The organism is Methanothermobacter sp., assembly GCF_030055435.1.
In the GTDB taxonomy this organism is placed as follows: domain Archaea; phylum Methanobacteriota; class Methanobacteria; order Methanobacteriales; family Methanothermobacteraceae; genus Methanothermobacter.
On record NZ_JASFYG010000001.1, the window covers coordinates 173,015 to 288,357 of the forward strand.

The 115,343-nt window shown below is 48.1% G+C and carries 110 protein-coding genes (2 of these 110 running past the window's edge); 33 read left to right on the top strand and 77 right to left on the bottom strand.

Going from position 1 to position 115,343, the window contains the following annotated elements:
* The 7 genes from QFX30_RS00755 to QFX30_RS00785 form a co-directional block, all read right to left on the bottom strand.
* On the bottom strand, positions 1–102 hold the start of the coding sequence (locus QFX30_RS00755) for a TIGR00289 family protein (protein WP_300486842.1). 579 nt of this gene lie to the left of the window's left edge; the window shows 102 of its 681 coding nt (coding positions 1–102); its start codon is at positions 100–102; its stop codon lies off the left edge, out of view.
* Positions 99–899, bottom strand: coding sequence for a hypothetical protein (locus QFX30_RS00760; protein WP_300486844.1), 801 nt, complete (start codon positions 897–899; stop codon positions 99–101). Before QFX30_RS00760 ends, QFX30_RS00755 begins: the two co-directional genes overlap by 4 nt.
* A 141-nt stretch (positions 900–1,040) precedes the next feature.
* The gene (locus QFX30_RS00765) at positions 1,041–1,442 is read right to left on the bottom strand and encodes a hypothetical protein (RefSeq protein ID WP_300486846.1); all 402 of its coding nucleotides are present in this window, start codon (positions 1,440–1,442) and stop codon (positions 1,041–1,043) included.
* A 27-nt stretch (positions 1,443–1,469) separates the two neighbouring features.
* Complete coding sequence (locus tag QFX30_RS00770) at positions 1,470–1,865, bottom strand: hypothetical protein (protein WP_300486848.1); 396 nt, start codon at positions 1,863–1,865, stop codon at positions 1,470–1,472.
* A gap of 9 nt (positions 1,866–1,874) precedes the next feature.
* Positions 1,875–2,924: a hypothetical protein gene (locus tag QFX30_RS00775; RefSeq protein WP_300486850.1), complete on the bottom strand. Its 1,050-nt coding sequence runs from the start codon at positions 2,922–2,924 to the stop codon at positions 1,875–1,877.
* Positions 2,925–2,926: 2 nt separating this feature from the next.
* Positions 2,927–4,999, bottom strand: coding sequence for a hypothetical protein (locus QFX30_RS00780; protein WP_300486852.1), 2,073 nt, complete (start codon positions 4,997–4,999; stop codon positions 2,927–2,929).
* A 24-nt stretch (positions 5,000–5,023) separates the two neighbouring features.
* Positions 5,024–5,908, bottom strand: a complete 885-nt coding sequence (locus tag QFX30_RS00785; RefSeq protein ID WP_300486855.1) for a hypothetical protein — start codon at positions 5,906–5,908, stop codon at positions 5,024–5,026.
* Between the two features lie 89 nt (positions 5,909–5,997).
* Between QFX30_RS00785 and QFX30_RS00790 the strand changes: the two genes are divergently transcribed.
* Positions 5,998–6,381 carry a hypothetical protein gene (locus tag QFX30_RS00790; protein WP_300486858.1) on the top strand — a complete coding sequence of 128 codons (384 nt, stop codon included), beginning with the start codon at positions 5,998–6,000 and terminating at the stop codon, positions 6,379–6,381.
* A 28-nt stretch (positions 6,382–6,409) separates the two neighbouring features.
* On the opposite strand, the gene QFX30_RS00795 is transcribed toward QFX30_RS00790, so the two are convergent.
* The 3 genes from QFX30_RS00795 to QFX30_RS00805 are packed head-to-tail and all read right to left on the bottom strand — an operon-like array spanning position 6,410 to position 8,959.
* The gene (locus QFX30_RS00795; RefSeq protein WP_300486861.1) at positions 6,410–7,306 is read right to left on the bottom strand and encodes a DUF2101 family protein; all 897 of its coding nucleotides are present in this window, start codon (positions 7,304–7,306) and stop codon (positions 6,410–6,412) included.
* A gap of 10 nt (positions 7,307–7,316) precedes the next feature.
* A complete protein-coding gene (locus QFX30_RS00800) occupies positions 7,317–7,751 on the bottom strand; it encodes a class III signal peptide-containing protein (protein WP_300486864.1) in 435 nt (144 codons plus the stop codon).
* A gap of 59 nt (positions 7,752–7,810) precedes the next feature.
* Entirely contained in the window at positions 7,811–8,959 is a 1,149-nt protein-coding gene (locus tag QFX30_RS00805) for an A24 family peptidase C-terminal domain-containing protein (RefSeq protein ID WP_300486866.1), read from the bottom strand.
* A 190-nt stretch (positions 8,960–9,149) separates the two neighbouring features.
* Between QFX30_RS00805 and QFX30_RS00810 the strand changes: the two genes are divergently transcribed.
* The gene (locus QFX30_RS00810; protein ID WP_300486869.1) at positions 9,150–11,228 is read left to right on the top strand and encodes an STT3 domain-containing protein; all 2,079 of its coding nucleotides are present in this window, start codon (positions 9,150–9,152) and stop codon (positions 11,226–11,228) included.
* A 5-nt stretch (positions 11,229–11,233) separates the two neighbouring features.
* Here QFX30_RS00810 and pyrG read toward each other — a convergent pair whose 3' ends face one another.
* The 7 genes from pyrG to QFX30_RS00845 all read right to left on the bottom strand — a co-directional run bounded on the left by pyrG (position 11,234) and on the right by QFX30_RS00845 (position 17,881).
* Positions 11,234–12,838: a glutamine hydrolyzing CTP synthase gene (gene pyrG, locus QFX30_RS00815; protein WP_300486871.1), complete on the bottom strand. Its 1,605-nt coding sequence runs from the start codon at positions 12,836–12,838 to the stop codon at positions 11,234–11,236.
* Positions 12,839–12,953: 115 nt separating this feature from the next.
* Positions 12,954–14,135, bottom strand: coding sequence for a cofactor-independent phosphoglycerate mutase (locus tag QFX30_RS00820; protein ID WP_300486873.1), 1,182 nt, complete (start codon positions 14,133–14,135; stop codon positions 12,954–12,956).
* Between the two features lie 60 nt (positions 14,136–14,195).
* Positions 14,196–15,221, bottom strand: a complete 1,026-nt coding sequence (locus tag QFX30_RS00825) for a homoserine dehydrogenase (RefSeq protein WP_300486875.1) — start codon at positions 15,219–15,221, stop codon at positions 14,196–14,198.
* A gap of 3 nt (positions 15,222–15,224) precedes the next feature.
* Complete coding sequence (locus QFX30_RS00830; protein WP_300486878.1) at positions 15,225–15,704, bottom strand: allosteric regulator of homoserine dehydrogenase; 480 nt, start codon at positions 15,702–15,704, stop codon at positions 15,225–15,227.
* 9 nt (positions 15,705–15,713) lie between these two features.
* Positions 15,714–15,929, bottom strand: a complete 216-nt coding sequence (gene gatC / locus QFX30_RS00835) for an Asp-tRNA(Asn) amidotransferase subunit GatC (RefSeq protein ID WP_300486881.1) — start codon at positions 15,927–15,929, stop codon at positions 15,714–15,716.
* A 124-nt stretch (positions 15,930–16,053) separates the two neighbouring features.
* The gene (locus QFX30_RS00840) at positions 16,054–17,469 is read right to left on the bottom strand and encodes an asparagine synthetase B (protein WP_300486884.1); all 1,416 of its coding nucleotides are present in this window, start codon (positions 17,467–17,469) and stop codon (positions 16,054–16,056) included.
* Positions 17,470–17,488: 19 nt separating this feature from the next.
* Positions 17,489–17,881 (bottom strand): pyridoxamine 5'-phosphate oxidase family protein, encoded by a 393-nt coding sequence (locus QFX30_RS00845; protein ID WP_013295627.1) that lies wholly within the window; start codon positions 17,879–17,881, stop codon positions 17,489–17,491.
* Positions 17,882–18,404: 523 nt separating this feature from the next.
* Between QFX30_RS00845 and QFX30_RS00850 the strand changes: the two genes are divergently transcribed.
* Positions 18,405–19,697 carry a pseudomurein-binding repeat-containing protein gene (locus QFX30_RS00850; protein ID WP_300486887.1) on the top strand — a complete coding sequence of 431 codons (1,293 nt, stop codon included), beginning with the start codon at positions 18,405–18,407 and terminating at the stop codon, positions 19,695–19,697.
* Between the two features lie 189 nt (positions 19,698–19,886).
* Here QFX30_RS00850 and QFX30_RS00855 read toward each other — a convergent pair whose 3' ends face one another.
* The 23 genes from QFX30_RS00855 to QFX30_RS00965 form a co-directional block, all read right to left on the bottom strand.
* Positions 19,887–21,704, bottom strand: coding sequence for a cation-translocating P-type ATPase (locus QFX30_RS00855; protein ID WP_300486890.1), 1,818 nt, complete (start codon positions 21,702–21,704; stop codon positions 19,887–19,889).
* Positions 21,705–21,843: 139 nt separating this feature from the next.
* A complete protein-coding gene (locus tag QFX30_RS00860; protein ID WP_300486892.1) occupies positions 21,844–22,479 on the bottom strand; it encodes an HPP family protein in 636 nt (211 codons plus the stop codon).
* On the bottom strand, positions 22,469–23,224 hold the full coding sequence (locus tag QFX30_RS00865; protein WP_300486895.1) for a 4Fe-4S binding protein: 756 nt from the start codon (positions 23,222–23,224) through the stop codon (positions 22,469–22,471). The genes QFX30_RS00860 and QFX30_RS00865 overlap by 11 nt, the downstream gene beginning before the upstream one ends.
* Before the next feature lie 79 nt (positions 23,225–23,303).
* On the bottom strand, positions 23,304–24,245 hold the full coding sequence (locus QFX30_RS00870) for a carbohydrate kinase family protein (protein ID WP_300486898.1): 942 nt from the start codon (positions 24,243–24,245) through the stop codon (positions 23,304–23,306).
* Positions 24,245–25,135, bottom strand: coding sequence for a formylmethanofuran--tetrahydromethanopterin N-formyltransferase (locus QFX30_RS00875; protein WP_300486901.1), 891 nt, complete (start codon positions 25,133–25,135; stop codon positions 24,245–24,247). The genes QFX30_RS00870 and QFX30_RS00875 overlap by 1 nt, the downstream gene beginning before the upstream one ends.
* 21 nt (positions 25,136–25,156) lie before the next feature.
* Positions 25,157–26,182, bottom strand: a complete 1,026-nt coding sequence (locus QFX30_RS00880) for an energy-converting hydrogenase A, subunit R (protein ID WP_300486903.1) — start codon at positions 26,180–26,182, stop codon at positions 25,157–25,159.
* Entirely contained in the window at positions 26,166–27,512 is a 1,347-nt protein-coding gene (locus QFX30_RS00885) for a 4Fe-4S dicluster domain-containing protein (protein WP_300487365.1), read from the bottom strand. The genes QFX30_RS00880 and QFX30_RS00885 overlap by 17 nt, the downstream gene beginning before the upstream one ends.
* A gap of 70 nt (positions 27,513–27,582) precedes the next feature.
* On the bottom strand, positions 27,583–28,605 hold the full coding sequence (locus tag QFX30_RS00890) for a 4Fe-4S binding protein (RefSeq protein WP_300486905.1): 1,023 nt from the start codon (positions 28,603–28,605) through the stop codon (positions 27,583–27,585).
* A gap of 23 nt (positions 28,606–28,628) precedes the next feature.
* Entirely contained in the window at positions 28,629–29,741 is a 1,113-nt protein-coding gene (locus QFX30_RS00895) for a nickel-dependent hydrogenase large subunit (RefSeq protein ID WP_300486908.1), read from the bottom strand.
* Positions 29,738–30,184: an NADH-quinone oxidoreductase subunit B family protein gene (locus QFX30_RS00900; protein WP_237779551.1), complete on the bottom strand. Its 447-nt coding sequence runs from the start codon at positions 30,182–30,184 to the stop codon at positions 29,738–29,740. Before QFX30_RS00900 ends, QFX30_RS00895 begins: the two co-directional genes overlap by 4 nt.
* 346 nt (positions 30,185–30,530) lie before the next feature.
* Positions 30,531–30,917, bottom strand: coding sequence for a DUF1959 domain-containing protein (locus QFX30_RS00905; protein ID WP_300486910.1), 387 nt, complete (start codon positions 30,915–30,917; stop codon positions 30,531–30,533).
* Positions 30,918–30,919: 2 nt separating this feature from the next.
* Positions 30,920–31,228 (bottom strand): DUF2104 domain-containing protein, encoded by a 309-nt coding sequence (locus QFX30_RS00910; RefSeq protein ID WP_300487368.1) that lies wholly within the window; start codon positions 31,226–31,228, stop codon positions 30,920–30,922.
* A gap of 30 nt (positions 31,229–31,258) precedes the next feature.
* Complete coding sequence (locus QFX30_RS00915; protein ID WP_300486913.1) at positions 31,259–31,510, bottom strand: energy-converting hydrogenase A, subunit K; 252 nt, start codon at positions 31,508–31,510, stop codon at positions 31,259–31,261.
* Between the two features lie 23 nt (positions 31,511–31,533).
* Positions 31,534–32,397 (bottom strand): respiratory chain complex I subunit 1 family protein, encoded by an 864-nt coding sequence (locus QFX30_RS00920; RefSeq protein ID WP_300486916.1) that lies wholly within the window; start codon positions 32,395–32,397, stop codon positions 31,534–31,536.
* 31 nt (positions 32,398–32,428) lie between these two features.
* Complete coding sequence (locus QFX30_RS00925; protein WP_300486919.1) at positions 32,429–32,644, bottom strand: DUF788 domain-containing protein; 216 nt, start codon at positions 32,642–32,644, stop codon at positions 32,429–32,431.
* A 10-nt stretch (positions 32,645–32,654) separates the two neighbouring features.
* On the bottom strand, positions 32,655–33,326 hold the full coding sequence (locus QFX30_RS00930; RefSeq protein ID WP_300486922.1) for a proton-conducting transporter membrane subunit: 672 nt from the start codon (positions 33,324–33,326) through the stop codon (positions 32,655–32,657).
* Positions 33,326–33,988, bottom strand: a complete 663-nt coding sequence (locus QFX30_RS00935; protein ID WP_300486924.1) for an EhaG family protein — start codon at positions 33,986–33,988, stop codon at positions 33,326–33,328. Before QFX30_RS00935 ends, QFX30_RS00930 begins: the two co-directional genes overlap by 1 nt.
* Positions 33,985–34,464, bottom strand: coding sequence for a DUF2106 family protein (locus QFX30_RS00940; protein WP_300486927.1), 480 nt, complete (start codon positions 34,462–34,464; stop codon positions 33,985–33,987). Before QFX30_RS00940 ends, QFX30_RS00935 begins: the two co-directional genes overlap by 4 nt.
* Positions 34,461–34,721, bottom strand: a complete 261-nt coding sequence (locus tag QFX30_RS00945) for an EhaE family protein (protein WP_300486930.1) — start codon at positions 34,719–34,721, stop codon at positions 34,461–34,463. The genes QFX30_RS00940 and QFX30_RS00945 overlap by 4 nt, the downstream gene beginning before the upstream one ends.
* Positions 34,722–34,857: 136 nt before the next feature.
* Positions 34,858–35,130, bottom strand: coding sequence for a DUF2108 domain-containing protein (locus QFX30_RS00950; protein ID WP_300486931.1), 273 nt, complete (start codon positions 35,128–35,130; stop codon positions 34,858–34,860).
* 79 nt (positions 35,131–35,209) lie between these two features.
* Positions 35,210–35,461, bottom strand: coding sequence for a DUF2109 family protein (locus QFX30_RS00955; RefSeq protein WP_300486933.1), 252 nt, complete (start codon positions 35,459–35,461; stop codon positions 35,210–35,212).
* Positions 35,462–35,473: 12 nt separating this feature from the next.
* On the bottom strand, positions 35,474–35,977 hold the full coding sequence (locus tag QFX30_RS00960; RefSeq protein WP_300486935.1) for a hypothetical protein: 504 nt from the start codon (positions 35,975–35,977) through the stop codon (positions 35,474–35,476).
* On the bottom strand, positions 35,977–36,273 hold the full coding sequence (locus QFX30_RS00965) for an energy-converting hydrogenase A subunit A EhaA (RefSeq protein WP_300486937.1): 297 nt from the start codon (positions 36,271–36,273) through the stop codon (positions 35,977–35,979). Before QFX30_RS00965 ends, QFX30_RS00960 begins: the two co-directional genes overlap by 1 nt.
* A 230-nt stretch (positions 36,274–36,503) precedes the next feature.
* Between QFX30_RS00965 and QFX30_RS00970 the strand changes: the two genes are divergently transcribed.
* The 5 genes from QFX30_RS00970 to QFX30_RS00990 all read left to right on the top strand — a co-directional run bounded on the left by QFX30_RS00970 (position 36,504) and on the right by QFX30_RS00990 (position 42,069).
* Positions 36,504–37,025 (top strand): hypothetical protein, encoded by a 522-nt coding sequence (locus tag QFX30_RS00970; protein WP_300486940.1) that lies wholly within the window; start codon positions 36,504–36,506, stop codon positions 37,023–37,025.
* 213 nt (positions 37,026–37,238) lie between these two features.
* Positions 37,239–37,748 (top strand): hypothetical protein, encoded by a 510-nt coding sequence (locus QFX30_RS00975; RefSeq protein WP_300486943.1) that lies wholly within the window; start codon positions 37,239–37,241, stop codon positions 37,746–37,748.
* A gap of 134 nt (positions 37,749–37,882) precedes the next feature.
* Complete coding sequence (locus tag QFX30_RS00980) at positions 37,883–39,691, top strand: DUF1616 domain-containing protein (protein WP_300486946.1); 1,809 nt, start codon at positions 37,883–37,885, stop codon at positions 39,689–39,691.
* Positions 39,692–39,700: 9 nt separating this feature from the next.
* Positions 39,701–40,636 carry an SDR family oxidoreductase gene (locus tag QFX30_RS00985; protein ID WP_300486949.1) on the top strand — a complete coding sequence of 312 codons (936 nt, stop codon included), beginning with the start codon at positions 39,701–39,703 and terminating at the stop codon, positions 40,634–40,636.
* 20 nt (positions 40,637–40,656) lie between these two features.
* Positions 40,657–42,069, top strand: a complete 1,413-nt coding sequence (locus QFX30_RS00990) for a flippase (RefSeq protein ID WP_300486952.1) — start codon at positions 40,657–40,659, stop codon at positions 42,067–42,069.
* A gap of 30 nt (positions 42,070–42,099) precedes the next feature.
* On the opposite strand, the gene QFX30_RS00995 is transcribed toward QFX30_RS00990, so the two are convergent.
* The 8 genes from QFX30_RS00995 to QFX30_RS01030 form a co-directional block, all read right to left on the bottom strand.
* Positions 42,100–43,095, bottom strand: a complete 996-nt coding sequence (locus QFX30_RS00995) for a UPF0104 family protein (protein WP_300486955.1) — start codon at positions 43,093–43,095, stop codon at positions 42,100–42,102.
* 37 nt (positions 43,096–43,132) lie between these two features.
* On the bottom strand, positions 43,133–43,813 hold the full coding sequence (locus QFX30_RS01000) for a glycosyltransferase family 2 protein (protein ID WP_300486958.1): 681 nt from the start codon (positions 43,811–43,813) through the stop codon (positions 43,133–43,135).
* Entirely contained in the window at positions 43,814–45,001 is a 1,188-nt protein-coding gene (locus QFX30_RS01005; protein WP_300486961.1) for a glycosyltransferase, read from the bottom strand.
* Positions 45,002–45,030: 29 nt separating this feature from the next.
* The gene (locus tag QFX30_RS01010; protein WP_300486963.1) at positions 45,031–46,023 is read right to left on the bottom strand and encodes an NAD-dependent epimerase/dehydratase family protein; all 993 of its coding nucleotides are present in this window, start codon (positions 46,021–46,023) and stop codon (positions 45,031–45,033) included.
* A gap of 23 nt (positions 46,024–46,046) precedes the next feature.
* Positions 46,047–46,919: a glycosyltransferase family 2 protein gene (locus tag QFX30_RS01015; RefSeq protein ID WP_300486965.1), complete on the bottom strand. Its 873-nt coding sequence runs from the start codon at positions 46,917–46,919 to the stop codon at positions 46,047–46,049.
* 2 nt (positions 46,920–46,921) lie between these two features.
* On the bottom strand, positions 46,922–47,863 hold the full coding sequence (locus QFX30_RS01020; RefSeq protein ID WP_300486967.1) for an NAD(P)-dependent oxidoreductase: 942 nt from the start codon (positions 47,861–47,863) through the stop codon (positions 46,922–46,924).
* A gap of 226 nt (positions 47,864–48,089) precedes the next feature.
* Positions 48,090–49,688, bottom strand: coding sequence for a glycosyltransferase family 39 protein (locus QFX30_RS01025; RefSeq protein ID WP_300486969.1), 1,599 nt, complete (start codon positions 49,686–49,688; stop codon positions 48,090–48,092).
* A gap of 28 nt (positions 49,689–49,716) precedes the next feature.
* On the bottom strand, positions 49,717–50,886 hold the full coding sequence (locus QFX30_RS01030; RefSeq protein WP_300486971.1) for a glycosyltransferase: 1,170 nt from the start codon (positions 50,884–50,886) through the stop codon (positions 49,717–49,719).
* A 115-nt stretch (positions 50,887–51,001) separates the two neighbouring features.
* Here QFX30_RS01030 and QFX30_RS01035 point away from each other — a divergent pair, with 115 nt between their 5' ends.
* From QFX30_RS01035 to QFX30_RS01045, 3 genes are read left to right on the top strand one after another with little or no spacing between them, the layout of a single operon-like run.
* Positions 51,002–51,697 (top strand): NTP transferase domain-containing protein, encoded by a 696-nt coding sequence (locus QFX30_RS01035; RefSeq protein ID WP_300486973.1) that lies wholly within the window; start codon positions 51,002–51,004, stop codon positions 51,695–51,697.
* Positions 51,694–52,665 (top strand): NAD(P)H-dependent glycerol-3-phosphate dehydrogenase, encoded by a 972-nt coding sequence (locus QFX30_RS01040; protein WP_300486974.1) that lies wholly within the window; start codon positions 51,694–51,696, stop codon positions 52,663–52,665. The genes QFX30_RS01035 and QFX30_RS01040 overlap by 4 nt, the downstream gene beginning before the upstream one ends.
* A gap of 46 nt (positions 52,666–52,711) precedes the next feature.
* Positions 52,712–53,965, top strand: coding sequence for an oligosaccharide flippase family protein (locus tag QFX30_RS01045; protein WP_300486975.1), 1,254 nt, complete (start codon positions 52,712–52,714; stop codon positions 53,963–53,965).
* Positions 53,966–54,006: 41 nt separating this feature from the next.
* On the opposite strand, the gene QFX30_RS01050 is transcribed toward QFX30_RS01045, so the two are convergent.
* Positions 54,007–55,167 carry a CDP-glycerol glycerophosphotransferase family protein gene (locus tag QFX30_RS01050; RefSeq protein WP_367186116.1) on the bottom strand — a complete coding sequence of 387 codons (1,161 nt, stop codon included), beginning with the start codon at positions 55,165–55,167 and terminating at the stop codon, positions 54,007–54,009.
* A 97-nt stretch (positions 55,168–55,264) separates the two neighbouring features.
* Here QFX30_RS01050 and QFX30_RS01055 point away from each other — a divergent pair, with 97 nt between their 5' ends.
* Positions 55,265–56,272, top strand: a complete 1,008-nt coding sequence (locus QFX30_RS01055; RefSeq protein WP_300486979.1) for a glycosyltransferase — start codon at positions 55,265–55,267, stop codon at positions 56,270–56,272.
* Here the strand turns inward: QFX30_RS01055 and QFX30_RS01060 are convergent.
* On the bottom strand, positions 56,247–57,467 hold the full coding sequence (locus tag QFX30_RS01060) for a glycosyltransferase (protein ID WP_300486981.1): 1,221 nt from the start codon (positions 57,465–57,467) through the stop codon (positions 56,247–56,249). The two genes, QFX30_RS01055 and QFX30_RS01060, sit on opposite strands and share 26 nt — an antisense overlap.
* The gene (locus QFX30_RS01065) at positions 57,468–58,583 is read right to left on the bottom strand and encodes a CDP-glycerol glycerophosphotransferase family protein (RefSeq protein ID WP_300486983.1); all 1,116 of its coding nucleotides are present in this window, start codon (positions 58,581–58,583) and stop codon (positions 57,468–57,470) included.
* 100 nt (positions 58,584–58,683) lie between these two features.
* Here QFX30_RS01065 and QFX30_RS01070 point away from each other — a divergent pair, with 100 nt between their 5' ends.
* The 4 genes from QFX30_RS01070 (at position 58,684) to QFX30_RS01085 (ending at position 66,923) form a co-directional block, all read left to right on the top strand.
* Positions 58,684–60,822, top strand: coding sequence for a histidine kinase dimerization/phosphoacceptor domain -containing protein (locus tag QFX30_RS01070; protein WP_300486985.1), 2,139 nt, complete (start codon positions 58,684–58,686; stop codon positions 60,820–60,822).
* A 212-nt stretch (positions 60,823–61,034) separates the two neighbouring features.
* Positions 61,035–62,624 (top strand): pseudomurein-binding repeat-containing protein, encoded by a 1,590-nt coding sequence (locus QFX30_RS01075; protein ID WP_300486987.1) that lies wholly within the window; start codon positions 61,035–61,037, stop codon positions 62,622–62,624.
* Positions 62,625–62,786: 162 nt separating this feature from the next.
* A complete protein-coding gene (locus tag QFX30_RS01080; protein ID WP_300486989.1) occupies positions 62,787–64,424 on the top strand; it encodes a cation:proton antiporter in 1,638 nt (545 codons plus the stop codon).
* Between the two features lie 387 nt (positions 64,425–64,811).
* Entirely contained in the window at positions 64,812–66,923 is a 2,112-nt protein-coding gene (locus QFX30_RS01085) for a pseudomurein-binding repeat-containing protein (protein ID WP_300486990.1), read from the top strand.
* A 54-nt stretch (positions 66,924–66,977) separates the two neighbouring features.
* Here QFX30_RS01085 and QFX30_RS01090 read toward each other — a convergent pair whose 3' ends face one another.
* The 4 genes from QFX30_RS01090 to QFX30_RS01105 form a co-directional block, all read right to left on the bottom strand.
* Entirely contained in the window at positions 66,978–69,014 is a 2,037-nt protein-coding gene (locus QFX30_RS01090; protein WP_300486992.1) for an SBBP repeat-containing protein, read from the bottom strand.
* Complete coding sequence (locus QFX30_RS01095; RefSeq protein WP_300486994.1) at positions 68,951–69,634, bottom strand: Ig-like domain-containing protein; 684 nt, start codon at positions 69,632–69,634, stop codon at positions 68,951–68,953. The genes QFX30_RS01090 and QFX30_RS01095 overlap by 64 nt, the downstream gene beginning before the upstream one ends.
* Positions 69,635–69,915: 281 nt before the next feature.
* Positions 69,916–70,650: a sensor histidine kinase gene (locus QFX30_RS01100; protein WP_300486996.1), complete on the bottom strand. Its 735-nt coding sequence runs from the start codon at positions 70,648–70,650 to the stop codon at positions 69,916–69,918.
* Positions 70,605–71,507: a hypothetical protein gene (locus QFX30_RS01105; RefSeq protein ID WP_300486998.1), complete on the bottom strand. Its 903-nt coding sequence runs from the start codon at positions 71,505–71,507 to the stop codon at positions 70,605–70,607. The genes QFX30_RS01100 and QFX30_RS01105 overlap by 46 nt, the downstream gene beginning before the upstream one ends.
* A 166-nt stretch (positions 71,508–71,673) precedes the next feature.
* Between QFX30_RS01105 and QFX30_RS01110 the strand changes: the two genes are divergently transcribed.
* From QFX30_RS01110 to QFX30_RS01125, 4 genes are all read left to right on the top strand, one after another.
* Positions 71,674–71,811 (top strand): hypothetical protein, encoded by a 138-nt coding sequence (locus QFX30_RS01110; protein WP_300487000.1) that lies wholly within the window; start codon positions 71,674–71,676, stop codon positions 71,809–71,811.
* Between the two features lie 150 nt (positions 71,812–71,961).
* Positions 71,962–72,840: an alpha/beta fold hydrolase gene (locus tag QFX30_RS01115; RefSeq protein ID WP_300487003.1), complete on the top strand. Its 879-nt coding sequence runs from the start codon at positions 71,962–71,964 to the stop codon at positions 72,838–72,840.
* A 12-nt stretch (positions 72,841–72,852) separates the two neighbouring features.
* Positions 72,853–73,470, top strand: a complete 618-nt coding sequence (locus QFX30_RS01120; RefSeq protein WP_300487006.1) for a hypothetical protein — start codon at positions 72,853–72,855, stop codon at positions 73,468–73,470.
* Positions 73,471–73,481: 11 nt separating this feature from the next.
* Positions 73,482–73,859 carry a cupin domain-containing protein gene (locus tag QFX30_RS01125; RefSeq protein WP_300487008.1) on the top strand — a complete coding sequence of 126 codons (378 nt, stop codon included), beginning with the start codon at positions 73,482–73,484 and terminating at the stop codon, positions 73,857–73,859.
* A gap of 65 nt (positions 73,860–73,924) precedes the next feature.
* On the opposite strand, the gene QFX30_RS01130 is transcribed toward QFX30_RS01125, so the two are convergent.
* The 4 genes from QFX30_RS01130 to QFX30_RS01145 all read right to left on the bottom strand — a co-directional run bounded on the left by QFX30_RS01130 (position 73,925) and on the right by QFX30_RS01145 (position 85,475).
* On the bottom strand, positions 73,925–79,096 hold the full coding sequence (locus QFX30_RS01130; RefSeq protein ID WP_300487370.1) for a right-handed parallel beta-helix repeat-containing protein: 5,172 nt from the start codon (positions 79,094–79,096) through the stop codon (positions 73,925–73,927).
* A gap of 415 nt (positions 79,097–79,511) precedes the next feature.
* Entirely contained in the window at positions 79,512–84,185 is a 4,674-nt protein-coding gene (locus tag QFX30_RS01135) for a cobaltochelatase subunit CobN (protein WP_300487010.1), read from the bottom strand.
* A 102-nt stretch (positions 84,186–84,287) separates the two neighbouring features.
* On the bottom strand, positions 84,288–84,872 hold the full coding sequence (locus QFX30_RS01140; RefSeq protein ID WP_300487013.1) for a metal-dependent hydrolase: 585 nt from the start codon (positions 84,870–84,872) through the stop codon (positions 84,288–84,290).
* Between the two features lie 6 nt (positions 84,873–84,878).
* Positions 84,879–85,475: a hypothetical protein gene (locus tag QFX30_RS01145; protein ID WP_300487016.1), complete on the bottom strand. Its 597-nt coding sequence runs from the start codon at positions 85,473–85,475 to the stop codon at positions 84,879–84,881.
* A gap of 140 nt (positions 85,476–85,615) precedes the next feature.
* Here QFX30_RS01145 and QFX30_RS01150 point away from each other — a divergent pair, with 140 nt between their 5' ends.
* Both QFX30_RS01150 and QFX30_RS01155 read left to right on the top strand, forming a co-directional pair.
* Positions 85,616–87,046 carry a flippase gene (locus tag QFX30_RS01150; protein WP_300487019.1) on the top strand — a complete coding sequence of 477 codons (1,431 nt, stop codon included), beginning with the start codon at positions 85,616–85,618 and terminating at the stop codon, positions 87,044–87,046.
* Positions 87,046–88,272 carry a Coenzyme F420 hydrogenase/dehydrogenase, beta subunit C-terminal domain gene (locus QFX30_RS01155; RefSeq protein WP_300487022.1) on the top strand — a complete coding sequence of 409 codons (1,227 nt, stop codon included), beginning with the start codon at positions 87,046–87,048 and terminating at the stop codon, positions 88,270–88,272. Before QFX30_RS01150 ends, QFX30_RS01155 begins: the two co-directional genes overlap by 1 nt.
* On the opposite strand, the gene QFX30_RS01160 is transcribed toward QFX30_RS01155, so the two are convergent.
* The 7 genes from QFX30_RS01160 to QFX30_RS01190 all read right to left on the bottom strand — a co-directional run bounded on the left by QFX30_RS01160 (position 88,252) and on the right by QFX30_RS01190 (position 97,140).
* Positions 88,252–89,529, bottom strand: a complete 1,278-nt coding sequence (locus tag QFX30_RS01160) for a polysaccharide pyruvyl transferase family protein (RefSeq protein ID WP_300487025.1) — start codon at positions 89,527–89,529, stop codon at positions 88,252–88,254. The genes QFX30_RS01155 and QFX30_RS01160 overlap by 21 nt on opposite strands.
* Positions 89,526–91,559 carry a DUF1616 domain-containing protein gene (locus tag QFX30_RS01165; RefSeq protein ID WP_300487028.1) on the bottom strand — a complete coding sequence of 678 codons (2,034 nt, stop codon included), beginning with the start codon at positions 91,557–91,559 and terminating at the stop codon, positions 89,526–89,528. The genes QFX30_RS01160 and QFX30_RS01165 overlap by 4 nt, the downstream gene beginning before the upstream one ends.
* Before the next feature lie 91 nt (positions 91,560–91,650).
* Positions 91,651–92,859 (bottom strand): glycosyltransferase family 4 protein, encoded by a 1,209-nt coding sequence (locus QFX30_RS01170; protein WP_300487031.1) that lies wholly within the window; start codon positions 92,857–92,859, stop codon positions 91,651–91,653.
* Between the two features lie 12 nt (positions 92,860–92,871).
* Positions 92,872–94,029, bottom strand: coding sequence for a glycosyltransferase family 4 protein (locus QFX30_RS01175; protein WP_300487034.1), 1,158 nt, complete (start codon positions 94,027–94,029; stop codon positions 92,872–92,874).
* Entirely contained in the window at positions 94,029–95,474 is a 1,446-nt protein-coding gene (locus tag QFX30_RS01180) for a radical SAM protein (protein WP_300487036.1), read from the bottom strand. The genes QFX30_RS01175 and QFX30_RS01180 overlap by 1 nt, the downstream gene beginning before the upstream one ends.
* Positions 95,471–96,436, bottom strand: coding sequence for a glycosyltransferase (locus tag QFX30_RS01185; protein ID WP_300487038.1), 966 nt, complete (start codon positions 96,434–96,436; stop codon positions 95,471–95,473). Before QFX30_RS01185 ends, QFX30_RS01180 begins: the two co-directional genes overlap by 4 nt.
* A gap of 8 nt (positions 96,437–96,444) precedes the next feature.
* Positions 96,445–97,140, bottom strand: coding sequence for a glycosyltransferase family 2 protein (locus QFX30_RS01190; protein WP_300487040.1), 696 nt, complete (start codon positions 97,138–97,140; stop codon positions 96,445–96,447).
* 125 nt (positions 97,141–97,265) lie between these two features.
* Between QFX30_RS01190 and QFX30_RS01195 the strand changes: the two genes are divergently transcribed.
* Complete coding sequence (locus tag QFX30_RS01195) at positions 97,266–98,429, top strand: D-glucuronyl C5-epimerase family protein (protein ID WP_300487042.1); 1,164 nt, start codon at positions 97,266–97,268, stop codon at positions 98,427–98,429.
* Positions 98,430–98,453: 24 nt separating this feature from the next.
* Here the strand turns inward: QFX30_RS01195 and QFX30_RS01200 are convergent, their stop codons facing one another.
* Together QFX30_RS01200 and arsB are read right to left on the bottom strand one after the other, a co-directional pair.
* On the bottom strand, positions 98,454–99,149 hold the full coding sequence (locus tag QFX30_RS01200; protein WP_300487044.1) for a glycosyltransferase: 696 nt from the start codon (positions 99,147–99,149) through the stop codon (positions 98,454–98,456).
* A gap of 38 nt (positions 99,150–99,187) precedes the next feature.
* A complete protein-coding gene (arsB, locus tag QFX30_RS01205; protein WP_300487046.1) occupies positions 99,188–100,222 on the bottom strand; it encodes an ACR3 family arsenite efflux transporter in 1,035 nt (344 codons plus the stop codon).
* A 163-nt stretch (positions 100,223–100,385) separates the two neighbouring features.
* Between arsB and QFX30_RS01210 the strand changes: the two genes are divergently transcribed.
* Both QFX30_RS01210 and QFX30_RS01215 read left to right on the top strand, forming a co-directional pair.
* A complete protein-coding gene (locus tag QFX30_RS01210) occupies positions 100,386–100,910 on the top strand; it encodes a hypothetical protein (protein WP_300487049.1) in 525 nt (174 codons plus the stop codon).
* 289 nt (positions 100,911–101,199) lie between these two features.
* Entirely contained in the window at positions 101,200–102,135 is a 936-nt protein-coding gene (locus QFX30_RS01215; RefSeq protein ID WP_300487052.1) for an FkbM family methyltransferase, read from the top strand.
* Positions 102,136–102,271: 136 nt separating this feature from the next.
* Here QFX30_RS01215 and QFX30_RS01220 read toward each other — a convergent pair whose 3' ends face one another.
* Together QFX30_RS01220 and QFX30_RS01225 are read right to left on the bottom strand one after the other, a co-directional pair.
* On the bottom strand, positions 102,272–103,624 hold the full coding sequence (locus QFX30_RS01220; RefSeq protein WP_300487055.1) for an MATE family efflux transporter: 1,353 nt from the start codon (positions 103,622–103,624) through the stop codon (positions 102,272–102,274).
* On the bottom strand, positions 103,608–104,063 hold the full coding sequence (locus QFX30_RS01225) for a MarR family transcriptional regulator (protein WP_300487059.1): 456 nt from the start codon (positions 104,061–104,063) through the stop codon (positions 103,608–103,610). The genes QFX30_RS01220 and QFX30_RS01225 overlap by 17 nt, the downstream gene beginning before the upstream one ends.
* A 158-nt stretch (positions 104,064–104,221) precedes the next feature.
* On the opposite strand from QFX30_RS01225, the gene QFX30_RS01230 reads away from it, so the two are divergent.
* Positions 104,222–104,503: a type II toxin-antitoxin system HicB family antitoxin gene (locus tag QFX30_RS01230; protein WP_300478114.1), complete on the top strand. Its 282-nt coding sequence runs from the start codon at positions 104,222–104,224 to the stop codon at positions 104,501–104,503.
* A complete protein-coding gene (locus tag QFX30_RS09045; RefSeq protein ID WP_048175218.1) occupies positions 104,460–104,711 on the top strand; it encodes a type II toxin-antitoxin system HicA family toxin in 252 nt (83 codons plus the stop codon). The genes QFX30_RS01230 and QFX30_RS09045 overlap by 44 nt, the downstream gene beginning before the upstream one ends.
* Here the strand turns inward: QFX30_RS09045 and QFX30_RS01235 are convergent.
* Both QFX30_RS01235 and QFX30_RS01240 read right to left on the bottom strand, forming a co-directional pair.
* Positions 104,640–106,847 (bottom strand): DEAD/DEAH box helicase, encoded by a 2,208-nt coding sequence (locus QFX30_RS01235; protein ID WP_300487062.1) that lies wholly within the window; start codon positions 106,845–106,847, stop codon positions 104,640–104,642. The two genes, QFX30_RS09045 and QFX30_RS01235, sit on opposite strands and share 72 nt — an antisense overlap.
* 15 nt (positions 106,848–106,862) lie before the next feature.
* Entirely contained in the window at positions 106,863–107,261 is a 399-nt protein-coding gene (locus QFX30_RS01240; protein ID WP_300487065.1) for a BREX system ATP-binding domain-containing protein, read from the bottom strand.
* Between the two features lie 138 nt (positions 107,262–107,399).
* Between QFX30_RS01240 and QFX30_RS01245 the strand changes: the two genes are divergently transcribed.
* From QFX30_RS01245 to QFX30_RS09050, 4 genes are read left to right on the top strand one after another with little or no spacing between them, the layout of a single operon-like run.
* Complete coding sequence (locus QFX30_RS01245) at positions 107,400–107,648, top strand: hypothetical protein (RefSeq protein WP_300487068.1); 249 nt, start codon at positions 107,400–107,402, stop codon at positions 107,646–107,648.
* Positions 107,649–107,655: 7 nt separating this feature from the next.
* A complete protein-coding gene (locus tag QFX30_RS01250) occupies positions 107,656–107,949 on the top strand; it encodes a phosphoribosyltransferase (protein ID WP_300487071.1) in 294 nt (97 codons plus the stop codon).
* Positions 107,946–108,374: a DNA-processing protein DprA gene (locus QFX30_RS01255; protein WP_300487074.1), complete on the top strand. Its 429-nt coding sequence runs from the start codon at positions 107,946–107,948 to the stop codon at positions 108,372–108,374. The genes QFX30_RS01250 and QFX30_RS01255 overlap by 4 nt, the downstream gene beginning before the upstream one ends.
* 46 nt (positions 108,375–108,420) lie before the next feature.
* The gene (locus QFX30_RS09050) at positions 108,421–108,600 is read left to right on the top strand and encodes a DNA-processing protein DprA (RefSeq protein WP_367186117.1); all 180 of its coding nucleotides are present in this window, start codon (positions 108,421–108,423) and stop codon (positions 108,598–108,600) included.
* Positions 108,601–108,604: 4 nt separating this feature from the next.
* On the opposite strand, the gene QFX30_RS01260 is transcribed toward QFX30_RS09050, so the two are convergent.
* The 5 genes from QFX30_RS01260 to QFX30_RS01280 all read right to left on the bottom strand — a co-directional run bounded on the left by QFX30_RS01260 (position 108,605) and on the right by QFX30_RS01280 (position 114,164).
* Positions 108,605–111,229 (bottom strand): Ig-like domain repeat protein, encoded by a 2,625-nt coding sequence (locus tag QFX30_RS01260; protein ID WP_300487077.1) that lies wholly within the window; start codon positions 111,227–111,229, stop codon positions 108,605–108,607.
* A 149-nt stretch (positions 111,230–111,378) separates the two neighbouring features.
* Positions 111,379–113,217: a right-handed parallel beta-helix repeat-containing protein gene (locus tag QFX30_RS01265; protein ID WP_300487079.1), complete on the bottom strand. Its 1,839-nt coding sequence runs from the start codon at positions 113,215–113,217 to the stop codon at positions 111,379–111,381.
* 184 nt (positions 113,218–113,401) lie between these two features.
* Positions 113,402–113,584 carry a HepT-like ribonuclease domain-containing protein gene (locus QFX30_RS01270; RefSeq protein WP_300487372.1) on the bottom strand — a complete coding sequence of 61 codons (183 nt, stop codon included), beginning with the start codon at positions 113,582–113,584 and terminating at the stop codon, positions 113,402–113,404.
* A gap of 83 nt (positions 113,585–113,667) precedes the next feature.
* The gene (locus QFX30_RS01275) at positions 113,668–113,799 is read right to left on the bottom strand and encodes a hypothetical protein (protein ID WP_300487081.1); all 132 of its coding nucleotides are present in this window, start codon (positions 113,797–113,799) and stop codon (positions 113,668–113,670) included.
* Positions 113,796–114,164 carry a nucleotidyltransferase gene (locus QFX30_RS01280; protein WP_300487084.1) on the bottom strand — a complete coding sequence of 123 codons (369 nt, stop codon included), beginning with the start codon at positions 114,162–114,164 and terminating at the stop codon, positions 113,796–113,798. The genes QFX30_RS01275 and QFX30_RS01280 overlap by 4 nt, the downstream gene beginning before the upstream one ends.
* 276 nt (positions 114,165–114,440) lie before the next feature.
* Here QFX30_RS01280 and QFX30_RS01285 point away from each other — a divergent pair, with 276 nt between their 5' ends.
* Positions 114,441–114,926: a hypothetical protein gene (locus QFX30_RS01285; RefSeq protein ID WP_300487086.1), complete on the top strand. Its 486-nt coding sequence runs from the start codon at positions 114,441–114,443 to the stop codon at positions 114,924–114,926.
* Positions 114,927–114,939: 13 nt separating this feature from the next.
* Positions 114,940–115,343, top strand: the 5' portion of a protein-coding gene (locus QFX30_RS01290) for a hypothetical protein (protein WP_300487089.1). The gene runs 121 nt beyond the window's last position; 404 of the gene's 525 nt are visible here — the first part of the coding sequence; the start codon lies at positions 114,940–114,942; the stop codon falls past the right edge of the window.

Below are 115,343 nucleotides of genomic sequence, written 5' to 3' on the forward strand. Positions count from 1 at the left end.
TGATACCATGGAAACCAGAAATCGGACCTCAGACTCCCTTAGTGCATGGTAGAGGGCCATTGTACTGTCCTTACCCCCTGAATATAGTACCACAGACCTCATGCTTCACCCCTGTACTTCCTGTAGATTCTCTTGAAAAAACCCGCGATGGAGTCTATGAAAACACCTGCAAGACCCGTCAGCACTCCAAGAACCCCACAGAAAAGCACTATATTGGATTTAGGAGGTAGAGACTTCCTGAGTTCAGCCACTTTCTCCTCTTCAGGGCCCCTGACACCTGTTACCACTACATCCCTCGCCTCAAGGTAGGAGACGACTGCATCGACATTTGCTGCTTTCACCTCCACCACCATTTTGACAGTGCTGTACCTTGTGTTTATACCTCCAGTGTACATGAGCCACTCTGCAAGGTTCTCAAGGGCATTCACAGGGTTATATCCCCTTTTAACCTGAAGGATTATGGTACCATTCGTGTAAACCTTCCATGAAGTTATATTGGAATCTATAACTGCTATTTTATCCTCTATTATTTTTTTACGTTCCTCTGTGAACTTATCTGTCTTTATCACTATTCCTTCAGAACGGACATCCACAACACCTTCCTGGGAGGCGAGATCCGCTTTGAGCCTCTCTATATCGGCACCTGTTGAGACATCCGCGGTTATGGTTTCTGTGGCTCCAGATGTGGAGAGATATATGCTCCTTGCAATTTCAGGGATCTCATCGTAAACCGGTGAAATAAGGAATGTCCCCCCAACGGCCCCCACGATGAAGCCTATGAATACCACAAAAAGGAGGTTTTTCCTTCCTATTACAGGTGTCATGAGACCAGCAGAGAATATGAATGCAAGTAGAAGAAAAAAGAGGGCCAGCATTACGATTACACTCAGAACATCCATCTTATTCACCGCAAATCCTTTTGAGGGGCGCTTTAATCACTTACCAATAATATCTCAGATTGCCTTAAATATTTTATGATTATCCCGCAGGTGAATTCCCTTGTAAAAGAGATAGAATAAGAATCATATGGAACTGCTTAATCAGGCAAATTCCCTGCTCCCTACGATCTGTCCATTCCCCATGCTGACATAGACCTCTTTAACTGTCCTCCCACCCCTCTGGAGGGGTACAACCCATACCTCCACATTCGTACCGTTCAGGTTTATTGTGCCCCTTGTGGGCTGGCCTGCGGTGTAGCCTGATTCTACTGCTATCTGTCTGGCCTCCTCGGCCGTAATATTCTCAGTTGTGTTTGTTCTGTTATCTGTCATGTTCGGTACGCTCACTGGTACCGGCTGCGGCTGGGGTTTAGGTTGTATGGAATCAGAGAGCCTCACCCTCTCCCCCTGATTGAATGAGTTGTATGAGTACACTGTCACAAGGATGGCTATGATGGCAATGATTGCAAGGGCCTTATACTCCCACCTAAGGTCACTAAACAAGAGAAATCCTCCGGACTTTTTGATTGTTCAGGTGACTTTACTTATGGTGATGGTACCGTTCTGGTTCCTCACAGTGTATTTGAATCCAGGCGTCATGTTGGTGGTGGTCACGTTGACCTTTGGGATGAGACGAAGCACGATTGTGCTAGACTTATAGAACACAGTGACTCTCCCATTCCTAACCTCAATGATGTATGGAAAACCAGAAGCTAATGTGAGGTTAACAGCATAGCCAGGGCCATTGGTGTAGGCTGCATTCACTGCACCCACAACACGCTCACCCATCATCCTGGCCTTCCCAAGTTCACCAACCTGTGTCCTTGAGAGTTCACTGTCCACTATGCTTACCATTCCCGCGATTATGATGAGAGCTATCAGTGTTGCGAAAAGGAAGTCGATGCTTAAAACACCGGCATCATCCATTAAATCACCTTAACTGTAATTGTTTGCAGCAAGGCCCAGAAGGTTCTTATATGTAGCTGAGAGGCAGAAAGGACATCCAAGGGGGTCGTACATAACATTGTTCCTCACCTTAATGGTGGTCCCGGCGATTCCAAGGAAGTACTCCCTGTCAACCTTTGAGATGTACTGATTACCGTTATGGTCCTCAAGGAGGGGGTCGCCTATTATAAATGTGCTCATCCTGGTGTATTCAGGATCTGCAGAGGATGACCTGTTCTCCAGGCGGTCAAAGAATGATAGCCCATATGGGTCCACGAAGTAGTAGGGTCTTGGTGTTATGTTGCTGGGGTTGTCGGTCCCGTTGAGGCAGTACCAGAGGTTCTGGAGTCTTCCGTTACTGTCGACACTCTCATTGAGCCTGTAGTCTGCATATGTACCGTTACTTGCATAGTAGGGGTATTTGTAGATCACGTTACTTGCACGGAACTTGGTGTTTATCCATATGTAGGGGTCCTCTATACCCTCAAGGCTCACATAGGATGATACCTGTGGTAGCCGGAACTCATAGACCTGGTCCTTCTGGACAACCTTCACAGGTATGCCACCGCGTATCTCCACTGAGAACCCGAAGGGGTCACTCTGTGTTATTGTAACATCCGATGTGGTGAATGTGGCGTTGGTGTAATTGGTTATGGGTATATTGTTGATGTAGATCTGACGGCCCGTCTGCCTTTCAAGCTCCTGTGATGTGTTTATGACGTTGGTGTTTATGGCATCAACGATGCTCCTTGTTATGTTGGCCTTGCTGGTTCCTGGTGGGAAGAATTCAGCGTTATCTATAACGTTCCTTGATGCATTGTATGCCGCGTTACGCCCTGCATCCGCCGCGGCCTTCTCAACGGTAGAGTATATTGAGCCAACCACGGTTACAGTGACATCTCCACCCATTGTAAGGGCTGCCAGCATGTTGGCCTCATTGACTATGCTTCCATAGGATATGGCGATTACAATAACCGGTATGAAGAGGAGTACTGCAAGTGGTGTGAATGCGTATCCATCCTCGTCACGGATTATACTCATATCTAACTCCTCCACAGTGTTAGTCTAACAGGTAATGAATTGGGTATGTCCCCTGTGTAGAGGGCCTCGGTCCTTATAAGTGATGGGTCTATATTGTAGCCTGATGCCTGGAGCATCTCTATGAGTTCCTGCCTTGCAAGGGCCTGGGCCGTGTATGCGTCGTTGGCATATTCTGTGGCCCACATGTTTGCAAGGAATTTGGGGTATATGACAGCGACACGTGTACCCGAGTATATCTCAGCGTTGGAGTCCCCTGACTCCCAGCCCTGCCCTGAATTTACTGTGACACGTATATCATAGGTTCCAGGTCTTGTACTGTAGTTTCCAGGGGTTCCACCTGTTGTGAATATCCTGCTTCCTGCAACATCAATGGCCCCTATATCCAGTGAGAAGGGCACGGGACCATTGTAGAGCTGTGTCCAGGCGCTCGTTGAGTTTTTAACCTCAACCTTGATGGTTTTGGTGTCAAATCCTGCCCCCACGAATAAGAGGACCTTCTTGGCATCTGACCCAATGGTGAACTGCCTCACAGGGGCCGATACATTGGTTGAGTTCTGGTAGCTTGCAAAGGGGTAGTTGTTCCACTGGATGGGTAGTGATGTGTAGGAGACCGTGGAGTAGCAGTCAACAAGGCCCACAAGGTCGTAGTCCTGGCCAGGTACGTTGTCCCATATTGTAACCCTGACCTTATTGGTGTGCCCAGCCCTCAGGTAATCCCTGATGTATATGATACCCGGCACGTTACCGTAACCGTCACTCACAGCACTGTAGGTTACTCCACCATAGTTAAATGAACAGAATGCCACGTTCCATGCTGTACCATTCCATACCTCCACAAGGGCATTGTCAACACCACCGTATGGGTTGACAACGGTGTAGGCATCGAGTATCCTTGAGCCTGGCGGTATTGGAATGTCCTGCGTGACGCTTACCGCACATCCATCTGCGCTACCCCCATTAACGTTATCAATTACGAATGGCAGACCATCAGAGTATGAATGGTTCTGTCTCACCATACTGCCCCATGCTATCACCCGCCTCGTGTTGAGGTTGGTAACCGTACCCGTGTTGAGGTCATATATACGGCCGTAACCCATGGTCCCATTGTTGTCAAGCCTCGTTAAGCTGGGCACTGCAAGGCCTGCAGCGTCATTGAAGGGGTATGTGCGGGTAATGATACCCCTCGGCACCTTTATTGTGTTTGTATAGTTGGCTATCATTGAAAACCATGGCATGTCGTAATCCGTGGTTCCCGTTGTGGTCATGTTTGTGAACTGGACATAGAAGTTGTTCGAGCCGCCCACTAGTGACGTTATGTTTCCCTGATAATTGTACATGAGTTCCCTTGTTGTTCCGGGTCTAAGGTTGAGGAAGGTGAAGCTATCGTTCCTGACAACATGGGGAACATTGTTTATCACCACGTTGGCCCCGTATGATGACCTGTTCTGCCGGTTACATGAACCAATAAGGAACCTACCCCAGTGGATGTTACTTGATGGGACTGAGAAGGTGATGTTCCGGGGTGCGGTCTGGTATCCCCAGTAGGGTCTTGAATAAAGACTGTTCCAGAAATTGGTAAGCCAGTTGTGGAAGTTCCATACGGTTGTGGTGGAATTTATCTCCTGGTCCTCCAGTGTGACCTCCTCCATCTTGTACCATGCACGTCCAAGCCAGCCCTCCTCAGGACCTGAAATAACTATGGCCCTTGATGCGGTGTCCCTTGATACGAGTATTCCGCTGTCATTCCTGAGAGTCGGATATGGTCCCATCTTGAACTCATACCCAACCCCTGGTGGTAGTAGTGATCTCAGCTCAGACCTTATCAGGTTCTCGGCACCTGCCGTGTTGTTCCTGGAGTACATGGCGGCTGCAGAGTATAGTGTCCCGTCCTGCCTCATGACATCCAGGGCGTCTGCTGCCAGGGCCTCAAGGTGCTGGTGGTCAGTCCCCATATAATTTGGAAGCGCAAAGTAGGTCACAATTGATGCTGTGAATATGAATACAACAACCAGGGCCAGGACGGCGTCGGTTGTGAATATGAATCCTCCTTCATCATCACCGAAATCACGGATCATAACTGATCACCTGAATCATAATTATCATTTTAGCCAGAGGTACAGAACGAATCTGGCAGGCCTTAACCTCACGTTATCAAGTGTGATCTGATCTGGGGGGGTACCCTTGGGTGCTGCAAGGATGTAGACATCCATTGATGCCCCGGGGTTACTCTGGGTTCTCACACTCAGTATATTATCCCTGAATGTTGTGTTATTGTAGAGGTAGGTCTCATTTATCTGTTTCTTGATCTCTGTTATGTGCTGATTTATCTCATTGGGAGGTATAACACGGTTGTTGTTAACATCCACAAATGCTGAATTGTATCCCCTGTTAATTACAAGGACCCAGTAATCGTAAATTCGGAGATATGCATCATTGGTTGGGAAGTTGGTTGTGTAGGTCCTTGGCTGCCCAGCATCCCTTATGAGTCCCTCTATTGAACCCACACGCTCAACCTTGGTGGTGAGGACGTAACGCTCAACCCTTGCAATGTCAGGGGCGCTTGTGTTGAGGGTTCCAAGGGTTCTGACAGTGAGGCCCTCGGTGGTGCTTATGTTGATGTAGTAGCCATACTCCGGGCCCACAAGTTCCCCCATGTTGGTTGTGTTCATCCCAGCGATCTTTGCAGGGGAGAGGTAGTTCTTCTGGGGCGTGTTTCTCACAGGGTCATACTTTGCAAGTCCTATACTCTGGGGGTTTCCGAGCTGCTCCCAGTTTGGAGGTACACCTGAGGTTTCAACCAGGGCGTCTGCTATATCCGATGCCTGGCGGTCAAGGGCGCTCTGATAGATTGTGCTCTGTGTTAAATACATTATGTTGTCCATATCAGCGGCAAGTATGCCCAGCATGATGGTTAATGGTATGAGAGCCAGAAGTATGTCAAGTGAAAATGCAAAACCCCTCTTATCAGCCAGTATACCCCTCAATTTTATCCCCTTCTCTTTATATGTGGTTATTTATGCCGGGAATGTTATATATAGTTGCTCATTCATATATCAGTAGGAGGATGATATATATGGATTTCAGGGGTCAGGTCTCAGCAGAATTTCTCTTGATCGTCTCATTCATACTGATAATCGTGCTTGTTTTCTCATCAATTGCAGGTCCCCAGTCCCAGGAGAACAGTATAGCCGCTGCTGCAAGGGAGGGTGCCTCATCTGCGGTTGCTGAGATTGCATACACTAACATATCCATGAAGCCAGTAAAGGTCACAAAGACAACCATAACAGGTGGAAATAACAGGACCATAACTGTGTACTTTGACACGCCCATTCCCTCAAATTACAGGGCATTTGTGATAAACAGGACCGTTGAGTCCCTATTAAGTCTCAATGGGGTAAAGCCTGTGAATAGCACCACCGTCAGGCTGGGGGATAAGACATACACGGTACAGGTCTAGAATAAAATAGAGGTCATAATTTTTCCAGTTACACCCCTTCCACACCGGTTATCCTAACAGGCCTGTTACCCCTCATGCTCATGACGGACCCCTCAACTGCAAGCTTCACTGTATCCCCAACCTTCACATCAAAACCCCCATTCTCGACGATGTAGACGTCTGGTTTAACGTTGCTCCTTATATCATAGTCAACCCTGACATAGGATGTGTTTTCACCTGTCTCTATAACCTCGCCGAAGGTGTAGTCCCGCACATATCTTATTCTGAATATGAGGAAGACCACAGCCACAGCCAGCACAGCAAAGAGGAGTGTTGTGAGTGCCGGGAAAAATACAAATGGGAAGGCCATTGTGATGGCAGAGTTACCTGATACAAAAATTATAACGAGTCCAACACCCACGTACATGAAGAAGAAGTCCCGGTAGGCCTCAAAGTCCCCTGGGTACATGACCCTTATCTGGCGGTAGAGTATGTAGAGGAGAAGTCCCAGAAGTATAAGTGCAGCTGGCATGAATACAAGGAGAGATATGAAATTGAAGACGTATATTATTGAGAGAACGATGAACCCAGAGGCTGTTAACTGAAGTTTAAGGACTGCATTTTCCTTCTCTGCTGGATCAAAGCGCCTCGCCTTGATGATTATTGGGGCGTCGTCCTGAGATATTTTGATGTCATGGTTCCTTGCCTCCTCGAGGATTTCCTGGACCTCCTCATCATGCTGGGCTGGTATACGCTCCCCTATTGACTCAGCCCTGTCCCTGATCCTTCTTTTCACTTCATCAACATCAACATCTGAGATTCCCTTCCGAAGATTGGATGTCATGCTCCTTATCTTAGCTGGAAGTCTTATGATTCCAAAGATTGCCGTTCCGATGAGTGTGAATAGAGTTATCACTGCGCTGCCGAGTCTTGAGAAAAAACTCATGAAACACCTCCTAGATCCTGGTTATGTTGGCAACCCTCACGTTAGTTGAATTGATGGGCCAATAGACCACAGCTCTGTACCATCCCTTATTTATTTGCCTTGTGGGCTCTGGTGTGAAATTGCAGAGTGTCTGTGCAGTTATATTTGATTTTGTACCGTTGCTGTAGGTCACAGTGAATATTACCCTGTTATTTTCAAATAGAAGAACACCATCAACTGGTAAATAGAAGCTCACAGTCCTCTTTGCCCCTGGACCATTGGAGTACACAATGTTTGCTGCATCAGCCAGAGTCTGAACAGCCACTTTCGCATCCGATGCCCGGGATACATCTGTACTCGCCTCTATTGAGCTCCCTATGAGGGGGATGGTGACACCACCCAGCACAAGGATGACCACGAGTATGAGTAGGAGGTACTCCAGGGAAACCTGTCCCCTGCTATCCATGCAGATCACCTTCTAAATCTATTATTATTGTTTATGTGGAGGGCCTCTTAAATACTTGGCTAAAATACCAGGTCAAATGCCCGGAAGAGTATGACTGCAAGGTCACCCACAAGGAGTGATATCACAAGTCCTATGAATATTGCAGGGGCGAAGGGCAGACCCCTCCTTATACGGAACTCATCACGGATCTTTCCCTCATCTACAAGGTCCCTTAGTGTCTGGATCTCATCCTCCCTCAGGCCGGCGGCCATTGCAGAAATTACAGGTTCGCCCCTGTAGGTCAGCGTGGATACATCACCCGTCCTTGCGGCGGTCCTGAATCTATCGATGAATGATGTGTCATCAAAGTAGTACTCATCACCCTTCCTGTAGAGTGTGTGGGCGAGTATCATGCCCTCCCTGAGTTCATCCACGTGCATGGTATCCTGCAGTGCCTCCCTTGTGATGGATGTCAGGAGCTTTCTTATAAGCTGTATGGCGGTTATTGAGACCCAGAGTACAACAACGCCACTCACGGTTAACTCGAAGTTCCTGTAGAGGGAGTAGACAATTATCACAGATACTATCACAGCCTTCACCCTGTTGGGTAGGCGTGATATGACCATGGTGAGGAGGTAGATGAGTATGAGTGAGAGCACTATTATCTGGAATGGGAGGAAATCCGTTACAATGAACGTAAGAGTCACCGCCGATGTGATCACAAGGGCAAGGACCATGTTCGTCTTGTACTGTTTCAGGGGCTCCATGAACTCATCCATGAGGTCCCTCCTCGATGTGTAGATTATGAAGAAGACGTATACAAGGAGAAATGGCAATAGGGACAGTATGCTGTTTATTATAAGTGTTAAAGGGAATGGATAAGCTGCTGTTACAGGAAAAGCCACCCCTCCAAGGGTGTAACCCACAATGGATGGCTGGAATGGTAGAAGAGCCGTGATGGCTGTGAATAACTTGACATCACCACCGGCCCAGGCACCCATCCTCCAGAGGATGTAGCCAAGGGCAAATATACCCGCCGTGAAGATGACGGTGTATATGAATATCCAGGGGTCCGCCTCGGTGTAGGCCCTCATGGCGTTAAAGGCAAGACCAAGGCCAATAACAGGAAACGTGAGGCGGTTGGGTATTAAACCCCTCTTTATATCACTGTATGAGGCATAGAAACATACTATAAGTGCTATGAAAACAGGGATCAGTTCCATGACCATAAAATCACTCCTCTAATGTGAACATTAAGAGAATCTCATATTTCAGGACTCGTTTTTAATTAATTCTCAGAGTGAGGATATTTAAGTTTTTGTGAACAGATCTCAGAATGTATATCCAGCTTATAAACTAAAGAGTGGATGCACATTGAGGTGGGATAAAAAATCAATCTGTGGACTGATAAGAGCTGATATGAGAACACTCATTCTCATGCTTGTAATATTCTCTGCTGGATTTGCCCTGAGGGCCGGTGCGGTTGCCACAGTCCCAGGTATATACAGTGAAAGCTACAGCCAGCCATACATGTATGATATGGACTCCTACTACAACCTCAGGCTCGCATCCAACCTCCTTGAACATGGCACCCTCTCAGAGGATGGCTGGGACAGGTACTCATATTACCCCCCAGGTGTACCCCTCGATTACCCGCCACTTCTCGCCTACCTCACGCTCCTTGTTTACATGATCCTTTCACCATTAACAGGTTTAACTGACCTGGCATTCTGGCTTCCAACATTCATAGCCCCCCTTGCAGGTGTACTGGTATTCGCCCTTGCAAGGTCACTTGACTGTGATGACCTATCATCGGCGGCCGCGGGTCTTCTGGCGGTTTCTGTACCCTTCTACTTCATGAGGACTGTACCTGGATTCTATGACACAGACATGTTCAACCTCGTCCTTCCACTGGCCGTGGTACTCTCACTCCAGGTCTCTCTTAAGGAGAGTAGCTGGAGGTATGCAGTCCTCGGAGGGGTTCTCATGGCCCTATATTCAACTGCATGGAATGGCTGGCAGATACTTTATATTCTCCTTGCAGCCAGCATGATCTTCTCGTTTAAGTTAAGGCGCAGGGAGCCCATCATACTACTCCTGGTAAGCACGGCTCTCATTGAGGTCCTTGCACCTGGAAGTATCCTATCAATCCTTTTTGGGGCTTTCAGGATACCTGGAGGTGTGAGTTCCGCATACCCCTTCCCGAATCCATACGCCAACATAACGGAGTTACAGAGGCCTGACCTGGCAGATGCAGTGGTCGCCCTTGGACCAGGACTCCTCCTGGCGGGCATTGCCGGTTTCAGGGGCCTCATAAGGTATCAGAGGAAAAGTGTGCTGCTGCCTCTACTATCCCTATGGACAGTGACAGGGGCCATTTTAATGTTCTGGGGTATAAGGTTTTCTGAAATAACCGCACTTCCCATCCTTGTTACATCTGCACTTTTTCTCACTGACATCCGGCGGAATGAAATCAGAGTGGGATTCATGGATTCCCCTGATCCTACATTCAGAAAATCCCTCCATGTGGCTGTGGCTACCATGGTGATCCTTCCATCCTTCCTCATATGCATTGAGAGTTACAGTGCACTGCACCCGAGGGTTAATGATGACCTCATGGCCGCTGCAGATTACATAAGGGAGAATACACCAACTGGTACGGTGGTGATCTGTAACTGGGTCCACGGACACTTCTTTGCCTTCATGGCTGAGAGGCCTGTGAATTTTGATGGTAGACTTGCCTACATTGAAACCCTCCCCCGGAGGGGTGCTGATTATCCCCTTGATCCCAGGGTTCCAGGGGTTTACAGGGAGTACTGGCAGAACAGGGCGCTTGCAACATCAGACCCTGTGCTTTCAGCTGATATCCTCTCAATGCTTGCATCCTCTGGAGATGATGCCTACCTTGAGGTCCTGAAAAATGAAAATGACCCTGCAGCTTCAGCCATCATCCTGGGGGACATTCTGGGTGTTAAAAGGGGTGAACGTGCTGATTACCTCATTGAGAGGTATGGCTTCCATGATGGCACCGCAAAAAAGGTTGAATCCATACTCAACCGGAAATCAGATTATGTCCTCGTAACCTATGATCGCCTCATAGACAAGGGCTACTGGATACTCTACTATGGAAGCTGGAACTTCACCGGAAAAACAGAGGAACCACTCTACTCCACGGGTACCATCACCTCACTTGAACCACTGAGAAGTAGCGACGGTCTTGTATATGATAGTGGAAGTATGAAATTCAATGGGGTGAATGTTTCGAGGCTTTACCTTGTTAATGGGAACTCAAGGATTATTGAGGGTGACCCAGATTCAGATATCGTTGCATTCGCACTCCTTGAGAGAAACCGGACCGTGGTACTCCAGAGGAAGTATGAGGGGTCAATGTTTGTGAGGCTAGTGCTTCTGGGTGATGGTGGGGGTGTCTTCAGGGCTGTTATGAGGAGTGGGGACGTCACGGTATGGGAGCCCATTGATGAGGGAAAAATAAAGTAAAGGAATCAGGACCCCTTATTTTCAAATGCCGCCTTCAGGAATGATACAAAGAGTGGATGTGCCCTGTTTGGCCTTGATTTAAACTCAGGGTGGAACTGGCATCCCAGGAACCATGGGTGGTCCCTGATTTCAACCATCTCAACCAGAAATTCATCAGGTGATGTTCCTGAAATTACAAGGCCTTTCTCCTCAAGTTCATCCCGGAATTCATTGTTCACCTCAAACCGGTGCCTGTGCCTCTCGGTTACAAGTTCCTCCCCGTAGGCCTCATGTGCAAGGGTGCCCTTCCTGACCCTGCAGTCATAGGAGCCGAGGCGCATGGTTCCACCCATCTTCCTTATCCTCTTCTGCTCCTCCATCATGTCGATCACAGGGTAGGGTGTGTCCGGATCGAACTCTGTACTGTTGGCGCCCTCCATTCCATTGAGCCTTGCAAATTCTATAACCATGCACTGCATCCCCAGGCATATACCGAAGATGGGGATCTTCTCCTGAAGGGCGAATCTAACAGCATCGAGTTTCCCTGATATACCCCTCTCACCGAAGCCGCCAGGGATAAGTATGGAGTCAAGGTGTCTGAGGTCATCCACACTGACGTCATCATCTGCACTTATCCATTCAATTTCAACGCGGATCCCCAGGTGGGCTGCGGCGTGCTTCAGGGCCTCCCTTATGCTTATGTAGGAGTCCTCGAGTTCCACATACTTGCCCACTATCCCAACTGTCACCACAGGCTCATCTATCATGAGGGATTCCACGATTCCCTTCCACTCTTTAAGATCCGCTTTGCCCTCAACATCCAGTTCTATCCTCCTCACTATGTATTCGCCGACATTTTCACTGTCAAGGACCAGTGGGACCTCGTATATGGATGATGCGTCTGGGGCGTTTACGACCGCCTCCTCCTCGACGTCACAGAAGTGGGCTATCTTCTTTTTGAGTGATGAGTCTATGGGCATCTCACTGCGGCATATTATCATATCAGGGTTGATACCTGTACTCCTGAGCTCCTTTGTGCTGTGCTGTGTTGGTTTTGTCTTGAATTCCCCTGCAGCCCGCAGATATGGGACATAGGTTACATGGACGAACATGACATTCTTGTGGCCCTCCTCATTTCTGAGCTGCCTGAGGGCCTCCAGGAACGGCTGTCCCTCTATGTCACCCACGGTTCCGCCAACCTCCACCAGGACGACGTCAGCCCCGCTTTTATCTGCAATCCTCCTTATCATTGCTTTGATCTCATCGGTGATGTGGGGTATTATCTGCACACATGAGCCCAGGTATTCACCGGCCCTCTCCTTGTTGATGACAGAGAGGTAAACCTTACCTGTGGTTATGTTGGCCTCGCCGGGGAGGTCCGCATCCAGGAAGCGCTCATAGTGGCCCAGGTCAAGGTCTGTCTCCATACCGTCATCTGTAACAAAGACCTCACCGTGCTGGTAGGGGTTGAGGGTCCCCGAGTCCCAGTTTAGGTAGGGGTCTATCTTGATGGCTGTCACGGAAAGCCCATATGATCTCAGTATCCTTCCAATTGATGCTGCTGTTATCCCCTTTCCTATAGAACTTACAACTCCTCCTGTTACAACAATGTACTTGGCCAGATGAACCAACTCCTGAGTGGTTGAATAAGATTAATGAATAGTCTATGTGTCTTCGAGTGAATAAGATTAATGGAATAGTGTATGTGCCTCATCGGTATTAAAAATTCGTACCCTGAAGCCGGAACTAGAGGGTTTTCATGAACTCTATGAGTCTATGACCATCCTTGAGACCCATTGAACCCTCCCTGGCAGAGAATTCATCGTATGATTTTACAGCATCAGGTTCAACACCATCACCTGCAAGTATGCAGGGTACAGGGTCAGGTACATGGGTTTTCACCTCGACGGGTGTCGGGTGATCCGGGAGCACGGATATCCTGCAATCGTATTCTGTCATGGCATCAAGTATCCTTCCCAGTACAAAGCTGTCTATATTCTCTATCGCCCTTATCTTCTCCTCAACGTCACCTGCGTGTCCGGCCTCGTCGGGTGCCTCCACATGGACATACAGGAAGTCGTATTCCTCGAGGGCCGCTGCCGCGTACCTCCCCTTGGCCCGGTAGTCGGTGTCAAGGTAGCCTGTTGCACCGGGGACATGGATGTTCTCAAGGCCCGCATATACACCGAGACCCTTTATGAGGTCCACGGCTGTTATCGTGGCGCCCTTCAGGCCATATTTTTCACTGAATGGTTCCATTGATGGCCTGGTACCCTGACCCCAGAGCCAGATCATGTTTGCCGGTCTCTTTCCCCTCGCCACCCTTTCATTGTTAACCCGGTGTGAATCAAGGACCCCCCTTGATCCGAGCATGAGCTCCCTTATATGGTCTGCCTCAGGTGACCCCCCGGGGAGGTGATGGTCCACGGGTTCACCTACGATGTCATGGGGGGGTTCGACTCGCACATCGGCATAACTGGGTCCTGTGATGACAAAGAGGTTCCTGTAGCTCACTCCAGCATAGAATCTTCCAGGGGTTTCAAGGTGGGTGTTGAGGGCATCTATGAGCTCTGCTACATCATCTGTTTCAATGTGGTCGGCGTTAAAGTCCACTATCCTCTCATCTGCGTTTATAAGGTTGCACCTGAATGCAACATCCTCAGGGGAGAGCTCCACACCTATACTTGCGGCTTCAAGGGGCCCCCTCCCTGTGTAGTACCTCCTGGGGTTGTAGCCCATTATGCTTAGGTTCGCCACATCTGAGCCCGCCTCCATGCCGTCTGGTATTGTCCTGAGGAGTCCACATGCGCCTCTAGCTGCAAGCTGGTCCATGTTGGGTGTATCCGCAGCCTGTAGTGGTGTTCTGCCATCAAGTTCATCAAGGGAATAATCTGCCATTCCATCTCCAACAAGAATAACATATTTCATGATAATCACTGTGGGATTGAAACATAATTCATTACTGATGGATTAAAAAAACATTAAAATTTATATGCTTTTTCTATGCCTTCGCCATATGGTGAGGGTGTCTGTTAGCATGGCCGATGCTGTCTCCAGGGACCCGGCACCCCTCCCAACGGCTGTGACCTCACCTGCAAGGTCCGTCCTGAGGGTTGCCATGTTGAGTGTCCCGTCAACAGCATAGGGGGACCCCATCCTCACGAGCCTCGGACCCACCTCCAGTGTATCATCTGATATCTCAGCGATGAGCTTTATGAGGTAACCCTCCTGGGCTGCCAGTTCAATGGCCCCCTGGGTTATGCCTGTGATACCCTCCACACTGACATCCCTGAGGGTACAAGCTCTCCCGAGAATTGCATTGGCGAGTATAACCGCCTTGCATGCGGCGTCTGTACCCTCAACATCCTGTGCAGGGTTGGTCTCTGCTATACCAAGCTCCTGTGCCTCAAGGAGGGCCTGCTCATAGGATGAACCCTCTGAGGTCATCCTTGATAGTATGAAGTTTGTGGTGCCGTTCAGTATCCCTATCACAGATTCTATACTGCAGGATGTGAGGGTCTCCCTTGCAAGGTTTATTATGGGCATGGCCCCGCCAACTGATGCCTCAAACATGAGCTCGGCGCCGGCCTCTGAGGATAGCTCCATTAGTTCAGAATAGAAGAGCGCCAGGTGCCCCTTATTGGATGTTACAACGTGTTTACCATCCCCAAGGGCCTCTATGAGAAGTGACTTACCTGGTTCACCATCCGTTATGCTGGTGGGGGTCGCCTCAACCAGGCAGTCGTATTCAACCTCCTCCAGGAGTTCAAGGCCGCTCATACCCTCAACTCCCATGGGGTGTCTGCCGACACCATCTGTCTTCTTGTGTCTGAGGATTTCAGCTATATCGAGACCGTTTTCATCATAAATTGCCCCTGATGAATCAGCAATCCCTGTGAATGTCAGCTCCAGACCATACCTTTTTTTCAGGTATTCGCCCTTGAACCGGGCCGCTCTGAGGAATCCCTGACCCACCGCTCCCAGACCAACCAGACATATCCTCACTCTCATCACTCCCTAGACCTCTGTTATGAGGAGGAGGTCATGCCTGCTGGCGGCCTCCTGGATCCTCTCAAGGACCATCTCCCTGGTCCCATGTTCGGCCTCAACGGTTATCCTGGCTGACTGTTTTTCCCCGGACATTCTGAGTGAAAGGTCAGATACAGAGGCGCCTCTGACGCTGTTTATTGCCTCCACAGTTTCATGGAGGTCTCCCTCTGAGATTTCACCGATGAGTATGCTTGTGAATTTCTCCCTGATGGGGGCGCCGTCCATCTCGATTATGTTAACACCCCTCTCCTGGAGTTTGTTGATGGCAGTGTCAAGTGTTTCCCTGTCACCCTCCACCGTGAGCTGTACAGGTACCATCGGCCCGTATTCACGGTCCCTTTCATGTATAACAGTTACTATATTGGCACCGGAGCTCCCCAGTGGTTCCAGTACAGATAAAAGCTGGCCGGGGGCATCCCGGAGTTCAATAACCAGGTTTAACCGCATCCTTAACACCTACTGGGTCCATTCACCCCTCTCAACAACTATGTTGCCGTCCTCATCAACAGGGGCGTTTCTGAGGATCTTCTCAGGGTCGGTCTTCTCAACATCATCCTCGCTTGTCCTGTTAAGGTTATCAACGATGTAATATGTTTCCTCAAGTTCGGGGACGTCTTCAAGTGCCCTTGAGAATTCCTTGAGGATTTTCTCAGCCTCTTTCTCTATCTTCATGCAGGATTCCTCCTAGTGATGGGTAATCGTGAATGTGAACATATGAGTCTAGTATTGATTTGCAGTGATATAAATGCTTAGATTAGAGAAACACAAAATCCGGAGAGGCGAACCCCTCATGGATTCATCTCTGAAAGACTCCACCATCATTCATGAGTCTCCTCAGGAAGGACTCATGGTCGAATCCAGGGAGCACCCTCCTTCTAAGTATCCGATCAATCCCTGAACCGTACTGGGCTGCCTTCTTGGGCCTCCTTGCAATGTAATCAGGTACCCCCATCTCAGCCGCCACCTCCCTGAGGATGTGCTTTCTCATCTCATCATCGGGGCCCCTTATCTTGAAGCAGGTGGGGGTTGTGAGGGCCAACTCTATAACCCTCAGGTCAAGGAAGGGGACCCTGAGTTCCACCGAGTTTGCCATTGTAACAGCGTCATCACGTTCAAGGTTTACCTGGTATATGTTCTCCAAATCATGCATCAGCGCATCTTCAAGGTTTCCATCCTCAAGTAGCCTTCTGTAGCGGTGGTAACCTGCGAAGAGCTCATCGGCTCCCTGCCCCGAAAACATGACCCTGAAGCCTGCAGCCGACGCCTCCCTGGATGCAAGGTATAGGGGCATGGCAATGGCGATCTGCATGGGATTGTAAACCTCAATCGCACCGAGGACATGGGGGAGGGCACCCCTCACAGCCTCCTCTGTAACCTCAATTACCTTGAGGTCCATGCCAAGGTCCTCTGCTGCCCTTGATGCGAATTCAACATCCGGCGATCCAGGTGTACCCACCGTGTAGAGGGTGATGTCCAGGTATTCCCTGAGGAGCACAGCAAGGAGGGTGCTGTCCACACCACCTGAGAATACAAGTGCGGCCTTCCTGAGTCCACGGGTCCTCTTTTTTACCGATTCCCTGATGGCAGATTTCAGGAGACCTTTAAGTTCATGGGGGCTTTCGGTGCATGTTCTGGGCTGAGGGAGTCCCCGCAGCTTCACCAACCTCCCATTTATAATGGCGTGACCCGGTGGAAGGCTCTCAATGTTCCGCAGACCTATACTCCACAGGGCCTTTCTCTCCGATGCAAAGGCCTCCCCGGAATGGTAGAGTGGCTTGACACCCACAGGGTCCCTCACCGCTGCAAGGTTCACTCCATCGGTGTAGATGAAGGCGTAGTCCCCGTCAAGTTCACTGACTGCAAAGCGGATTGCATCCTCAAGGTCGTCGCCGTGGGCCTCTATGAGGTCCAGTATGAGGTGGGCATCACCACCAGCTGGGATGTCATGACTGTAGATTTCGCCGTTGAAAACCAGGACCCCATCACCTGAAACCGGCTGGGGTCCCCCCACTATTGAGAGGAGGTTGTGGCCCAGTGCAATATCCTCTGAGGGAGGGGCCTCAAGCACATCCTCCCCCTCACTGGTTTTTATGGTGATCCTGCCGTCATGGTATAGGCCCCTTGCATCCGGGCCCCTGTGTCCGATGGTGTTGAGCATCGCGGCGACCTTGTCCCTGGCGCCTGCTCCCCTGAACCCTGCTATACCACACATCCATGTCACTCTGGGGGCTTCAGGCCACCTTTTCACCGGCCTCCGGGCCTGGTTTTACTGAGTATATTTCCTCAACAGTCATGAGTATGGCGGATTTTGGTTCAAGTTCTGTCATGACGTTCTGGGCCCATTCAACGACCATGTCAAAGTATTTGCCTGATTTGAAGATTTCAACTGTTCCCTTGAACTGGTATGGGCATTCCCTGGCGTTCTGTGGTATCAGTGCCATCTTTGGGTTTTCATGGAGGTTTCTTATGGTCTTCTTCATGTAGTTGTCTGCAATGAGGATGGTCCTCTCATCAAGTGGCCTTGCGAATCCTATGGGGACCACGTTTGGTGTGCCCTCCTCATCGGCGGTTGCAACAAAAACGAGTTCCTTCTCGATGGCATCCATCATCTCACGACTCATCATATAATATCACCGTTTATATATTACTCCCTGATCATTAGATAAATTTAACCCCCTGTTCTTTATGGTTGTTATGAAGCCTCTGAATTCATTTTAAGACATCATAAGATATTATATGCCTCTATGAAGTATTCAGATCTTCTTTTATGTCTCAGGAGCTCCTTGTGATCCTTCAGGATCCTATGGGCCAGACACAATACCATGTTGAAGTCCCTCCGGAGAGCCCCTATAATTAAACTGAAATCCTGTTAAGATCCTGCTGGCATAAGAGGTTCTTTATATGCCTTTAAGCTGAATAAAGAATTGGAAATTGTCATTCAGCCCATGCTGGAGATGGAAAGAGCATATTCATCTATCCTGAAAATGAAAAGATTTCATTAAGCCTATTTCGATTTAAAAGGTTCATATAAGGCTTTTTTAGGTCAAATAAACCAAAATATTTATATATAACCTTAAATTCAAGTTTTTAATGTCACAGTGACCCTACCGGGCACTGTGGATTGGAGGCGGTAAAATTTCTGTAAACATGAGACTGGTGTGCATGCTCACTGCATGCATGCTCCTCATGAATACAGCAGGATATGCAGTGGCAGCTGATGATACAGCCCTTGAGGTTGAAATGGAATCTGGACAGTCACTGGATCAGTGCTCCAGTTTGAATGAAAGTTACAGTGAAGACATGGTGGACAGTGACGGCACATTGTATAGCGGGGCCGATCAGCTGAGTGCAGATAACACCGAGCCCCCTGTTTCAGTGGACAGAGAAGCGTATACACCTAACACCACGGATAAACCTGTAGTGGCAGATGCAGACATGGAAAACGTCAGTGGCAATTCAGGCAGCCATTTCCAGGCTGCAGGTGATAATTCAGGTGTGAACCATGCAAACATACTGAGCGCTGCAGTTAACCTCAGGAAGTACATTGAAACCTACGGGAAGCTGCCATCAACAGTATCAGTGGGAAGCCAGAAGCTGACGGTTGCACAGTTCTTTGACCTGATGCTCAGGGATCTACTTAAAACTGCAGGAAAATCAGCTTCACTCACAGTGCGTTCAGTGCAAGCCGCGCCGAACCCAGCAGGGTCAGCGACGGGGGAGCTTTCAAAGTCAGCCTACATCAAACTTGCAGAGAATGTGCTGAAGTTCATAAACAGTAACGGCAGGGCACCCAACTATGCGAGTTCCAGTATCGGCAGGATATCCGTTGATAACCTCATATACGCGGTTTCAAGGATCCTTGCATTCCATGCTGATAATGGCAGACTCCCCAACTATGTCACGGTGAAGAAGATCAGTGCTACATCAACAGCCCCATCATCATCACTTAAGAAGAGACCTGAGAATGACCCATACAGCGGTGAGAGCACCTCCCGGTACCTTTCGGCAACAGCAAACTGCCAGGTGAATGACACGGCAATCAGGTCACTGGCAGCCAGCCTAACCTCAGGTCTCACCAGTGCATGGGATAAGGCAACAGCGATATTCAACTGGGTACGCGACAGCATCAGCTACAGCTTCTACTACAACACAAGGTACGGTGCCACTGGTACGCTAAAAACAAGGACAGGTAACTGTGTGGATCATTCACATCTCCTGGTTGCCCTCTTCAGGGCTGCAGGGCTTGCTGCCAGGTACGTCCATGGTACATGCACCTTCACCTCAGGTAACACCTATGGCCATGTCTGGGCCCAGGTACTTGTGGGTGACACCTGGTACGCTGCAGATGCCACGAGTTCAAGAAACAGCCTCGGCGCTGTATCAAGCTGGAACACTGCAACAGCAAAGATTAAGGGAATATACGCAAGTCTTCCCTTCTAGTGGTTTTTAAACCACTATTTTATTCTTTTTTAGTGATAATTGAGTCCTAAATTTAAGAATAATTGTTCTGAAGCATCAGTACCTTGCAATAAGCAGACTGTTCACAAAAAAAGATAATGGTTCTCAATAGCATCAGTACCTTGCAATAAGCAGACTGTTCACAAAAAAAGATAATGGTTCTCAATAGCATCAGTACCTTGCAATAAGCAGACTGTTCACTATAACAAAAAGCGAGAGACCCATATCACCCACAGCAACCGCGAACCACAGAGGTACCGAGCCGGTGACAGAAAGCACCGCAAGGGATAGTTTAACAGTAACCGTTAAAGCCGTGTTGATCCTCACTGTGCGGATGGTCCTCCGGCTTAAATCAATGAGTTCATCTATCCTCTCAAGGTCATCCTCCACCAGGGTTATATCGGCTGTTTCAAGTGCCACATCTGACCCCCTGACACCCATGGCTATCCCCACGTCTGCAGCTGCAAGGGCCGGTGCATCGTTAACACCATCACCAACCATTGCAACAGGTCCCCTCTTTTTAACCTCATTGATCACCTTCATCTTATCCTCTGGGAGGAGACCCCCATGATAGTTTTCAACTCCAAGTTCAGATGCAACCTCTGCTGCAACCTCCTCGGTGTCCCCTGTCAGCATCATGACCTCGATTCCCCTATCTTTGAGTTCTAAAATCGTCTTTCTGGCCGAATCCCGGATGGCATCTGTGAGGGTTATCTTCCCTGCTATCCCCTCCGGCCCCTGGAGGTAGACTGTGGTCCCATTACCTGGGCTGGCCCCTACAAGCTCAGGGCTTCCAATGGTGTACTTCACCCCGTTGATGTAGCCTGAAACACCCTTCCCAGGCATGGACTCAAATTCACTGACCTCATCTGTTTCTCCATGGTAGGAGTCAACTATGGCCTCTGCGATGGGGTGCCCTGACCTCCTCTCAAGGGAGGCTGCGATCCTGAGGACATCATTCCTCCTCTCGATGGGTTCAACCGAGGTGACCCTGGGGGATCCCTCTGTGAGGGTTCCTGTTTTATCGAAGATTATGTTTCTTACCGAGGCCATGGCCTCCAGGAACTCCGAGCCCTTGATGAGTATACCCCTTCCTGCAGCGGCGGTCATCCCGGAGACCATTGCAACCGGTGTTGATATGAGGAGTGCGCATGGACATGAGATTACAAGAAGTACAAGGGCCCTGTAGATCCATGTTCCGATGGATCCACCCATTATGATGGGGACTGCTGCCGTTAGAACCGCTAGTGATATGATAGCTGGGGTGTAGACTGATGCGAAGCGTTCTATGAACCTCTCCCTGCGGGATCTTCTGGTGGCAGCCCTTTTAACGGTTTCAATAACACCTGCAAGCACAGTGTTATCTGCTCCCCTCGTAACCCGAACCTCCAGGTATCCGTCAAGGTTCTGGGTACCTGCAAATACCTCACTACCCTTCTGGACGGTTATGGGGAGGGATTCCCCTGTTATATTTGACTGGTCCACCTTTGACCTGCCCATTGTGACGGTTCCGTCGAGTGGGATGGTTTCACCGGGTTTTATACCTATTATGGAACCAACAGTCACCTCCTCAACCTTAATCATCTTCTCAGCATCACCGAGGACCCTTGCGGTTCTTGGCCGGAGTCTTATGAGTGATTCCACGGATCTGTGGGATCTTCTGTGGGCGTACTCCTCAAGGTACTCTGCAATGTTATACAGAACCGTTACCAGGGCCGCCTCTGTGTAGTCACCAAGCGCAAGGGCACCGGCGACTGCTATGAGTATTAGGAAGTTCACTGTGAAGCGTCCCCTGAGGACTGATCTGATTGCTGAGGGGAATATCCTGTAGCCGGCAGCCGCCACTGCGGCAAGTAGCAGTGGGATTGAGATCAGACTGTCTGTGAAGCTGAGGATAATCCCTGCTGTGAGTAGTGTAACTGATGCTGCGATGACCTGTATATCTCTATCCCCCTCCTCAGGGGAGCATGAGCTGCATTCACATCCCATACAATCACCTGAACATATGAATACACATTCATATGTATTCATATTATATAAGTGTTCCTTAATATCGGTGATGCCGGGGGCGCCAGTAAAAACCTTCAAAAGTCCGGAGGGAAATCAATGAGATAAAAAAAGAGAGGGATTACTTTCTTGCCCTCGCAATCTTTCTTGCAATCACAAGTTCACCGATGGCTATCAGACCGACAAAGAACTTTTCAAGACCACCTGTAGCCCATATGGCCTCGCCAAATGTGGAGTTCCTGATCCTCTCCTCGTATTCCTTAGGCTTGATCCTCTTACCAGTGCGCCTCCTTGTGATGATTGCAGCGGCCTCCATGAGTTCGTCCCAACTAACACCCTTAAGTTCACTGTTCATGGCCTCGAATATCTTGGAGACCTTGATCTCATAGAGCTGTGAGAGGGTCTCTACGATGTCAAAGGACCTCACAACACCGACAACCCTTCCCTCATCGTCCAGTACAGGGACACTAACAAGTTTGTGGTGGGCTGTTTCAAGGACCGCCAGCCGCGCCGGGTCGTTCTCATTGACGTGGACTATCCTCTCTGGGGGCTGCATAATGTCGGATACAAGTTCAACTCCATCCCTGAGTCCCCTCATAACATCAAAACTTGTAACCCATCCAACAAGTTTTCCCTCATCATCAACAACAGGTGTTGTGAATTTCCTTGTCTTCTCCATCTTCAGGGATACATCAACAACCCGGTCCCCAGGGGAGACGACTATAAAATCCTTATCCATTATCTCCTTAACTTTCATCTGACAACCTCTCCAGTTTAAGTGCTGCCACAGGACACTTAGACGAACAGACCTCACAGAGGATACATTTATTTCCATCAACAACAACTTCCCCATCCTCAATCCTTATGGCGCCGGTGGGGCAGTTCTCCTCACATACAAGGCACTCAACACATGCATCCTGATCAACCATGAGTTTACGGGTCTCAATGACAGGTCCGAGTTCCCTTTCAAGTTTTATGGCATCTGAGGGGCACACGTTGACGCAGGCGCCACAGCCAATGCATATGGATCTATCAACCACTGCAGTTTCCCCAACCCTTATTGCGCCTGTGGGGCAGAACCTCTCACAGGTGCCGCAGGCGGTGCATTTATCTGTAACCTGGATATCCCTCATACGGAGTGTTCTGTGGGGAATCCTCACATATTCAAGGTTGTATGTGACGTCCTCATCAATGGTGGCTGTGCTCTCAACAACATTTATGCATCTCACGGGACAGGTCTGGGCACATATCTCACATTTAACACAGTTATCGAGTATTTTAGCGGTCCTTGAGGCAGATGAATCTGATATGGCGTCAACAGGGCACTCCTCAACGCAGAGGTTGCACCTGACGCACTTTGGTGTTATATCTATGAATTTATCGCGAACACTGCACCTTCCAAGTTCCACCCTGACATCCTGAGGGTTCTCCTCAAGGTCCATCGACTTCAGTGCAACGTCCCTCTGGAGATCATCAAGTTTCTTTTTAAAGACAATATCCATGATACAACCCCGTATCTGTTCAATCTATTAAAGAGATTAACATGATCCTTCTCTATTACTTTAAACATGTTCACTTAAATTATTTTTTGGAATTAACGCTTTTATCTGGATGGGTATTCCCAATGAGGTATCCCTCAAGAACCTCAAGGGCCTCCCTTCCCGGTAGTGAGGAAGTGGCGCCGTAGCCCTCTATACACCTTGATGCCAGGTAGTTTCCAAAGAGACACGATACCTCAAGCCCATGTCCTGAAAGCCATGCATAGAGGAAACCTGCATTGAATGCATCCCCGGCGCCTGTTGTATCCCTGCAGGTGACCTCAAGTGCCCCCACCACCACCTCGGAACCATCGAAGGCCCTGACACCCTCAGAGCCCATCTTCATGACAACCACGTCAACCCCCAGTTCTGCAGATGCCCTGGCAGGGTCAGGGGATCCCGTCATGAGCTCCAGTTCCCTCCGGTTAACTAGGAGGATGTCTGTCCTCTCAAGGATACCCTCAAGTTCAGATGCGCCCCTCTCTGCATAGAGGTGGCCGGGGTCGAGGCTCACGGTCACAGAGTCATCGATGACCTCCAGGACCTCCCGCTGGACGCTGATACCTGATCCTGCAAAGGATGTTAGGTGGAGTAGCCTGGTTTTCAGTGCCTCCTCCCGGACCTCATCCATGTTGAGTGTGTCGTTAACCCCAGGGTCCACGTAGAGTGCCCTGTTTCCCTGGCTGTCAACGAATCCCATGACCCGGCCACTTCTTCCCTCATCTGAAACGGCAATGTAATCGGCGACACCCTCCCCCTGTAGGTTCTCCCTGAGGATGGAACCCTCCCTGTCACCTGCGACCTTGCCTATGAGGGCCGTTCTCAGGCCGAGCCTTGAAAGGCCTATTATGGTGTTGGCTGCTGAGCCGCCGCAGGACTCCACTGTATCATGGACAAAGACCTCCTCATCGGGTCCTGCTATCCTCTCAACCATGTGGAGCTGGTCCATGTTAAGGGCCCCAAGGCCCACGGCATCGAACAACATCAGAGAACACCGTGAAGGTCTATCCTGTGGTCCCCCAGTTTACCATCATAGTTACCCGCTGACACCATCAGGACGCCGTCGTAACGGCAGACAGCCTCTATACCAACCCTCATGGCCTCCTCAAGGGCCTCCATGGACAGGCCATTTATGACTATCTCGGGTATGTACCCAACTCCCTCAGGGACCCTTGACTCATCACCCAGTAGGTCTCTGAGACTTGGACAGTAGGGGTGGTTGGTTGTGGGGCCTATCCAGGGGTAATTGGTCTCAGGCTTGGAGGCGGCCGAGCAGATATCAAAGGGTGTCACAACACCCTCAACCTCACCTATAGCATTTATGGCAGCCCTACCGGCCTCAAGGACGGTTTCAGGGTCCCTGCACATGTACCAGAAATTGGCCCCCATGATCGCATCCCTGTAACCCAGCTTTGATTCGATCTTAAAGTCCGGGACCGCTATTGGGATGTTTATCATTTCACGGCCATTGAACTCCTCAATCCACTCATAACCGTCCCCGCAGTGGCCCACATGCTTCATCATATCCATGTACCCCTCAGGGTCAGGTGTGGAATTGTAGAGGGCTGTGAATGGCTTCACCAGTATGTCCTGCCTTATCCTGTAGGAGAGTTCAACCTGGAATTTCTCCAGGTCTGGGAGGGCGTAGTAGAACTGTACAGTGGCCCCTGGCCTCCCATCTGGTGTTTCATCAGCTGAGAGGAATGATTCAATGCCACCCTCAACTCTACCTATAACCGCTCCGGGGGTTGCGGTTGAATCGTAGGCCGCCCTCCTTACGGTTTCCATGTCACGGGCCGTTATGGTGGCCCTCACACACCTTCCTGTGAAGGCCTCTGAGAACGTATCCTCGATCACCGTTCCATTAATCTCCATAATCAACACCTGACGCTCAATTCAGCCTAGGGATCCCACATCCTCCCCTCTTATCTTCTTTCTAACTGCGAGGCTCTCCTCAACGAGTTCATCGGTATCATCCACGGGTGTGATGGTGGGGTAGGCGTCCCTGAATATGTTCTCGAATCTCTCGGCAACCCTGAAGTCCAACCTGAAGGATTCAAGGGCCCTTTCAGGGTCATCTGAGTACGCCTTAACGAATTCCATTACGTAGTTCCTCCCGAACCTTGAGTGGAGGTCCACGAGTGGCAGGAGCGCCCTTGCATCCTCGGATATGACGGCAACCTCAGCCTCCCTTAGGGCGTAGCTGTTACCGTTGAAGGAGACGGGTATACCCTTCCCCCTCAGTTCCCTGAGGGGCTCGACGTCTGTTATGCTGTCCCCCACGTACATGGCCGCCTTTGCTGTTAAACCAAGTTCAGATAGTATCCCCCTGAGGGCGACCCTCTTACCGTCCCCACCAACGGTCCTGACCTCATCAAGGAGCCCCCCTATCCTCATCTGTGGTATTTTCTGGAAGAATATCTCATCCAGGTCCTGGAAGTCCCCATCAATGACTTCCTCCCTGAGTTTCATGAGCATCTCCCTTTCATCATCCCCTATAGGGACGTTGAGGGTGAGGGTTGTGTGGCGGGTGTTCTCAATTGGGAAGCCTGTGCGCCTGCAGAGGGCCTCTATGTAATGTCTGTAACTTGTGCTTATGATGTAGGATGGCATGAGCTGCATGGCAAGCTCGAGGGTCTCCTCTGCCCCGGGTACAAGTTTTAGGGTTTCCTCTGAGAACTCAATGAGCTTCTCATCGGTGACACCGTAGGCCACCAGGAAGGGTACTATGAGTTTCAGGGTGTCCCCGGCATTGTAACCGGGCCTCTTTATCTCATCTGCGAGTATGTCATCAAATTCGCTGACCTTCCTGAAGAACCTGTCACCTTCGGGCATGAAGTGGGCCGCGGCTTCAAAAGCGTTGTCGTTCAGTGAAACCGGGCCCTCGCAGTCTGTCACAAAGACCCTATTCAACGTTATCATCCTCCAAGTTAAGTTTCACTGCAGTGACAGGGCATATGTCCTGGCATTCACCGCAGAGTATGCAGGTGTCATCATCAACCTCCACTTCACCATCCAGTGCCATGGCATCAACGGGGCAGTGGTTGACGCAGACGCCGCACCTCTGGCAGATGACATGATCCACCTCCACTGAACCGCTTCTTGGTCCCCTTAGGATTCTGCGCTCAAGGTATATCCTGCCATCGGATGCCCTGAAGCCCTCCTCTGTTATTTCAATGGCGTCAACAGGACAGACCCCACTGCAGCGACCGCAGAAGACGCATCCATCCTTTATCTCAACAGGGGCTGGTGTTACAGGTTCTATAACTCCAACCGGGCACTCATCGATACATAGTCCGCACCCGATGCACCTATCCTCAAGTACCCTTATACTTCTCTTTGGCTTTGTGAAGTCCACTATATGGTTGAGTTCAAGGATTTCAAGGTCCGAGTCGACGAGTTCCTCTATTCCGTCCCTTATCTCATCTGTGACATCCACCCTGAATTGGGGTTCATCCCTGGTGAACCTCCGCTTCACGCTCCTCAGAACCGAGTCTATCCTGCCAAGGTTCCTTACGAGTTTCTCTGATTCCCTCTCAAGGATTTCCCCTGCTATCTCCATGTTATTGAGTTTTGAGAAGTTCTCGTAGGCCCTCTTTCTGGATGAGTACTTTATGGCTGCTGATGGGCAGACATCCATGCACTCCTCGCACCTTGCACAGTATGATGGGTCTATGTAGGGGAGCCTGTTGATCTTACCCACCTTTATGGCGCCCCTGGATGGGCAGACCCTGGTGCAGGTCATGCAGCCTATGCAGTCCCTCTGGTTAACCACAACGGCCTTTCCACCCACCACGGATCGTGGCAGGATTTCACCGTATTTTATGGCCTCTGTGGGGCATGCCCTTGCACAGTAGCCGCACCTGACACATTTATCCTCATCTATCTCACTGTGAACACCGGTCTCCCCTGATGATGCAAGGTGTATTGCCCCTGTCCTGCAGGCAGATACACAGGCACCGCAGCCACGGCAGATCCTGGGGTTTATAACAGGGACGTTCTCCCTTATGGGCTCCCCAAGGATTGTCTTCATCTTTATGGCGTCGTAGGGGCAGGCCTCCCTGCAGAGGACGCAGCCGAAGCAGCGGTCATCGATTTCAACCTCCCCTGTTTCCGGGTCCATGTGCACGGCATCCACAGGGCATGCATTCAGGCAGGGTTTATCAGGGCAACTCCTGCATTTCTCATGGTCGATTTCATAGTCAACGTCAACTTCCCTGAGGGGCTTTACGGGTTTTGCTGCAGCTGGAATGTTATCATCTCCTCATCACTTTACAGGAAGCGCCGCAACTTATTATGATCCTAATGTTATCATCTCCTCATCACTTTACAGGAAGCGCCGCCGGTTTTATTGTGATCTTTATTACCTCCTCACCGTTGGACTCGTCAATGAGGAACCTTGCAACGTAGTAGCCGGCAACACCGAATGGGCAGGTCTGGTAGCATGTGCTGCACCTGACGCACTTTTCAGGGTCCCTCACAACCCCCTCATCCTCCGAGTAGGTTATGGCACCTGATGGGCACTCATCGACGCATAATCTGCACTGAACGCACTTCTCGGGGCTCCAGGTTATTATCCTCATCTTGAGGCGATCCGTTATCATCTCGAGGATGTCCCTGGTGATCTCCTCATCGGGTAGAATCTCAAGGGCCCTTTCAAGGAGGGGTCTGAGTGGGTAGTTCATCCTGTAGACCTCACCGGCCCCGAGTTTCTTTATATCATCACTGCGCTCCTCGATGGCCGCCTCCAGTTCATTGACAGCCAGGTTTATAACCATCTTCTGCTCCTCAACGTATGCCACGTGTATCCTCTTGAGGGCACCCTTGACGGGACACTTCTCGAGGCAGTCACCGCATGCTATGCACCTGCTCTGGTCAATTTCGACCCTGCCGTCCTCCTCAACGATGGCGTCAACCGGGCAGGCCTTCAGGCATTTCTTGCAGCGTATGCAGAGGTAATCGTCTATCACGTAGAGCTTCTCGGAGGGTACGATTGTGAACTCTTCCCTTATGAGGTGATTTTCACCGCATTCTATGGTCTTGGGGTCGGTTGGGCAGACCTCGGCGCAGAATCCGCACCTGATACATGCCCCCCTCACTATTACAGGGTAGGTGAGGCCCTCCTCCTCAGAGGTATCAGTATCACGGACCAGTTTTATGGCGCCAGGGGCAGGGCATGCTGTGGTGCAGGCCCCGCAGCCTATACAGTACTCCTTATGTACTGTGGGGAAATCCCTGAACCTTTCAGGTTTTTCAAGGATCTCATGTTCTGTATGTGCATTTGCAAATTTCTCTACCCATGATTTGCGGGCAAACTCGTAGAGGTACCATATTACAGAGGACATAGGACATCAACATGATCAATTTTTTAGAGGAGTATCTCCCTCTTTCCCCCATCTTCGTCCAGGACCACGGCCCTCTCTGCACATGCTATGCATGGGTCTGCGCTGGCATAGGTTGCAACGGCATCTGCAACGGTTGCAACGTCCCGTAGCATGTACTTTGCACAGGCATCGATGTTCATGATGCTCGGGGTCCTTATGGAGATGTTCTTTATGAGGTTGCCGTTGGTCTCAATCATGTAGGCCACCTCGCCACGGGGTGCCTCGTTTCTCCACTCCCCGTAGCCGGCCTTCACATCCACCTTCCTCCTCACAGGGCCGGAGGGGATATTGTCTATCACCTGCTTTATGAGGTCAATTGAGACCCTTATCTCATCGAAGCGGTTCATGACCCTTGCAAAGTTGTCCCCCTCATCCCTCCAGATTGTCCTGAAGTCCAGGTGGTCCCGGTAGGTGGGGTGGTCCTCCCTGAAGTCATACCTTATACCTGAGGCCCTTCCTATGGGTCCCACTGCACGGGCCTTCTCTGCCTCCTCCTGGCTCATGTAACCCACATCCCTTGACCTGAGCCCTATGAGTGGCCCGTGTTCGAACATTTCAACGTAACGGTCGAATTCCCTTTCAAGGTCCACTATGATCTCCCTTATCCTTGAGAGGTGATCCTCTGAGGCGTCCATCCTCACACCCCCCACAACGTTCCAGCCCATGTTGACACGGTTACCTGTGAGTAACTCGATGGCATCCATTACAGGCTCCCTCAGGGCCAGCATGTACATGAACATGGTCTCATGGTCAAGGGCCTTGAAGTAGGTTGAATTTGCGATGAGGTGACTCTGTATCCTGTCAAGTTCATTCGTCAGGGCGCGGAGGAACTGGGCCCTTGGAGGGGCCTCCACCTCAGAGATGGCCTCGAAAGCCTCTGCAAAGGTCTGTGTGTGTATATATGAGCATATCCCGCAGACCCGCTCGGAGAGGTATATGGCCTTCTGCCAGGTCTTGTTCCTCATGACCCTCTCTATTCCCCTGTGAACGTATCCGTACTCTATCTCGGCCTTAAGAACCTTCTCACCCCTTGTCTTCACCTTGAGCCTTATTGGCTCCTTGTAGCCGGGGTGCATTGGTCCAAGTGGCAGTATCATCTCTTCCTCCCCCTCTCTGCTATTGCATCCGGTGCCACCGATAGTATGGCCTCAAGTATCTCAGATGGTCTTGGAGGGCAACCAGGAACCTCGGCGTCCACCGGTATGAAGTCAGAGACCGGCGCATAGACGCTCCCGCCCTCCTGGTTGAATACGTCCCCTGAGATGGGGCAGTTGCCCAGGGCCACCACTATCTTTGGCTCAGGTGCCTTGCTGTATATCCTCTGAAGCTTCTCCCTCCACTGCTCTGTAACGGCACCGGTCACCAGTATCACATCAGCCTCCCTGGGGTTCTGGTGGACGTATATACCGTACTGTTCAAGGTCATATCTGGGTGAGAGGAGTGCAAGGACCTCTATGTCGCAGCCATTGCACCCCCCTGTGTTCACAAGACACACATGGATTGATGTTTTCCTCAGAATACTTTTAAGGGCATCCAACATTTCTTTACCTCTACATCTACTCTTTTATGATCACGTTAATCTTAAGGGCATCCATCACTTCTTTACCTCTACATCTACTCTTTTATGATCACGTTAATCTTAAGGGCATCCAGCACTTCTTTACCTCTACATCTACTCTTTTATGATCACGTTAATCTTAAGGGCATCCAGCACTTCTTTACCTCTACATCTACTCTTTTATGATCACGTTAATCTTAAGGGCATCCAGCACTTCTAACTCTTCTATGATCACATTAATCATTAAGGGCATCCAGCACTTCTAACTCTTCTATGATCACATTAATCATTAAGGGCATCCAGCACTTCTAACTCTTCTATGATCATGTTAATCTTCAGCTCGGAGTATCTCATGGAGCCTCCTCTTCCCCTCGGCAAGGGCCTCCTGGTATTCGGTTCCCGCAAGGATCATCTCGGTTATCTCATCCTTGAGTGTTTCCGCATCTTCAGCATCCACGATCTCCATAACATCCACGAGCCAGCAGAGCTGGAGGTCACTGTGCAGCCTCTCCTTTATGCACCTTGGCCTTGCAGACTCGAATCTGGGGTGGAGGGCCTCAAGGCTGGACATGTCCAGTTTATCCATGAGTATCTCCTGGAACTCCTCCAGGTCAATTTCAAGTTCCCTGGAGAGTGGTTTCACAACATCCTCCTGCCACCGGTAACTTTCAATTATCCTCCTCTTCATGATCCTCATGAGTTCTCCTTCATCCATAACTACCACCCCGGGGTCCCGGCCAGGAGCCATATTATGAATGCCGCCGCAGCCCCAGTGACCGTCTCGTATCTGCCATACCCTGGCCTCATACCGGCAACCAGGGCCACCATGAAGAACCCCGCTGTCCTTAAAATGGGGGTGAAGGGTGTCAGGGCCGCATTAACAAGCACAGCCCACCCCATGAGGGCCACTATAAGTGCCAGTGGGTCTATTTTTTCCTTCACAAATGGCTCCCTGTACTTCCTGTAACTTAAGAGTAAACCGATCACCGAGCCAGCGATAAAGGAAACCGTGTATACCAGGTACATTTCATACAATGTTATCACCAGTGAATTTGATTATACCGGCCTGTAGAGGACCAGGAATGAAATTATGAAGAGTGCCAGTACCGCGAAGAACGCGACCCTTTCAAGTTCCTCTGAGAGTTCAGAGAACCTTTCACTGCCAGACATGAGCAGGAGAACCATGAATATTGCTGCAAGAACTGTGACAGGTATTACAGATATCCTCTGTATGATGGCTGCAAGCAGGCTCACGATTATTACTCCACCTGCAACAAGTGCCGTGAGTACCGTTAGACCTTTCTCCATTAAATCCCCTCTCTAAATTACTATCACATTACAAGCATAAGAATGATGGACCCTGCTATACCTACAAATGCCAGGATTACCTGTATGGCCACAGAGTGGTTGGGGTTCAGCATGGGTGTTGTTGCGTTTATGAATGCCGTCACCGCCGTGATTATCACCATTCCCAGGATATAGAGCGGCAGGCTGAGTCCCCCCACGAATACAGTGAGGAATATCCAGAGGAGCATGTACCATGCTATGGACTCTGAGATCATCAGGTAGCCCCTGAGGACCCCGAAGTGCTCTGTCTCATACCCTGATATTATGTCCTTACCCTTGGTTATGGAGAACGGTGAGTAGGGTGCCTTTGAGAGTATGAGGACAAAGAACATCATGGCCGCCAGTGGGAGCTTGAGTATGAGTGGCCCGTGGATGCTCTGGTAGCCTATGATGTCCGATATTATCATCGTCCTGGTCTCCAGGTATATGATGGCGAGCACCGCAAAGAGTGGGAGTTCGGCTGCAGCAGAGAACACGGCACGGACACAGCTGAGCTTACCGTACGGTGAACCTGATGATGATCCTGCATTGTGCTCAACGATCTTGTGGAGGGCGTATATCCCGAAGAAGAGCAGGAGTGACCCCTCAAGTACGGGTCCCACGATAACCGCGCTCACCCATATACCGCAGAGTGTCGCCGCTATCGCCACATAGAATGGCATTGCAGCCGTCCTGGGGAACGATGACTCCTTTATGTAGAACTTGAGGGTGTGGAGGAGGTGCTGTATAACAGGGGGGCCTGGCCTCCTCTGTATCCTCGCCATCACCTTCCTCTGGAACCCCAGAAGCAGGCTCCCCACCAGAAATGCTATTGTAACGTTAACTATGATGTTTCCCATCAGATTCATTTCATCACCGCAACGTATGGTTCCATGATCATCAGTACCCTATGAATGGTTCGTTGACCCTCTCATCGGCCTCGTCCTTCTCTGGCCTGGCCATGGAGAGTATCCCCACCGAGAGTATGAAGACAGGGATGAGGAATATGGCCACACCATAAACCACCCATGCCGGTGGGTTGAATATGAGGGCATAGATTATCCCGGCTCCTGAGAGTATGAGTGCAGTAAGGCTTCCTGCTTTAAGTTTATTCATGATCTCACCTTCAGAGTGCAACTATCAGTAAAACCTCAATTGCCCTCACAATCACGAGGAGGGAGCTGAGGTGTATTATGAGTATGAATGGCGAACCCGGTGTTCTGAACATCTCCGCCTTGGTTGCATAGAAGGGTGCAACACCGGTCTCGCCGATAACCCCCATGAGAAGGAGGAGGGCTGCGAAGCCTATCATCTGGTTTCCCCCGATGTGGGATAGTTCAAGTAGGCTCAGTGTACCTGATGAGCCAAGCACCATGGCCGCGCCCCCGAAGAGGGGGAGTGAGGCCATCATTGCTATGAGGCCATACTGGAATGCCGCGTCAAGCACATCCACCTGTCTCACCGCTGAGACTATACCGATGTTCACTATCCCTATGAGTGCCACGAAGAGTGTGAAGTTGAATAGGTCACCTGTAACCATCGCACCTGCGGTTGCAAGTCCGCAGACGATTGCAAGGAACCTCCTGATCCTGAACTCGGCGGTGTCAACCTCAACCCTCCGGTTACCCAGTGTCCCGAACTCTGCCTCAACCTGGGTCTCTGTCCGGCTTATTGCTATGAGGAATGTGAATATGAGGACAGATGCGAACATGAAGAGGTTGAATGGTGTGAGGTAGAGCACTATGTCCCCGAAGGGTATCTGGCCCAGCAGCTCACCGCCAAGGGAGGCTATATCCATCATTCATCACCCCCTGCTTCCATCATCTCCTCCCTTGCAAGGACCCCGATGAGGCCCATCTTGCTCGCCACCTTGATCAGTATACCGCAACCTGAGAGGAATAGTGCGGGGAGCCAGAGCTGTGGTGCTGTGAAGAATATTATGAAACCTGCAAGCCAGAGGCACCAGGTTATACCTGAGACACCCGCTATCCCATTCCACTCAGCCACCGGCAGGCCACGGGCCTTCCTGGTTGCAGCGTAGAACAGGACACCTGCACCTGCAACCGCACCCCCAGTGAAACCTGTGAGGAACACGCCGTAGGCTATGAGTACAAGGGCCAGGAAGTTGGGGGCTGTCCTGAAGACCTCAAGTTCCATTGGCACGCGTTCAATCTCCTCCACCTCACCTCGAATCCTCATCTCCCTTGAGATGAGTATCTCTGATATGGCCATTATCTCTGCCAGTTCAACCACGAGCCCGGGGAGTATGAGGGCCTCTGCAAGGTCGGTTCCAACCGCTGCAACGATGACGAGCATTGCTATTCCCACTATATCGGTGATTATGAGTGCGCTGAGGTCGTTCTTCTGGAATGATATCCCGAGGAGGGCTATGAACCCTGCTATGAGTCCCGTGTAGACCGCCGGCACGAAGAGTGAAACTGTGAATTCCGGCACCATCATGGTTTACGCCTCCTCACAGTGAAGTTAAGGGCGACCCATGATGCTATGGTGAATGCCATCATGAGTATGCTTGACTCAAGTACCGTATCAAGGCCCCTTGTGTAGTAGAGTATCTCATCTATGAGGCCCCCTGGGGATGAGTATATTGAGGTCCCGAAGTAGTGGGTCAGGCCCTTGATGGCTATCGCTATCGGTGACAGGTAAGCCGTGATCTTACCCAGGTTAACCTCAAACTGGGGGTACTGGGACTTCACGTTGCCGGGTTCCTTGAGTGGAACCCCGCCGCGGTCGTAGGGTGCCAGGGGGTCCTTGCTGTTAATCTGCTCCTGTGGAAGTGGTCTCGGGTAGAGCTGGTTCTCATTCAGTGTTAATGGCACCAAAAAACCCACAAGGAGCACGAGTCCAAGTGAGAATGCAAATAGGCGGGGTATCCTCTTGGGGTTTGCCAGTTCGTTGAGGATTCTTCCAAGGCTCATCCTTCCACCCCCATCTCCTCGAGCCTTATAACGGCCCTGAGGAGTATCAGTGTCATGATTGTTGTGGCCGCGATGAAGGTGAGGAGTGCCAGTGTGTGGTTGTAGGTGAGGAATATGAGTGAAACACCAACCGCCGGTATCTCGGTGTTCAGTATCCTGACTATTGGGTCCCTTACACCGGGGCCTCCGACGGTTGCAATGGAGCCTATTATTACAAGTGCGGCCCCTGCATAGAACCATATCTGGGTTTCAAGCAAGTTTCCCACCTCTCACATCCAGTAAGTGAATATCAGACAAGATCCTCACCCCTCGCTACCCTCACATCGGAGTAAACATGAACATCAGACAAGATCCTCACCCCTCGCTACCCTCACATCGGAGTAAACATGAACATCAGACAAGATCCTCACCCCTCGCTACCCTCACATCATTGATTCTCATAACAGCCATAAGCAGTATCACAGTTGATATGGGGTCGAACAGGGCCGCTGCCGTGGCCACATCAAGGTATCTGGCCGCCGCGAGGACCATCACAAAGCCCCCCTGAAGCAGAGAGAACATTATTACCTTATCAAGGGGCCTTGGAAGGAGTATGATACCTGCGGCACCTGTGAATATCACGAAAATTCCTGTATTTGTAAGGTTAATGAGGTCAAGCGGATTCATAACCATCACCAGCAAAATCTTCACCTAATCCCTTAATGAGGTCAAACGGATTAATAACCATCACCAGCCAGATCTTCATCTAATCCTCGATTAATATTTCATCCCCTACACGGTCAAGGGTGTGTGCAATGGCATTGGATGTTATGGTTGATGCCACGAAGTAGACAGCTGCAAGGATAGCTCCGAATGCCGTTCCAATGTAGAGTGCAATCATTGCAGATATCCCGAAACCCATTGCATTGAGGTAAAGCAACCTTTCTGCCCTGTCCTGTGCTAGAAGAGTCCTTAATGCCATAAGAACAACTATTATCCCTGTTATCTGGAGTAGCATAATCAACACCTTCTATTTCAGGTCTGTGTACCTGTTCATCCTCCTGGCTATGGCGCCAAGGAGCCTTGATGATCCCCTGTGGTTTAACCCCTGTATTGTGGTTATCGCAATAACCATTCCAGCAACAAACATTTCAGGTTTCAATCCGGCAAGTGATGAGATTGCTATTATGACTGTGATTGAAAGTGCGCCTGTAGTACCGGCATATCCCGGGTCTGCGCAGAGCCTGTTCCCTATGAACACCAGGAGCGCAGCTATAAGACCCCCCTCAGGTATGCCCATCAGGTAACAGCCAATCGCCCCAAGAAGTGTGCCTGCGGATGCGTCAGGAGAGCAGACTATGTTTCCCTGGAAGAAACCCCCTGCAAGGTCCCCTCCCCTTCTCATTATATCCCTTCCAATATAATCAGCCCCCCTGACACCTGGTTTCTCTGGGAGGCCCATCCATGTATCTATGATAACAAAGTTCAGCCAGGATACCGCTGCTGCAACTGCAACTCCAACAAGTTCATTCATCACAAGTCCTCCGGTCTGGGGAATATGTCCTCAAGGAAGTAGGCCGTCATGAGAGCTGCCAGAACCCCTGAAACCACACCAAGATCGACCCCACCGTACATACCTGTGACACCAAGTTTTATGCATATCGCCACAAGCCCCATGGCAATTACGGGTGCCGGGAAGATGGCTGAAGGGGTCCAGGAATGTCTGGCCGGTCTTTCAGGTGCCAGAGGCAGCCCCAGTATCACTGAAATGATTATTGAGGAAATAATGCCTGTTATGTAACCTGAAAGATATGTAACATGAATAATCATGATAAAAGAATAATAATCCAACATATATAAATCTTTTTAAAACCACTTTCTGGTATTGAAGAGGAATTTTAATACGATTTTTGCTGTTTTTAGGAGAGAATGCCTCTGTACTCCTCAGATTATGTAATAAAAATTTGCTCAGATAATATCTACTTTAGTGACATATTTCACAATAAACTGTAAGTTCATGTGAAACAATAGAAACCTCCAGAAAAAATGGGGTGATCTGTATGGGTATCCATCTAAAAACCCTCCCTGTTCCTATACTGCTCTTAATCCTTCTCACAAACCCCGTGAGTGGGGCTTCAGCAGTGCAGGAGGTCCGGGTAACCGTACCTGAGAGTGTGGAGATAATGGTCCTCTGGAAGGGAGAGGAGGTCGGGAACTCATTCACCCTCACCGCAACAGTGGAACCCGGAAAAGAATACACCTGGCCAGGAGGACCCCAGGGACTCCAGATAAAAGACCTATCCAACGTACCCATAGACCTCTACATAAAAGCAGAAGGAGACCTCCAGGGACCAGAAACCATACCCATACAGAACCTCAAATACGCCAACTACGGCATAAACCTCCCCAAAACACCACTCACAACAACCTACACACCCGTCAGAAGGAACTGGGTGGTTAAATCTGAAGATGAATCATTAATACCCGTGGACCTTCACCTCACGGTGCCACCTGGAACAGCCGCTGGAGTCTACTCTGTGAGAATATATCACATAGCTGTTAAATCACCGGGTGAACCCTGAAATAACTCTTTTTTATTAATGAACACCTGTTATAGTCTAGAAATCACTCAGATGAACTATTTTAGGTAGATCAATAAACAATTAGATGATGATGCCCTGGAGCAGATTTAACTCCATGATAAATACCGCAACCGCAGAAATAATAAATAATAAATTATAAGGGAAAACTTAATAAATAATTACAGATGTATATAGTGATGAGGGGATCTTCCGATGTCAGATTACAGCTGGATGGGGGTTCTTTTTATACTGCTGCTTCTACCCATAGCCTTTTCCACAATGGGTGCAGTACAGGAGGTCCGGGTAACCGTACCTGAGAGTGTGGAGATAATGGTCCTCTGGAAGGGAGAGGAGGTCGGGAACTCATTCACCCTCACCGCAACAGTGGAACCCGGAAAAGAATACACCTGGCCAGGAGGACCCCAGGGACTCCAGATAAAAGACCTATCCAACGTACCCATAGACCTCTACATAAAAGCAGAAGGAGACCTCCAGGGACCAGAAACCATACCCATACAGAACCTCAAATACGCCAACTACGGCATAAACCTCCCCAAAACACCACTCACAACAACCTACACACCCGTCAGAAAAAACTGGACCGCGAGAGATGATAGAAAAGCTGTTGTTCCGGCTGACATCTACCTCACAATTCCACCCTTCACCGCGCCCGGGGAATACAGGGTCAGAGTATACCACCTGGCTATAAAGTCACCCACATAACCTTCTATTTTAATCTGTACCACCATCTGAACTGAAATAGGTCCGCCTAAGCGCACATGTGAGAGACATGAAAATATTTATCAGTTCAGAAATGCCAATAATAGGTCAATTTACCAGAGTCAGGAGAATCTCAGTTGAAAGTCAGGCGGGAATTTATATTATTAATTACAGGTATAATCTCAGCGGCCCTTATAAACGCTCCATTATTTCATTTAAGGGTTCTTGGAATAGTATCCACAATAGTTGTGGCGGGTTACAGCCTCCTAACCATCACAGGTTTCGATAGCCCTCTTATAACACCTGTGGCAGGCATATTATTAATCACGCTCAACGCTTTTCTCCTTAACTATACGCCCCTCAGGAATTTAAGACCACTTTATGCGCTTCCAGCCATAATCATACCATTGATTGGCCTTATAATCCGCCTGAGAAATAAGGGCGCTCCTCTAGAGGATACCCAAACAATAACCGCAAGGGAACTTGCAAGAAGGTCTGGTAAAAAGCAGGTGAAAGGAGGGGAAGAACCTGAGATCATAAGACTCGGGCTATCCTCAAGGGATCTCCTGATTGCAGGTATAATATCGTCCTCGACACCCATCATCATAAGCCTCACACACCTCAGGCCTGTAAGGTTCATCCTTGCAGTCATTCTCATAGTTAGCACTTCATATCTAGTGGCATCAGCCTTCCTAACGGGGCTGAGGGAGATGGGAAGAGTTAAGCAGACAGGCTCAATTGTCCTCTTCGTCTCCATCCTGACACCCATAGCATGCTTACTTATACCTAGGGGCTATGGTCACATATTCCTTGGTGTCACAGGTATACTGACAGCACTCACAGCCTACATCAGAAGGTCCATGAAGAGGATAAAAATCATAGAGTCCCTCCAGCATACAGAGATGGACATCCTGGAGAAATACGGCCTCGTGGAGGAGGAAGTCACACTTGAAATACCTGAAATTTCAGATAATGACCTCAGAGTAGGTGACCCATCCTTCATAAAGAAAAAGGCTCTTAAAATGAGAAAAATAAGGGAAATAAGCCCTCCAACAGGAAAAATTGAGGAGGAAGACGTTGAAGGGGAACTCAGAAATACCTCAGAGCATGGATTACCTCCGGGACATGAAAAAAAAGTATCCATTGGCGGTTTCAGTGACCTTGCAATTCTATCCATCCTGAGTATCCTGACCATTATCCTTCTTCAGGGTGCCGTGGGGGAGGCGCTCTTCTACCTCCAGGTGCTCTTCATCCCTGGCTACATACTGATATCAGCCATCGCACCTGAGAAGATCCAGCTCAGTATCCCTGAGAGGCTGTTTCTGGCATTCTCCACGAGCATCATAATCTCATCAGCCATCGCCATCCTCATGGGGGGAGAGGTTACATTCAAACCATTACTTGCAAGGACAATAGCGGGCCTCAGTCTTGCACTGACACCTCCTGCATTTATAAGGAGGTGGAGGCGCGGTGAACTCGCCTACTCCGCCGATATAAGAAGCATACCATCACCCCGTAACCTCTCAAGGGATGGTAAGATCTCACTCCTCCTCTCAATCATACTTGTAGCGCTCATTGCAGTAACAGTCTACATAACCCTCAACCCGGCACCCTCTGAGAGGTTCACAGAGTTCTACATCCTGGGACCCGCTGGAAAGGCCTACGGGTACCCTGAGAACCTCACAGCAGGTGAGAATGCCAGTGTAATTGTGGGTGTGGTTAACCGTGAGTACCGCAACGAGACCTACCTCATGGTGGTGCGTCTTGGCGGAGATATTTTAAGGAATGAAACAATAAGGTTGAGTGATAAGGAGAAATGGGAGAGGAAGATAAACTTCACAGTTACAGAGACCGGGGAAAACCAGAAACTCGAATTCCTTCTATACAGGTTACCTGATAAAAGGAAACCCTACCGGTCTCTTCACCTATTCATCAACGTCAGGTAGTGTATGATCATGAAGGGCATGGATGTTGCTGTAACAGGAGGACTTGGATTTATAGGTTCACACCTCACAGATGAACTACTCAAAATGGGAAACAGGGTCACTGTAATTGATGACCTCTCAAGCGGGAAGAGGGAGAACCTCAACGACCCGGAGCATGAAAATCTTGAGATAATAGAGGGGAGTATCAATGACGTGGACCTTGAGTCTGTATTCATGGATAAGGATTACGTGTTCCATCAGGCAGCCCTTGCAAGCGTCCCTGAAAGTGTGAGGGACCCCCTGAGGTGCCATAGGATTAACGCCACGGGAACCCTGAAGGTTCTCCTTGCTGCCTGCAGGGCCGGAGTCAGGAAGGTTGTGAATGCCTCAACCTCAGCTGTCTATGGTAACAACCCTGAAATGCCCCTCTCTGAGGACGCAAAGCCCATGCCCCTCTCCCCCTACGCAGTATCCAAGGTCACAGGGGAGTACTACTGCAGCGTATTTGAGGACTATGGCCTTGAAACCGTTTCCCTCAGGTACTTCAATGTTTATGGTCCCAGACAGAGACCCGACTCCCAGTACGCCGCCGTCATCCCCAGGTTCATAGACGCCCTCCTCCAGGGCAGACAGCCGGAGATCTATGGCGACGGGGAGCAGAGCCGGGACTTCATCTATGTGGGGGATGTTGTGAGGGCCAACATCTTCCTTGCAGAGTCACCTGAAACCGGCGTCTTCAATGTGGCTGGTGGAAGTGCGGTTACCGTTAACAGGCTATTTAAGATAATATCCAAAATCCTTGATTCAGATTCAAAACCAGTGTACCTTGCTGAGAGGCCTGGGGATGTGAGACACTCCCTTGCAGACACCTCAAGACTTGAGTCTGCAGGCTTCATGCCAGAGGTTGAACTTGAGGATGGACTCATCAGAACTGTTGAGTGGTTCAAGGATGAAAATGAAATATGAACCTCCAAGATGGGATTACAATGAGCCATGCCAGAACCCTCGCAAAAAATACCCTGTTTCTCCTCACAGCCACCATCTTCACCAACTTTGCGGCCTTTATCTGGAACGTCTACCTCGCAAGGTACCTTGGCAAGGAAGGTTTCGGTATACTCTCAGCGGCACTTGCCCTCACAGGCATATTCAGCATACTGGCTGACCTCGGGATGGGGACCTACATTACAAGGGAGATTGCAAGGGACCCGGGTAGGGCCAGGGAACTTGCATCTGCTGGACTTGGTAACAGGCTGATCCTTTCACTAATTGTCCTGGTTATGATAATCCTCTTACCTGTAACAGGTATCTACAGGGGATCGGCTGCTGCGGTTATAATGTTCATAGGGGGTTACATGCTTGTTAACGCCTTCAGCTCATTCTTCAACAGCATGTTTCAGGGCTTCCAGCGGATGGAGTATCAGACAATCTGGAACATTCTCAACAGTTTCTTCATACTTATAGGGGTTCTCTCGGTAATCTGGCTGGGGGGTAGTGTTGTACATGTTGCCATCGCCTACCTCATTGCAGCGATTCTCTCTCTCACCTACTCAGTCTTAATATTCACAGGACGCTTTTTCAAACCAGGCGTGGCTTTCAGCTGTGAACTGATAAGAAAAGGACTTCCATTTGGTATAACCAGTGTATTCTACCTGATCTACTTCTGGATAGACTCTGTTATGCTCTCATTCATGAAGGGTGATGTATCCGTTGGTCTCTACAGTGCACCCTACAGGCTTCTCACAGTCATAAGCTCTCTCTATACAGTATATCTGCTGGCAGTCTTCCCCATAATGTCCAGGTTCCATGTTGAGAGTTCCGATTCCCTCAGATTAACCTACAGGAAATCCTTAAAGTACCTGCTTATACTCGCGATACCCCTAATATCCATGGTTTTTACACTGGCAGGGCCCATAATAGAACTGATATTCTCATCAGAATACCTTGACTCTGTACCTGCATTACGGATTCTCATAACTGCAACCACATTCATGTTTGTAAACGGAATAACATCAAATCTTCTGGGTTCAGCCGATAGACAGGACACGGTTACACGTGTCACAGGTGCTGGGGCGCTCTTCAATGTAACCGTTAACCTGATACTAATCCCGCGCTTTGATTTTGTTGGGGCGAGTGCCGCTACCGTGATGACAGAATTTCTGATGATGATCCTCTTCCTTAAGGTGGTGAGGGAAATGGATTATGGTCCTTCAGTGGAAGATATCCTGATGGGCTGGAAACTTCTTCTTCCAGCCATTGCCTCTATCCTCATTCTTTTAATTCCAGCACATATTATACTGAAGGCGGCCCTTGCCCTGCTGGTTTATGTGGCTGGAATCCTCCTCACAGGGGCCATTGACCATGTTGACAGGGCAATAATGAGGTCAATAATCAGGGGCTAAAAGAGTCAGATCTCAACACAATTGTAAGGGCTATGTCTTAAAATCAAGTATGTAGGATCTTACCTCATCAAGTATGTCACCTGCATAGTATGATGAGAGTATCGCCCCCAGTACCGTCACTGACCAGAAGGATATGAGGCGATCAACGAGGGCTATGCTACCCGCCAGGAAACCTGGCACCCCAAATAAAACAAAGAGTCCAGCCATTGAAACCTCCATGGAACCCATACCACCAGGGAGTGCTGATAGTATTCCTATGAGGTTTGCAAGGAGGAATATAATGACAACCGCAGAGAATGGTATCTCAGTACCGAAGGATATGAAGACAAGGTACAGCCTCAGGCACTCCATGAGCCACGATAGAAGTGAGAGCCAAAATACAGCTCCAAGTGCCCTGAAGCTGGAGTAGGACCTTGTGTAACCTATCATATCCCTTATACCTGATGTGAGTCTGGCGTAGAGTTTCTCCAGGGTCTTCTCTGAGACTGGGAGTCTTTCAATGACCCTGTGTATTCTATGGTAGATCCTCAGGCTCTTCTCCTCCCTCCAGTTGACAAGGTATATGATGTAGGCTATGAGGGCCGAGAGAAATGCTCCGAAGAGGGCTATTATCCTTATTTTCGGCACGAAAACTGCGGCGCCAAATAAGAGGAATCCTCCTATTCCAATATCAAAGAATCTTTCTGTTAAACCTGCTGATAGGCCCTCTGAGAGGTCTGTGCCATTCAGTTTTTTGCCTGCAACGGCATTCATGACCTCACCGGCACTCCTTATGGGGCTGAGGTTACCTGCAAAGAGGCCTATGGACTTCACAGTAAAGTTGGTCCCGATCCTCCAGGGCTGATCTATCAGCACACCCCACCGAAGCCCCCGCACAGCCACAACTCCAAGGTGGATTAGAAATGCCAGGACTATCAGTCTCCAGTCTGCCATGCGTACTGCCCTAAGAACCTTGAGGGGGCCCATCCATAGTAGGAGGGCCAGAATGAGAAGCACACTGAGTATAAAGAAGTAAATTTTTTTCATGAAAACCATCCCATGCCCCATAAAGACATATGCCAGGTCAGTTCATGGCAGGTGATAATTTCCTGAGGAAAAGTCTTATAACGAATCTTATGTACCGTATCACATCAGCGGTGCCGATGTAGGACTTCTCATCCCCATACTTGCATGTTACCGGGACCTCGGCTATTCTAAGACGGTGCCTTGATATTTCACATAATGCCTCGGATTCATATACATAATCATCGTAGGGTATGTCAACTATCAGCTGGGCGTATTCAGATGAAATTGCCCTGAAACCGCTCTGACTATCTGTTATACTGTAACCGGTTGCAAGCCTCAGTATCCATGTTGTTATCCTGTTTGATAGCTGTCTGTGGAGGGGCATCGTATGGTGGTTGCTCCTTATAAATCTTGAGCCAATGATGAAGTCCCCCCCATTAACAGCCCCTGCAAGGCGGGGTATCAGGGAGGGATCATGCTGTCCATCAGCGTCCATGAAGACGATGACATCATATGACCCCTTGAGTGCCTCATGTATACCCGTCTTTAGGGCAGCACCCTTACCCATGTTCTCAGGGTGCCTTACCACCGTTGCACCGGCCATCTCTGCAAGTTTCCCTGTCTGATCCGTGCTCCCATCATCCACCAGTATAACATCCCCATGTTCAAGGGCACCCCTCACAACCGACTCAACGGTTCTCTCCTCATTGAATGCAGGTATAACCGTGACTATCCTCATTCAACCACCATCTTCCACAAGGCCCTTAAGTGTATCCTCAAACCTGTCTGTTATGATTTCCCAGTCGTTGGATTCAACGAACCTCCTTCCCCTCATTCCCTCCTCCTGGAGTCTGTCTGCCAGTTTAACTGCAACCTCAAGGGTTTCCTCCGGCCTCTCAATGTAGTGTATACCGTTACCCTCACCGAACTCCATGAAGATACCGGGGAGCCTTGTGGCTATCACAGGTTTTGCCATTGCAAGGTACTCATAGAGTTTTATGGGCACTATGTCCTGCATTATCTCCTCATCAATGTATGCTGGCAGTATGCAGATGTCAGAGGCTGCAACGAAGGAAGGTATCTCTGTGTAGGGCTGTCTACCTGTGAGTATGAGGCTTTCAAGGTTGTTCTCATCCCTTATCCTCTCAAGGTCAGCGTAGGCATCGCCATCCCCCACCACCATGAGCTTAACGTTGGGGTACTCCTCACGCCTCTCTGCCATGGCAGCTGCAAGTTCCCTGAGCCCCGAGAATGTGTAGAGGAATCCCATGAAGAAGAGCAGGATGTCTGAATCCTCAACACCATACCTCTCCCTTATATGGGAACCGTCGAGGTTCGGGTCGAACTCTGCAAGGTCTATGCCCGCGTCTATCACCGCTGTCCTCCCGGCGCCGAGTTCAACTGCAAGCTGGTCCAGCTTCCTGTTTATGGTGAGGACCATGCTGGAGTTCTCAATCGTCTTCCTCATGAGAAGCTTCCCGAATCCCTGAAAGGCCCTCTCAGGTATGAGGGTGTAGAGGACATCTATGAGGTAATAGACAAAGGGTATTCCCCTCCTCTTGGCCTCCACAGAAGCCAGGTATGAGTTGATAAGGCCGAATCCCACAATGACGTCCGGTTTGAATTCCCTGAGCTGTCTCCTTATCTCCCTCCCATGGGTGAATGGTATTGAGAGGTAGTCAAGTACAGGGAACTTCAGGTGCCCTGGCCTTATAACGTCCACATCTGCGTCCTCCCTGACCTTATGGACTCCCCTGTAAACCCGCCGGGGGTTCCATAGTCCCCCTGAGTCGTCCTTCCTCCAGTCGATGGGGTAGTCTATGACCCTCACCTCATGGCCCCTGGCAGATAACCTGTCAAAGAGGTGGTGCTGCTGGTGGGGATTCCTCTCTATCCAGTCAGATTCCTGTACAACGAGTATCCTCATGGGTGATCAGTCCAGTGGAGGGGGTGGTCCTAGAATTCGGCGCTCCCCTTTATGAGTTCCCAGTTTTCCCTGAACCACTCATGGGTCCTCTCAAGTCCCTCCCTGAAGGAAACCTTTGGCTCATAGTCCAGGAGCCTTCTGGCCTTCTCTATTGATGATAGCAGCCTTGTCTTGGCATCCCAGTCCCTTCGTGGCCTGTAGACAACACCTGCAGGGTTCTCTGTCAGTTCATTTATTATGGTGGCCATCTCAATGACCCTGTGCTCCCTGCCTGATCCAAGGTTTATCGCCTCACCTACAGCCTCCTTCCTAACACCCATGGCCATGAGTCCGCTCACGATGTCCTCAACGAAGGTCCAGTCCCTTGTCTCTGAACCGTCACCTGTGATTGGGAGTGGCTGCTGGTTCATGGCCCAGTAGAAGAAGTTTGGTATGACGTTCCGGTACTTGCCGGGCACCTCACCGGGGCCGAAGACGTTGAAGAACCTTGCATTGACTATGGGCATGTCATAGAGGTTGTGGAAGTAGTTGGTGTAAAGTTCCCCCAGGAGCTTCGTGACCTGGTATGGTGTGTGCAGTGATATCGAGATGTCATGTTCCTCGAAGGGTATCTTTGAGTCCAATCCATAGACACCGCAGCCTGAAGATGAGTATACGAACCTTTCGACGCCCACGAGCTGCGCATACTCCAGTACCTTGAGTATTCCAAGGCCGTTCACCAGGAGGTCCTTCTCAGGGTTGTCCACACTGTTCTGGTTGGCGAAGTGTGCAGCCAGGTGGAAGACGTACTCAGGCCTCTCCCTGAATACACGCTTGAGAACCTCATCGTCCAGTATGTCACCCTTCACAAACTCTATATTCTCATGTACCGGTATGTTCCATTCGTAGCTTGATGAGAGGTTATCAAGTATGATAACCCTTGCCCCATTCTCTGCAAGGCGGCCTGAGAGGTTGCTTCCAACGCAGCCGGCTCCACCGGTTACAAGTACACATTTACCATCATAAGCCCTGAATTCATCCATAAGAATCACCTTCCATTTAATGGTCATCTGTAGTGGAGGATCATCCTCCTCACAGAGTCAAGTATAATGCCCGTGAACATGAAGAATGTTCCAAATAGGGTGAGCATGACAGCCACTATTGTGGGGCCCATATTCACGCTCACACCGGTTATGTAGTCCCTTATGAATATAAGAGTCAGGACAGCCCCTGTGATGCCTATCAAGATGCCAGGGAGGGTGAAGTAGTAGAGGGGCCTTTTGAGTTCAATGTCCCCTATTATCCTCAGGAGCACAGAGACACCGTGGCTTATAGGGTTCCTGGTGGACCCATCAACATCGTACCTCACACCAACCTCCACCTCCACTATCCTGAGACCCGCCTCGGCTGCATCTGAGAGCATCTCACTCTCAACCACAAAGCCGGGGTCCCGGAATCTGAAGTGAGGTATACTGTCTGCTGAGAAGGCCCTGAAACCACTCTGTGTATCGGTTATCTCAAGGCCGGTGGCGATGTTGGTGGCCCTGTCAAGTATCCTCTGGCCCACCCTCCTGTACCTCGGGGTGTTCTCATCCCTTCCATGAAGGTAGCGGCTTCCGTTCACGATATCAGCCTCACCCCGCAGTATGGGCTCCACAAGTTTCGGTATCTCAGCGGGGTTGTGCTGGCCGTCGGCGTCAAGGGTGACCACTATATCTGCATCTGCAGCCTGAAAACCTGTCTTGAGGGCAGCACCCTTACCCATATTCTTATGGTGCCTTATCACCCTCGCCCCCGCCATCTCGGCCACATGTGCCGTCCTGTCAGTGGATCCATCATCAACCACTATAACCTCATCCACATGCTCCCCTGTGAGGAGCGCCACCGAACCTATGGCGACCTCCTCATTGAAGGCAGGGATCACAGCAGCTATCCTCATCTTCAGTCCTCTATCCTGTAATACCACTTCATCCACTCAACGGTGCGCCTTATACCCTCCTCAGGTGGGACCTTGGGGTCGTGTTTGAGGTCCCTCTCAGCCTTTGAGAAGTCCATTGTCTTGACCTTGGTGGTGAAGGGTTCTGACTCCTTGTAGGTGACTATTGAGTCATCTATACCCACGGCCTCAAGGACCATGTCAGAGTACTCCTTTATGTCGTGCTCCCATTCCCTGCGTCCGCCAACATTGTAGACCTCACCCGGTATGAAGTTGTCCACTATATTTGCAAATGTCCTCACAGAGTCCTCCACATAGTCTATTATTCTCCTGTGCCCCTTGTAGACCGTATATGGCTTCCTGTGGAGGGCGTGGTAGATGAATATGGGTATGAATCCCTTATAGGGGGAATATGTCTCATGGGGTCCGTAGCAGTTCACCGGCCTCACACGGACTGTCTCTGTCCCGAACATTTTGGCCGAATTCATGCACATGAGTTCACCTGCCCACTTGGTGATGGCGTAGTCGTTCATCTGGTAGGTGTCACTTATAGGGTTCTTGACCATCACGTCCTCACTCATGACACCACTGTAGTCACCGTAGACCTCTGCAGAGGAGAAGAAGATCATCCTGAAGCCCAGTTTCTCCTGCATCCTCAGCATGTGCTTTGTACCTATAACATTGGTCTTCCAGAGGTTCTCATAGTAGTCCTCACCGTTCCACCTTCCGTACTCAGCCGCCAGGTGGTAAACGTAATCAAATTTATCGTCCTCAAATATCCTTTCAACCTGCCTGTACTCCCTTACGTCTGCCCTCATGTAGTCCTCACGTTCGGTGTGCATGAGGTCAACCGCCAGGACCTCGTGGCCCCTATCTCTGAGTTCATTGACAAGGTTTGTGCCTATGAATCCGGCGCCGCCGGTTACGAGTATCCTCTGAGTCTCCATATCAGCATCACTCCTTTTAATGAATGATTCCATATCAGAATAAGGCTACTATCCACGTCAAATCTGAACTAATATTGATCCATGTCATATAAATACTTGAAGAGATGGTCAGCCAGTGGGCTATGTGACCCGTGACTCCTCTACAAATAGGAATAATGAAATGGACGGGTTCACATCCCCCCTTATTACACCTAAAGATGTAATCCCTGGAAGCACACCCACAAACTCAGGGTCTTATCTTCTCTGCGATTGCAATTCCACCTCTGGAGTATATAACCCTGTATCCAGCTGGTAGTTGTGTCTGCTCTGTGTTGAATATATAGTAATCAGGGCTCAGATCACAGAAGTATTCTATGCACATCTCCATTTTCTGGGGATGGAACCTTCTTGTAAAGACATAATCCCCAAGGTACCATGTGAAAGCAGGGCCCCTGTCTGATGCCACAACCTTATCCTTGAAGAGGGGATCATGACTCATCAGCCAGCTGGCCGCCTCCTTTTCAGCATCAACAACAGCATAGTGTTCTGGCATGCCCGCCATGTAATAGAATGCAGATGAGAGCATCAGCAGAACAACCATAGATGAGAGTGCATCTGATGCATGCCTCCACCTGACCAGTGCTGATAACTGGTTGATTGAAAGTGAAATACCATAAGCAACTGCCGGGAGGGCTGTTATAAGGTACCTGTCAACCTTAACAGGATGGAAACTGTGCATGGAGAGGTACGCAAGGAACCAGACGGCCATTGCAAGGTCAACGTATATTTTATCTTCCCCTCCCGTTATCCTGAGGATTGAAAGGGCCCATATGACTATCAGGACCTCACCGAGCACAAATGATATTCTCCCGAAAGTCAAGATGAATACTACTGAAACCAAAAGGAATACTACTTTTTTATTGGTCTGTGCAGATAATATGATGTCCCTGTTTCTCCACAGAAGCACTGAGAAACCCCCCAGCAGGAGGGCGAGGATGATGAATGCTGTGGGTGATGGCCCTGCAAGGGATGGATTTATCACCTTCAGATAATCACTGGATGGTATGGCCGAGATGTACTCTGGGATGTGTTTGAGGTAGTAGAGGCTGTCAACACTGTATCCCGGGTTTATTGACGTTGCTGATCCTGTTGCAGTACCCGTGAACTGTTTTATAAATGGGAAGGGTGTTTTAATGTTTCTGTAGAAGAAGTACCCGAATGGGAGATACAGGAGAAGGCCCACTGCGATTCCCTTCACAATGTCAGATAACTTTGACCTAATGTTGGGGTCAGTGAATATTATAAGGCCGATGGGGAGGATCATGAGACCCGCAGTGTACCTTGTGAGGAATGCCGCCATTGCAACCGGAAATGTGAGATAGTAGAAGCGGCTGTCGCGTCTCCTTCCAAGAAGGGCCAGGTAGACCGCCCATATGGAGAGTGCTATTGAGGGCACATCCAGGGCCCCGGTGGCAGCCCATGATAAAACAACACTGAAGGATGCAAAGGAGATGCTTCCTGCAAGGCTCTCCAGTTCACTGAATCTGATCCTCAGGAGGAGGTACATTCCAATGACCGCGGCGACGTAGAAGGCAGATGCAACTGCAAACACAACCTTCTCACCAGTAAATCCCAGCCTGAAAAATATGGAGATCACAGCCGGGAGGAAAGGTGGAAGGTAAAGCGCATCACCGGGTCCAAGGTGGGCCATCTTCATTGCATTGTTAACATAGAGGAATATATCCCAGTAGTATATACCGACACTGCTCTGAATTTCAAAAAGAATTAGAGCTATTATAATTGCCACAAATGTAACGGCTGAAATAATTTTTCTGTCGCCTGACATAATTACAACCTGTCTATTGTTTTTAACTTCAATGCCATTTATCAGATATCACGGCATACTTATGATCGGCCACCTGCCGATAGACACTCTCAAAAACCGATGATATGAATTCAGGGTCAAATTTTTTTGCTGATGGATCAAAAAGATTTCTTTTTTCTAAGACGTTTCTTATACCCTTTCGCAGGCCTTCCACTGATGGTTCCGTAATAATGCCATCATGTTCATCCATCCACTCAGAGATCCCACAGCGGGACGTTACAACTGCTGGGGTGCCGCAAGCTATTGCTTCTGCTGCAGCATTCCCAAAGGATTCATATTCCGAAGATGATGGAAGTACAAATACGTCAGCAGCGTTGTAGACCTCAAATTTCTCCTTGCCATAAATGGGTCCTGTTAAAATTACTCTTTCCTCAACTCCAAGTTCTCTAATGAGTTTCAGCAGCCTCCCCTCATAGTGGTCATCCGGTCCTGTTATCACAAGAACAGAACCCTCATTGATCTCCCTGAATGCCCTCAGGAGCATTTGAAGTCCCTTCCTCTCATGAATTCTTCCCAAATATAGTATGATTTTCCTATCTTCAAGTCCCCATTTTTCTCTAAAAGTCCCCTTCAATGGTTTCTCAGGTATATCCACAGGGTTGGGTATTTTTATAATGGATTCAGGTTTAAGTTTAGGGTAAACCTGGAGGTAGAATTTTGATTCTATATCTGATGTTGCTATGATCCTGGAAGCCCCGTACATTACCCTGTTACCTGCTATTAAATCAAATAATCGTTTAAGCGTTCCTCTTGACATGGTAGGTACTGATCCATGGGGCTGAACGATGTATGGAACATTCCTATTTGCTGCCAGCATCGATACAGCCACCGCAAGAAACGTTCTATGCTCATGTATATGTACAATGTCAAAGTTATCAATCTCCCTTCTGGCAGTGAGTGGTAGCTTAAGGGGAAGGGGAAGGTTCATATTTCCAGCAAGGTACAGGGATAGATTCCTGAAATAGTATGTCTTTATACCATCAACATCAACAGGTACATCTGTCGCTACGGAAAGCCGTCTCTTGAATCCGTCTGTTGTGTAAACCGTGACATCATGACCTGCTGCAACCTGCCTTGATGCTAGATCATAAACTGAACGTGGAGGACCGCCTGCCTCCCATGATGGCTTAAAGTATGGTGCAACGTGAAGTATCTTCAAGATTAAAGCCTCCTACTGAATCAGAGATGAGTAACAGATAACCATCACAATACAGTTAAATAGTATGCAACATAAAATGGGTTTAAGTTGTTCTTCATTTAAAGATTTCTGAAAGGTGATTTTTATTAGGGTTATTATTCTTGCTGCGGGTGTTGGGAGTAGACTGGGTTATGGAATACCAAAGGCACTCGTTGAACTGGCCAATGGTAAGACAATAATCGACCAGCAGATAGAAAACATCACACAGATAACCAAACCTGAAAACATCAGAGTAGTCCTCGGATACAAGGGACATCTCCTGGAGGAACGATACCCCGACCTCGAATTCATCTACAACCACCGCTACGCAGAAACAAACACATCCAAGAGCCTCCTCATCGGACTGAACGGCATAGACGACGACGTAATCTGGATGAACGGAGACGTGGTCTTCGACCCCCAGATACTGCAGATGATCATGGAAACCCCATATAAAAACCTCATATGCGTTGACAACAAAAAAGTCGGAGAAGAAGAGGTCAAATACAGCCTCAACACTGAAGGATTCATAAAAGAACTCTCCAAAACCGTCAGCAAACCCCTAGGCGAAGCCGTGGGGATCAACAGAATTGCCCGGAACACCGTGCCAAAATTCATCCAGGCCCTAAAGGAATGCGATGACCAGGACTACTTCGAAAGGGGCGTTGAAATACTCATCGAAAGTGGTGAAAAATTCAAACCCCTCAACATCGGAGAAAAGTTCTGCGTAGAGGTTGACTTCCCAGAGGATCTCAGAGAGGCAAAAAGATACTTCAGGGAGACCCACAGATGAAGGTCACAGTTATCGGAGCAGGAAGCTTTGGAACAGCCATATCACAGGTTCTAGCTATGAACACCGATAAGGTCCATTTAATGGCACGCAGACCCCAGATCGCTGACACCATAAACAAAAAACATGAAAACACAGCATACCATCCCGGAGTAAAACTCAGGGAGAACATAGAAGCAGTCCTCATGGACAGGACTGAAATTATAGACGAATCCGAATACATATTCCTGGCGGTGCCCTCAGGCAACCTCCGAAAAATACTGAGATCCCTCGAATCCAATCTGGAGGATAAAAAGATCGTATCCTGCATAAAAGGAATAGAACATCCCAGCCTGAAACCCATGTCCTCCGTCATCCGCGAAGAGACCGGATCCTCAAGAGTTTTCAGCATATCCGGACCCAACTTCGCAGACGAACTCATAAGAGGCATAACATCAGGTATAACCATTGGCGCCGATGCCAGCTACCTAGACGAGATTTCAGGGCTTCTCAGGGCCCCAGGTATTATCCTCGATCACTCAGAAAACATTGAGGGGGTTGAGTTCTGCGGGATACTCAAGAATGTGTACGCCGTTGCCATGGGTATACTGGATGGGCAGATAACCGGCGAGAATCACAGGTACTCTCTTTTAACACTATGTTTCAGGGAGATGACCCGTATACTCAATGAGATGGGTTACGGCGAACTTCATGACAGGTTCTGTGGATTCGGAGATTTCTTGCTAACAGCATCAACCGATAAGAGCCGTAACAGGACCCTTGGCCTGATGCTGGGCAAGAAGATGAGACTCAGTGAGGATTCAACCATAACCATCGAGAGCCTCCGTTCAATAAGGGCCATAAGGGAACTTACAGATGATATTGACCTTCCAGTGCTCGAAATGGTCCACAGGACAATGGAGGAACCTGAAAAAGTTAACACCTACATAAGGGACTTTCAGGATAAAATCTTTAGAGGCATGGAGTTCTAAAAAGGATCCGGTATATCAAAACGGAGGATGTGGGTGTGCAGGGAATATGAGATTCAGGGATCTTATCAGTGTTCTTAAATCAGAGGAATACAGGGTCCTGGCTGAGAACTTTCTCTCACTTTCAACCCTTCAGGTCCTTGTGTACATACTGCCCTTCATCACACTTCCCTACCTCACAAGGGTCCTGGGTGTCTATAATTATGGTCTTGTTAACTTCGCCATTGCATTCAACACCTACTTCCTGATACTAACCGATTACGGCTTTAACCTCTCTGCTGTCCGTGAAATATCCATGAACAGGGACGACCCCGAACGCATATCTGAGATATTCAGCTCAGTCATGATAATCAAGGGCATCCTTGCAGTTATCAGTTTCTCCATACTCCTTGCCCTTGTATTCATGGTCCCCCGGTTCACCGCCACATGGCCCATATACATCTTCGCATTCGGACTTGTCGTGGGGAACGTTATATCACCCACCTGGTTCTATCAGGGCATGGAAAGGATGAAGTACATAACCCTCCTCAATGTCCTCACCAACGTTATATTTGTCGCCGCCATCTTCCTTTTCATAAAGAAACCCTCTGATTATCTCTATGTGCCCCTGTTTCAGGCCCTCGGCACAATCACCGCGGGGGTGATTTCCCAGTGGATCATAAGGACAAGGTTCAATGTCAAATTCCATTTACCCCCATGGAGGACTGTGTATGAGGCCTTCAGGGACAGCACCCAATTCTTCCTATCAAGGGTATCTGTTTCTGTTTACACTAGCAGCAATTCCTTCTTTCTTGGACTTTTTGCAGGTAACACGGCTGTGGGTTATTATTCTGCAGCTGAGAAACTGTACGTTGCAGCCCAGGGCCTTTACAGTCCCCTTATGCAGGTGACATACCCCTACATGGCCAAGACACGCAACAAGATATTCCACCGCAGGGTGCTCAGGTATTCCCTTATCCTGAATACCATACTCTGCGCGGGTATAATTATCTTCGCCCCAACCATAATAGGAATACTCTTCGGAGCCCAGTACACACCAAGCATCAATGTCCTCAGGCTCCTTGCAGTGGCCCTCATGGTGGTGATACCCTCAATTCTCCTGGGTTACCCATTCCTCGCGGTACTGGGGCAGCAGAGGTACGCCAACGGCAGCGTCATGATAGGATCAGTAGCACACCTCCTGATGCTCCTTGCAATATCACCCTTCATAAACATCTACCTGGTGGCAGGTCTCGTTATAATAACAGAAACCATAGTCCTCAGCATCAGAATCTATGGAATCAAAAAACACAACCTCTGGTAAAACCAGAGAACTGCAAGAAAAAATATATGTTATAGTAATGATCAATCCTCGCCCCATACCAGTTTGTAGACCCTTTCTGATGAGCGGTCATCCTGGTACTGGTTCACCAGTTCATTTATCATCCTGCGCTCATCACGGTAATAATCCTCATCATTGATGCACTTTTCAAGTTCAGCCAGGAATTCACTGAAAGTCCTGACCTTTGGACCGGGGGTCCAGAACTCAAAGGGCTCAAGCACAAAACCCCTTCTCCTGCGGTACTCTTCAAGGTCAGGAACAGCAAAAACAATGGGCCTATCAAGGAGAAGAAAATCAAAGTAAACCGAAGAATAATCCGTCACCAGAACATCAACACCACCCAGAATATCATAGAGATCAGCATGTCTTCGCGTAAGTTCATCGCTTTCTATAAGCAGAACATTATCCATCCTTTTGAAGAACTTTCTGGCCTCATCCTCCTCGAGGGGGTGAAACTTCACCAGAAAAAGTATATCGTTTTCCTGGAGGAACCTCGAAAATTTATCGGCATCAAAATCGTGAAAATTGAGATGATGGGATATTAAATTGCCGTCGTCTATGAATTCCGATGATCTGAATGTCGGTGCAAAGAGGATGATGGTTCTATAGGAATCCGGGTTCACAGACAGGATCTCTGAAAGTCTTCCCGGCCTGAAGAGCTTATCATTTCTTGGCTGACCTGTTATGTGTATGCGGCGGGCGTCCTGGTTGAAACAAGCCGCAAGGGCATTCTTCATAATCGTCGAGGTCGCGATTAGATAGTAATTCTCATCATCAAAACTGACCGGGGGTTTGAACTCCCTTCCATTGGTTTCAGTGTAGGCCATGGCCTTGAGTGGCATGCCATGCCAGAGATTAACATACCTCTGCCTTGAAACACGTATCTCAGCCATCCTCCCATGTGTTGATACTATAGTCCCTGCCCTGAGTATTCTAAAGAGTGCCCTCAATGAGTGACGCTTTTCCTGTTTTACATCAGGGACGTCTGCAGGTTCATCAACGATCCATACACACTCTTTATCCTCAATTTCCTTTATAAAATCAAAGAGGGCCATGCTGTTACCTGAAAAATCAGGTGCACTGTCAAACACGATCATTTTTTTATCTTTCGGTATCATTAAATTTATGATCTTAAGTAAGGGTGTCAACATACTATCCTCCTGCATTCTAAAAATAAATAACATGATTTACCTGATCCTAATATCAATAAATACACTTATCTAAAATACAGTTAGATGCATTGACTGATTCACCTATAAAAATCTTTGACTGAGGGAGTATATGAAGATTGCAATGATAATACCCTTTGACCCCTCCACAAGGGGTGGTGTTCTGAGGGCTGTTAAATCCCAGGAAGTGGTCTACAGATACCTGGGGGCTGAAGTTGAAACCTTCTATGCATCAGAACTTGATAGAACTGATCTCAAGGGCTATGACATCATCCACGTCCATGGTCCGCTCAAGGTAGGAGGTCTTCTTAAGATCCGCAAAAGCGGCGTCCCGGCTGTGCTGACCGTGCATGGGTGGGTCATCAATGAGGCCCTAACTGCACTCAGAATGGACCCCATTGGCAACCTCCACTATATCCTCCGGCTGATAAACTGGGCGCTCCACATGCTCATATTTATACGCATAGTTTACAGGGGCAGAATAACAACTGTTTCAGAGATAAAAAGGAAAATGAACCATCTGGATGCTATGGTTATTCACAATGCACTCATCACACATGAGATTGACAAAAAGGTTTCCAAATGTCAGGAAATTGGAAAAAATTGCTTAACAGCAGTTACATATGTAAGTATAGGCGGATCCATGGTCAGCAGCATCCCCAGACTGGTGGAAATTGTTGAAAAGGTTAACAGAAAGACATCAAAAAGATTGAGGCTCCTCGTATTTGGCGATGACCGTGGATACGACACAGATAATGTGAAATTCATGGGTTACCGTGATGATTTTCTCTGCTACCTGAAATCAGCTGACATCATGCTTCTGGGATATGAAATGAGTGAACTCGGGTACGCCATCCTTGAAGCAGGGTACCTTGGAGTTCCCATTGCAAAGTTCAGGGGTGAATACGAGGAACTTGAGGACGGTGTTCATGGCATAATAGCAGATGACGAAGATTACATGGTCCAGAGGCTGAGAGAATTCATAGAGGACCCATCAATAGGTTCTGCGTGGGGTGAGAACCTCAAGGATTATATATTAAAAACAAGATCCGTGGATGTTATAGGAAAGAGGTGGAAGCTGCTGATTGAGGAACTCAGACAATCTTATCAAGGAAACTGAACCATCTTTCCTTTACAGTTCCTGGACTGAAATCCACAGACCTCTTTCGCGCCCTTCCAGAGTAAAAATCAAGGATATCTCTATCAGATAACAATCTTCTTATAGTTTCAACCCATAACCTTTCCTCTCTGGAAAGTTTATCATGAACACCCCTTTTTCTACCGTCAAATGCAGGGAGCAGAACTCCATAATCTGCAAATTCCGTATTATCTGTTTTAAATAAAGGATCTGAATTAGGGGCCAGTATTTCCCTTGGTCCGCCACAATCTGCACTTGCAACAGGCACGCCCAGAGCCATTGCTTCAATTAGGGCCATTGGAAGAGCCTCCCTCAATGATGGTAACACAAAAAGCTCTGAATGTCCAATGAATCCATAAGGATCCCTCTGAAATCCCATGAAATAAACATCATAATCATCTGGCTGGCCACCTGTGAACGTTTCAAGACCGAGACCCCGTGCCAGCCCATGAAGATACCCCCGAAGTTCCCCATCACCGAGTATCATCAGTTTAAGCTGGGGCATTGTTTTTTTAAGCTCTGAAAAAACCCTGAGAAGATGCCAGTGCCCCTTGGCATAAGTTAACCTTCCTGCTGTTACAATAACAGGGTCTCTGAAAACATCATCCCATCCCTCTGGCATGCTCATCCTATCCGCCAACTCACAGACAGGTACAGAGTTTGGTATGACTGATATAAGATCAGGATTTATGCCATAATGATCGGTGAGATCACGAGCAGACTCCTCTGAAACGCAGACAATTCCCTCAGCGCGTGGGTAGATCATCCTCACCATGGTCTTCACGATCCTCCCATATATGTCAGCAAGGTTTTCATTTCTTGAAAGCATGGTATGGTGGTTAACAATGGGTCTGTCAGCTGTTGCTGTGAGTATATTCTGGATGCCCAGGGCCTCTGAGATGGATATGGATACGTCAAGTTCAAGTTCAGATTTGATTCTTCTCAGAGCCCTCAACCTGTTTATGAAAAGTCCCGTCCTAGTGATGATGCTATGCTCCTTTGAAGCTGCTGGAACATCCAGAACATGGAAGTCTCCACTCCAATTCTGGAGGGGTTCATGTCTATACACAGTGATTATGTGCACTTCATGACGCTCTGAGAGAAGGTGAGACAGGTTGGAAGCTGCTCTGGCCGCTCCGCTATCATCCAGTGAAGGGATTATGATTCCTATCCTCATTCAATCACCCCATACCAGTTTGTAGACCCTTTCTGATGAGCGGTCATCCTGGTACTGGTTCACCAGTTCATTTATCATCCTGCGCTCATCACGGTAATAATCCTCATCATTGATGCACTTTTCAAGTTCAGCCAGGAATTCACTGAAAGTCCTGACCTTTGGACCGGGGGTCCAGAACTCAAAGGGCTCAAGCACAAAACCCCTTCTCCTGCGGTACTCTTCAAGGTCAGGAACAGCAAAAACAATGGGCCTATCAAGGAGAAGAAAATCAAAGTAAACCGAAGAATAATCCGTCACCAGAACATCAACACCACCCAGAATATCATGGATGTCCATGGCTGGATCAAGAACCTGGATATTTCCCGACTCATCGGCTCGAAATCCCTCATCAAGAGGGTGGAGTTTCACCAGAAAAACTGCATCATGTTCTCTGAGGAATTCCTTGAGCCTATCCTCCACATAATCCTCCAGGGAAAATATTGATGCATCTTCACCCCCATCCCTGTAGGTGGGTGTGTAGAGGATCACTTTTCTGAAATCATCCCATGAAGACTTTGAGAGTGTTCTGAAGAGTTTATCATTTCTTGGCTGACCTGTTATGTGTATACGGCGGGCGTCCTGGTTGAAACAAGTCGCAAGGGCATTCTTCATAATTGTCGAAGTCGCGATTAGATAGTAATTCTCATCAGACACCCCCTCCAGGAGTATCGAGGGAGCCCTTTCAGCATAACCCATTGCCTTAATTGGCATGCCATGCCAGAGGTTAACGTAGACCTGATTTTCTGACCTTATCATGAGGTGGTAGCCGTGGGATGTAACAATGTACCTTGATCTCAGGAACTGCCAGAACTCTGAAATGGTGTTTCTCACATACTGTGGGGCATCAAATCCATCCTTTGGTTCATCAACAACCCATATCATTCTGTAGTTCTCATTGCGTGTCTTCATATACCTGTAAAGCTGGGCGGGATTGTCTGAGATACTGGGTATGCTTTCAAACAGTATCTGATCGTCTCTTTTTGGTATAAAGTGATTTAAAATGACTATGATTGACCTAAGTATCCTTCCTATCAGTGAATGCAGCAGAAAATTCACCAGAGACTCATAGAATGACATCGTATTCCTCCAGCAGAAACCGTAAAGATATATTTAGAGTTACCTTTATATACCCATATACCACCTCATTTTATGTATAAGTGTTGAAGATGTGTGGAGGATGAACATCTACAGCACCCTATCTGTACTGGCATTTGTATCCTACCTCATAATGGGGGCCTACCCTCTGAAGAGAAACAGGGGCAACCTGGAGTGGAGCTTCCTCCTAATAGCCCTTGCCATGGCCTGGTGGGCCCTCACACTATCAATCTTCTACATGACATCCTCGATGGAAGAGGCACTCTTCATGTACATCCTATCGGGGGTTGCCCGTCTCCTGATGCCCGCACTCTTTCTCAACTTTGCTCTGGTGCTCTCTGCTGGTGAAAGAAAGATAAATAAGGTCGCCCCACTCATAAGCCTGACCCCATCCTTCCTTTTCATCTACCTGCTCCTTAAGACCGCACTCACAACACCTGTAATAGTATTTGATGACGGCCTCTGGAACATAGAGCTTGAGAAGAACGGGATCTGGTGGCTGCTCTTTGAGATCTACCTTTTGGGGTACTTTGCAGCCGCTGTGTCCATAATATGGAATCATGCAAGGACGGCCCCATCCTACCGTGAGAGGAAGATGTCCACCATAATATTCATGACATCCTCCCTCAGCCTCATTGCATGCTGGGTGCTCAACTCCTTCCTCCCCTCTGTTGGGGTGCACAGCATTCAGGTCCTCAGCCACATAATATCACTCCTGGCCATGGGGGGTATAGCCTACGCCCTGCTCCACTACCCACCCATCACCATAAACCCATCAATCGCCGGGGAGAGCATAATAGATAAGGTCACAGACCTTGTTGTTCTCCTGGACTCCCAGGGAAGGGTTATCAGGTTGAACTACAGGGCAATGAAGGAGCTTGGAGTTGAATATGCAGAGGACTGGAAGTCCCTTGTTGCACCTGAACACCATGAGATCCTTGAAGCAGAATTTGAGTTTATAAGGCAGAATGCCAGTGGAAAGGGTGACTACCACCACAGACCAATCAAAATTGACTACATCACCTCCAGGGGGAGGAGGATACCTGTAAAGCTCTTCATATCACTCATAAGGGAGGACACCGACTCAATCGGGTACTCCCTGGTTGCCCAGGACCTCCGCCACACACTCAGGCTCAAGGACAGGATAGAGGAGTCAAGGGAATATGAGAGACTCACAAGGATGAGGCTACACGAGTTCAGGGTCATCAATGAGGCCATAACCCTGATAAATCACAGTGAAAGCCTTGAGGAGCTCTTCAGGAACGTCTTCAGCCTCACCCACGAACACCTATCCCTTAAAGAGGGGCAGGCCTACATCATGGATGATGGGAAGCCGGTAGCTGCGGAGGAGAACTGGCATGGACCAGGGGAGATTGACCCACAGAGTATCCTGGAGGGCCTCTCACTTGAAAATGTCTTTGTGGATGATGGGATAGTTTCAGTTGCCATGAGGCATGGGGATGACCTCCTGGGATTCTTCGTGTTCAGGAACGGTCACGAACCAGATGAATACGAACTTAAGCTCCTTGAGACCATTGGGGCTGAAGCAGCGTCCACACTCAAAAGGATATTCTACCAGGAGAAACTCCTGAAATCCCTCGAGGAGAAGGAACTGCTTCTCCGTGAGATACACCACCGGGTCAAGAACAACCTACAGGTTGTATCAAGCCTCCTGAACCTTCAGAGCAGTTACATAAAGGACCCCCAGATTGTGAACACCCTCAAGGACAGCCAGGGGAGGGTGATGAGCATGTCCATGATACATGAGAAGCTCTACAGATCAGAGAACCTCTCTGATATAGATGTGAGGGGCTACATTGAGGGGCTTGTGAGGAGCATCATGTTCTCCTACCAGAAGCCTGACCAGAAGGTTGATGTGAGATTCGATATTGATGATGTTAAACTGAACATTGACACCATAATGCCCCTGGGTCTTATAGTCAATGAACTTGTAACGAATGCCTTCAAGTACGCCTTCCCCAACGGTAATGGTGAACTCCTTGTCTCCCTAAAAAGGAGGGGTGACCGGTTCGTCTTAAGGGTTGCTGACAACGGTGTGGGCCTACCCCCCGACTTCAACCTTGATAATCTCAGAAGCCTCGGCATGCTCCTTGTGAGGAACCTCACCGGCCAGCTGGATGGGAAACTTGAGTATACCTCAGGCAATGGCACGGAGTTCCAGATAGAATTTTCAGAGATAAGGTACACCGAAAGGTTTTAAGAGACCTTATCCGCTGATATGCTGATTTTGATTCTTTAAAGCGTATAATGTGTGTAAAGGGCGCTGAATTTTATTTTACTGGAAAATCGTGGAAAAACGTTCAGAATCATATCAAAATCTATAAATAAAATCAGAAAGAAAGATATATCCCTGCAGGATTCCTTCCTGCACCTGGAGGCGATAGTATATCCCGTGGTATGCAACTCCTGTGCATGCTGTTGGCATGCATGGTGTTACTCAATACCGGAGAGATCTATGCCCAGAACACACAAGGTGAAGAAGCACTGCTTCCTGATAACATGACACCGAAGACCTGCAGTACAGTTATGGAGAAGAACTCCACAGTAGCAGAGATCAGGGGCAGCCTGGAGAATGCAAGTACTCCAGTAGCTGCAGCGGGTCCATCAGTCTCACGGACCGATGTTGAGGACGCGGCAGTTCGTGTCAATGCATTCATTGCAAAGAACAGGCGTCTGCCCCTCACCGTGGAGGTGGGGGATGTGAAGGTGAACCTGGCACAGTTCCTGCAGCTAGAATCACAGTATCTCCTCAACAGGACACCCAGATTGAACCAGGTACAGGTACCGTCAGAAACATCTGGAACCGTGCTCAAAGGCTCAATTTACCTGAAGGACTACCTTGAAGTTGCAGGTAGGGTGCTCCAGAGTGGAGGCGCACCTGGATACATCAGCTTCAGGGACCAGAGGATAGGATTCCAATCTCTTGTGTGGCTATTTGCAAGGGCAATTAATTTTAAAGTGACAAATCAACGCCTTCCAAATTATATCAGACTCGACACACTGAATTCAGTAAAGTCATCCACCCCCGCCAGTAACAATTCCGGCAGCAGCGATGCTGCCAGTGGCAACTCAGGGTTCACAAGGGAACAGATACTTTCCGCGGCAAAATCACTGAAAACATACATTGACCAGAAGCAGAGCCTACCCGGGTATGTGCAGGTGTCAAATCAGAGGCTTGGTATAGCCCAGTTCCTGCATCTAATGGTTAAATGCCTCAACCAGATAAATCTGGGGAAGAATACCCCTATAACACCGGTTAAAGCCGGTGAGGCAGCAAACCCTGCAGGGGATGCTACAGGTACCATAAAAAGGGAGGAGTACCTGAAGATTGCATCCCTGGTTGAGGGGTTCATGGAAAGGAACCAGAGAGCCCCAAACTATGCAGGTTCAGGTAAAGGTAGAATCTCGTATGAGAGCCTTGTATACTCAATTTCAAGGATTCTGAGCTTCTACAGCGACAACAGAAGACTACCAAATGCTGTGACCGTGACGAAGCTGGCGTCCTCACTGAAAAATCGGCCAGAAAACGACCCCTACATGGGTGAAAGTACAGGGAAGTACCTTTCATCATCAGCCAACTGTCCTGTGGATAACGAGAGGATAAGGTCCCTTGCAGTAAGCATTACCAGTGGACTTACATCAAAATTTGCAAGGGCATCGGCCATCTTCTGCTGGGTTCGTGACCATATAGACTACAGCTTCTACTACAACACAAGGTACGGTGCCCTGGGGACACTTCAGAACAGGACAGCCAACTGTGTGGACCATTCACACCTCCTTGTGGCCCTTGCAAGGGCTGCTGGGATACCTGCAAGGTACGTTCACGGGACCTGTAACTTCACATCAGGGAACACCTACGGTCATGTGTGGGCCCAGCTCCTTGTTGGCGATACATGGTACGCTGCAGATGCAACGAGCTCAAGAAACAGCCTTGGAATTGTAAACAACTGGAACACTTCCAGCGCAGTTATAAAGGGCATATACGCAAGTTTACCATTTTAAGGGTTAAAAACCCTTATTTCTTTTTTTAACATGGCATTCCCACTAAGAGAATCCCATCAAACAATTTAAGAACATCCCAGTTTCTCTTTTAATTAAGACTTATAGGCTAAATACACACTATATAGATAAGAGCATTGGATCGTCATAAAACAGGGTGTTATCATGGAGTTTCCGCTACTCAGGGAGATAGTCATCATATTCAGCCTCGCGCTGATTGTCCTCATTGTACTGAACCGGGCTAAACTTCCAACCATACTGGGCTTCTTTGTAACAGGGGTCATAGCCGGCCCCTCGGTCCTTGGCCTCATATCCTCTGGCAGCATAGAGAGCCTTGCAGAACTCGGTGTCATACTCCTCCTATTCACCATCGGACTCGAAATGTCCCCGGAGAGGTTCGGTGAATTCAGGAAGACCGCCCTCATTGGGGGTACGCTGCAGATAGGACTTACAGTGCTGATCGTGGCATTCCTCACACTGATACTCGGGTTGAACCCTGGAAAGGCCGTCTTCATGGGTTTTCTCATCGCCCTGAGCAGTACCGCCGTTGTACTGAAGGTCCTCCAGGACCTCCATGAGACAGAGACACCCCACGGTCAGGCCTCCCTGGCCATCCTCATATTCCAGGACGTGGCGGCGGTGCCCATGATACTCACCATACCATTCCTTGCAGGTGCCGGTGGCTCAACACCCATTCACACCCTCCTTACAGGTGGCGCTGTGCTCCTTGGAACCCTCCTCTCCGCCAGGTGGATCGTCCCAAGGCTCTTCGATGTTGTTGCAGCCACAAGGAGCAGGGAGATATTCCTCCTCACCGTCATACTCGTATGTGCATCTGTAACCTGGCTCACCGGAAGTGCGGGACTATCACCGGCACTGGGCGCCTTCCTCGCAGGCCTCATCGTTGCAAATACAGACTACGCCCACAGGGCCCAGGGGACCATACTGCCATTCCAGGAGGTCTTTCTGAGTTTCTTCTTCGTATCCCTCGGGATGCTCCTTGATGTCGGGTTCTTTATCGGGCACCTGCCCCTCATAATCCTTGCACTCATTGGTGTTATGATGATAAAGCTCGCCCTCAACAGCTTCGTGGGCTTCATCATGGGCTTCTCAGCAAGGGTTGTGGTGCTAACAGGGGTTGTCCTGGCACAGATAGGTGAGTTCTCATTCATACTCTCTGAGTCAGGTCTCAGGTACGGGCTGATGGACCGCTTCACATTCCAGGCCTTCCTGTCGGTTTCACTCATAACCATGGCCCTAACCCCCTTCCTCATATCCCTTTCACCCAGGATCTCAGAGAGGATCATCCAGGCGGATATCCACCCCCGGATAAAGAACGGGAGGAGGTACCGTAAACCTGAGGTCAACCTCGAGGACCACCTGATCATCATTGGTATGGGCATAACCGGGAGGAGGCTTGCAGAAACCTGTGAGGACCACGACATACCCTACATAGGCATAGACGTTAACCCTGAAACTGTCAGGAGGGCCAGGGATGAGGGCCTCAATGTATACTATGGGGACGGGACCCATGTGGGTGTTCTCAGGCATTTCAATGTCCCTGAGGCCGCGGTTATGGTGGTGGCCATTGCAGACTACCGTTCAACTGTCCACGCGATCCATGAGGCCAGGGCACTGAATGATAGGATGAAGATAATCGCCCGTATAAGGGGATTTGAGAATACAGAGAATTTATACACTGCAGGGGCAGATGTTGTCATCTCAGAGAAGCGTGAAGCAACAGAGAGGATATCGGAGGAGATATTCAGCTGTTACAGTGGTGTCTGTGAACTTGAGGAGTGAACATCCACTTAAAGGTGTTCAGATCAATCCATGCGCTGACTGGAGGCGGCACACTGGCTTCCCGTAGGCTATGAGGATAATTCAATGGGGTTCATGGGTTCATGAACCGAAAAATATACCCTCTTTAGAGTTCTAAAGCTGAATCTGGACCTCTATATTTGTCCTTCATTTAATCATGTAGTGGTCAGGCCACACCCATGCATGGCACTGAAAAAAAGACATCATAGCGTTTATTTTGATTTGAAAGACTCTAATATTGTTTTTTTCATGATTTTAAACCACAATATTTATATATAATACATTTTTTAAGAGTGTATGTGGGGTTTCCAAAACCCCCATGGAGGCGGTAAAATTTCGGGAAAACTGAATCTACTAATAGCCCTAGTTATGGTGCTATCATTTCTGGGCTCAAATGTGGCAGGTGCCGTTGAGATATCAGATAACGAAACACTTAATGGGACAGAAACCAGTGATAACCAGACATTAACAGAGGGTGACAGCCAGACATCAGATGATACAGATAACCAGACATCCGCCCAGACAGAGGAAACAGGCACACCCCATGGGGCCATCTGGGTTAAAGCCTACGATATGGGGAAGGTGAACCTCACAGAACTCAAAAAGATGGGTATAAAGGATGTCTTCCTTGAGCAGCTGGCCTTCAATGACGCCAGGTTCAGCAGGAACCTCACCTCGTTCCTCGGCAATGCATCAGAGCAGGGGATAAGGGTGAGCGCCTGGGTGATCTGCCTCAAGGATGCCAGCGGAAAATGGGTTGACCCAACCGGAAGATACGCCTACAATGTTACAAAGACACAGAAGGTCACGGTAAAGGAGCCATACAAGTACTACTACACCGTGACAGTGAAGAAGGCCTACACCAGGTATGTGAAAGAGAGGTACAGGGTATGGTACAGGGACGGCGGTAAACTAAGATACACCTGGAAGTACCGCTACGTTAAAAAGACATACTACAGGTACGTTAAGGAGACACGGTACACCATAAAGTACCGTACAGTTACAAAAACCGTTAAGACCACCGAAACAGTGTACAGCTACAACCGGACCTACGCAGAGAACTTCATAGATAACCTGACAAAGCGCGCCCTCTCATACATCAGTGTACCTGGCGTTGGCGGGGTGCACCTGGACTACATCCGATATCCAGGAAACGCCTACCAGGTCCCCAACTCCACAGAGACAATAACCGGAATAGTTAAGAGGATAAGTGAAGCCGTAAAATCAGTGAACCCCAACCTTCTCCTATCAGCGACTGTGATGCCAGAGAAGGCCTCAAACGCCTACTACTATGGACAGGACTACACAAAACTTGCAGAGTACCTGGATGTACTGGTTCCCATGGCCTACAGGGGTAACTACAATACAGGAACATCATGGATAAAGAATGTAACGGCCTACATCAAGAGCAAGAGCCTCAATGCCCAGGTCTGGACCGGAATTCAGACCTACAGGTCAGATGATGATGTAACACCAGTACCTGCAGATGAACTCAGGGCCGATATAAACGCGGTTCTGAGTGGAGGTGCAGATGGGTACGCCCTCTTCAGGTACGGCCTGATAGACAGGGAATTTATGGGTGTAGCACTATCCACAAACACAATGCCCTCCGCCGCCAATTCAGTAACCGCAGAGATGTTAAGGGATGCCGCCAGCAGGTTCAAGAGTTTTGTGGAGTCAAACTACAGGCTCCCCGGTTACGTGAATATAAATGGAGTTCAGGTCAAAAACTCTGAGTTCCTCTATCTGCTGGCAGGGTTTCTCACAGGCGCCGACCTGGAAATCAGGTCATTCAGTGAGGGATCAAACACAACCCTGGTGGCAGCAGGGACAATTCAGAGGGACGGCTACCTTAGAATTGCATCGGACGTCTGGAACTACATGTCAGCAAATGGCAGGGCTCCCTCAAGCATATCATCCAGTGCCGGGAGTCTGAGCTTCAATACACTGGTTTATCTGCTATCGAAGGTCGTTGCATTTGAGGGTGCAAACGGAAGGCTGCCAGACCATGTGACCATCGACAGTTCAATTTTCAGGGGAAAGTACCTTGCATCATCAGCCAACTGTCCCGTTTACAACCCGGAGATAAGGTCACTTGCAGCGAGCATAACAAAGGGTCTTTCATCGACACTGCAGAAGGCAACAGCCATATTCAACTGGGTGCGTGACCATATAGACTACAGCTTCTACTACAATACAAGGTACGGTGCCACCGGCACGCTGAAAACCAGGACAGGTAACTGTGTGGACATAACACACCTCCTTGTGGCCCTCTCAAGGGCTGCGGGTATACAGGCAAGGTATGTCCATGCCAAGTGCACATTCCTCTCAGGTAACACCTACGGCCATGTCTGGGCCCAGTTATACGTGAACGGAAAGTGGGTAAACGCCGATGCATCAAGCAAGATGAACTCCCTTGGAGTCATAAAGAACTGGAAGACTGCAACCATAAAGGGCTACTATGCGGGACTGCCATTCTAAATCATAATTTACTTTTCTTTTTCCGGCGTCTCATGAAAAAATAAAGGGATTAAATCAGTGATTTTCCCATTTCATGATGGTCTTTGTTTCCACCCGGTATATGGTCCTTGTTTTCCATTGCCATTTAACCCTGTATTTCCATTCTCCGCCCTTCAGATACCAGTACCTATAATAGGATCTGTAGCGTATCTTACCCGCGGGAACTTTAACTGTGTATCTGTACTCTCTGAGGGACCTTCTATGAATCACACTGGATGACGACATATAATCCTCTGTGCCATTGAATCGAACCTGGAATGTATAGTTGCCCGGCCCTGGCACGATGTATCTGATTAGAGCAACGCCATTTGAATCTGTTAAAGCTGATGCCACAGTACGATTATTCACCTCGAGGTGAACCATTCGCCTGGCGAGTTTCCAGTCCCCGCACTTAAGTTCCGCCCTTATCAGTATCTGCCTATTCTCTGCTGTTAATGTTGTCAGCAGTGCTGATGGGTTAGAGAATTTTGAAAGAAACACATCCCATACACCAGTACCTGCTGTGCCAGTTGTATTGCCCCTGTAACCCGTTTTATTCTGCAGTGCATCTGCGGTCACAGGGAAGTCTGAAGATTGCGTTTCGCCGTAGACATAGAAACCCCCATTTGCAAGGGCCACCCCCCATCCATGGTCATCAGGTTTAACCGTCGCCGGAGCGCCTGGTCCAGTTATGGCACTTCTTCCCCCAAGGTAAGAACTGTAAAGGAGTCTCTTACCTGATGGATCAATCTTTATTATGAAAACATCGTCTGAGCCAGCATTGGCCTTCTGGTATGCGTCCTCTGTCACAGGGAAATCCATTGAATTTGTCTGACCTGTCACGTATGCGCACCCATCACTGTCCACTGTAATGAACCAGGCTGCATCGAGTCCTGTTCCCCCTATGTATGAAGAGTAGATAAGACCTCCCGCAGGGTTAATCTTCATTACAAATCCATCATAGTTTGGAGTGCTTCCAGTGAAGCCTGTGCCCATGTAGAATGGGGAGAATGCATCCCGGGTTACTGGAAGGTTATCTGAACTTGTATAGCCAGTTATGTAGATATTACCATATTTATCGAGTTCCATCGCTCTTCCAGTATCATAACTGTCCCCTCCAAGGTATGTGCTGTAGATTAGAGCCGAACCATTACTGTTGAGCTTCACCAGGAAGGAATCCTGTGTTCCCCCCTGATACGACTTTAACATTGCATCAGGTGTAACCGGAAAGTCCGTTGAAACCGTTTCCTCACCCAGAATGTAGGCATTACCGTCACTGTCCACCCTTATATCCTGGGCCTGTTCCGCCTGGCTACCCCCAAGGTATGTGCTGTAGATTAGACCCGAACCATTACTATTGAGCTTCACGACAAATGCGTCGAAACTATCCTGATACTTCTGCATGTTATCTCCACTGTAACCATCAGAAGTCTCCCATATGGGTCCCATCTTACGTGTCTGGAATGCCCCTGATGTTACTGGAAAATCAGGTGAATTTGTTGTCCCCGCAATGTAGGCACAGCCGTCTGAATCAACTGCTATACCCCATCCGCGATCCACTATTCTTCCCCCAAGGAATGTTGAGTAAACAAGACCACCCGTGGAGTTAATTTTGAGTGCAAATGCGTCTGTTACACCACCATATGTCTCCATATATGCATTGGGTGTTGTGGGGAAATTTGATGACTGTGTCCAGCCAGTGACATAAACATTTCCGTTTCTGTCAACTGTGAGTGCGTTTGCAGTATCAGTACCACTACCACCGATTATGATGTTCCATATTACAGTACCATTGGGGTGCATCTTAACAACATATGCATCATTACCTCCACCAGGCCCATACCTTGCTGTGACAGCAGGAAAATCATTTGGTGGTGTATTGGCCGATTTTGTGTTACCTGCGAAGTATATGTAGCCGAGTTTATCTGCATAAAAACCCCTCCCCTTTTCATGTTCACTGCCTGCAAAGTAGCTGCTGTATGACAGGAAGGGAGTATCTGGAGCTGATTTTATCGTAATTGTTGCATTACCTGATGACCCGTTATGATTACTGTCACCATCAAACCGGGCCATTGCATGTAGTTGCCGGTAAATGTGGACGTGAATTTAAACAGAGCTATCCCATTCACATCAGTCGTTGAATTACCCATTTCAGAGCCATTGACAAAGAACCTGATGTTTCTGCTCCTGAGTGGATTTCCATTACCATCCCTGAGACGTGCTGTAAGCCAGACTGTCCCCTGGGTTGGAGTGCCTGTTGTGGCTGCAAGTTCTGTAACAGTGGTTCTGGTGTTATTCACATTGAGGAGTATAGTTGTGGTGCCGGTCACATTTTTACCTGCCTGATTGACCCCATGAGCTGTTATCCTGATACTGTACTGCCCATTTGGATAGCCTGTCGTATTCCAGGTATAACTCCACCCATTGGTCACGTTTAGCACATCAAAGTCGGTGTTATTGATTGTAACCACGACCTTCCCTATGGCGGTGTGATTATCCGCCAGGTGAGCCTTACCCCTTATTGTAACAGCGTCACCAACCCTCGCATTATGTGAGGGAGACTCCACTGTAACGACAGGGTACTGTCCATAGTTGGGGGTGGTCTCTATTTCATGTGCCGAGGCTGTGCCCGCCGCTGCTAAAATTAAAATAGAGACAGCCAGCAGCAAAAAATTGGTTCTTATGTTATTCACCTCCATTTATTATTAAATTTATTCAATAATACAACAATATATTAATAATTATATAAATTTTATTATTAAAATGGGGTGGAATCAGCCATGAAAAGTAGTAACCCTGCAATCCCACCTTAAAACCCTAACTGGCACCCGGGTGAAATCAACCCATAAAAGTAGTAACCACCGCTGATTTCAAAATCTGTCCCAGTACTTAAGTTCCCTGAACCTCAGAGATACGGTTGTGCCGCAATCAGAGATTATCTCAAATTCGCCCTCAAGCTGATCAGCAAGGGCCCTCATGAGGGATAAACCCACTGTACCCTCAGGACCTCACCCATACCCCTACCATCATCCTCAACAGTGAGGTGCATCACATCACCTGGATCAATACTTACACGTATCATGCCCCTACCATCAGGGAACGCATGCCTTATGGAGTTGGTGAGGGCCTCATTGATGAACAGGCCCAGGGGTATTGCGGTCTCCAGGTTCAGCCTCACATCGGCATCCACCTCAAAGTCCACCCCGTAGACCGAATGGGCGCTTATCAGCCTCTCAATCAGCCTGGTTATGAAGTAGGACATGAGAACACCTGAGAAGTCGCCACTGTCATAGAGGGTCTCATGGATGATTGCCATCGCCCTCACCCGGCTCTGGGCGTCCATCAGGACTTGGCGGGTATCCTCATCTGCATTCATTGCCTGGATGTTCAGGAGGCTTATTATGATCTGGAGGTTGTTCTTGACCCGGTGGTGCACCTCACTGAGGAGGGCGTCCCTCTCCATGAGTGCATCCTCAAGGGACCTCTTGGCCACTATCAGGTCTGTTATGTCTGTGAGCGAGACTATAAACCCTGCATATTCGCCACCCTGAAACCTGGGAACCATCCAGCCAGTGTAGTGCCTCCCGTTGATGTCCATCCTGTCAATTATCACAGGCCCCCTTTCGCCGCTGTACTCAGGAAACTCCACCACACCAAGCCTCTTCATTGCCGTGTTCTGGTATATGGTGTTCCCATCAGCGTCGACCACTGCAACTGCCTCTGCCAGGTTCGCAAGAACATCCCTGAAGAAGCGCTGGGTCCTCTGAGGTCCCTCCTGTAGGCCTCCCTCCTCAGATCGATCCGGTTAAGTTCCACAGCGACGATTATGACAGAGATTATTATGAGGGATGCCGTCATGTCCATGAGGAAGACCTCACCGAACCCCGGGAACACGTAATCCCTTATCTTAAGCGTTACAAGGCCCAGTACGGTTATGCTGGCTATCATCATTGGCAGTATGAGCCTCACTATGTGGCCGCCAACAAATGATGCGTGAAGTGGCGCCATAACCCCCCTTTCAGGGTAGAGTGAAAGTATGGAGATTGCTATGAGTATGTGAAGCACCGCAGTGTAGAGTGCCATGAGAAAGTACTCCCCATAGACACCTAGGCCCGCCGCGTAACCCAGAAGGACGCAGTAGGAGATCACACCAGCAGGGAAGGTGATGATCTGGGCAGCGCTGAACCTTGATGTGGAGAAGAGGAAGAGGACAGCGGCGTATATAAGGAAGAGAGCCACTGTTATGATCCTTGAGTTATAACCGTATTCGGCACCCTGAATGTAACCGGAAAGTGTCAGGATGTGGAAGACCAGGAGGAAGGTCCCTGTAAGTATCGCGGGAAGCCTGAAGCCCCTTGATAGGGCTATGAGGGAAGCTGCGATGGGTATGAAGAGGGCTGCTGTTACCGGCTGGGTGGGTGGGGATCCCAGGATATTGCCCATGAGATGCTGGTTACCGGTTGCCCAGCCCCCAAGTATGAGGGTGGATATCACCATTACTGTTGCTGAAGCAGAAACTGAGAGCCTCCTTGCAAAAAGAACAGAATCAGACCACTCCATATTCAACCCAAGGAATATTATCTCCCCCATTATTAATAAAATCTTCGTAGCGGATTATTAAAAGTTATACTTATGGGTGGCTTACCAGGTGAGGTAAGCATTTATTAACATTCAGTGAAAAAGTTATATTTAATAAGTTTTATAGTACTCTTATATGGGTGGGGGTTGACATATGAAGCGTTTCCTCTGCCCTCTCCGCAGGGCAAATGTATCATCCGGGCTTCATGGAAGCCACCGGGAACGGTTTTACTATCTTGTATGCCCATCATGCGGTGCAAGGGTTTGCCTGAACGATGAAAGGATCCTCTGAGGTCTGATAAACCCAGCTGAAAATTTGTATGGTCAGATTCTGCTTGAGGTCCAGTGCACGAAAAGTTGTCCTGGGTAAGAGAACAATACCCTTGTGGAGGAACTCATGCTATTTAATCAATGAGCAACATAAGGTCAACTGGTGAAATCCATGAAAATATGGGCAGTTATCCTCCTCCTTGCGGTCCTCACGGTCCCCCCAAGTACAGCCCTCAACAACCCTGTCCTTGATGAACCGGGATACGGAATGATAACCGAGAGCCACGGTGAGGGAAGCCAGAGATACTGGATCTTCAAACCATCAAAACCCGGGAGTTACCCTGTGGTGGTATTCATCCATGGCTGGGCCGCCACAGAGCCCCTCTTCTACATGGCCTGGATAAGGCACCTTGTGAGGGAGGGGAACATCGTAATCTACCCCCGCTACCAGAACCTTCTCGATACAACACCAGATGCCTTCACCGATAACGCCGCATCTGCAGTTGGGGAGGCCCTCAGGAGGGTCAGGGGAGACTGGAACGGTGAACTCTTCCTTGCAGGGCACTCGGCCGGGGGTATAATAGCCCTCAACCTAGCATCCCGCCAGGATATACCTGACCCTGATGGTATCCTGGCTTTGCAGACAGGGGACTCGGAGGGGGGCAGGAAATTCGAGAACCTCAGGGGTATACCCCAGGACACCCTCCTTGTGGTTATGGCCGGCGACAGGGATAATATAACAGGGACTTTGGACTCCTACAGGATAATGAGGTCCACGCCCCAGATACCCGGGGACAGAAAGCTGTTCCTCCTTGTGCGCTCAGACCGCAACCTGGTGGCTGATCACCTGTCACCCCTTGCGGTTTCAGATGAATTCGGGGTGCTGGTGGACAACCTGGACTACAGTGGCTACTGGAAGGTCCTGGATATGATGATGGAACTTGCACGTGAAAATAAAACCCTCGCAGATGCCGATACCGGCAGACTCCTTGGTATGGGCAGCTGGGGTGATGGTAGACCCGTGAGGAGGATGGAGATTGTTGAATACTGATGGAGGTTTCCCATGGATAGGAGGATTCTGATAGTTGCAGGTGTTATAGCTGGACTCATAATCGTCACGGTACTCGCGGTTGAGGTCTTCGATGAGGCCATATTCGCACAGATACCCTACACTTACACCTCATACACATCAATCCCGGCTAATAAGCCGGGTGAGGGCTCCCTTGGGGGCTACTACTCAATAAATGGTAGGGGGAGGGACTTCAGGTTCCAGATAGTGCTCCCAGGTGCAGAGAACCTTGACACCCATGAGGCTAACGGTACAAGGATATGCTACAATGAGAGCGGTCTTAGTGGGGTGGGCCACATAGACCACATCGACGTCACCTGGGATACCCTGATATCACTCCTGAGGGGCGACCTGAAGTCTGCCATGTTCAGAACACCCCTAAGCGGCCACTACAATATGACCTGCGCCGCATGGGATGGCGGCGGTAAGTTCATGAACAACGGGACAGACTTCAGGGGTGACTTCAGGATAAACGGTGTTGAGACCTTCTTCGGCGGTAACTTCACCCTGAAACCTGAGGCCGGCCGTATCGTGCTAAGCGCAGACTACATATACTACCCCCAGGGAAAGCCAGAGGAGGCCAGGAGGGTTAAGAAGGACTTCTACATGTAATTTGACTGGGGATGGTTCATCTGATTGTTAAAAACCCTGATGACCGCGAATATAGGAGGGTCCTGGATGGTACCCTGCTCTCTGAGATCATCCACCCCAGGAATGACCCTGTGGGGATGAACTTCAGCCTCGCCCATGCCATACTCAGGGAAGGTGAGGCCTCACTTCCCCACCGCCTGGGGGAGTCCGTGGAGGTCTACTACATCCTCAGGGGTGAAGGGGTCATGCACATAGGGGATGAGGTGAAGGAAGTAAGTGGGGGCGACGCAGTCTATATTCCCCCTGGCTGTGTCCAGTACATTGAGAACAGTGGTGAGGGGGACCTCTCATTCCTGTGCATCGTATCCCCACCCTGGAGGGGTGAGGACGAGGAACTTGTCACTGACTGACAGCACAGCAAAATTTTAAATCCAGAACGCCTTTAATTATTTATCCCGATTAAAAAAAATGTTTTTTAGATTACCACGTAGTGTGGTAATCTTCCGTTTGAACCGTAGAATCCGATTATCCTGCTGTACAGGTAGACGAGTCGTGAGTAGGGGACCCTTCCACGGGATGTCACAGCATAGTTGGGGGCCCTTCTATTCCTGGTTATGAAGTCCCTTATGTTTACAGCGTACCTCAGGTATGCGCTCATGTAGAGTTTACCTGGCATGTAGATACCCCTGGGTGCGGTGGGGTAGCCCACGGCTCTGGGTGTTACAGGCCTCTTACTGCCGGCACCAAGGTTGATGGCTGTCCTCACAAGGATGTCAAGGACCTCCGGTGGGGAGTAGTTCCTGCCTGCTATTCTAACGGTAACTGGCAGCCTCCTGTATTTGCCGTAGTACCATGTGATGTATCTTGTGGCTGAGATAACCTGGTCAGCGGTTATGCCGCTGGACGTTACCGTTACGGTGATGGGTGGGAGGGTGTCAACTGTGACCCTGTAGGTGCCTGCGCTGAGTGTCCTGGTATATGTTAATGTGGTTGATTCTCCGCCATTGAGGTTAACTGTCCTTGAGTCGACCTTCACGCCGTTTATCATGAGATCAGCTGTGTATGAACCTGCCAGGTCCCCTGTATTCGTGACCCTGACCGTCACGGTGATACCGAGTGGTGCGGGTCCTGATACCGGTGAAACCCTCAGGTTACTTAGCTGGAAGGTTGCCGGTTTGAGGACGGTTACAGCCACCGGAGTAAGACCATCAACCGTGACATTGTAGGTTCCCCTTGAGAGGACCCTGGTGAAGGTAACCCTGACGGTCTCACCGGCATTGACTGTCAGTGTCCTTTGAGAGACCACTGCACCATTGACCATGAGGCTGGCGGTGTAGTCACCTGCAACATCCCCGGTATTTGTGACATCCACGGCGACGTTAACATTCAGGGACTCAAGACCCGTCACAGGATCAACCTCGAGGTTATCCAGTACAAAGGTCGCCGGTTTGAGGACAGTAACAGCCAGGGGTGCAAGACCATCAACACCCACCATGTACACGCCGGGGTCTGTGAGGTCCATGAGGAAGCTAACCTCAGGTGATGATGCAGGGTTAAGTGTGATATCCCTGAAGGCCACCACCACCCCATCGACGGTGAGGTTAACCCTGCATACACCTGCAACCTCCCCGGTATTTGTGACATTCACCGTGACGTTTACCCTGAGGGGTGCCACACCGGTGGCGGGTGTAACGGTCAGGTTATCAAGGCTGAAGGTGGCTGGTTTAAGTACGTGGAGTGTGGATGTGTCCTCTGATGGGAGGTGGGTGTCATCACCCGGGAATTCTGCCCTGGTGGCGTATGTGCCAGGTGCCCCCGTAGTGATGGTGAACCTGGCTTTTCCTGTGTTATCTGTGAGGGCTGATCCCAGGAGTACGCCCTCAAGGTAGAATCTGATCTCCCTTCCCTCAACTGGTCCTCCCTGTGATGTGAGTGTCGCAACGAGTTCGGCTATCTCCCCGGCCACTGCCTGCGCCCCCTGGAGGGTTGTGGTGGTGGGGTACTTCTCTGTGAGGGGCGCGAAGGTGCTGAAGGTGTTGATGTTGTCTGCGTAGACGTACCTCTCGGTGGTGTTCACCCCTGTCTCTGGAAGCTGGTTCCAGGTTCCTGAGTGGCGGAAGACCCGGAGGCCTGTCTCATTTTTACCTGCAACGTCACCTGGTGTGTAGTGGAACCTGAGGTAATCAAGGATTGTTGCTCCTGCTGATGATATGTCCACATATTTTGTGATGTTAACCCATCCTGCAGGGTCTGCTGGTGGTGATTCAACTCCCCTCAGGATGATCCCGGCGGTGTACCTGAAGCTCAGTAGTGTGGGGTAGAGTAGGCCCACCCTGAGGCGTGTGAAGGTGTTTGATGTGTCTGGGTCAGCCTGGAGGTCAGGACCCGTGGTGCTGGTGATGGTGTTGTCGATGAATTCAGAGCCGGTTACGCCCTGGAGGTACATGCCTCTGCTGTTGGAGGTTAGTGTGTTGTTCTGGATTGTTAATTCAGGGCTATCAACCCCACGTAACCATAAACCCCAGTCCTTACTACCGGTCACAGTATTATCCCGTAGGGTTACAATTCCACGGACATCCACCAGGTAGAGCCCAACACCATTACTATCGGATATCGTCGTGTTTTTCACAGTCAGGTTACCGCTATCAGCAGCGGACATTGTCACATAGACACCATTACCAGTGGAACCAGTAACAGTCAGGTTATCAAGCACCACATTCCTCAGGGTGTTATAACCCTCCAAGAAGACACCATAACCCCTACTGTTAACCACATGGGAGTTGCGGATGGTCATACCATCAAGGAAACCACCCCAGCTCCAGCTAACCCTCCGGATACCATCACTACAATTCACAAACCAGGAATCATCCACAGTCACATTCCTCAAAGTGGAACCCTCAACCAGATAGAGACCCTGCTGACCACTACCAGTAACATTAACACCCACAAGAGTCACATTAGACGCCGTGCCACCAACACGCACACCCTGCAAGGTAGAGTTACCGATACTAAGACCCCTCAGGACGAGATCATCACAGTCAACAGCCACAACCCCATAATTAAACTGCCTCACACCATTACCAAACACCAGACCCTCAACAGTCACACCATCAGCATTCTGAAGCTCCAAACAATTACCACCATTATCACGGATAAGGAGAGCCTCAGGGTTCACCATGAAATCATTCACACCCCTTAGATACACACCATTACCATTATCCCATATAGTGTTGTTCTGGATTGTTAATTCAGGGCTATCAACCCCACGTAACCATAAACCCCAGTCCGTACTGCTGGATACAGTGTTATCCCGTAGGGTTACAATTCCACGGACATCCACCAGGTAGAGCCCAACACCATTACTATCGGATATCGTCGTGTTTTTCACAGTCAGGTTACCGCTATCAGCAGCGGACATTGTCACATAGACACCATTACCAGTGGAACCAGTAACAGTCAGGTTATCAAGCACCACATTCCTCAGGGTGTTATAACCCTCCAAGAAGACACCATAACCCCTACTGTTAACCACATGGGAGTTGCGGATGGTCATACCATCAAGGAAACCACCCCAGCTCCAGCTAACCCTCCGGATACCATCACTACAATTCACAAACCAGGAATCATCCACAGTCACATTCCTCAAAGTGGAACCCTCAACCAGATAGAGACCCTGCTGACCACTACCAGTAACATTAACACCCACAAGAGTCACATTAGACGCCGTGCCACCAACACGCACACCCTGCAAGGTAGAGTTACCGATACTAAGACCCCTCAGGACGAGATCATCACAGTCAACAGCCACAACACCATAATTAAACTGCCTCACACCATTACCAAACACCAGACCCTCAACAGTCACACCATCAGCATTCTGAAGCTCCAAACAATTACCACCATTATCCTTTATAACACTCTCAGAACCATTGATGGTAATATTATTGATGTTTCGCAGGTAGATACCGCCAGCAGAGTTATTGTAGGCATTGTTTCTCTGGAAGGTTAATTTGGGATTATTCTGGCCTGTTAACCATATTCCCCAGTTAGTATTGTTACTGAATGTGCTGTTTTCAAGGGTGTTGTTTCCTCTGAGCTCTGCGTATAATCCGCTTCCCCGATTGTTGGTTGAAGTGACATTAACTATTGTGGCATTTTCACTGTTTGTCTCCATGGTTATCCTTAAACCATCCTGTGAGCAGTCCCTGATAGTGGTATTATTCACAACCACATTACGCACAAAATAACCATAATAACTCCGAGCATGCAATAAGACCCCATGACCAGTCGCATTGACCACAGTAACATTCTCAAGCCTCAAAACATCCACACTTGAACTGTAATCCTTCTCAATACCACTGGCACCGGTGGAGTCAAAAACAGAATCACGCACAACCAGACCAGAAACACTGGCACCAGCATCAACCATCAGACCCTGCTGGGAAGTCCTGTTCACAGTGACACCGGAAACAGTCACATTAGATGATGCCCCGCGAATAAGCACACCACGCTGAATACCAAACCCTGTAGCAACCCGGGCAGCCGCATCATCAAAGACCGCATCACGAACAGTCACAAAAGACACGCCCTCAAAAACCACAGGATAACCCGCATTATCAGTCAACTGAGAACCGCTCAGAATCACAGGAGCAGACTCACCACCAACACGCCTCAGGTAAACACCATTACGATTACCCACAAAACGGTTACCCCCAGAAAGGACAAACCCAGCAACATTATCACCAACAACCCTCAAACCATAATAACCATCAACACCCCCACCAAAACCATTACCAGAAAACACATTATCATCCAATAAAAGGAGACCCCTACTCTCAAAATACGCACCATGCTGCCTGTTACCACTAAAAGTACTGTTACCCACCGTAACATTCTCACTATTAGGCTCCATAACCACCCTTAAACCATCCTGTGAGCAGTCCCTGATAGTGGTATTATTCACAACCACATTACGCACAAAATAACCATAATAATTGTAAGCCTGCAGGAAAACCCCATGACCGGTCGCATTGACCACAGTAACATTCTCAAGCCTCAAACCATCCAGTGTGGAAGCGTAATATTTCTCAATAGCACTGGCACCGGTGGAGTCAAAGACAGAATCACGCACAACCAGACCGGAAACACGGGAAGAAGAATAGAGCAGCAATCCCTGATTGTATGTCCTGTTCACAGTGACACCGGAAAGAGTCACATTGGAGGAAACGCCATTAATAACAACACCAAGGCTGGGGCCGGTTATGTTAAGGTCCCTGAGGGTAACATTCCCTGCCCCATCCACGGATACACCCGCAGCGGCTGTTGCGCCGACGAGTCTGAATCCCTGGATGGTGGCTCCTGAACCCGTGGATTGAACCCTGAAGACCGGGCTTGAGGGATTAAGTGATCCGTTAACGGTTACAAGACCCGCACTCCTTATGGTGAGGTTGGTCTTGTTTACAGTGACGCTCTCATGGTATGTGTAGGGGTTCCCGCCATCGTCGTGGACGGTTATTGTATCTCCACTGACGGTGGACCCATTATCAATTGCAGCCTGAATCGATGTGAAGTTGTAGCCTCCGCCTGGACCTACAGTCCATTCAGCGGCAGATGAAGATGAAATGGAAACTAAAACAACGAATAACACCAGCAAAAATACCTTAATTGACGGAAACGACTTTGAAATCACCTAAGATCTCCCCCAATGTGCTTGAAAAGGAAGTCGATCACAGAACTAGCGACAAACCCCCCGCAAAAGGAAGTCGATCACAGAACTAGCGACAAACCCCCTCTACTCATTTTATGCACTTTAAAATATATAAAATTTTCGCGGGTAAATGAAAATAGACCGTATAATCTTCAATTTATTTAAAATGATTTAAAATAGTGATTGATAATGTAAAAATTGGTCATATTGTCCAAATCTCGCCCGGTGATCATTAAACACGATGAGATCATAGTTCAGGAGAATAAAGAGAACCAATGAGTATTAGGGATAAAAAAATCCAGTGACCATATAATTTCGCCACCACAATCTTAAAAAAAAATAAAAAAATGAATGGTTATATTCTGTTTCTTCCACCTCCCATGAAGTAACCCACGCCAGCTAGGGCGACCAGTGCAATAACACCGATTATGGCGTAGATCGGCATTCCGGTACTGGAACCCTGAGAAGAAGAAGCCCTGCTCACCTCATAGGCCTTCCCTGCCCCGGCAGCAGGTGACTCCTGGGCGCTCTTAACCTCGGAAACTGAAGTTCCAGCATCATTGGAGATCCCGGCGCCCCTTCCTGGTGATGGATTTCGCCCGGCTGAGGTTGAACCTCCACCAGAATCTCCCTGGTTTGGAGTTGATGGTATATCAGGTGTGGATCCTCCTGCTGGGGCGAATGCTGAGCTCCCTGTGGCCACATACAGTTTCTCCTTAACCCTTGCAAGGAGGTCAGGGTTGAGGTACTGCATGGCCCACTCCATCATTGCGATATTGCCGCAGCTGCAGTCACAGCAGGCAACACCATTCTCTGCCATCGCCTGTGCCCATGTGGATGCAAGGAGCCTTAGTGTTGCATCATCAGCCTTCCAGTGCCCCTCATGTGCTGCCTGGAGCATGGTCCCTGTGATGGATATCAGTGCATAGGAGTTCTTACCTGAGAGCCACTCCCTGACACCGAGGCCATTAACGTCCCTTATGTAGGTGTCTGCAAGTTCATCCCATGCCCATGAAGGCACACCTGAGGGTGATGTGACCTGCCAGAGCCAGAGGGACCTCACAGCCGATGAGAGTCTGTTGGCACCGGCGTAACCCTCAGACATGAGACCCCTCACATATTCTGGGTTGAGGTAGCGTGTCCTCATGTCAATGGCAATTGTCTGCTGGAGTGAGAGGATCTCAGGTGTGCCTGTGGCCACTGTTATTATGTTAACTGCAGGTGTGCTGCCTGTGAGTTTCCTTATCGCCAGTGAAAGGCCGCCCAGGTAGTCTGCCATGTCATCGTTCTCTGTGACACCCACAAGGTAGGTGCTCCTTCCCTGGTAGACCGCTGATACGCCCCTGAGGAGGTCTGCCAGGAGGTCAACGTTCTTAACACCCCAGCCGGTCTCTGAGTAGGATGTCCCCATGCGGCTCATAAAGAGGTCTGCGAGTTCATCTGTGCTGTTGTAGGTCCAGGACATCTCACCCGCCTCCTTGACTCCTGTGCCGTAGGATCCCAGGGGTGGTGCGAATATCCTGTAAATGGCCAGATTCCCCGCATCTGAGGCGTTCATACCGGCCCCAAGGTACTTCTGGACCAGTTCAAGCCAGTGCACTGCCACTCTGTTCATCTCAAGGGGGTCACTTCCTGCTGTGAAGAGTTTAAGTGTCCTGAGGGGTTTAACGGCCGCCTCAAGGGCCTCTGAAACCTGTGGGTATCCTTCAAGTATGGTGGTGTATGATGCTGCGAGGGCCAGCCTGAATGCCCTGTCCATTGTAACAGCGACCTGGCCGTAGACGTCCCTGAAGAGTCCGCTTACCGTGACCACCGCGTCTATACGTGGCCTTCCAAGTTCACTGAGTGGTATGAGTTTCACCCCTGTAACTGTACCTGAGCTGCTCCATACTGGCTTCACACCCAGGAGGTTCAGGACAAAGGATACCATGGCACCGTCGTCCCTGGCTGTGTCCACGCCCCAGATTACCACTGCAAGTTTCTCCGGGGGCTCGGTGTAGGTGGCGAGGACCTTCCTCACTATCTCAGCCCCCACACTGTAGGCTGCCTGTGTTGGGACGGTGCTGGGGTCTATTGTGTAGAAGTTCCTTCCTGTGGGGAGGCCTGATGGGTTCATGAGGGGCTCCCTTCCGGGTCCTGGTTCAACGTAGCCGCCCCTGAGTGCGTTCAGGAGGGATGACATCTCCCCCGCTGTGCTCCTCCTGATTAATGCTATGTACTCTGTTGCTGCCTGGAGTTTGCTGAGTATGTCAGGTGAATCTGTGAGGTTCTCTGGTCCTGAGCCGTCTACAAGTGCCCTTACCATGGTAAGCGTCCTGTTTTCGATAACTGCACGCTGGTCCAGTGTGAGTTCCTCGTAGATCCAGCCGTATTCTGCTGCCAGGAGCCTGTATATGGAGCTGTCTCCTGTTGAGATCATTGAGGATACCATGTATGCTATTGCATCGCTGCTCCACTCCCTCCCGAAGGTGTGGAGTCCCACCGGTATCAGTGTGGACTCGATCCTCATTAGGTACCCTGATATGGTGGTTATGAGTTCATCTGGAGTTGAATTCTGGATGCTGATGCCGAGTTCATCTTCGAGGTTCAGTTTAAGGGATGTGTTCCGTATCTCGGCCAGGTACTGGTTTTTGAGCTGTTCATCAGCCTTCTTGTAGTTTGATATTAACTCCTTGAGTGTGAGGAGTTCGCCGTAGAGTCCTGTTGATTTCATTGCCGGTGTCAGGTGGTCGATGATGACTGCGAGTCCACGCCTCTTGGCTGCCAGTCCATCCGCTGCATTATCCACGCGGTAGATGTAGATTGATGGTGTCTCATCCACCACTATGTCCGGGAAGTCGAAGCCTGCGAGCATGACCTCCTTTCCCGGGAGCCACTCGTAGCTTCCCATGGTACCCATGTGTATCATTGCGCTGGCATTGAATACCGTGTTTATCCATGCATAGTAGGCCAGGTACTGGTGGTGTGGTGGGAGTACACCCACGTTGTAGAGCATCTCAGGGTTGGCCTCCCATCCCCTCTGGGGCTGGGGTCCTATGAAGACGTTCCCCTCCAGTATACCCGGTATAACAATGTATTTCCTGCCGTTCCTTGTTACGGTCATCACATTCCCCGGGGGTTCTCCCCAGCCACAGAGACCGGGTATTCCTAGGAGCATGAAGGAGTTCCTTGCAGCCTGGAATGTGCTCCACAGGCTTGAGTTGCCGCCTATAATTCCACTGAGTGCCGTGTACATGACTTCAAGTAATTGCAGCCCCTCTGAGGCTTTGTCTGATGACTTTATGTTGTCCTTCATCTCAGCGTACCATGAGTTCAGGGCCTTCATGAGGGTCTCCGCCTTAACATTCCTCTGGAGGCCCATTTTCAGGAGTTCCTCCATGTATGCTGTGGGGCCCTCTGTGACGTATCTTCTTGCTATGGGGTTGAGGCCCTGGAACCATCTGAGGTATTCCTCTGCATCCCATAGTATGACGCCTGTGGTGTTTGCGAGTCTCTCGAGTTCACCGGGTGCCCAGTTTGCAATGTTTATCCCCCTCTCAACCATGAGGGTTACGAGTTCAGCTGCTCCTGTGATGTTCCCGACCCTGTATCCCTCCTTATTCAGGTTGAGGAGTATCTCATGGATGCTCTCGGGTACGTTGAGGTAGCTTGCCCCGATCTCTGATTTGCCTGGCGGGTAGTTGTAGTATATGATGGCTATCCTCTTATCCCCTGCCGGCGTTAAACTGAGGTTTACCCAGTTTGTGAGTCTCGCTGCCAGTTTCTCCACCCTCTCGGGTATGGGTGAGTAGGAGTAGGTGTAGGCACCTGTTACTCTGTCGCTCTGAAACTCTGCCGCGGCTATGATTATGGGCTCTATGAGTCCCTGGGTCTCGGGGAACCCTGCCTGTCCCATGATGTCATCCTGGCTCCAGGGTGTGACGCCGTCACTGGAGAGTAACCAGTCATCCACCGTCCTTGTGTTCACTATAACACCCCGGAGGACCGGCACGTTGAGGAACCTAAGGAGTGCCTTCACCTTCTCTGAGGCTGAGCCCCCGAGGAGGTAGGTGCTGAATGAGACCAGCGCCTGGATCCTTGGAGTGTAAAGCGTGGTGTTGGCCTCAAATGATGCCAGGTCTGGTGCTGTTGTGAAGAACCTCACCATGGCAGAGTAGGTGTTTTCACCGTACCTTGCAACCGCTGATATTATGTTGTACCGGTTTCTGAGCTTCTCTATGAGGCTGTCTATATGGGCTGTTCCCCCTCCGAGCATGTTGCTCTCGGATTCGATGAACCCTATGGTGGGCTTTGCAGGGTCCAGTGGATAGTCCCTGAGGTAGTCTGTGAGGTTCTCATAGAGCTTCCCGTCACGGTACAGGAGTTCCCTTGGAACCGCCCTTGGCGGGTCGTAGGTGACGTTGAGGGTGATGTTCCTTCCCCTAGCCCATACATCAGCTGCCCAGAGTATCTGGTTCCTGTAGCTGGGGACGTTCCTGTAGCAGTAGTATCCCTCCCCCTGGGCCCAGAGGGCTATCTGGGGGTACTGGTTAACGTAGGCCTCCAGGAGTGGGAGGGGCTGGAGCACCCTGAGGGCCCTGCTCACTGTGCTCACCACAGTGTCCGGGACGCCGTTGAAGACCAGTTCATCGTTTATCCGGCTCATCTTAACGAGTTCAAGTCCGCTTGCGCCATCGAAGACTGCGAAGAATTTTCCGTTGAGGATTTCGGGTTTTGCTGTTATGACCCTTAGCATCCTTGTGTAGTCCTCTGTCCCCAGGTAGTTGCAGATTATAACGTCCGAGGAGTTTATGAGTGCCTCCACCTCCTCGGGTGTGGAGTTGACTATCTGGGGTGAGCTCCTGACCCTGATGGTGATGTTCCTATCAGGGTACTCCTGGAGGACCCTGTGGGCCGCCTCATTCACAACCCTGGTCCCCTCGATGGAGTGTATGACGAGGACATCCACGGTGCTGTTGTCTGCTGCATCGGCTGTACCCTGGAACATGAATACGAGTAACACTGCAATCACTATTACCCTTGAATCCATTATCTTATCACCTCCATGTTTTAACTGCAGAATAAGTATTATTGATGTGTTAATTTAAAATTAGTTATTACTAACTTTTGGTATAAATGAAAAATAGTAATATTAATCGTCCATGAAATCAACATGGATGCTCTCAGAACCGTTCTGATTGACCATTGTAACGTTAACGTCCCTGTCAGCCTCCACGTGTACACTCACACTGATCCCGCTGTCATTCACGGTAGAGTTTCCATCATCAGTTTCATAGAATCCATCCAGGGCACCCACAGATACAAGGGATAGTGCCAGGGCAAGGATCAGGAGGAATGAGAGGATGGCCCACTCGCCGGCTGTCCCTGTCTTTATCCTTCTGTTCCTGCGGAGGCAGTGGTAGGGTGTGTCATTGAGGGGGTATAGCAGGGGGCATCCGCGGACCGTGAAGAGGTCCAGGGCCAGGTGGGATGATACCCCGACAAGGAGGGGCACCCCGATCCCTGGACTCCCCAGTGATAGGAGCAGAAGGGGTGGTAGAATTAGAAGTGTGTGTCCGATGCCCCTGTGCCTCCCGGCGAGGAAGTCGAGGATGTCAGGGAGCACTGATGCAGCACCGGCGAGGAGGGCCCCGTTGATGAGGGAATTTACAGGGTGGATGAGGTTTACCATGAGGAAGAGTGCCACTGCAGCTGTTATGTGGGTCCTGAACCTCAAAGGTTATCACCTCAGGATGTAGTTCATTGTCCTGAATGATATGAGGGCAAACCAGAGCGCCCCTGTTATGAGGATCCCGTATTCCAGGCCCACCTTGAAGTATCCCAGTGCCATGAGTATGGATATGAGTACCATGAATGCCCAGGTGACGTCAATGGCGTCGTCGTCCAGGCACTCATGGGGGTTTAGCCTCTGGAAGGTTGAGTAGAAGGGCCTCACCTCACCCCTCATGGTACCGTTGAGGGCGGCCATGTAGTTGACGTTGCCGTTCTCATGGAGCCAGAGGTACTTCATTGCGGCCTTCTCTGTGAGGTCCTCGAAGTGGTCCATGAAGACCCAGGTGTCGCCCCTGGTTGATGCTATCTCATTCATTATCTCGGTTATGGTGAGTTTATCACTGGACCCTGGTTTGTGGGCCCTGAGTATCTGGAGGAGCCCCGCCTTGAGGGGCATGGGTGTTACCAGGTATACCAGTGTGGCCCCGGGGGCGATTTCACCCGCCTTAATGGCCTCAAGTATTTCCTGGTAGGCCTCGAGGGCGTTTCCGCCGCATTCAATAACGTTGCCATCCTCAAGGCAGGAGACAATGTTTATGATTTTCATACAATAAAGTATTAATTAATATTATTTAAATTTTTCGTATGAGATGGTTTTATACTGTGGGTTTACAGAGAGAATATGAAAAGGGATTTGAATAAGTTACACATATCATTCAGAACCATGGTAACTGTGAAAGTGATTTTATGAACCAGATCCAGAGGATAGTGAAGAATATCGGTGTTACAGGACTTGCACAGGTTTTAACTGCACTGATGTCCTTTGTACTCCTTATTTACCTTGCAAGATTCCTCGGGGAGGCTGAATTCGGAAAGTACAGCTTCGCATTTTCCCTTACCACGCTCCTGGCTACACTAACAGACCTCGGGGTTAACCAGTTACTTGTAAGGGAAATAGCAAGGAATAAGGATATCTCAGAGGAGTACGTCAACAACGCCGTCATGATGAAGGTTCCCCTCGCCGCCATAACATTCATGGTTATAGTGGCTGTTTCCTTGATTTTAAACCTTAAAACCGATGTTATGGTACTCCTGTATCTCTTTGGAGTCTACAGTGTCCTCCTCACAGTTTCAAACACATATGTCTCCCTTTTCCAGGCCTGGGAGCAGATGGAGTATGCTGCCATACTCCAGATCATTGAAAGGGTATTCACGGTGGCCCTTGGCCTTGCCGTGCTCATTCTGGGCTATGGTGTCATTGCTGTTGCCTGTGTATATGCTGCTGCCGGGGTGCTGGATGTTGTTATTTCAGTTGCCATAACCTCAAGGAGGTTCCTGAGGCCATCATTAAGTTTCAATCCTTCTCTTCAGAGGAAACTCATTGTTATGGGGCTTCCATTCGGCCTTAACTCACTATTTGCAATGTTCTTCTTCAAGATAGACACGGTGCTTCTTGGTATCATGAAGGATGATGTGGCCGTCGGTATCTACAATGCGGCCTACAACCCGCTGCTGAGTCTCAGCATGATCGTCTCCGGGATGGTGGCTGCTGCCATCTACCCTGTGATGTCAAGGTACTTCACCTCTGATACCGATTCCCTTGAGACCTTCACAATGGTATCCTGCAGGTACCTCTCGATACTTGGTTTCCCGATAGCCGTCGGGTGCCTGGTACTTGCTGATAGATTCATAGAGTTATTCTATGGTGGGGGGTACCTTGGAGCCACCCTGGCTTTCCAGATACTGGCCCTATTCATACCCATCAGGCTTGTGAGCACAGTCACGGGGACCCTCCTGACCTCCATCAACAGGCAGGGTTACAGAATGCTGAGTGTGGGCCTTAGCGCCGTTCTGAATATAATACTCAACGTTGCACTCATACCTGCCTACAGTTATATCGGTGCAAGTGCTGCGACTGTTATCTCCGAGTTTTTCCTTTACCTCCTCTTCCTCTTCTATATCTGGCGCCACTATCGGGGGGTGAATGTGAGCAGCACCTTCACGACGCCCGCCGTTGCATCCATAGTTATGGCCCTTGCAATTTATCCCGTGAGGGATATGAGTCTCATGATAACGGTTGCTCTTGCATCATGCGTATACTTCACTGTCCTTGCGGTTATTGGGGGTTTCAGGGAGGAGGACCGGATGATTATAATGAATGTTCTGGGGAGAGAGTAATGAGGAATGCTAGTGAAGTTGGAGATCTGTGTACAGGTTGCGGTACATGCACCGCATTATGCCCAACGCAGGCCCTTGAGATGCGTGTCAATGAGAAGAAAGGGGTTTATGAGCCAGTTTTAACTGGTGAGTGCAATGAGTGTGGAGTCTGCCTGAGGGTCTGCCCTGGACTAGGTGTGGATTTCAGGAAGCTCAACATGGAAGTTTTTGGGAGAGAACCAGATGATATCCTCTTGGGGAATTATGAGGCCTGCTACGTGGCACACTCCACCGATGAGAAATTGAGGTATGACTCATCCTCGGGGGGTATGGTGACGCAGGTACTCCTCTACCTCCTGGAGGAGGGCCTCATAGATGGTGCCCTTGTAACCCGCATGAACCCTGAGAGGCCCCTTGAACCTGAACCATTCATTGCAAGGACCCCTGATGAGATAATTGAGTCGAGGGGGTCCAAGTACTGCCCCGTACCCGCTAACGTCGCCCTCAGGGAGATAATCGATGTCCCCGGTATGTATGCTGTTGTGGGCCTCCCATGCCACATTCATGGTATCAGGAAGGCTGAACTCCTGAACAGGAAGCTGAGGGAGCGTATAGTCTATCACCTCGGGATTTTATGTAACAATACACCTAATTTTAAAGCTACCGAATTTTTACTTAAACATATAAAATTGAAAAAGGAAGAAATTAAGAAAATAAATTATCGTGGTAAAGGATGGCCAGGATTTTTAAGTATTAAAGCAAAAAAGGATTTAAAAATTCCTCAACCTGAGTACTGGGATTCAGGTTTTGGGCTATTCTTCTGCTCCGTTAGATGTAAACTTTGTATTGACCATTTCTGTAAATTTTCTGATGCTTCCTTTGGTGATTACTGGATGGAAACTAGAAAAAATGACGGTTTATCACTTGTTATAATGAGAAAAAAAAATTTAATGAAAATCATTTCATCAATGAATCCTGAAAAAATATGTAAAAAGACGGTTTCTCCTAAAAAATTAAAGGAAACGCAGGGCAAAACTCCAATAATAAAAATAAATTTCTACTTTTACTCAAAAAAATTAAGAATATACAAAATACCATCTTATAATGAGAAAGTGCAAAATGGAGACTTTGTACTTTTCCTCAAAGATTTCATCACTTGGAACATCGGTCATGCTATGAGTGAGAATAAACATTTATTGCATCTTTTAGAGTTTTATTCAAAAATGTTAAAAATTCTCATAAAATAATGTATTAACTAAATTTATAAGCTCCCAAATTTTTTCCTTTTCAGCCGCGATCTTCTCCTTTAGCTGCAGTTTTAAATAACCTTTTTTATCACAAAGTTCATTAAACTTTACAATAATCTGCTCAACATCCACATTTCTAATATCTAAAACATAATCCCCCATTCCCACTCTATCCATTATCCCTTTAGTTTTATGACTGTAAGATATAGCCAATGAAGGTATGCAGAGCGAGGTAGATGCAATTAGTGTATGAGTTAAAGAACCTACAAAAAAATCACATCTGTTTATGATACCCTTAAGTTCCTGAGCAGTGTAGTCACCATTTATAGAGAAAATTTGATCCTTATTTTTACATTTCTTTTTAATATCATCCGCCAGAGACCTTGTGTCATAACCTTTATCAAATGTAACATTAGGAACAAATAGAACACAAAATTCTTTCTCTCCAGTAATATAATCGATAAAACATCGTATTATGTTAAAATATTCATCCTTTTTTGTTTTTGAATATTTATGCAACGCTGGGTTTACCGATATACCTACAAATTTTTTATTTAAAATATATGTTTCAGAAACCCCCTCTTTTATCAATAGATTATTAATTAACTCATCATCAGCTTTGTTTAAAAGAAAAGCAAGATCTGGAATGAAAAAAACTTTTGAAGAATCGATATCAAGTTCTTCTAGATATTTATAACTGTTTTTTTCTCTCAAAAAAATTATTTCAGAATTCTTTAATATAAACTTAGCAAGTTTTCTTGTTAATAAATTGTTAAAAGGACCAATAGACTGCGGAAACATCACTATTCGATTTCCTAACATGATAGAAATTAAGTTTTGCGAAAAAAGAGACAAAAATGGTACAATACCATACAAGTCAGAAAAAACATCCCCAAAATTACAAGATACTACCAAATCAGCGTTTTGATACCATTTAAAGATTTTATGATGACTGAAAAGATTACATCTAAAACCCAATTTCCTTGTTAAAAGGTAAAATAATGAAAACACTGTTATAACAAAAAGCCTGATGAAATATACATAAACATTAGAATCTCTATTTATAAAGAAATCTCGGTGTATTTCTACTGTCATCTTTTTCCTATGATATGACTCTGGAAATGTATGCCATATTCTTATTTCGCAATCTCTAAACGCCTTTCTCAATACCTTGATTACTCCAAAGGTAATTGCACTGACACCTCTGTTATCTGCACAAGGTGTCAGTCCTAATGCTAAAATTTTCATCTTTTTCATGAGTTCACCCTAATAACTTTTGCATTACCATTATCATAAACTACGTTAGCAGTATCTAAAAATCCTCTTAACACTCTATAACCAACGGGTTTTAAAAAGTAGTTATTACCAACAAACACTTTGTATCTAATGTCATCATTTATAATGAAATATCTTGCATTAAAGTCCTTTTTTGCCAATTTTAGGAATTCAGAAGGCGATTTATACAGAGAAACTAAATATTTAGTTGGTTCCCGGCTATTCATTTGAGCATCGCGTAAAATGATCGTGTTTGTATTATTATACTTAAAAATCAATGAAAGAGTTTTCATATCACATAAAACAGGTTGGTCAACATTAAAAGAAGACCAATTTGCAACTGAAACATCAGAATCTTCACTAAAGAAGTAAGTTTGAGAAGGAGTACTTAAAACAATAGGGACTGTTAATATATTCAAAATTGCCAACAAGATTGCGACATTTACTGCTATTTTGTTGTTTGTCGCTTCTTTTAAGTACCTTAAGAAGATTGACGATGTTATTAAAAGGAACGATACCCCAAAAATAATAAATGATCTATTAGGCAGATCATAAAGTGATAAAAGTATTGATAAAATCAAGATAAAAACCAAAAATGAGATTAAATAAGTCTTTTCTGTATCATTAATTATTTTACCACCCTTATCCCCTCTTAGTTTATTAGCAAATATAAATGTTAAAAGAACTAATGGAATCAAAACTATAATGTTTAAGTAAAAATAAGAAGGGTTGTAATAAAGATAAGGACTTAGTTTATCCCTCGCCGAGGAATAACCAAAAAAGCCCATGAAATAATTAAAAAGTCTTATAAAAGCAACATCTTTTTGAATAAGAGCCGTATTTTTAATAACCGTCGCTAAAGTACTGGCTTGTAATGTTAAAAATACATTCAAAAAAACAAAAAACATTAGATAGGTAATTCCACCCTTCAAAGCAAATTTAAGAGAATTTTCATTGTATATTTTATAAAATACTAGGTATAGCATTTTTAATAAATAAAGTAACAAGAAAGTCAAAGTAATTGCTATAGTGTAAAATGCCATGGTATGGTAAAATCTTAACAATAAAGGTGTTAATACTAACAAAATCAGAAAATTTTTTGATCCCTCCCTTTTAAAAATTCTAATTAAGAAAAATAGGTAAAGAATTAGCATTCCTGTACTTAAGACGGAGCCATTTAAATAAAAATTACTTGTTAAAACAAAAGGGTTTAATAAATACAGAGACGAAAAAAATAGAGAAATAAAAATATCTTCATTTAAGTTGTATAAAACAAAAAGGATGCATGAAAATGTTACCAGTGTCGTGAATGGATAATTAGTATTTTGTATACCTAAAATAAAGAGTTCAGATGAGATTAAGGTTCTCATATAATCCGAAACTAAATAATGATTTACAACATCAAGGATACTATTATCTGCAAAAGACTGAGAAACCTTAATGGGTATGTGACCCGTCTTTATGATTAAATTTTCTATATAAATGTATCCATGATTCCATAGGCTTCCCTCAATCCTCCCTACGTTAACAAGAACCAAAAGGAATATAAGGATTAAAAAAACAGAAATGCCTAAAAAAAGATAATCACGTTTCCCAGCTGGAACAATTAAAGTGGGTGAGAAAGGTTTTTTAGTGAGTCTCCTTAAAAAAATCGCTAATGAAAAACATAACATAACAAAAGAAAATAGTGAAACTAATAGAGGGACAAACAGAATTCCTGTTGTCTTATCTAAAACATAACCTATCAACGGTAATATGGAAAAACTTATAGGGACTGATAATAAAATTCTTTTTATAATATCAAAATCATTTTGCTCAGGATAAAGTAAACTTATAAAAGAATAACCTAATAAAAAAAATGTAAATGTTATTATAAAAGATGATTTAAATAATGATTTTGGAAAACTCAAAATAACAAATAAGCAAACTAAACTCAATAGAGCTAAAATAAATATATCCTTATCATTTCTTAAAATACTTACTAAATTCATATTAGATAAGTACAGTTTCATACACCAATACCCCTTACCTTTCTATACACAATTCCTTTTGCTTCTAAACTTTAAATTTACATACTAATATACGACAGCAATCCTGCAGATCTCATATTGATTTTTCATCATAAAATGTTTGAACAACTTCATTGTAAATACATCGAATTTCTTTTGTTGTAAGTTCAACATCAAATAATTTAGAGGATTGGTATGCGCCTTTCTCAAGATTCCTCAGAATAGAGGGATTTATTAAATTTTCCAGTATTCCTGAAAGTTCATCAACATTTTTAGGTTTAAACAAAAAGCCATTATAATTATCAACTATAATCTCAGGTATTCCTCCAATATTACTTGCTACAACGGGTACTGAATTTGTAAAGCTTTCAATAATAACCATTCCAAAAGCCTCATACCATATTGAAGGTAAAACGGACACATTTGCCATCCTATAGAGACTCTGAAGTTCCTCGCCTCTAAGAAACCCATGAAATTTTATCCTATTGTCATCTTCAGCAAGTTTTCTGAGTTCACCCTCCATTGGACCACTACCCACTATATGGAGTCTTAAATTATCGCCATCAACCTTTTTGAAACTTTTTATAAGGATATCGGGTCCTTTGTGTTTTGAAAGTGACCCTACAAATAGTATGTCTATTGTATCATAGGTTTTCTTGTACCGTTTAGGAGTATATTCTATGGGGTTTGGTATCACTATTTTCTTTGCATTCCTGAATAAACCCTCTGCTTCAAGTTTATCAAGAACAAATTTTGAGGGTGCCGTAACAACATCTACTTTGTCTCCCATGATTGTACTTTGTATTGCATTATAAAGCTTACAAGCAGGATTTTTTCTGTAACATATTTCCCCATTTCCATTAAGAAGGTTGCTTCTTATACATATAGGGGAATAATCGTGTGCTGTGAATATGAGTGGAATTTTTAGGTTCCTTAAAGCCCTGAAAACCAGTGGGGACAGACCCCTGTAGTTATGTAAATGTAAAATGTGAGGTTCTTCCTTTTTAAGTATTTTTTTGACCTCTTTATACGCCTTAATATTTATTAAGTCTATCAACTGCCACAAAAGCCTTTTGAACATATGGTGCCTATGAAATTCTGTTATTGAATAAATATTTAAAGGTAGGCGGTATACTTTTACGCCATTGAGAGTCTCATATAAAGGTTCTTTTTTATTATTTGTGGTTATAACAAAAACTTCATTGCCCCCTTTCACAAGTTCCTTGGCTAATTTTTCAACCACAATTTCTGCCCCACCTAATATCTGGGGGGGATATAAACTTGAAATAAGACATATCTTCATTTGGGCTCGTCCTCACTGGAATTGCTTTAATGTATCTTCAAAAACCTTTTCGGTCATCCTAACAGACTTTTCCCAAGAATAATTATTAAGAACCATCTTTCTGCCAGTGGCACCCATCATGTCAGTAAGTTCTTTATCGTCCAAAAGTTTCTTCATTACATCGCCAATCACTTCGGGATCTCCTGGCGAAACTAGAAGACCTGTTTCACCATCCCTGATTACATATTTTATACCGCCCACGGCCGAACCTATTACCGGTGTACCACAGGCATTCGCCTCTATGAGTACCATTCCAAAACCTTCTTGAATTGTTGTTGAGGGAAGTACTAAAATTTCAGCTTCCCTGTAAAGGTTAATAAGGATCTCCTCCTCAACGAATCCCGTGAATATTACTCTATCAATAATTCCAAGTTTTTTACATTTTTCCAGATAATATGGAATCATATCTCCTTTACCAACCATGACCAGATAAGAGTCCGTATCTTTATAAATTTCTTTAAAGGCCCTTAGGAGTGTGTTAACACCCTTGTGTGCCGTAGATTTATTCATAACTCCGACAAAAAGTATTATGTCTCTATTTTCAGGTATCCCATATTTCTCTCTTATCGATATTAACGGAACCCTGTTATATTTTTCCAAATCTACACCCGGTGGTACCCACTCCATTTTATGTTGAAATTTTCTTAAAAGTGGTGATTCATTGTAGCAATAAGGCGAAGGCGTTATTATTTTGTCAACCATTCTTAAGGTAATTTTATTAAGTGTATGGTTGTAAACTGTGGAAAATAACTTCAAAAAGCCATCTGTATGGACATCATTATGCCATGTGAGCACTGATGGAATTTTACATATCCTACAAGCCATCGTAGCCATGTCTGGAAATAGAGGTAGGTAATAGTTAATATTGCATAAATCAAAATTGTTTCTCCTCATATAATTCACCATTTCTCTGATTCCAGTTAAAGCTACGGGTGTTGTTGAAATTTTGAAGTGATGACTTAATGTATTCACTTCAATTTTATCATGGTTCAAAGGATGCGTTTCTTCGTTACTTGTACATAAAACTGTCACTTCGTGATCTTTTGAAAGACCTTCAGCAATTTTGTACATGTAAAATTCGGCACCACCACCTTCTGGATAAAAGTAAGGGGATACCATTAAAATGTGCATTAATTGCCTCCTAAATATCTTAAGAACATTTTTGCAGAGTAAGTTAATCTTCTTAACTCATCAAGACCGTTCTTTCTAAATATCTGCCTTAAAGCAAGATTAATGTAAGATGGTGAAAGGTAATAACCCTTCAGGATTGAATTAACTTCCTCAGTTATCTCATCTTCACTTAAGTCATTATATTTTATAATGGATTTCTGGTGCCCCTGATCATCAAGGTACTCATTTGGATCATCTGTAACAAGATACCCATTTTCAACACACCATTCATAAAATTCAGTTCCTGGAAATGGAGATGCAACAGAAACCTGAAGAATTTCAGGTTTAATCTCCTTTATGAGCCTCTTTGTGTTTTCAATTGTCTCATGTGTCTCACCAGGAAGGCCTATGATAAAGTCCCCATGAACAAGGAGCCCTGCACGCCTTGCATCAATGGCAAACTGTCTTATCTCATCAACTGTGATGCCCTTTTTTATGTTCCTGAGGATCTCATCATTTCCTGATTCAAAACCTGTTATCAATAGCCTGCAGTTTGCCCTCTTCATTTCCCTCATGGTCTCATAATCAAGTCCGACCCTGGCATTGCATGCCCAAGTTATTTTTAGATCCCTCTCGCGGTACTGGGCGCAGAAATCTCTCACTCTTTTCTTATCAACTGTAAATGTATCATCTTCAAAGAAGACCTCCTTGACCTCTGGAAGGTTCTTTTCAATCCATTCAAGTTCATCAAGGACATTTTCTATGCTTCTAACCCTATATTTGCGGCCCATCAATGTCTGGGGCCATGAACAGAATGTGCAGTGAAATGGGCACCCTCTACCTGTGAATATCTGCACCTCCGGATAAAGAGAACTGCCAAGGAAATAATCCCTGATATTAAGAAACTCCTTATATACCTTTGATACGAATGGAATGCTGTCCAGATCCTCAGAGGAACTCATATCCCTTTCAGGGTTGTGCTGAACTCTGCCGTCGACTACATATGATATTCCCTTCACATGGCTAATGTCATCAGATTCTTCAAGAGCCCCTGCAAGCTCCCTTAGGGTGAAGTCGTATTCATATCTTGTTACGATGTCTATACCATCGCTTGCAAGTATTCTATCTGCAAACTGTGACCCTGGTGGACCTACCAGCACATTTTTGCATTCATAGTGATTCTTTATGAATTCAGCGACTTCAATATCATTATTTAAACTCGGAAAACTGCTATCAATTACAAGGAGGTCGGGTTCGAATTTCTCAATATCCTGAAGGACATCGTTCCTATCCCAGCCCCATGCTGGGGCGTCAACCAGTTTGATTTCATGATCCTCCATTATAACTGCAGCAGCATATGATAACCAGATGGGATAATATAATGTGCCACCACGACCCGTATCCTGCCACCGCATTCCACGACCAAAATGTGGGAAGTATGGGGGATTTAAAAGGTAAACCTTCAACTAAAAACACCTCTTATCATTCCAACGCCATAGAGAAATATCCATAGATTGATTAAACTGAAAAATTTCAGTGAACTGCACTCAGAACTTCTTGTATAAAGGATTGAAACAAGAAGTGTGCCCAGTAGATAAGCAATAGCCAGAATTACAAGAAAAGTTAGAAAAATGTTGCTGAATACTGAAAGCACCAGTAAGCCAATTATAGTGACTATCAAAATTACAGGGGCGAAATGGAACCATCTTCCCATTTCCGGATGTAACCTGGTTGACTGCATCCTACCAAGCCCATAGTTGTATGCCATTTTAATGAACTTCTTCCAGTTGGGCCTCCTGTAATGCTTAACCCTTGCATGGGGCGTGTAAATTATCCTGTAACCCCTTTTCCTTATCCTGTAGTCAAGTTCTTCATCGTCTGTTGTTATGAGGTCATGGTTAAATCCGTTGACCTCCTCAAGAACCTCTTTACGGTACATCACATTACAGGTGGGGTTATGGTGAATCTCCCTTACAGTGTCGCCCTCATAGGCGTACCTCGCACCGGGTCTGCTCAGGAACGATAATGCGAGACCCACGCATCTGGCGAATGGAACATCATCTTCTGGCGTTAAATTGGGGCCTCCAACTGCAGCCACATCCACATCAAAGGGTTCAGATAACCTTAGAAGCCAGTCCCTCTCAACAACACAATCAGCATCTGTGAATGCTATAAAGTCACCCTTAGCTCTTCTGAAACCTATATCACGGGCCTTTGACACACCAACACCATCTGTTTCAATGTACTGGTAATTGAAGGACCAGTTCCTATTCTTAACAAGTTCTGCTGTATTATCGGTTGACCCGTCGTTCACTATGACAACTTCAAATAGTTCCCCTGGATAATCCAGTTCCTCCATTGCAGAAAGACACCTCTCAAGGATGTCTGCCTCATTCCTCATCGGTACAACAACTGAGATCCTTTTCAACTTAACACCTATTGAATTGAGCGTCTGAGGAACTTCCTCTTAAGCATGTACTCTATGTGTCTCCAGCCGTCCTTGAAGGAGTGGAGTTTGGCCTCCCCACCCCTCTGCCTGTAGGGTATGGGTATCTGGCTGATCCTCAGGCCCTTCTCAGATGCTTCGATGACCATTTCGATTGCAAATTCCATCCCAGGTGCCTTAAGGTTGAGCCTCTCAAGGGCCTCCCTGGTGAAGGCCCTCATCCCACAGTGGGTGTCCCTCACATTGTTCCTGAAGAGTATGTTGAGCATCCTTGAGAGTGCCGGGTTCCCTATGTACCTGTGAAGGGCTGGCATGGCGCCATCCTCCATCATACCATTCATACGGTCCCCGATGACAAAGTCATAGCCCTTCTCTATCTCAGCGATGAAGTCAGGTATCATCTCAAATGGGTATGTGAGGTCGGCGTCCCCCATAACCAGTATGTCTCCCCTGGCCTCCCTGAAGCCCCGAAGATATGCGTTGCCGTAGCCCCTCTTCTCCTCCCTTACAACCCTTGCACCTGCAGATGCAGCTTCAAGTGCCGTGTTATCGGTGGAAGCGTTATCAACCACAAGCACCTCCACATCGTATCCCCTGATTTCAAGTTCATCCACAGGGACGGACTTAACTGTTCTGCCGACAACCCCCTCCTCATTGAGGGCAGGTATTACTACTGATATCAACATGACAACACCATTATTACAAGTGTGAATAATTTTTCTATAATATGGCCATTTCCATTATAAAAAGTTTTTTGGAAGCCTCCTTCTTTTATATGGAGTGCCATCCAAAATAATAATGGGGGGATTTCATGAAAAAACTTTTTATCCTGATTCCTGGCCTAATTTTCATCCTTGCATGCAGCCCGTCCCATGCGGTGGATAACACCACAGGCTGCAACGGGACACCTGACCACCTGAACCGCTCATACTACCTGGACAATTACCAGGAACTCCTCAAGGGGGCTGTTAAAAATAACACGAGGATAAGGAACCACCTCTATACACGCTACACCTCAACAGGTGATAGGAGGTACTACCAGGCATACGTAGATGCAGGTTACGCCGTTAAAGTCTTCTCAGGCATCAAGAGTAAGAGGGCCCTGAGGAGCGATGATAAGATCATCGAGATCAAGACAATACAGGCCAATAATGCCTACTACTCCCGGAAACTTTCACCATCAGATACGATAGTGATTGTATTCAGCAGCAGGGCCTGCCAGTTCAGGAACATGCCTGTACCCGAGTTCAAAAGCAACCTGCCCTTCGTCTACTACAGGAAGAGGGGATGGCACATTTACCCTGTAACCACATCCAACCTTGCAGGTGGCTGCAGGAACACCACAGACTTCCTTGAAGTGCTGGATGAGCAGAAACTCACGGTAAGCTTCAGGACATACAGGGGTATGCGCTACGCGGTATTCCCCATGTACTTTGACTATCATGGCTCAGGTACCGGCTGGCTTGACAGCTTCGCCCAGGGAAACCTTGCAGGCCACTACGCCAGGGCATACAACCTCACAGGTAAGAGGGAGTACCTTGACATCTCAAATTCCCTCATAAACAGTTTTTATGCCCCAACAAACCTTGTGAAAACCACGAAATACGGTAACTTCTACCTCCACTACAACTTCCTGAGGGAACACTACATCCTCAACGCCCACCTAATCTGCACATTGGGAATCAACAACGCCTGCAGGTACACAGGAAACTCAAGAGCACTTAACCTATTCAGAACTGGCATTTCAACCTTCAGGAGGATGAACTGGAGGTTCGACAGTGGGCGATGGACATATTATGCCGTGAGCGGCAGGTACTACAGGCCCACCTGGCTAGCCAGCGAGGGCTACCACAGACTCCACGTACAGCTTGCAAACAGGGTCTGGAAGGCAACAGGGGACAGCTACTACCGCAGCATTGCCCTGAGGTGGAACAGTTACCTCAAAAGGAAGGGACTCAGACCCGAGAGGATCTGAAGTGATCCAGAAGAAAAAAACCACCTATAACCTCATGAGGAACTCCTTCAGCCTCCTCTGGAGTCCCAGAGGCAGGTATGGTGTGGAAAACCCCAGGGAGGTCCAAACCACCGGGACCCTGTGTTTTTTCATTATGGCCCCCATTGTGGTGTAGTATTCAGGGGACATTGAGTAACCCGGTGACCTGTGGTAGGCCTCCACAGGGACCGCGTAGATACTGTAACCCTTCTTCTTAAGGGCGAGGCACCGTTCAACCGCATAGAGGTGCCAGTGGCTGCAGGTCTCCTCATCAAAGGGATACCTACTCCAGACCCCTGATGGTAGGGCGAAGAGGCACTCGTCAACGGTCTGAACCCTCACCGGAGCCTCGATTCTCCTACCAACATCCGCCGGTGGGTCACCCTGTTTCATGCTGGAGAACAACCTGAAGGGACCGGCCACTCCAGCAGCACCCACCACACCTGCATCCTCCAGCGAAGATGTATATGAGGCCATCCGTCTGATGGCTTCGGGTTTTACGTGCACATCCTGGTGGGCGAATATGAGGGTGTCGCCTGTGGCCATCTCCGCACCATGGTTGAGGGCCCCTGCAGCGGAACTGAATCTATGGGTGGTGTTATCAAGGAGTATGAGTTCATAATCGTCCCCTTCACGGAGGTCCCTGAGGAGGAACCTCCTGAGGGTTTCTCTATCATTGTAGACACATATTACTGATATCATCCACTAGAAATATGGTTTCCCAAAAAATAAATGTTTTTTCAGGCCGGGAACCTGTCCCGTGTTGCGTTGGCTATCCTCACAAGTGTGAGCATAACCGGGACCTCCACCAGGACCCCAACCACGGTGGCGAGGGCCGCCCCTGACTGGAGGCCGAAGAGTGATATTGCCACCGCAACTGCAAGTTCAAAGAAGTTGCTTGCACCTATGAGGGCCGCCGGTGCAGCCACCGCATGCCTCAGACTCCAGATGCGGGCCCAGAGGTAGGCAACCGTGAAGATCAGGAAGGTCTGCAGTATGAGGGGCACCGCAATCAGGCCGATGTGGAGGGGGTTCTCGATTATGACTCCCCCCTGGAATGAGAATATTATGATGAGGGTGAGGAGGAGTCCTATGATTGTTATCTTCTCGAATTTCCCCAGGAACCTCTGGAAGTACTCCGGCCCCCTTGAGGTGATGAGCCTCCTCCTTGTGAGGTAGCCTGCAAGTAGCGGTACCACCACGAAGAGGACCACTGAGAGTATGAGGGTGTCGTAGGGTACCTGGATGTTACCTATCCCCAGGAGGAAGGCCACTATTGGGGCGTAGGCGAAGAGGAGTATTATGTCGTTCACCGCCACCTGCACCAGTGTGTAGGCAGGGTCACCCCGTGTGAGGCTGCTCCAGACGAATACCATTGCCGTGCATGGGGCTGCCCCCAGGAGCACCGCCCCTGCAAGGTATTCCCTGCCGAGTTCAGGTGGTATCAGATTTGAGAAAACTCCGAGGAGGAAGAATGATGCCACGATGTACATGGTGAATGGCTTTATGAGCCAGTTGGTCCCGCAGGTAACAGTGAGCCCCCTGAGTTCCCTGGTGGCCCGTATTATGCTTGAGAAGTCTATCCTGAGCATCATGGGGTATATCATTAGCCATATGAGCACCGCCACAGGAAGGGATACCTGGGCGTACTGTAACCTGTTGAGGAGGGCCGGGAAGGCTGGTATGAAGTGTCCCAGTCCCACCCCTGTGATTATGCATAGTATCACCCAGACCGTGAGGTACCTTTCGAATATTCCCATCTCTTCACTTTCCATGATATCACCGCTTACATATCAGTAAATCCAGATATGTTGATTTATTATTAGTAGTTTTCCCTGAAGCGGAAAGGTTTTTATGAATTAAAAACATGAATGTAATTATTAAGTGTTTATGGTGGTAAATTTGAGACTCAATGTTAATAGAAATGGTGAACCACTATTGAAGTGGCTGAACAGTAAGCTGAATGTTTTAAGCTCCGTACTCGGGATACTTGTGGGTGCAGTTGCCGGGACACTCACCGCTGTAATCCTCGGCGGTGCCCTCATGGGCGGATCCGTGGACCCCATATTCTTTGTATTCATTGTAGCCTTTGTCTTCCTCTTTGTGGAATCCTTCGTTGCGGGTCTGGGGGCTGAAACCTACAGTGAATCCCTGGTGAACTCGGGGTTCCTGGTACTCATCTACCTCACCATCGGTGCGGTGGGGCTCATGGTAACAACCACTGGTGGCATGATGGCACTCATGGCAATATCACAGATATTCCCTGACACCGGAGGGGACATGACAGGTGCAGCAGAGCCCATGGGACTGGCATCTGAACCCACATACGCACCAGCCGACTACCTCCAGCTCATATCAGGTATACTCATGGTCATTTCACTGATACTTGCAGCATTCGTGGGGGGCCTCCTGGCGGTCTACATCAGGAAGAAAAATAGGAGAGTTTATTTAATGAAAAAATAGAATTTTAGGACTTAAAATTTATTATTTTTTTATTGATTAAGAGTAGCAACACCCCTTAATGTTGTGAAAAAATTTTGTTCACATCCAAAAATCAAGCTATTGATTTAAGAGCGCTTAATTGAAAACACAAATTATTCTCCTATAATAACTTAACTAGTTACTTGACTTTTCATGAATTTTAGATAATTACAAACTGCTTATATTTATAAATTAAAGGCAACGATTAGATAGTAGATAATTAATTTAAAGTGGTGGCCATAGTAGCAATAAGATTAAGGATGGTGCAATAATGCAGAGGATTTTTTTAAGCCGTTTAATGAGTAGGAAAAGTCCAATATGGTTAATTTATTATGGATTTATGGGTCTCATAAAGGTTTTTAGGTCCGCAAATAACCCTTTTAGAACTCTTATATTTCTCCTAGGATTCTTTGAGGAATTCGAATTGGATTTAAGGTATATAGGCAAAATAAATGTTTCAAAAGAGGATATCGACAATAACTTTGTACAAACACTTATAAGTGCCTGTTCTAATGATTTAAACTGTTCTCAGCAAACTAGATTAAGATCTATAATCACTCAAAGATTTGACAACATTATAGAAGTCGATGGCATAAAAATAAAAAATACTATGCCCCTTTTTATATTAATCGAAATATTTGTTCTCGAGGATTATAAATTTCATGAGCTTGACAGAGGGGATGTTGTGATTGATCTAGGTGCCTCGGTTGGTGATAGCAGTCTCTATCTTGCCAAAGAAGGTTATGTGGTTTATGCCTTCGAACCTCTTCCACAGATATTCGAAATTGGAAGAGAAAACATAAAAATGAACCCTCAATTAGCCTCAAAAATAAATTACATTAACAAGGCTGTCTCATGTAAAAAAGGAGTCCTCAAGATGGGATATGATGGAGTAGAAAAAAGCCATTATAGCTCTCTTTATACTGAAAAAAACAAAATGGTTTCAGTGGACACAATAACAATTGATGAAATAGTATCAAAAATTAATTCAAAGCCAAAGGGTCTTAAAGTGGACTGTGAAGGTTGCGAATATGAAATTATGGATAATTTAGATCTTTCAGGATTTCGTGAAATTATAATCGAATATCATCCACAGCCAAAAAATAGAGATCCACGAGAAATTGTGGATAAACTCAGATCAGAAGGGTTTACTATTAAGTTAAGAGGTAATCATAGTATCGGGTTGATACATGCGCGTAGAACGTGAATATACTATTAAGTTTCTTTTTTATCTTTAAGAATAGATTTATGTAAACGCAATAGGTTATCATTTTTTACAGACTTTGGAGGGATACTGGTTAGCTGGTAATTAGTTTTATTATAAAAAGTATTTTTATAAAAAGTCAGTCCCCGTACCTCCTGAGCCTCCCTATGAATAGCCTTGCCCAGAGGTAGGCTATGAGGCTCCCCCCGATGTCACCTGCAACCACACCCCACCAGACACCAACCTCACCGAATCCCAGGATCACACCGAGGAGGTAGGCGAATACCGCCACCAGGAGAACCTGCCTTATAGCCGAGAGTGCGAGGGATGTGAGCCCCCTCCCGGCCCCCTGGAAGATGGAACCTGACATTATACCCGGTGGTAGGAAGAGGTAGAAGAGGCAGATAACCCTCAGGAACAGGGTTATCCTTGGTGCCAGGTCCGCAGAGGCCTGGGAGTACGAGAATACCCATGAGATCCAGGGGGCAAGTACGAATGTGAGGAGTGCCGTGGCAGCGGCTATCACAAGCCCCAGCCTTATGGAGTAACCGTGGACCACCTCAAGGTTTCTGAAGTTCCTTGAACCATAGGCAACCCCTGAGACACTCACAAGGGCCGTTGCAACCGATATCACCGGCACGATGGCCAGCATGACTATCCTCCACCCCGCCGAGTACACCGCAACTGCACTGGTACCCCCGACGGCTGTGAGTATCCCGTTGAGTACCGCGGTTACCAGGGACATGACAAAGAACTCTGCACTGGCAGGTAATGTCACAGAGAGTATTGAGAGGGCAACCCCACGGTCGGGTCTGAAGTGCTTCATCCCGATGGAGGTGTAGGTCCCCCCACCCAGGAACCAGTAGAGTACAACTACTGAAACCGCAAACTGGGATATCACCGTGGCCCAGGCCGCACCTGCTATACCCCAACCTGCAGTGTATATGAGGAGGGGGTCGAGGACCATGTTGAGGACCGCTGAGAGGCCCATGGCATACATTGGCCTCTTCGCATCACCCTCAGATCTGAGTATCCCGTAGGCGGCCCCTGTGAAGAGTGTGAATATGGTACCAGCGAATACCACGCTACCGTACTGGAACGCTGGTTTGAGGGCCTCCCCTGCCCCCAGGGAGAGGAGTATGTCGCCGAGGAGGAGTTCAAGGACAACTGTGATCACAACTGAAGCAGCTGCTGTTATTATGACCGTGTGGGTTGCGCTGTTGTTGACGCCCTCGGTGTCACCTGCACCAAGGTACCTTGAGACCGATGATGCCGCCCCGGCTCCGAGGCCATTGGATAGCCCCACGAGTACCATGTAGAGGGGTGTCACGAACCCTATGGCTGCCAGTGCCTCTCCACCGAGGCCAGCCACCCATACCGCGTCCACAAGGTTGTAGATGGATGTGAGGAGCATCGCGATTATCATCGGCCCTGAGAGTTTCAGGAGGGCCCTCCTCGGGTCCCCCCTCATTATCTTAACGCCCTCTGTCATCTTCCACGCCCCTTATCTTCATTGCATCCTCTGCGAGTCTCCTGCACAATTCCATTAGGGTATCCCTCTCCTCATCTGTGAGGTTCTCAAATAGGAGGTCAGTCCACCTGTCCTCAACCTCCCTTATGAGGGGTATCAGTTCCTCCCCCTGAGCTGTGAGGCTCAGCATGTACCTCCTCCTGTTTCGGGGGTCCTGTTTTCTCATGATGAGTCCCCGCTCCTCCAGGCGCCTTGTGATCCTGGCTATGGTGCCCTTGTCCACCTGGAAGAACCAGGAGAGTTCATCCTGTGTAGCACCCGGTTGCCTGTGGATCCTGAAGAGGCAGGCCACCTGGGCGTCTGTGAGTTTCAGGCTGGATAACTCCCTTGCCACAAATACGCGGTGGCTTCTGAGTATTATGGATAGGAGCCCCCTGAAGGGTATGTCGCTGTCGATCATCACTTCATCCCCAGTGTTCTGATACTGAAGTTATCTGGATGGCACCATATAAATGTTGTCATGGCAACTGTTGCAGCTGCAACATAAATGTATATTAAGCCATCAAGTCATATCAAATAATGCAGAAATAGTTATCTGTGAACTGCAGGTGAGATCTGATGACCTCAGTTAAACTTGAGCTTCCAGTAAAGATTGAAAAAGAGGGAAACCTGTTCGTGGCGATATGTGAGCCCTTCAACATAGCCAGTCAGGGCAGCAGCAAAGAAATTGCTCTTGAGAACATTCGGGAGGCGCTTGAACTCTTCCTTAGCGACGAGGATGTTCTTGAAATGTATCAGGACCTTATAAGCAGTTACACTGTACCTGAAAAAGAGGAACATGTGAGCGTTAAGATAGATGGCTGGCAAAAAAGGAAAACTGTCAGGAGTGAAGCTCTGTAAGATCCTCCAGAAAGAGGGATTTACGTATTCTGGAGGAAAGGGTAGTCATGTGAAACTCAAAAAGATAGATGAAAATGGGAAGAAACTCATTGTGATCATACCTCTTCATGATGAAATCGCCCCCGGAACCCTGAAATCAATTCTTAAACAGGCTGAGCTCACATATCCAGAATTCATGAAGCTCATGAATTCCAGAAAAAGAACATGAATGTCTATTTCTCAGAACCATGAAAAACCTGAATCCTGAAACCCTCCACCTCAACAGGTCTGCTGGCCTCAAGCAGCCCATGAGCTCATCCGGCCTGTAGAGGATGCTGTACTTAATATGGGCCGCCACATCCTCAGGGAGGTGCTCTATGAACTTGTTCTTAAACATCCTGTCAAGCCTGTCATGGAGCCTGAGGGGGAAGTCCTCCTCAGAGATGATGGATGGGATCTCCTTCAGAGTGGAAGCCACATCATCATAGTCGACCTTTGCCCTGAAGCGCGCCGCGAAGGCGTCATCTGTGATGCTGTATGCATCATGCTCCATCCTGAATATATCTGAGATGAGGCCGTTAACCCTCTCCCCTCCAAAGGTGTGGATCTCCACATCAGAACCGACACTCACAGGGATAACATCCCTGGTTAAACCTGCGGCAGAGGCCCTTGCCATCGCAGATAGGACCCTCTCCCTTGATGCGTCATCCAGCCACCTGAGGAGGTCCCGGTTGAAGTTTCCAAGGAGGATGTCGTAGGCGTGCCTTGCAACCTCAAAGCTCACCGGGGCACCGCCACCACTCCAGTCAGGTATACTGGCATTCCTTGAGCAGGGCTTAACCTTAACTATGAATTTTTCATGGTCTATATCCCTCACAATCCAGTTTTCACCACCAAGCACAAATCCCCTGCCCTCCTCAAGGTATTTTACAGCGAAGAATGCGTCAAGGGTTCCTATGGTCTTTGTTCCGTGCTTAACAGTGAAATCATAGGTGGGGTAGAACACAGAGTAGAACTCAAGGAAGTTCATCTTACCGAAGACCTTCTCAAAGTTGAAGCCATGGTAGAGGTAGCTTCCATGTTTCCTTATAAAGTCACTCTCACCCATGAAGTCAAGTAGGTGCCTGAAGTCCCCTTGACTTATATCAGAGAACACATGGGCCCTCCCAAGGCCCCTGTATATCTCTGCGGGCCCCGGTTTTTCAATCTCAAACACCGAGCTCAGGATCTGGTGGAAGTATATGTCAAGGGGCCTTCCGGGTATCCTGAGCATCTCAAGTTTACCTGAAAGTGCCAGTGAGACAACCGAGAGGGCGAGGAGCACCTCACCCTCATGGAATATGATGGTCCTCTGGTTGCCGCTCCTCCTGCCGCTCCGCCCGGTCCTCTGGAGGAACTGGTTCACGGTTGTTGGGCTCCGCAGGTGCACCACCACGTCGATGTCACCCACATCTATACCAAGCTCCAGTGTACTGGTGCTCACCATGAAGGCCGCTGAGATGGATTTGAATTTCTCCTCTGCCTCCTCCCTTGACTCCCTGTTCAGGGAGGAGTGGTGTATGAAGACGTCCACATCCAGACACCTTCTTATGATGTTGTAGTACTTCTCAGCCTCCCTCCGTGATGGGACGAAGATGAGGACCTTCCTGCCGGTTAACCTCCTTAAAACATCAACGACCCCCGCCTCTCCACCAGAGAATATCCTGTACTGGAGTCTCCTATCAGAGTTCTCCTTTACAACAACCCCCGAGGGGCTCATCCACTCAAGGACATCTTCGGGGTTTCCAACCGTTGCAGAGAGCCCTATCCTCTGGGGCCTCACAGCAGTGTACCTCTCAAGCCTTGCAAGGAGGGAGTTCAGCTGGACACCCCTGTCTGACTCTATGAAGTAGTGGATCTCATCCACTATGATGTAGCGGAGGTTCCTGAAGATCCTCTCCCTCTCATCCCGGCTCCTGTTCACCATGATGACCTCAAGGGACTCTGGTGTTATGAGGAGGATGTCCGCGGGGTTCCTGATGAACCTCCGCTTGGTGTCCGGCGGGACATCCCCGTGCCACTTCATGACCTCAAGGTTGAAGTGGTTGCCCCAGTACTCCAGTCTGCTGTGCATGTCATTTATGAGTGCCTTGAGGGGTGAGACATAGAGCAGGCTGACCGGTGGGAGGCCCTCTGTGAGTATGGAGTTGAAGACGGGTATCATGGCGGCCTCGGTCTTACCAGAGGCTGTGGGTGCAACTATGAGGGTGTCCTCCCCCCTACCTATGGCTTCAAGGGCGGATTTCTGCACGTCCCTCAGCCTCCTCCAGCCGAGCCTGTTGGCGAGGAAGTGCCTGAGGCGGGGGTTGAGTGATTCGGAGGACATCAGAGTACACCCTGACTAAACCCAGTCCTCGTCCTCGAAATCCTCAAACTCCATCTCCTTCTCCTCAAAGAGGTCAAGGATCTCCTCCTCGCTTCGGAGTTCAGGGTTCTGCTGGACAACATCAAGGACACTTATGAATGATTTAACAAAGTTTCTCGGTGAAATGTAACCTGTGAGTTCCGCGTTGGCCTCATGCCTTGCTATTATACCCTCAAGGGACTCCCTGACAGGTTTAGCCTCCCACTCGTAGACCTCCTCGTGCATCGTTATGAGGCGATCTGACAGCTCCATGAGGTTGTCCTTCTTGAAGCCGTCAAGCCTTATTATGGGTTTTCTGAGGTCCTTGAATTCGATGACTTCAAACACCGCTTCTATGATTACATCGGAATGACCCCTATGAAATGAACCCTCCATAATTCAATTTTCAGAAAAACCTTCCAAATCACAGTGAAAATTATCTCTATCATTCCCTCTGCTTTTATTTTGTAAATGGAAATCTATATAGATATGTATTAACATTTAAATAATTATATTTTTGGTAGAGGGCTAGGAATGAAATTAAAAAAGGATACCTTAAAAATAGATGGGTTTGGAAATGTTCCGCATTACTTTATCGATTATTATATCCCAAAAAATTGCAGAAAAGAGCAGGACGCATTCTCCAAAAATATCCTTAAATTTAAAAAAGATGACTTTTTTAGAGGTTTTGCTAATATCGTTGCCGGGTTAATTAAAGAGGAAAACATTACACCAGATAATCCCCATTCCCAGCAGCAAGGAAAATGTAATAAGCCCCTGTAGTGAGGGGTTGGTCCGAATAGTTTCAGGAAAGCTAAAAATCCAGAATGGAACAGGTATTCTCATGAGAAAGTTTTCAGTGCAAAGTTCCCACCTAGCCTCAAGTATCAGAGAAAGGCCAAGTGAGGATCTGCATTACAGAACAATTCACCACAAGATACTAAATGAAGATATGAGAGTTTTACTCTTTGATGATATACTTACCACTGGAAATACAGTTCGGGCATGTGTTAGAAGAATACTGGATGCTGGTCCAACCCCCATAAACGTATTTACCCTTTCTAAGACAAGGTGTAGTCAATGAATCAGAGAAGACTTGAGGATTATAGTAGCTCTAAAGATTTTTCAGAAATCTTTGAAATACCATTAGAAGATTCTTATTACCCTACTCTCCTTAAAAATATCAAAAAACCTCCTGAAACTCTATATGCAAGGGGTAATATAGAACTATTAAAAAAACCATCAATTGCAATCGTTGGAACTAGAAAACCAAGCGCGGAAGGTGAATATTACTCCAAAAAAATCACTGAATTCTTTGTTAAGAATGGATTCGTAATTGTATCAGGTCTTGCCGTGGGAGTGGATTCCATTGTAGCAAAAACAGCTCTGGATAGTGACGGTTACATTATAAATGTTCTACCTTCTCCAGTAGATGTTATAATACCCAAAAAAACCATTTTCTTGCAGAGGAAACCCTTAAAAAATGTGGTCTTCTTATTTCTGAAATGAAAGAGGGAGAAAAAACTATGAAATACCACTATGTCCTAGAAACAGAATCATAAGTGGAATCTCTCTCGGTATAGTTGTCATCGAGGCCGGTCTGAAAAGTGGAACGATGCATACTGTGAAATTTGCTAAAGAACAGAATAAAATAATCATGGTTGCAGATGTTAGGAAGGAAGGCAATAATAAACTTATACAGGATGGATTTCCTTGTTTTAAATTTGAAAAATAGGGTTTTAAATTGTTATATCCCCCGGTAGCCTGCCGTTTGCACCGTAGAACGCAATTACCCTGCTGTATACGTATACAAGGCGAACGAAGCTCACCTGCCCATAGGATGTTGAGGCGTACCTGGGTGCCCTTCCCTGGCTGTTTATGAAGTTCCTGATACTTGCTGCCACTGACACGTAGGCTGGCCTTGAGAGTTTACCTGACCTCCAGTTGCCTGTGCTACCAAGGTATCCAACGGCACGTGGTTTCAGTGGATTCTGGTTTCCTGAGTTGAGCTGTACCGTGGCGCGTGCAAGTAAATCCAGGAACTGGGCCATTGAGTACCTCTTTGACGCAATTGTGACAGATGCTGGTAGTTTACGGTAGCGTGCATAGTGGTTCCTCACACTCAGGGCGGCGGCTGCAATCTGTTTAACCGTTAAACCCTGGGACCTCACGGTGACCGTCCTTGCAGGAAGGCCCCCCACTGTCACCATGTACACACCATCCCTGGTTATGGTGTAGTTGAACCTCACATCCCCTGATTCACCAGCAGCAAGTGAGATTACCGTTGACGCAACCGGAACCGAATTTACAAGTAACTCGGCACGGTAATCACCCGGGGCCTCACCTGTATTCCTGACCCTGGCAGAGACGCTGATCCTGAGGGGAACAGTACCGGAGAGTGGGCCCACAGTGAGGTTTGAGAGTTCAAATGCCGCCTTCCTGAGGACCCTGAGGTCTGCCCTGGATGAACTGTTACTGAGGAGTTCATCACCCTGAAACTCTGCAGTCACATTGTAGAGACCTGGCGGGAATATGCCTGGAAGGTTGAGGGTTGCCAATCCCTCGGAATCGGTGGTTGAACTTCCCATGTGAACCCCATCTATCCTGAAAATGATGACCTTACCTGGGATTGGGTTCTGTGCCATTAAACGTGCCCTTAAATTGAATGCATCACCCTCAACAGTTTCAGAGTCCTGCACTGTGATGGATGATGGAACCTTGAGGACATCCACATCCACTGGGGCGCTTTCAGAGTCAAGGGTTGCTGTCACTGTCACTTTACCCGGTGCTGCCAGACCTGTTAGTGTTGAGCTTGCAGTTCCAAGGGACATCACAGCATCATCGATGCTCCCTGCGGTGGCCGAAAAGTCCACATTACCTGTGTAGGGGACGAAGAACGTGTCATGGTATCCGCCGTCACTGTCATGCCTCAGGTCGGCTGTTATGAGTGAGGTGCCCCCTGCAGCAACAGCCGCTGGATCTGCAACCAGTGTAAGGACGATCCATGGCGTTGCAGCAACGTCACCCGCTGTGAGTTCCGTGAAGTCCGGTGCGCTGGACCCCCACCAGTTGAACCTGGCATCCACCCCAGGGCCGTCCTCACAGAACACATCGGCGCCAGGGTTATCCAGGATGCGGCAGAAGCTGATCCTTGTAATGGTGAAGTAGCTGAGGACCGCTGATCCCTGCCCCCATGACTCTGCAACGTTACCTGTGAACGTGGACTCTGTGATATCTGCCAGGACTGCCATGACAGTGCTTATACCTCCACCGGCAAAGCCTGCACTGTTATCTGTGAATGTGCTCCTGGTAACTGTCAGATTCCCATAATTGTTCCTGATTGCCCCGCCATGTTCCCCTGCGATGTTCCCCTCAAAGGTGCACCCTGATACCCTGGCGTTAACGTTTTCAGCAAGGATACCTGCACCGTAATCTGCAAGGTTTGACCTGAAAGGTGAGTCTGAGACCTCTAAATTCAGGAATGAATCGTCAGTGGTTCTTAGTGCCGAAATACCCCCACCATAGCGTGCGGTGTTGTACATGAACATGGAGCCGGTCACGGTAACCGTGATCTCCGTGCCGTCAGCTGCCCACACATATAACCCGCCGCCATTGCTTTCTGCGGTGTTCATTGCAATGGTGGAGTCGCATATGGTTGTATCGCCTTGGGTGTAAATTGCGCCGCCCGCTTCTGCATGGCCAAGGGCAAATGATGAGTCCCTGATGTTAAGGGATGAGTATGGGGCGCTGTATATGGACCCCCCGCACCCCAAGGCCTCATTCCCGTTGAAGTTTGATGCTGTAACCTCAAGGACCCCCTTACTGTACACTGCACCACCATCCTCTGCGCTGTTCTCCATGAGGTGGCTTTCAGTCAGTTTCACTGTACCGTCACTGTAGATGGCGCCGCCCCCAGCGGCGGTGTTGCAGGTGAGGATGCAGTTTTCCACATGGAGCTCACCGTGGTTCATCACCGCCCCGCCCTCAAATGCACTGCCATTCCTCACTGTGAGGTTCCTGAGGACCAGGACCGCGCCGGAGGACACATTGAAGGCCCTGCCCATTGCCTCGCAGTCTATCACCGTGCCGGTGGTTGACTGGCCGGTGATGGTGAGGTTCCTGTCTATCAGCACATCCCTGTTCCCCTCACCCCTGTATTCACCATCCGCGAGCCAGATAATGTCACCTGAAGCCGCGGATAGGGTCGCGTTTCCAATGGTTGCCTTGGCAGCCGCCCATGAGAGCCCATCATTATCATCAGAACCCCCCGTCGCGTTAACATAGATATCGGCTGCGCTGGAACATCCAGGGACCAGCATGATCCCCATGAGAAACAGAAAGAGACAAGTGATTATCTTTATCATTTAAACCCCCTCAACTATGAAATATGATGATTATAGGATAAAAAATTTTCACTGAAACTCCCATGAAATGGTGTTCATGTTTAAGTGATACGGAAATAAGGTTAGAACTCTGAGGAGATTCAAAAAAAAGTTAAAAAATAAAGGTTGGGTTAGATCATCAGGTAGTTTGGAAGCCTCCCCCTGTTACCGTAGAACCTGAGGACCTCACTGTATCTGTACACGAGGCCCGTAAAGCTCACCCTGCCGTAAACCGTTGAGGCATACCTGGGTGCCCTTCCCTGGCTGTTTATGAAGTTCCTGATACTTACTGCCACTGACACGTAGGCTGGCCTTGAGAGCTTACCTGACCTCCAGATGCCAGTGCTACCTGCGTAACCAACAGCACGTGGTCTTAACGGGTTCTGGTTTCCTGAGTTGAGCTGCACAGTTGCACGTGCAAGTAAATCCAGGAACTGGGCCATGGAGTACCTCTTTGATGCAATTGTGACAGAGGCTGGCAGTTTACGGTAGCGCAGGTAGTGGTTCCTGACATTCACGGCTGCAGCGACAAGCTGGCTGATGGTTATACCCGCTGCTGGTGGAGCTGGTCTAACAGTTACCTGGGTGTTAACCACCTGGTTGTCCAGAACCGCGGACACCACTGCAATCCCCGGTGCATTGAGGTTCCTGAGGGTTGAGGATGCAACCCCACCGCTCATCAGAGCATCAGTGATTGTACCATAGGTTGTTTCGAAGCCCACAACCCCCGTGTATGGTACAGTGGTTGCATGCAGTGTGCCGGCACTGTCATGGAGAAGGTCCGCCCTTATGAGGGAGGTGCCCCCCACGGTAACGGTTGATGGATCTGCAACCAGTGTAAGGACGATCCATGGGGTTGCAGCAACGTCACCTGCTGTGAGTTCCGTGAAGTCCGGTGCGCTGGACCCCCACCAGTTGAACCTGGCATCCACTCCAGGGCCGTCCTCACAGAACACATCGGCGCCAGGGTTGTTCAGGATGCGGCAGAAGCTGATCCTTGTAATGGTGAAGTAGCTGAGGACCGCTGATCCCTGGCTCCAGGTCTCTGCAAGGTTACCTGTGAATGTGGACTCTGTGATATCTGCCAGGGCGGCCTGTACATTGCTTATACCTCCACCGGCGAAGCCTGCACTGTTATCTGTGAATGTGCTTCTTTTAACTGTCAGATTCCCATAATTGTTCCTGATTGCGCCGCCGTGTGCTGATGCCACGTTCTCCTCAAATGTGCACCCATCAACGGTTGCATTGGCATTGTCTGCAAGAAATCCGCCGCCGTACCATGCTGTGTTGCCTGAGAATGTGCTTCCCCTGACTAGAACATTTAGAGTACCGGTGTAATCTGTTGCAACTGCACCACCATACTTTGCGTCGTTTGATGTGAATGATGAGTCTGTGACCACTGCAGAATCTGATGGCTGATATCCAGCTACATGAAGAGCACCGCCAGTTTCAGAAGCACTGTTATCATGGAATGTTGCTGAGGTAATATGGATGTTACCGAGGCTGTAAATTGCCCCACCCCTGTATCCCATGTTCTCAAGGAACCTGCATCCCTCGACGGTGAGGTTACCCTGGTTCAGGATGGCTCCACCATGGTTTTCGTTTCCCCTCTTCACGGTGAGGTTTCTGAGGGTGAAACTGATACCCTGCTGGACGCTGAAGGCCCTGCCCAGGTATTCGCAGTCAATCACTGTGCCGGTGGTTGACTGGCCGGTGATGGTGAGGTTCCTGTCTATCAGTACGTTCCTGTTACCAGCACCCTTATATTCACCATCCGCGAGCCAGATACTGTCACCTGAAGCCGCGGATAGGGTCGCGTTTCCAATGGTTGCCTTGGCAGCCGCCCATGAGAGCCCATCATTATCATCAGAACCCCCCGTCGCGTTAACATAGATGTCAGCTGCGGAGGCGGTTCCTGATAAAATGAGGAGCACTGCAATGGCAGCTATTGCATAAAGATGTTTTATCATTTACCTATCTCCTGCTATCTGCACATTGAATGTGCATATATATACTATGGTTTAATCTGGTTAAAGGTTTTTTCAAAAAAGCAAGCTGAAAATTTTAAATGATGGAAATACATAACATGATATGGTTAAATAATTTTGAAGAGCAGTTAACTGATCCTCCAGATAACAAATAAGGGATGCTTAATCAGCCGGTCCCCTCCAGATACCTGGCAACCAGTACGGCAAATTTCTCTATATCCTCAAGGTCCCGCTGGGGGTAGAGATAAACCCTCTCAACATCTATTTCCGCATACATATGGACCATTATGTTCCTGAAACCGGCTGCTGGTGCAAATTTATCTGCAAAATCCCCTGGAAGAACCCCTATTTCTCCAGGTGTTCATGAATTCCCTGTATGTTTCAGGTTTTCTCGCCCTCTCCCATGATATGATCATCTCTCGAAAGAACACTCTATGGAAACCTCAAGGTACCTTTCAACTGCCCCCTGAGGGTGACGTCCTCTTTAAGGTCCTCAGGTGAATTCCTGAGTATCCTCAGGTAATCCTGGAGTTTCTCGAGTTTTGAGGGTACCTCATCCTTCACTTCAAACCCTCGCGTGCCGTCATCCTTAGCGCCAGTCTGGTGTGCCTGTCGTTATGGTACCTTCTATCAAGGTAATCTGACATGATACGTCCCTCGAACCTCACCCTCTCCACTTCACTGTCCTTCAGGACTATCCCATCCCTGATTATGCTGTAATTCAGGGAGAGAGGTGCCCGGTTCATTATGACAGGGTCCACCCTGTCTGTTCTGAGTGCGGATACGAGTTCATCTATGAGTTCCAGCTGAAAATTGAGGTCATCGTATCCCTTCATTTCCCTGAGGAGAACACCGATGTCAAAGTCCCCGAGGGCTCTCTTATCCCCCCCTTGCAGTGGAGCCAGAGAGGTATGCGATTCTGACCTCATCCCTTTTTTCCAGAAGTTCCACAAGTTTTTCCATTCTCTGGTCGTCAATGCACATCATGGTTCCACTGATAATTCTGAATCACCTCCATCTAAGGTACCGGCCAGGGGATTAACTTCGTAATAGAGAACATTACGCAGGTCAGCTCTCCAGGGACCATAGCCGTCCTCCAATCACAGATTTTTATTTGCCATGTTAAGTTTTAATGATGGAATAAAAATATAAAAATTTAAATTATATGATTCAATACTATTACTGTTCAGTTATAAGGTGGTTAAATGTCGATGGATTCCAATGGTAGTGATAGGAAAACTGGAAAGTTTGCCGGCTGGTGGAACCGCAGGGGACCACTCACAAGGACCTCCATCATCGTCCTTGGGGTGATCATCTGGTCCGCCGCCGCATATTCCTATGGTTACGATAAGGGTCTTGCTGGAGCCATAGAATACGAAAAGGACTCCTTCCAGGTGAGCATTGTGAACTACACAATCCAGAAGGGCGAAGGTGGATTATATGAGATCCAGGGGGAAATCCAGAACAACTATGATAAACCCATATTGCTCAACCCGAGCCTGGAAGTGAAGGGCTTTAACTCCAGTGGTGAAATGGTACTGTACGCCCCCCTATTCATAACCGGTTCAGGGGAAATAAGGCCGGGGGAGAAGGTGAAGTTCAGGGGAGATTGCCCCATCCTGGAGGGTTACAGCCCCGATGATATCCTCATTGGGATTAAAACAGAATGTTCAGGTTATGCATGGGCATAGAAAGGTGATCTGAATGGCTGAGGATTTCCGTGAAGAGAATAATGGAAACTTTTTCATGCGCTGGTGGAGGAGGAGGGGGACCTTCACAAAGGCAGGTATAATGGTATCCCTCATCATAATATGGGGGCTCCTGATGTTCATCATCGGTTACAGCAATGGGTCATCCTATTTCTACGACCTCCACATGGGGGATGTCCAGGCAGAGGTGCTCAACTACACGGTGCTGGTTGATCCCAGCGGAGGCTACGTGGTGGAGGGGGTGGTCCAGAACAGGTACAGGGCCACACTCCTACTGGACTATGTATGGGTCAAGGGCTATAACTCAGATGGAGAGGTTATCGCCCTTGGAATGGCTCCGGTCTTCACCAATTCATCCACAGTGAAGACTCTGAGACCAGGAGAAACCGCCTACTTTAA

Excerpts from the sequence above, each read along its gene's own strand:
- QFX30_RS01200 (WP_300487044.1), bottom strand. The coding sequence starts at position 99,149 with ATGATATCAGTAATATGTGTCTACAATGATAGAGAAACCCTCAGGAGG.
- QFX30_RS00875 (WP_300486901.1), bottom strand. The coding sequence starts at position 25,135 with ATGGAGATTAATGGAACGGTGATCGAGGATACGTTCTCAGAGGCCTTC.
- QFX30_RS01070 (WP_300486985.1), top strand. The coding sequence starts at position 58,684 with ATGAACATCTACAGCACCCTATCTGTACTGGCATTTGTATCCTACCTC.
- QFX30_RS01110 (WP_300487000.1), top strand. The coding sequence starts at position 71,674 with ATGAAGCGTTTCCTCTGCCCTCTCCGCAGGGCAAATGTATCATCCGGG.
- QFX30_RS00845 (WP_013295627.1), bottom strand. The coding sequence starts at position 17,881 with ATGATGAGTCGTGAGATGATGGATGCCATCGAGAAGGAACTCGTTTTT.
- QFX30_RS01060 (WP_300486981.1), bottom strand. The coding sequence starts at position 57,467 with ATGAGGATAGGAATCATAATCCCTTCACTGGATGATAGCGGAGCGGCC.
- QFX30_RS00935 (WP_300486924.1), bottom strand. The coding sequence starts at position 33,988 with ATGATGGTGCCGGAATTCACAGTTTCACTCTTCGTGCCGGCGGTCTAC.
- QFX30_RS00810 (WP_300486869.1), top strand. The coding sequence starts at position 9,150 with ATGAGAACACTCATTCTCATGCTTGTAATATTCTCTGCTGGATTTGCC.
- QFX30_RS01015 (WP_300486965.1), bottom strand. The coding sequence starts at position 46,919 with ATGAGGATAGCTGCTGTGATCCCTGCCTTCAATGAGGAGGTCGCCATA.
- QFX30_RS00790 (WP_300486858.1), top strand. The coding sequence starts at position 5,998 with ATGGATTTCAGGGGTCAGGTCTCAGCAGAATTTCTCTTGATCGTCTCA.
- QFX30_RS01245 (WP_300487068.1), top strand. The coding sequence starts at position 107,400 with ATGAAATTAAAAAAGGATACCTTAAAAATAGATGGGTTTGGAAATGTT.
- QFX30_RS01135 (WP_300487010.1), bottom strand. The coding sequence starts at position 84,185 with ATGGATTCAAGGGTAATAGTGATTGCAGTGTTACTCGTATTCATGTTC.
- QFX30_RS01115 (WP_300487003.1), top strand. The coding sequence starts at position 71,962 with ATGAAAATATGGGCAGTTATCCTCCTCCTTGCGGTCCTCACGGTCCCC.
- QFX30_RS01010 (WP_300486963.1), bottom strand. The coding sequence starts at position 46,023 with ATGGATGAATTCAGGGCTTATGATGGTAAATGTGTACTTGTAACCGGT.
- QFX30_RS00855 (WP_300486890.1), bottom strand. The coding sequence starts at position 21,704 with ATGGGATGTGAATGCAGCTCATGCTCCCCTGAGGAGGGGGATAGAGAT.
- QFX30_RS00960 (WP_300486935.1), bottom strand. The coding sequence starts at position 35,977 with ATGAATGAACTTGTTGGAGTTGCAGTTGCAGCAGCGGTATCCTGGCTG.
- QFX30_RS01240 (WP_300487065.1), bottom strand. The coding sequence starts at position 107,261 with ATGGAGGGTTCATTTCATAGGGGTCATTCCGATGTAATCATAGAAGCG.
- QFX30_RS01220 (WP_300487055.1), bottom strand. The coding sequence starts at position 103,624 with ATGACAGAGGGCGTTAAGATAATGAGGGGGGACCCGAGGAGGGCCCTC.
- QFX30_RS01045 (WP_300486975.1), top strand. The coding sequence starts at position 52,712 with ATGAGATTCAGGGATCTTATCAGTGTTCTTAAATCAGAGGAATACAGG.
- QFX30_RS01040 (WP_300486974.1), top strand. The coding sequence starts at position 51,694 with ATGAAGGTCACAGTTATCGGAGCAGGAAGCTTTGGAACAGCCATATCA.
- QFX30_RS00870 (WP_300486898.1), bottom strand. The coding sequence starts at position 24,245 with ATGTTGTTCGATGCCGTGGGCCTTGGGGCCCTTAACATGGACCAGCTC.
- QFX30_RS01265 (WP_300487079.1), bottom strand. The coding sequence starts at position 113,217 with ATGATAAAACATCTTTATGCAATAGCTGCCATTGCAGTGCTCCTCATT.
- QFX30_RS00915 (WP_300486913.1), bottom strand. The coding sequence starts at position 31,510 with ATGGAGAAAGGTCTAACGGTACTCACGGCACTTGTTGCAGGTGGAGTA.
- QFX30_RS00965 (WP_300486937.1), bottom strand. The coding sequence starts at position 36,273 with ATGATTATTCATGTTACATATCTTTCAGGTTACATAACAGGCATTATT.
- QFX30_RS01055 (WP_300486979.1), top strand. The coding sequence starts at position 55,265 with ATGAAGATTGCAATGATAATACCCTTTGACCCCTCCACAAGGGGTGGT.
- QFX30_RS01215 (WP_300487052.1), top strand. The coding sequence starts at position 101,200 with ATGCAGAGGATTTTTTTAAGCCGTTTAATGAGTAGGAAAAGTCCAATA.
- QFX30_RS01235 (WP_300487062.1), bottom strand. The coding sequence starts at position 106,847 with ATGTCCTCCGAATCACTCAACCCCCGCCTCAGGCACTTCCTCGCCAAC.
- QFX30_RS00930 (WP_300486922.1), bottom strand. The coding sequence starts at position 33,326 with ATGGATATAGCCTCCCTTGGCGGTGAGCTGCTGGGCCAGATACCCTTC.
- QFX30_RS00820 (WP_300486873.1), bottom strand. The coding sequence starts at position 14,135 with ATGAAATATGTTATTCTTGTTGGAGATGGAATGGCAGATTATTCCCTT.
- QFX30_RS00940 (WP_300486927.1), bottom strand. The coding sequence starts at position 34,464 with ATGAGCCTTGGAAGAATCCTCAACGAACTGGCAAACCCCAAGAGGATA.
- QFX30_RS01150 (WP_300487019.1), top strand. The coding sequence starts at position 85,616 with ATGAACCAGATCCAGAGGATAGTGAAGAATATCGGTGTTACAGGACTT.
- QFX30_RS01155 (WP_300487022.1), top strand. The coding sequence starts at position 87,046 with ATGAGGAATGCTAGTGAAGTTGGAGATCTGTGTACAGGTTGCGGTACA.
- QFX30_RS00760 (WP_300486844.1), bottom strand. The coding sequence starts at position 899 with ATGGATGTTCTGAGTGTAATCGTAATGCTGGCCCTCTTTTTTCTTCTA.
- QFX30_RS00975 (WP_300486943.1), top strand. The coding sequence starts at position 37,239 with ATGTCAGATTACAGCTGGATGGGGGTTCTTTTTATACTGCTGCTTCTA.
- QFX30_RS01195 (WP_300487042.1), top strand. The coding sequence starts at position 97,266 with ATGAAAAAACTTTTTATCCTGATTCCTGGCCTAATTTTCATCCTTGCA.
- QFX30_RS01280 (WP_300487084.1), bottom strand. The coding sequence starts at position 114,164 with ATGAGGTCAGAATCGCATACCTCTCTGGCTCCACTGCAAGGGGGGGAT.
- QFX30_RS01175 (WP_300487034.1), bottom strand. The coding sequence starts at position 94,029 with ATGCACATTTTAATGGTATCCCCTTACTTTTATCCAGAAGGTGGTGGT.
- QFX30_RS00995 (WP_300486955.1), bottom strand. The coding sequence starts at position 43,095 with ATGAAAAAAATTTACTTCTTTATACTCAGTGTGCTTCTCATTCTGGCC.
- QFX30_RS00910 (WP_300487368.1), bottom strand. The coding sequence starts at position 31,228 with ATGTACCTGGTATACACGGTTTCCTTTATCGCTGGCTCGGTGATCGGT.
- QFX30_RS01090 (WP_300486992.1), bottom strand. The coding sequence starts at position 69,014 with ATGGCCCGGTTTGATGGTGACAGTAATCATAACGGGTCATCAGGTAAT.
- QFX30_RS00800 (WP_300486864.1), bottom strand. The coding sequence starts at position 7,751 with ATGGATAGCAGGGGACAGGTTTCCCTGGAGTACCTCCTACTCATACTC.
- QFX30_RS00880 (WP_300486903.1), bottom strand. The coding sequence starts at position 26,182 with ATGATAACGTTGAATAGGGTCTTTGTGACAGACTGCGAGGGCCCGGTT.
- QFX30_RS01065 (WP_300486983.1), bottom strand. The coding sequence starts at position 58,583 with ATGTCATTCTATGAGTCTCTGGTGAATTTTCTGCTGCATTCACTGATA.
- QFX30_RS00830 (WP_300486878.1), bottom strand. The coding sequence starts at position 15,704 with ATGCGGTTAAACCTGGTTATTGAACTCCGGGATGCCCCCGGCCAGCTT.
- QFX30_RS00805 (WP_300486866.1), bottom strand. The coding sequence starts at position 8,959 with ATGGTCATGGAACTGATCCCTGTTTTCATAGCACTTATAGTATGTTTC.
- QFX30_RS01170 (WP_300487031.1), bottom strand. The coding sequence starts at position 92,859 with ATGAAGATATGTCTTATTTCAAGTTTATATCCCCCCCAGATATTAGGT.
- QFX30_RS01255 (WP_300487074.1), top strand. The coding sequence starts at position 107,946 with ATGAATCAGAGAAGACTTGAGGATTATAGTAGCTCTAAAGATTTTTCA.
- QFX30_RS00840 (WP_300486884.1), bottom strand. The coding sequence starts at position 17,469 with ATGTGTGGTATAGCAGGGTTCAGGGGAGCAGGCGCCAGGGACAAGGTC.
- QFX30_RS00895 (WP_300486908.1), bottom strand. The coding sequence starts at position 29,741 with ATGATACTGCCACTTGGACCAATGCACCCCGGCTACAAGGAGCCAATA.
- QFX30_RS00865 (WP_300486895.1), bottom strand. The coding sequence starts at position 23,224 with ATGGATATTGTCTTTAAAAAGAAACTTGATGATCTCCAGAGGGACGTT.
- QFX30_RS01160 (WP_300487025.1), bottom strand. The coding sequence starts at position 89,529 with ATGAAAAAGATGAAAATTTTAGCATTAGGACTGACACCTTGTGCAGAT.
- QFX30_RS01020 (WP_300486967.1), bottom strand. The coding sequence starts at position 47,863 with ATGGAGACTCAGAGGATACTCGTAACCGGCGGCGCCGGATTCATAGGC.
- QFX30_RS01075 (WP_300486987.1), top strand. The coding sequence starts at position 61,035 with ATGCTGTTGGCATGCATGGTGTTACTCAATACCGGAGAGATCTATGCC.
- QFX30_RS01260 (WP_300487077.1), bottom strand. The coding sequence starts at position 111,229 with ATGATAAAGATAATCACTTGTCTCTTTCTGTTTCTCATGGGGATCATG.
- QFX30_RS01285 (WP_300487086.1), top strand. The coding sequence starts at position 114,441 with ATGTCGATGGATTCCAATGGTAGTGATAGGAAAACTGGAAAGTTTGCC.
- QFX30_RS00890 (WP_300486905.1), bottom strand. The coding sequence starts at position 28,605 with ATGTCCTCTGTAATATGGTACCTCTACGAGTTTGCCCGCAAATCATGG.
- QFX30_RS00860 (WP_300486892.1), bottom strand. The coding sequence starts at position 22,479 with ATGAAAGTTAAGGAGATAATGGATAAGGATTTTATAGTCGTCTCCCCT.
- QFX30_RS00770 (WP_300486848.1), bottom strand. The coding sequence starts at position 1,865 with ATGGATGATGCCGGTGTTTTAAGCATCGACTTCCTTTTCGCAACACTG.
- QFX30_RS01085 (WP_300486990.1), top strand. The coding sequence starts at position 64,812 with ATGGTGCTATCATTTCTGGGCTCAAATGTGGCAGGTGCCGTTGAGATA.
- QFX30_RS00780 (WP_300486852.1), bottom strand. The coding sequence starts at position 4,999 with ATGATCCGTGATTTCGGTGATGATGAAGGAGGATTCATATTCACAACC.
- QFX30_RS01080 (WP_300486989.1), top strand. The coding sequence starts at position 62,787 with ATGGAGTTTCCGCTACTCAGGGAGATAGTCATCATATTCAGCCTCGCG.
- QFX30_RS01190 (WP_300487040.1), bottom strand. The coding sequence starts at position 97,140 with ATGTTGATATCAGTAGTAATACCTGCCCTCAATGAGGAGGGGGTTGTC.
- QFX30_RS01225 (WP_300487059.1), bottom strand. The coding sequence starts at position 104,063 with ATGATCGACAGCGACATACCCTTCAGGGGGCTCCTATCCATAATACTC.
- QFX30_RS00925 (WP_300486919.1), bottom strand. The coding sequence starts at position 32,644 with ATGAATAAACTTAAAGCAGGAAGCCTTACTGCACTCATACTCTCAGGA.
- QFX30_RS00990 (WP_300486952.1), top strand. The coding sequence starts at position 40,657 with ATGAGCCATGCCAGAACCCTCGCAAAAAATACCCTGTTTCTCCTCACA.
- QFX30_RS00920 (WP_300486916.1), bottom strand. The coding sequence starts at position 32,397 with ATGAATCTGATGGGAAACATCATAGTTAACGTTACAATAGCATTTCTG.
- QFX30_RS01050 (WP_367186116.1), bottom strand. The coding sequence starts at position 55,167 with ATGTTATTTATTTTTAGAATGCAGGAGGATAGTATGTTGACACCCTTA.
- QFX30_RS00985 (WP_300486949.1), top strand. The coding sequence starts at position 39,701 with ATGAAGGGCATGGATGTTGCTGTAACAGGAGGACTTGGATTTATAGGT.
- QFX30_RS01005 (WP_300486961.1), bottom strand. The coding sequence starts at position 45,001 with ATGAGGATACTCGTTGTACAGGAATCTGACTGGATAGAGAGGAATCCC.
- arsB (WP_300487046.1), bottom strand. The coding sequence starts at position 100,222 with ATGGAAAGTGAAGAGATGGGAATATTCGAAAGGTACCTCACGGTCTGG.
- QFX30_RS01125 (WP_300487008.1), top strand. The coding sequence starts at position 73,482 with ATGGTTCATCTGATTGTTAAAAACCCTGATGACCGCGAATATAGGAGG.
- QFX30_RS01000 (WP_300486958.1), bottom strand. The coding sequence starts at position 43,813 with ATGAGGATAGTCACGGTTATACCTGCATTCAATGAGGAGAGAACCGTT.
- QFX30_RS00905 (WP_300486910.1), bottom strand. The coding sequence starts at position 30,917 with ATGGATGAAGGAGAACTCATGAGGATCATGAAGAGGAGGATAATTGAA.
- QFX30_RS01230 (WP_300478114.1), top strand. The coding sequence starts at position 104,222 with ATGACCTCAGTTAAACTTGAGCTTCCAGTAAAGATTGAAAAAGAGGGA.
- QFX30_RS00850 (WP_300486887.1), top strand. The coding sequence starts at position 18,405 with ATGAGACTGGTGTGCATGCTCACTGCATGCATGCTCCTCATGAATACA.
- gatC (WP_300486881.1), bottom strand. The coding sequence starts at position 15,929 with ATGAAGATAGAGAAAGAGGCTGAGAAAATCCTCAAGGAATTCTCAAGG.
- QFX30_RS00970 (WP_300486940.1), top strand. The coding sequence starts at position 36,504 with ATGGGTATCCATCTAAAAACCCTCCCTGTTCCTATACTGCTCTTAATC.
- QFX30_RS00955 (WP_300486933.1), bottom strand. The coding sequence starts at position 35,461 with ATGCTACTCCAGATAACAGGGATAATAGTTGTTCTTATGGCATTAAGG.
- QFX30_RS00795 (WP_300486861.1), bottom strand. The coding sequence starts at position 7,306 with ATGAGTTTTTTCTCAAGACTCGGCAGCGCAGTGATAACTCTATTCACA.
- QFX30_RS00775 (WP_300486850.1), bottom strand. The coding sequence starts at position 2,924 with ATGAGTATAATCCGTGACGAGGATGGATACGCATTCACACCACTTGCA.
- QFX30_RS01165 (WP_300487028.1), bottom strand. The coding sequence starts at position 91,559 with ATGAAACTGTACTTATCTAATATGAATTTAGTAAGTATTTTAAGAAAT.
- QFX30_RS00900 (WP_237779551.1), bottom strand. The coding sequence starts at position 30,184 with ATGTTGGATGCCCTTAAAAGTATTCTGAGGAAAACATCAATCCATGTG.
- QFX30_RS00950 (WP_300486931.1), bottom strand. The coding sequence starts at position 35,130 with ATGAATCCGCTTGACCTCATTAACCTTACAAATACAGGAATTTTCGTG.
- QFX30_RS09045 (WP_048175218.1), top strand. The coding sequence starts at position 104,460 with ATGGCTGGCAAAAAAGGAAAACTGTCAGGAGTGAAGCTCTGTAAGATC.
- QFX30_RS01145 (WP_300487016.1), bottom strand. The coding sequence starts at position 85,475 with ATGAAAATCATAAACATTGTCTCCTGCCTTGAGGATGGCAACGTTATT.
- QFX30_RS01025 (WP_300486969.1), bottom strand. The coding sequence starts at position 49,688 with ATGTCAGGCGACAGAAAAATTATTTCAGCCGTTACATTTGTGGCAATT.
- QFX30_RS01120 (WP_300487006.1), top strand. The coding sequence starts at position 72,853 with ATGGATAGGAGGATTCTGATAGTTGCAGGTGTTATAGCTGGACTCATA.